Here is a 115,343-nt window from a genome sequence, read left to right on the forward strand (position 1 = left end):
ATAAATAATAAAATGTGCGATCGACAAACTGACCACATCTAGCGTTTAGGAGACGATCGAGATGTTAAGATAATAGCCTAATCCCAAGTGCTTCTGTCTCTGAGAAACCTGTTTAAGGAATAATGCGTCTATCAAGAAAATAGAGAGAAAAATCCTTAAAGTGGGAATACTAAACATAGCGGAGATACCTCGTTCTGCTCTCACAACCTGCTGTGTTACCTATTTAAATGAATTTTAAATGAAAAACAAACTTACTCTTATTGTTGTTACTTTTCTGGTCATTGGAATTAGCGTAATTTTTATTTCTAAAACGATGCACCTCGAGCAAGGTGCTTATTTTAATGCGATCGCGAAGTTTCAATTGACTTACTGCTTAGCTGCCTTTGCTGCCGCACTTTTCCAAACGATTTTTCAGATTAATCGTCTGTGGGTTCTGTTCCCAAAAGAAGCTAGATTGAAGTGGACGCATACTGCCCGCGCGTTTACCTACGGACAGTTTCTCAATACCTTCGGACCAAATGGTGCGGGAGACGTTTTGAAAGTCGTTCTGACCAGAAAACATGAAGATAAAAAAGGTCGCCAAGTCGAAGCCTCGGAATCGAGCGCGATCGTGTTTGTGGTAGACAAACTGGCAGATGTAGGTTCGATTATTTTACTGGCTCTTATAGCCTTGTCGCAAGCCCCGATCGCGCTTCCCGAAATTAAGTGGAACGAACATGTTAGATTAGTTTTATTGGGCGCGATAATTTTATCGATCGTTTTCTATACCCTCTTTTTTGGATTTCGCAAGCGATCGGGCGCGATCGCGCAATGGATTGAGGGGTTCAAAGTAGGACTGCAAGCCTTGCGAGAACCCAAGCGGTTTTCTAGTGCGCTTCTGATGGGCGCTGGCAATTCTCTAAGCAAAGTCATTGCCTTGCATATTCTGTGCGTTGCTCTGGGATTTTCTTTGTCCTATCCCGAACTGGTATTTTCCATCCTTATCCTAAATTTGGGAATTTCAGTACCCATCTCGCCGGGAAATTTGGGGGTATACGAAGCCTCGCTTGCCTTTGCCCTAAGCAAATTTGGAGCGCCAATGGCTGAGAGTTTAGCAATCGCCACCGTTCACCACGCTTGCCAAATGATAGAAATTGCGGTTTTGGCATTATTATTCTGGCTGCACGAAAGATGGCAAGATTGGCAAAGAGAATCTAAAGTCCAACCAGTGACCCAGATAAGTAAATAAGCATCTTTGAAAGGCGCGATCGCGTAGCGAGAGTCTCGGTTAATTTGGCAGAAAATGACATAATTTGCCATACTAGAGGAAATAAGTTGAGGGGAGCATCCAGTTTTGGAAGATTTACCATTTATGGGAAAATGTAAAGGGAAATAATCCTGTGCGATCGCTGACAATGAACCAAGAGAAACAAGAACGGATCAAAGCCTGCTTACAAGAATTGTCAACACTGCTGTATGAAGAAGCAGACAAAAGTAAGCTGACAGACCTTGAAGGCATAGAAAAAACAGTTCGCAGTCAAGTATTAGAACTAGTCAGCCCAGAAATAGCCCTTTTTTATCGAACAAAAAACTGGAACAAAAGTAGGTAAAACTAGGAAAATAAAAAGCCTAGTAGGGGAACTGAAATTAAAAGCCAAACAGCTTATTAGACTAGGTTTAAAGCCAAGAACTCGCCTAAGTCCATTACTTCAAAAGTGCTGTTTGAGGTTATCAGCTAACGAATCATACCAAAAAGCAGAAATCGAGATTGAGGCATTGACAGGAGTAAAAGTTGGTCATTCAACACAACAACAACTAGTGCTGTCACAAGATTTTCAACTACCACTTGCTAAACAATCAGTTTCAGAAGTCAGCGTAGATGGAGGAAAAGTCCGACTCAGGGGTAAACCGAAAGCAGGCTGCCACTGGCGAGACTATAAAACCGTTCGTCTGCAAGGGATTTACTATGGTGCATTTTTTGATGACAACCAATCATTAATTGATTATGTCAATAGCCAACAGTTGTTAGACCCTCTTGTTTGCTTGGGAGATGGACATGATGGTGTCTGGAATCTGGTGAGAGAATTTGGACAAGACCAGTTTTCTCGCTGTGAAATTTTGGATTGGTATCACCTGAAGGAAAATCTTTATAAAGTTGGTGGTTCTTTAAAGCGACTCAAAGCTGCGGAAACTCTGTTGTGGCAAGGTCAGGTAGAAGCGGCCAAGACCCTATTTAATCATTGCCGAGGTAAACAAGCTAAAAATTTCATCGCTTATCTGGAAAAACATCTCCCTCGCATTGTCAATTACAGCTATTATCAGGCTGAACAATTATGTTCTATCGGTTCAGGGGCAGTTGAATCTGCAATTAAACAAATTGGTTTAAGGATCAAAATTTCTGGCGCACAGTGGAATGTTGAAAGTGTCAATCACATCCTCTCTGTTCGTTGTGCTTATCTTAATGGTTTACTTGCTGTCTGATTGGGTGTTTCTTCCAAAAGTGGATGCTCCCAAGTTGAGGAAGTAACGCTTGTAAAAAGCATGAACATTTCCCTACCTGATTCCATGTAAGCTTATGTTGAACAACAGGTAGCCAATGGCGGTTACAGCAGCGTCAGCGAGTATTTTCGGGAATTGGTGCGTCTCGACCAAAAGCGTAAAGTGAATGAACCTCTCGAAGCGATGCTTTTGGAAGGTTTGAACTCTGGCGTAGCAACTCAGATGAGCGATCGAGATTGGGAAGACATCCGTCAAGCAGTAAGGGAGAAAGTTGCTAAGCGAACCAAGAGTAATGGCTAAGGCAACTAAACGACCGCAAGTCATTCGCGATCTGATTGAACGGCGAAGTTGTGCGGCGGCAGATCACCTTAAACTCTCACCGACAACCTCTGTTCCGTCCGCACCAACGCATTGTTAGGTGGCTGTTACTTCTACAAACTGCACAGCCAACGAGAAATAGATGCAACTTGGTTCTCCTCATTTAGGTTTGCAGCATTACTGAGCATCCCACTTTGTAGTTGCTCCCAAATTTCGCCAGCCATCCTTCTCTCGATCGCTGCCCCTACAAAAAAGGTAAGTGGTGAATGACCAGCATCTGCAAAGGCTTGTCGTATACGGTTCAGCGCCGCTTGTGCCGTTTTCCAATGCTCGTCAGCACCGGCTGGATCAATTCCGCCCTTCAACTCTCCCAAGGCAATTGTGTAAGGCTCAACTTCAACAGGTTCTATCTTGCTGGATTTATTCGCGGGCAGTGCTTCTGGCGCAAGATTGAACAAACAGAGATCTACATTACTTTTAACCAACGGAATATTTAGGTTATAGATAAGTGTACGCCTGCCAAGATCACTCTCCCAACTGAGTCCGCGTAAAGATAACTCAATTTCTGCATCGTCATTTGTCATCGCTATCCACTTTTTTGTCTTTGAATGCTGCCAATGGTAACTTTGACCTGCAATGGTCAGGGTTGAAAGAATAGCACGAGTCAGTTTCCTTTGGGCGAGCGCTCCACCGACATTACGCATTGAACCACCGAGCGTATCGCCACGAGTCAATAGAAATCTAAAGACTAATTCCTCTACAAAATTTGCACCTGCTGGTTCAAGAAAGTTCTTAATTAGACCGTTAATCGCATCAATTTTATCCTCTGCGGTCAAATGAGCAAGAGATTTGTCCGATAATCCTGCCGCAGTCAACAGTCCCATCTCGATACCCTGAACGTTTAGCAAATCAGCAGGATTTCTAACTTGATTTGCTGCTGCTTGAAGTGCCCTTGCCTCTGCAACATAAGGGGTAGCCCGTCGATTCTTCTCAAGTGCAAGTGCCACAAAGCCCGCACGAGTCGCTTCATAGGTTGTTACAAGATCATCACTAGACTGAAGATGGTTAAGATAAGCAGTCATAGGATCAGGTTACTGTTTTCTCCATACATAAACACATTTTCTCAAGGGATCACGCCCATGATTTCCCATTTGCTGACTACTGTTACCCTTATCACCAGGCAAAACGAGAATATTTTCAACGATAAAACCTAGTTTCTCTGCAAAGTCAGAGAGGATCATATCCACTGAAATACTTACGCCGGAGTAACGCACATTGTCATTGACCATAAATAACAGTGCCCCAGGTTTGAGTACGCGAGAACATTCTTGTATGACACAAGCCATTTCATAAAAGTAACCTCTCACCATCCTGGGTATTCCGTTATTATTTAATACACCCTGGAGTTTCTGATTATCTAAATAGTCTAGGATGGCTTGCAATAAAGGTTGTGAATTCGCAGTCTCTAAAGCCAAGTTCCAATTTGGATTGATAGCCAATAGATCTTTCGAGCGATTTTCAACTGTGCAACTTAACATCTCCTGTCGGAGATCGATTAGTCCCTTTTCAGAAACATCTAACAATGCAAGCTCTAAGGCATAAGTACGAGTGTAGTCATATCGATTGCAATAGGGTGGAGACGTGATAACAGCGTCATAAATTGCATCAGGTAAAGTCGGCAGCAATTTTAGGCAAGATCCTTTAAGAAGTTTGATTTCACCTTGTGGTCTCCTAACTGAAAAAAGTTCTACCTGATGTGTAGGGGGTTCCAGATCATCAATAATTTCTTGGATTTTATTGGTAATAGCATAATCAAAATTTAGGATTTCACCTTTATTGAAAGGCTTTTTCCCCTGTCCACGACCGGAGCGATAATCCCAACGAAGATATTGTCCATCTTTGCGAGTGTAGCTTATAGACTCTAAAACACATAGTAGAGCAAAGAGCAAAACCTCTCGAACTCTTTCGCTCTCCTGATAACAAGCTCCGAGGTACTGCTCAATTGCTCTTTTATTTTCTGTAGAATAAGCTCCTTTTGTAATCCTAAATTCTGGTAAACAGAACTCTTTATCAGCCTGTTTCCATATTTGCGAACTCAACCAAGTTTTAAGACGTACAAGATCATCGAATGTAAATCCTGTATCAAGGGCTTTCTTCGTCTCAATAATTTGTTGACCAATTGGTAACAATTCAATGCCATCAGCATTAAGTCCCAAATCACTAGCGGCAAACAAAGCCGTTCCGCTACCTGCGAAGGGATCTAGAATCTTGCCCTGATTAAACCCGTATCTTTGAAATAAAAACTCAACAAGAGAAGCGGAGAAGGCTTCTTTGTACTTGTACCATCGATATATAGGTCTTGTTTTGTTAGCTTGAAAACTTACTAAAAGCCTAGTAAGTGCAGGCTGAACTAAAAACTTAGATTGGAAATGGTGCTGCAATTGCTGGTCAAGGTTGTCAATTTCCCTAAGAGCAATATTTTGCACTTCAGGAGCAATATCGGAGATGCTTGACAGACTTGCCACAAGTATTAGTCCCCATGAAACACAGATCTGCCCATTATACCAGTGCCTCTAGGAGTCTGCCGAATCGAGGTTACATCGAATGACCTCTCAAGATTGCTCTAACAGATATGTGAAAGCCACCTAACTAGCTACCTACATTGGAGAAGATAATCTAGATGCTTGCGATCGCTTTTTAATAGCTGCCGAAGAAACCTTCAAGCAACTAGCATAAATGCCTGGAATAGGGAAACCTTGTCAATTTTCTAATTCTATTCTCGCGGGTATCCGGCAACAGGCTGTAAAAGACTATAGAAAATATCTTGTTTTTTATCGATCTACTGACTCAGGAGTGGAAGTTTTCAGGGTTATTTATGGCGCACGTGACATCGAAGCAATCTTAGAAGAAGATTTGAGAAGCGATCGCCTCGATTGACTTTCAAGTCTAATTTTTTATAATCAGTTGACACGCCAGGGATAATATCGTCAGATAAGTATTCTTTCTAAACCCTGCTGCCTAAGACAGACAAAAAAATGAGCTTTTGTGAAAAACTCGATCGCGCGATCGCCCGCAATCAAAGTTTACTCGTTGCTGCCCTCGATCCCAATCCCGAAATAATGTCTCCAAACTATCGCGCTGATGGCGACCTGGATAAGATGTGGCATTGGTTGCAATCGATTATTGCCGAAACCTCCCATCTTGTCTGCGCCTACAAACCGACTCTCGGCTTTTATGAAGCATTGGGCATAGAGGGATTTCAATTACTCTCTCAAGTCTTGGCAGCGATTCCTACAGATATTCCCGTCATCCTGGATGCCAAACACGGCGATCTCAATACCAGTACGGTGCTTGCTCGCACCATTTTTGACGGGTGGCAAGTCGATGCCGTTACCCTCAATCCCTATGCGGGACAAGACCACGTTGCGCCTTTTCTAGTCTACTCCGATAAAGGCGTTTTTATTCTCTGCCATACTGCCAATCCCGGTGCAGTTGCCCTGCAAGATTATCCCACCCCGGATTCGCCTTTTTATTTACAAGTCGTCAGGGAAGCCAAAACTTGGGGATCGCCAGAACAGTTATTTTTGGAAGTAGGAACCGCAGAAGCAGAAGTACTGACCAAAATTCGCTCTCTTGCACCTGAGAGAATTATTTTAGTGCGAAGTATTTGGGGAGAGGGCGATCGCCTCAAACAGCTTTTAACGGTTGGACTAAATAACAATGGCGCAGGATTGCTGATTCCCGTCCCGCAAGGTTTGTTTTTAGAAGACAATTTAGCAGAAAAGATTCGGGCTATTAGAGAAGAAATTAACCAAGTCAAAAGTCAAATTACACCAGCAAATTCTAGTTGCGATCTTTGGGTACCCGATGTTTGTTTATTAAATCAACATCCCCATCAAGATTTAATTTTGCAACTCTATGATATCGATTGTCTTCTCTTTGGCGAATACGTTCAAGCTTCTGGAGCAACTTTTTCTTACTATATCGACTTGCGCCGAATTATTTCTAATCCCCAAATCTTTCATCAAGTACTCAATGCTTATGCTGAAATTCTACAAAACTTAACCTTCGATCGCCTTGCTGGCATTCCCTACGGTTCTCTGCCAACCGCCACCGGACTATCTTTAAGCCTTCATCGCCCCATGATTTATCCGCGCAAAGAAGTTAAAGCACACGGAACTCGTCGTTTAATCGAAGGAAATTTTCATCCTGGAGAAAAAGTAGTCATTATAGACGACATTCTCATCACCGGCAAAAGTGCCATGGAAGGCGCAGAAAAACTGAAGTCAGTAGGATTAGAGGTCGAAGATATTGTCGTCTTTATCGACCATGAACGAGGGGTTAAAGATAGACTCAAAGAAAATGGCTACCGGGCACATTCTGTGTTAACCATTTCTGAAATTACAGAAACTCTCTACGAAGCAGGACGCCTTAATGAAGAACAATATCGTAGTTTGAACCAAAAACATTAAAAGGCGCGGAAGAAAATGTACAGACTTCCCGCGCAGATTAGCAAACTTCTTGTCTATTAGCCCATTTCTGAAATTGGAAACTATACAGCTTCAGGAGTCATAAAATGAATTTCTGACTCGGAAGACTCAATACTAACAAAACGATGTTCCAAAGCTGCTTTAACAAATCCCAAGAATAAGGGATGAGCGGTATTAGGACGAGAACGAAATTCTGGATGAAATTGAGTCGCGAGGAAAAAGGGATGTCCTGGAAGTTCGATAATTTCTACCAAACGACCATTGGGAGACGTTCCGCTAATAACGTAGCCAGTGTCTAAAAATAGACTGCGATAGGCGTTGTTGAATTCATAGCGATGGCGATGGCGTTCGTAGACGACTTCTTTTTGATACAGAGAAAAGGCAAGCGTATCTGAGGCGAGACGACAGGGATATAACCCCAAACGCATCGTACCGCCCAAATCTACCACATCCTGTTGTTCTGGGAGCAGGTTAATTACAGGGTTGGGCGTATCGGGATCGAATTCAGCACTATTGGCATTTTCCAAATGAGCGACATTACGCGCCCATTCAATGACGGAACACTGCATTCCCAAACACAGACCGAGGAAAGGAATTTTGTGCTGGCGTGCATACGCGATCGCTTTGACTTTGCCATCGACTCCGCGAACGCCAAAACCGCCAGGAACGAGGATACCGCTAACGCCATCGAGATGAGATTCGCCTCCGTCTTCTTCGAGATCTTCAGCATTGACCCAACGGAGTTTGACTTCGCTATCGAGTGCGATCGCGCCGTGACTTAGGGCTTCTACAACCGACAGATAAGCATCGCTCAACTGAATATATTTTCCGACAATTGCTATCTCGATTTGTTTCTTGGGAGATTGCATCCTTTCTACCAAGCTTTGCCATTGACTGAGATCGGGTTGGCGCGGGTCTAAGTTCAGCAATTCTAGCGTTTGTTGTGCCAGTCCCTCCTTTTCTAAGATTAAAGGAACTTCGTAGATGCTGCTAGCATCTTGGGCAGTGATAACCGACTCCACCGGAACGTCGCAGAATTCCGACAGTTTTTCTTTCATGCCAGGATGTAGGGGGCGATCGCAGCGACAGACCAAGACATCTGGCTGAATGCCGATCGAGCGCAATTCCTTAACCGAGTGCTGCGTTGGCTTTGTTTTCATTTCTTTGGCGGCAGGAATCCAAGGAACGAGCGTAACGTGCATGTAAACCACGTTATTGCGTCCCACATCCTTGCGGAACTGACGAATCGCTTCTAGAAAGGGTAAAGATTCAATATCGCCGACCGTTCCGCCAACTTCGGTAATTACGATGTCGGGATTGGTATCTTTGGCAACGCGACGGATACGTTCTTTGATTTCGTTGGTAATATGAGGAATGACCTGAACCGTTCCTCCCATATAAGCGCCGCGACGTTCTTTGTTAATGACTGCCTGATAAATCAATCCCGTAGTTACGCTATTGAGACGGGAGGTAGGTGTATCGGTAAAGCGTTCGTAGTGTCCCAGATCCAAGTCCGTTTCCGCCCCATCTTCGGTGACGAATACCTCTCCGTGTTGGAAAGGACTCATCGTGCCCGGATCGACGTTAATATAAGGATCGAGTTTGAGGATAGAGACGGAATAATCTCGCGATTTGAATAACCTTCCCAAACTAGCAGCAACAATTCCCTTCCCTATACTGGAGACAACGCCGCCAGTAATAAAGACAAACTTACTCATAAAATTTCTTAGGACTCAATACTATAGAAATCCTAAATCATTTGTGGACGTAGTGCGAGCGTCCCGCGGGCAAGATCCCCGCACTACAATTTTTATGAAATTGCTACAATCGATCGTCGATGGTTAGGTTAGTATCGGACAAGTAATTGAGACTAAAAGTTTTTGTCTACGGAACGCTAAAACCGGGGGAATGCAATTATCAGTCTTACTGCGCCGATAAGGTGGTAGAGGCAAAAAAGGCCTATACTTGGGGCGAACTCTATCACCTTCCGCTCGGCTATCCAGCTTTGACCCAAGGAAATCGTAAGGCGATCGGATTCTTGCTTACCTTTGCTGATGAAGGGGTTTTAGAAAGGCTAGATGAATTGGAAGATTATCATCCGCAGCGATCGCCCCAAGAGAACGAATACGAACGCCACAAACTCCTCGTCTATGACCTCTCTGGAGAGCCTCTCGGAGAAGCTTGGGGCTACTTGATGGCGCTAGAAAAGGTACGACAATTGGGAGGCGTTCTCGTTCCTTCTGGATGGTGGACTACAATCGGTTATTAATTTTGGATTTTGGATGGGTTAGTAGATAGTAGTTAGTAGTTCATTGTCTCCCAACTCCCCTCACGCTCCCCACACTCCTCTGCCTTCATTTTTTATTTAACTTGTTAAGTTGTTCGGAGGGAAGGAGAGCTGCGGAGGGAATTTCGACAATGGGATGGTTTAGCGCGATCGTCAACTGTTCGGAATCTAACTCAAGCGGAGCTTGAGGCGCATCCGCAACTCGATGAATGGGAGAATCGTGTCCGAATAGGAGATTGATGGCACCGACAATCACAGCTACGATCGCAGCTCCTCCGATAAAGATCAGTCGCTTGCCCCGCTGCTGGCGATCGACGCGCTGAAATACTTGTTCTGACAGATCTAAGGCAGATGGAGCAGCTGGCTGTATGGGAATGCTATCAATTCCCTGGTGCAATCTCAGCAATTGAGTATACAGTTTTTGGATTTGCGGATCGGTGTCGAGCCACTTTTGAACTTGCTTGCGTTCGGCGGCGGTCACTTCCCCATCTAGATACGCACTCAACAACTCGAAGCGAGCATATCGTTCGTCTGCTGCGGACGATTCGCAAGCTAGTTGCACATCGTTTTCACGCTCTTCAAAACTAGATTCCATACGAACCTCTATTGAGCGAAAATCAAATCGTTTATCGCGGAGACCAGCCTGTAGAATTAATAGGGCAAGCCCACTCCTCACAAAAATTTAGGCGTTTTTTGAATCGAGCTATTTTTATTCTAGATAGTTTTGTAAGACAGATTGCAGTTTGGCTCTGGCTCTGGCAATTCTTGATTTTACCGTTCCCAGGGATACGCCTGTCAGTTCGGCAATTTCTTCGTAAGCCATGCCTTCTATTTCTCGAAGTACAATCGTAGTCCGAAAAGCTTCTGGTAAATCCGCGATCGCCACTCTGAGTCGCTCGTAAAATTCTCGCGTTGCCAGGTTATCGTCAGGGCTAGGATACTCGGAGACAATATCCCAGTCAACTTCCCCATCGTCCATGCGGCGCGGGGCATCTAAAGATAGAGGATTGTTGACCCGCTTGCGCTTGCGCAACTCGTCGTAGAACAAATTGGTGGCAATGCGGCTCAGCCAGCCCCGAAACTTCATCGGTTCGTTCAAACGTTTGATATTGCGATAGACGCGAATCCAAACTTCTTGTGCCAAATCCGCTCGATCTTGCCAGTCGGGGGCGAGATGATATAAGAGCTTTTCTACATGAGACTGATATCGACGCAGCAGTTCGGCAAAAGCCCCACGTTCGGGCTGGAATCCTTCCTGACAGCGCAAAATCAGATCGTAATTAGAAAGTTTGTCAGGAGACACGTCAGTTGGAGATAGTTTTCTCTCAACGTTAGACCAAGATGCAGAGATCGCTTGATTCATGAATGTCCTCAAAGCAACATTACTCCTCGTTCGTCTTTAGATCGATTGGCATAACGAAAAGTTCCCATAAAACGAAAATTAAATTCTGACCTATTTTGGCGTAGCTATCAGCAGTCGGCGGTTAGATATTCACCCAAAGTTAAGAAAATCAGCCAACAGCCGCTTGCCAATAGCCGATCGCTAAACATTTCCCGTAGCACCTCGTTCGTAATTGGGGGCATAGGATTTTAGCAAGGCACTCATTTCGTCAAGAATATCCTCGCGGGTCTTTTTGCCGATCGCGTTCCGTTCTGGGAAGAATTCTGGTCTGTTGAGATAGCGACCCATGGCTTCTTGAACTTGTTCGGCAATCAAATCCCGAAGTTCTTCTTTGGCTCTCTGGCGCTGATAATCCGCACCCTCTTCCGTGGTTGCATAAAGGGGAGGCAAGCGATTGAGGGCATAGGCGGCAATATCGCCAACATCAAGAGCGCTATCATTGCCATCAACTTCTGAAACGCGCTTGACGACTTCGCTGATAACCAACTCTTCCATCACATTGATAAACTGTTTGCGAGGCATTGCTACGACTTCGCCCGTCAGCAGCGCCCCCATCAGGCGATCCAATGCCATATACTCTTCGACTGCCAGTTCGGAGGAAGTATCGCAGATGCGCCCTACCTCGGCTTCCATCGTTGGCGTGAGATAGCCATCTCTAAGAGCTTGTTCGACTATTCTTTGAATGCTCATTGCGTTATTCCCTTGAGTCTTTAAGTGCAATTTAAGCCCGACGATATTTATAGTTCCCAATTAGAACAAAAAGATCGCACTCAAGCTTTCGGTTTCAGATAGGCGATCGCTCGCCGCCAAATGAGGATTTGCTGCTCGTTTTCATCGACTAAACAGATACAATTAGAATCTTGCCAGAGGATTTTTCCCACCAGGAGATCGTTGGTGACTAATTTCAATTCAACTTCTCGTTTATCTTTGATCGAACTCTGGATTTGACGAATACTAGGCAAACCTGTGTTGAATTCAGACATAATACAAAAACCTAATTGTCATAAATAGTTAGGATATCGACATATGGTCATTGAGTTTACCAAATATCATGGACTTGGCAATGATTTTATTTTGCTCGACAATCGCCATCGCTCTGAACCGCTTATCTCGCCAGAGGTAGCGGTACAAATGTGCGATCGCCATTTTGGCATCGGTGCGGATGGAGTTATTTTTGCCCTTCCCGGACAAGATGGCACGGACTACGCAATGCGGATTTTTAACTCCGACGGTTCCGAACCGGAAATGTGCGGCAATGGCATTCGTTGTTTGGCGCGATTTATCGCACAGCTAGAAGGAACGGAAGCCGCTGGGAAATCCTATCGCATTCATACCCTAGCAGGAGTCATTACGCCTCGCTTGGAAGGAGACGAGCAAGTGACGGTCGATATGGGAACGCCTCAGTTGACGGCGGCACAAATTCCAACGACTTTGGGCAATCCCGACGAAAAAGTCATCGAGCAATCTTTAGAAGTTGCCGGGAAATCTTGGCTGGTAACTTGCGTGAGTATGGGCAATCCTCACTGTATCACCTTTGTAGAAAATACAGACGCGATCGCGCTAGAAACGATCGGTTCTCAATTTGAACGCCATCCCGTCTTTCCTCAACGGACAAACACAGAATTCATCCAAGTCATTCGCCCCGATTATCTGAAAATGCGAGTCTGGGAAAGAGGTGCAGGCGCAACCTTGGCTTGCGGAACGGGGGCTTGCGCTTCCGTCGTGGCTGGCGTGTTGACTCGAAGGAGCAATCGTCTCTGTACCGTCGAACTTCCTGGCGGCTGTCTCAAAATTCACTGGTCGGAAACTGACGGGCGAGTTTATATGACTGGTTCTGCCAAGCGCGTGTTTTCTGGGAGTTATTTTATTTGACACTCTCCCGAATCGATACCGATTTGCCATTTTGGCAACTAATTTGCGATCGCCTGGGTTAAATTGGTGACACAAATCCATTTAATAAAATGACTGGCGAACTCTGGGACTCAAAATAACGCACCTGAGTGCATACCCAGAAACCTCCAGTCTTGTCAATTCAACCTTATCAATCCTTATCAATCGAATGAGAGGGATAGGTGTATGTCCTCAAATATCTTAGAAAAAGTCAAAGAGTTTTTTGTCAGGCTAGTTAAAGATGACGCTTTCCAATCTCAACTTCAAAATAATTCAATCGACGAAGTTAGAAACATCTTACAAGAAGCTGGCTATATTTTCTCAAAAGAAGAATTTGAGACAGCTACGATTGAGCTACTCGATTTAAAAGAACGAGACGAATTTCACGAACTGACAGAAGAAGAGTTAGTGACAGCCGTTGGTGGGGTGACTGGGGGTAGCGGGATCTACGGACCCATTCAGGCAATGTACGGAGCAGTGGTAGGAGATCCCAAGCCCGGTAAGGATTGGGGTTGGCGCTTTCCAAGTCCGTTACCAAAGCCATCACCCATACCTTCTCCCTGGAAGCCGCCAGTTGACGTGCAGCCGATGTATGGGGTAGTTGTCTCAAACGATTCATAATCTTCTCTTTATGCCTGCTAGGACGGACGAGCGCTTTTGTTCTCTAACCAAGTTTTAGCAGACATTGCGATCGCTCCCTATAGTTGAGATTGAGGTGAATCTGAGATGACTTATCGCAGAACCAGTTATGCCGTTTGGGAAATTACCCTAAAGTGTAATTTAGCCTGTAGTCACTGCGGTTCGCGAGCGGGACATACCAGGGCTAAGGAACTCTCGACACAAGAGGCTCTCGATCTCGTCCGGCAGATGGCGGACGTAGGGATTATAGAGGTGACGTTGATTGGCGGCGAGGCATTTCTTCGTCCAGACTGGCTGCAAATTGCAGAGGCTATTACTAAGGCGGGGATGCTATGCAGTATGACGACTGGCGGCTATGGCATTTCGCTGGAGACGGCGCGTAAAATGAAGGCAGCAGGCATCGCTTCGGTTTCGGTTTCCATTGATGGGCTCGAAGAAACCCACGATCGCCTGCGGGGAAGAAAAGGCTCCTGGCAAGCTGCTTTTAAGACTATGAGCCACCTGCGAGAAGTCGGGATTTTCTTTGGCTGCAACACCCAAATCAACCGTCTTTCTGCGCCGGAATTTCCCCTCATTTACGAACGCATTCGCGACGCTGGCGCTAGGGCTTGGCAAATTCAGCTAACCGTACCGATGGGAAGGGCAGCAGACAATGCCAATATTCTGCTGCAACCTTACGAGTTACTAGATCTCTACCCAATGATAGCCCGCGTAGCCCGTCGGGCACGGCAAGAAGGCGTTCAGATCCAGCCTGGAAACAATATTGGTTATTATGGTCCTTACGAACGGCTCTTACGGGGACGAGGAAGCGATAGCGAATGGGCATTTTGGCAGGGTTGCGCTGCCGGACTCTCAACCTTGGGAATCGAGGCAGACGGCGCAATTAAGGGGTGTCCTTCACTGCCAACTTCGGCTTACACCGGCGGAAACATTCGAGAGCATTCGCTGCGGGAGATCGTTGAAGAATCAGAGCAACTACGTTTCAATCTCGGCGCGGGAACGTCCCAGGGAACTGCTCATCTGTGGGGGTTCTGCCAAACCTGCGAGTTTTCAGAACTGTGTCGTGGGGGCTGCACTTGGACTGCCCACGTTTTCTTCAACCGTCGAGGAAACAACCCTTACTGCCATCACCGGGCGCTCTTTCAAGCAGAGCAAGGCATTCGGGAGCGCGTCGTTCCTAAAGTAGAGGCGCAGGGACTACCTTTTGACAATGGGGAATTCGAGCTAATTGAAGAGCCGATTGATGCTCCTTTACCAGAAAACGATCCCCTGCATTTTACATCCGATCTCGTCCAGTGGTCGGCAAGCTGGCAGGAAGAATCCGAGTCGATTGGTGCTGTAGTTGATTAAAATTTGATAGGAAATTACGAGGAGGCGATCGCCGATGGTCGAAAATATAGACAACGAGCGAGAGAAATCGGCAAATGAAATCGAGCCAGAATCTCTCCTATTGCCCCGTCAAGCTTGGCAAAGTCAAATTGCCTATCTAAAAGCGATTTTGAAAGCCAAACAAGCTCTAGATCGAATAGAAAAAAGGTATTTGCGTTAACTTCTACTGCTATATCCACTCAAATTTTGCACCTTTACTGGAGCTAATTTTTTCTCTCCGGTTAACCGACGCAACCAGCGATAGAAATTATAGATATAAGTGAATATAACGGGAACGACCACTAATGTTAGCAAGGTAGAAGTGGCAAACCCCCCAATCGCGGCGACTGCCATGGGACTGCGAACTTCTCCGTCTGCTCCCAACCCCAGGGCAATGGGCAACATTCCAGCGATCGTAGAGATGGAAGTCATCATAATAGGTCGAAAGCGGGAGATACTAGCATCAAATACGCTCTTAAAAAGCGATTTGCCCGCTTTAATTTCTATTAAGGCAAAATCTATTAACAAAATAGCATTTTTGATAACCAATCCTACCAGGAGGACGATCCCGATGAGGGCATATAGCCCAAACTCTTTCTGGGTAATCAATAGGGCTAAGAAAGTACCTCCCACCGATAGCGGGAGAGATGCCAAAATGCCAAACGGATAAAGAAAATTGTTATACAGGAGCACGAGGATGGCATAAATTGAAAGGATTGAGAGTCCCAAAGCGCCTAAAAACCGACCGAAGATCTCGCGCATAATTTTGGCATCGCCTGCGGGTTCTTCTGTGACTTCGGGAGGTAGAGAATTCATAGCGGGTAAGGCTCTTACTTTAGCGACGGCTTGTCCGAGGGACAGACCTTGCAAATTGGCGCTCAATTCCACCTGTCGATTCCGGTTGAAGCGCTTAATTTCTGCCGGACCGCTGCCTAGGCGAATATCGGCTACCGCGCTGAGGGGAACTAAAGTGCCGTCATTGCCAGGAATGCGAAGATTTTTCAGAGTTTCAATATCGTTGCGCCGTTTGGGTTCTATCTGAACTCGAATGGGAATTTGTCGGTCGGGAAGATTAAATTTTGCCAAGTTAGAATCGTTATCGCCGATGAAGGCAAGCGAGGCAGTTCGGGCGATCGCCTGTACGGAAACGCCTAAATCGGCTGCCCGTTCGGCATTTGGTATGATGACAATCTCCGGTTTGACCAAACTAATAGTGGAAGTAACCTCTACCAAACCCGGAACTTCGCGCATTTGTCTTTCTACTTCATTGGCAGTTTTCGTCAGAACGGGAATATTTTCGCTCTTGAGGACGATCGTTAAATCCTTGTTACTGCCCGCCCCGCCTTGGGCGCGAAAACTAACGCGAGCACCTGGAATTTGCGAAAATGCTTCGCGCATTTCTTCCTGAAATTGTTTCTGGGAGATGTCCCGTTGCTCTTTGGGCGTAAGTTTAACGTAAATAGTTGCATTGTTAATTCTGTCCTCATTGCCAATGGTAGCTAGAACATTTTCAACGGCAGGCTTATCTTTAAGCAAGCGATAGATTTCTTGGCTGACTTGTTCGGTTTCTTGAAGCGTAGAGCCGGGGGGCAATTCGACAGATACGGTACTCAACCCCGTATCGCCGCTATTAAATAAGCCTTTGGGAATGAAAGGAATCAGTTGTACGCTGCCGATGAAAAACGCGATCGCGATTAACATTGTCGTAATCCGATGTCTCAGCGCCCAAGCCAAAATGTTGCGGTAAGGTTGTATGCGATATTGGATTTTTGAATTTTGAATCGTGGATTTCTTTTTCGGTTTCAAAACATAAGCCGCTAGCATTGGGGTGAGCGTGCAAGCGACGAGGGTAGAAAAAATAGTCGAGACGGCAATAGTTACGCCAAAAGGCATAAAAAATTGCCCTGCTACCCCTCCCATAAAGGCAACCGGAATGAAAACGGCGATAATTGTGGCAGCCGTCGCCAAGACTGCTAAGCCCAATTCTTTTGCACCATCTAATGCCGCTTGCATGGGTTTTTTACCCATCAACAAATGCTGGTCGATAATTTCGATCATGCACACTGCATCGTCGATTAAGTTCCCAATCGCCAGCGCTAGTGCCAGAAGCGTCATATTATTGAGGGTGTAGCCAAAAACTTTCATCATGCCGAAGGTAGCAATGATGGAAAGCGGCAGAGACAGCGCCGTAATTAAGGTTACTCGCGCATTCGACAAAAATAACCCGATGGTAATTACTGTCAGCAGGCAGCCAAAGACCAGATCGTTAATCATGTCTTGGTAAGAAGCCCGAATCGCATCGGCACGAGTAAAAATTAAATTAAATTTGATATCTTGAGGCAGCGTTTTTTTCAGTTCTTCTATCTTTTGGCGCACGCCTTCTTCAACGCTGACCAGGGTACTACCCGTACTCCGCCGCACGGAAAAAGCGACCACGGGTTTTCCATTTAGAAATGCCGATTGTCGCGCTTCGCCACGGTCATCTCTGACTTGACCCAAACTCGATAGCGGGACTGAATCCCCTCCCGGCAATACGATGGGATATTTTTGTAAATCTTCGACGGTTTTGGCACTGCCTAAAGTGCGGACGTTTTGTTCGCTGCCGCCGATTTCGGAGCGACCCCCAGGCAAGTTAACATTAAAGTTGCGAATTTGGTCGTTAACTTGAGTCGCTGTAATGCCATAGGCTTGCAGGCGACTCGGATCGAGATCGACGCGAATTTCTCGGTCGAGTCCGCCGAGGCGATCGATTTGGGCAACGCCCGGAACATTGACCAGTTCTCGATTAATTGTGCGATCGAGGAGATCGCTGAGTTCGGCGACGGATCGCTTCTGGGAACTGACGGCGTAAGTCATGACCGCACCGCCAGCAAATTGTACTCGCTTGACGATGGGGTCGTCGATGTCTTGGGGTAAGTCTTGGCGAATTCGATCGATCGCGTTGCGAACGTCATTGGTAGCGCGATCGCTATCCGTTCCCAAGACGAAATTAACGGTTGTGGTAGAAGTGCCGTCGGTAACCGTTGAGGTAAGCTGGTCGATATTGCCGATGCTGGCGATCGCGTCCTCAATTTTTTTGGTGACCTCGGATTCGAGTTCTTCCGGTCCTGCGCCGCGTTGCGTTACGGTAACTGTCACCGATGGAACGTCAATATTGGGACTATTATCGATACCCAGGCTTAAAAACGAAAAAAATCCAACTATTGCTAGAACTAGGAAAGTTACGATAACAGGAATCGGATTTTTAATCGACCAAGCAGAGATATGAAATGACATTTGAGTGATTTTTATTAGTTAATTGTTATTAATTAGGCATCAAGTAAAAATCAGTAGTGCGAGCGAGACGCTCGCGCGAGCAAGATGCCCGCACTACGAATTCAAAATTGTTCGACTTATTATTGCAAAACTCTTTAGTTGCAAAACAAAAGTTACTTCCTGGCAGGCGACGAGGAAAAAATAACTTCTTACTAATAGCGTTCATTGAAATCAATTTATTGAAAACTAGATATCTTCTGTACGAGGAAAAAATAACTTCTTACTAATAGCGTTCATTGAAATCAATTTATTGAAAACTAGATATCTTCTGTACGGGTAAGGCATGTTTTGCTCCTACTAGGGACTGATAACTGAGATGCGATCGCCGTCTTTGAGATAGGCTGCTCCTTTAACGACGACGCGATCGCCGGCTTGCAATCCCTCGACAATTTCAATGCGATCGCCCGAAAGAAGCTCTCCTGTTTTAACTGGCTGTGCCTTAACGGTTTGGTTTTCTTGAAGGACATAGGCGATGGAACTACCATCTGCTTGCGGTAAAATGGCTCCCATCGGTGTAGTTAAGCTAGTGGCGGTAGAGGTCGTAATCGAGGCACGCAAAAACATACCCGGTTTTAAACCACTCTGGGCGGGTAAATCGACTTCCACTGTTGCTTGACGGGATTCTTCATTAACGATGGGGATAATTTCTCTCACTCGTCCTACCAGTTTCAAGTTACTATCCACATCAGAAGTAATTTCTACCGATTGTCCCATACGGATGAGAGGCAGTTGCGTTTCAGGAACCTTAACTCTCAGTTCTAAGCGCCCGTTTTCAATGATGGTAAATAGTTTTTCAGAGGTTGAGGTAAGATCGCCGACGCGAGCCTTTCTTTCGGCAATTTTGCCGCTTACAGGCGCGATGACTCGCGTATCTTTCAACTGTGCCATAACTACTTTAACTTGTCCTTTGGCTTGGGCAAGTTTGGCGGCTGCTTGGGCAATTTCCTCTCGACGGGCACCCGTTTCTAGTTCTTTGAGTTTTTGCTGTGCTTCTCGCAGTTTTGCTTGTGCTGTATTGAGGGCAGATTGCTTGCTGCGTTCTTCGTTGACGATCTCGTCGAGGCGATCGCGCGCGATCGCGCCTTCTGCTTCTAGATTCCGATTGCGTTCTACTCGCTTTCTGGCTAATTCTAAATCGGATTCAGCTTGCATTGCTTCTGCTTGTGCCATTCTCACCTGTTCTCTCGCCCGTTCGATTTCTTCCGAACGATTTCCCGTCCGTAGTTTCTCTAAATTGGCTTCTGCTTCGGCAACGGCTGCTTGTGCCTGTGTCAATTCTGCCTGGAGAACCGAATCATCGAGTTTAACCAGCAATTGTCCGGCTTTGACAAAATCGCCTTCATCTACTAAAATCTGCTGAATTTGCAGTCCCGTTGCTTGAGAGGTGACGGGAGTCATTTCAAATGCCGCTACCGTACCCGTCGCTTTCAAGGTGCGATTGACGCGAGAGGTTTTGACTTCTGCTACGGTTACGCTTTGAGCAGGAACTCGAACGTTAGCCATAGGTTCGACAGCAGGACTTTTAACTGATTTGTGCCCTGAAAAAGGTAAAAAGCGAGTTCCTATCAGCGTTATTCCAATGCCAATGCCAACACCTAGCAACACGGCGCGTCCGCCCGATAACCAAGGACGAGAAGGTTTTTCTTGCCGATACTCGATCGCTTCGTTCTCTTGGTCTTCTTCCAAAGCGATCGAAGAAACAACTGATTTACTTTTTTTTTCACAAGGTAGAGAGGAGGTTTTCCCGTTTTTTTCGAGGAATAATTTCTCTAGCTGTAACTCATCGTAAAGCTGCGAGGCTAGGTATGGCTCCGATCCATTTGTGTCAGCTATAGGCTTTTTGTCTAACTCAGGAGTGTTTTCATCAAAGTTTTCTTGAAACACGACTATCCCTCGGGTAATAGGTATAGAAAATTCTTTATGAAGAATTGTTAATTATCGACCTTATCTAATGTAGCGAAAAAATAGAGCATTGCTGAATGCGATCGCGTCAAACACCGTAAAAAAGTGCGACATATAGCTGTAATCTTTATTTAAACGGTTTTCAGCTTTTATTATCAACCTCTCCTTTCCAAATCTCGTCGCAAATCGGTCTGAATTCTACAACCCTAATTGATTGCCATCATCCTGCCAAGCTAATTGTTAGCGATCGCGATTTTATTGAGATTGAGGAATAGTGAAAGTGACTGTCCTCGCTAGTTTAATCTTTGCGTCAGGCAGGATTCGGAAGGTAACTGACCTGAGTGGTTCGCCTTCTGTGTATTCAACTGTAAAAAGTCCGGCGCGAATATCCCTTCCTTCTGGGAAGACTCACGTATCTGTTCCCATAACCGTACAGCTTGAGCAGTCTAGTTGACTGCTCTTGGGAGCAGTATTTTCCGAGCAACTATCTGACTTGAAAGCGACGCGAGTCGTTTGGCGATTGTTCCATTCGCGCGGCGCAAAGGCTTCTGAGAATGGAATTGGAGCGGGAATAAAACTTAAAGCCGCATCGAATAGTCCCGATACAACAAAGTTTTTAACCTCTTTTGTATATAGCAGCTTAACGGTGTTTCTGTTCTTGTCACTCCGAATCCACTCGCGCTCTTCCCCATCGTTATCGAGTCAAATTTTTAGGACTTGCGGAGGTTCTTTGTGACAGTTAGAATTCTAAGGAAATTTTTCACACAGCTTCTGGCGATCGACCTCTGACCTCTATTGTGGTAGTTTCTTGTTGTACTGCTGGCGGCTCATTTTCTTGAGCGTGGGTTTTCTGAATTATCGTACCGTTGATGATGATTGCGGCTGTTATCAACAGCGCAGGTTTACCTACTTTTCTAGCAAGAATTATCATTGTGCTTTATATCCAATAAATTAAAGGATGACTGCGAATACGAGAACTGCCGCAGCTTTTGACTAGAAGTAATTCAACTGAATCTGAATCTTTGTACTAGAACCCAAGACCAGGACGACAGCATCGTTAAACTTGGGCGGCCCCGTGCGTATGACTGGATTTCTAGAAAACCCAAATCCTTCCACCGGAATTCCTAAAGCGTTGCGATTCGCTTCACCATCGTTATTGGCATCGTGGAGAACTGCGACAGCATAACTGCCGGGTTGCAAATTCTCGAAGGTTACGAGTTGTGGCATGGCTGTAATTGCCATACACTGATTTTGTACCGCCTCGGTTCCATTACTTGGGAAGCCTTTGCCACTGGCAAATAGACTCAAACAAATTTGCCCTTTTTGGTTTCTCAGTCCATCAACCTCAACGGTTAATTGGCTGCTGAGTTCGGCTTGGACAGAGGACGGAAGCGCTAAACTTCCCAGTACTGCAAATAATGGAACATTGTCTGGAAATTTTAGCAACATAAATTCCTTCTTTGACTATTGAACGCTCATTAGGTAAGCGAGCGAAAAAAAATATTAGCGGATCTCAATCCCCTCTAGCAAAACAGGAATCATCTCCTCAGCCATCTTCTCTTTGGTTGCAGTCTCCCCCGGTTTGTAAACAAAAGGAATGCTTTCTAAGACAGACAAAAAAAAGCCTGTTAGCAATTTGGGATGGACATTGCAGATTTTGCCATTAGCTTGAGCTACAGCAAAGAGTTGCATAATCGGTTCAAAGGTTGATTGAAAAGATACTCGCAAAAGACGCTGTTCGGCTTTCTTACTCAGAGATGGCATATCTGATTGTATCATGCCAAGGAATTTTATCGGCGGTTGGGAGAGAAACCAATCAGCAGCCGCTTGAAGTTGCGATCGCAACTCTTTATCTGCCCGATTGAAAGCATTTTGTAGCCCAACTCGATCTAATGAATTTTGCGGCAGCAGTTGTTAAATAGACTTATCTAACACAAAAAATGCCTGCGATCGCAAGACAACCGCAGGCACCGGATTAAACTCGACTTGTCTTAGAACAAACCGAGAGTCAAGGATTTGTCAATTGGGAAAGTAGCGCCAGCACCCAACCAAAGTGTTACCACAGTTCCAAACAGGAACATTGCGGTAGCAACTGGACGGCGGAAGGGGTTTTGAAATTTGTTGACGTTTTCGATGAAGGGAATGAGAATCAACCCCAGAGGAATCAAAGCTTGGCAAGCGATACCCAACAGTTTATTAGGCAGAATGCGCAAAATTTGGAATACGGGGTAGAGATACCATTCTGGTAGAATTTCCAAGGGAGTGGCGAAAGGATTGGAAGGTTCGCCAATCATCGCAGGATCGAGAACGGCTAAAGCAACAACTAAGCCAATCGTTCCCAGAATCACAACGGGGAATACATAAAGTAGGTCGTTGGGCCAAGCAGGTTCGCCATAGTAGTTATGACCCATGCCTTTGGCTAGTTTAGCCCGTAGTTCTGGATCGCTCAGATCCGGCTTTTTTAAAGTAGCCATGCGTTTGTTTTCTCCTTAACTAACTCAGGATCGGTTAATCTTAGTAGATTTAGATTAAATCTCAGTTACCAGCGATCGGGTAATAGCTAAAAGCTATTACAGCCATTAGCTATTTAAGATCGATTATCGGATGTCTTTTTACGATCGACTGTTCGCTGTTCACTGAATTATAAGGGACCAGAGATTCCCTGCTTGCGGATCATCAGGAAGTGACCTAACATAAAGACCGCCATTAACCAAGGGAACACAAAGGTATGCAAACTGTAGAAGCGAGTTAGGGTTGCTTGTCCGACGCTGCTACCGCCACGAATCAACTCAACCAGTTGGTCTCCCACGACAGGAATAGCTGCGGGTACGCCAGACACGATCTTGACAGCCCAGTAGCCCACCTGATCCCAAGGTAGAGAGTAGCCCGTTACGCCGAAAGAAACGGTGATTACTGCCATGATGACTCCCGTGATCCAGGTTAACTCGCGAGGCTTTTTGAAACCGCCAGTTAGGTAAACGCGGAAGACGTGGAGGATCATCATCAGCACCATCATACTGGCAGACCAGCGATGGACGGAGCGGATTAGCCAGCCGAAGTTTACCTCGTTCATGATGTACTCAACAGAGGAAAAAGCTTCGGTAACGGTTGGCTTGTAGTAGAAAGTCATGGCAAATCCAGTGGCGAACTGGATTAGGAAGCAAACCAGGGTAATTCCACCCAAGCAGTAGAAGATGTTGACGTGGGGAGGAACGTATTTGCTGGTAATGTCGTCAGCGATCGCTTGAACTTCCAAGCGTTCCTCAAACCATTGATAGACTTTAGAATCGGTTACTTGCTTAGAAAACATTGTTAAAAGATGCCAAACTATTTCGAGTTATCGAGGGTTTGTGCTTAATCTGCCGTTACAACTTCTCAGATGACGAGAAGCGCTCGTCTTAGCCAATCGAGCCGAAACCTTTACCCTGACTAAGATTTAAGCATTGCGTCTGTTTCGTATTGTATCACGTCTAAAACGTAACATTTTGTTTCTTTCTTAAAATTGTTTGTAAAATTTGAAAATTACTTGAGAGTCTACCTGCATTTGTCGCGCTGGGTCGTTTGCCACAGTTGCCGACGATCGCCGAATAGAATAGGAAAGCATGGTTAAATTAATTGGTCTTGGGAAAAATCGATCGCATGAAGACAATCTTTGATTATTTGCCTTTTTTTATCGTGGCTTTATTCGCCGTCACCCTCTGCTTTCCTAAAGTTTTCGCTCAAGAGATCCATCGTTTTGGCTCTGACCTTAGCATCGAACAAGCGATCGAGCAAGTTAAACCTGCACCATCGAAATTAAATCCATACCTATCCAATTCGCCAGGAAAAAGCGAGCGATCGTAATTATTCTTCTTCATTTTGAATTTTGAACTTTGAATTGTTTGGACAAGGAAAAAAAGAGGAACTTTCTTTCCTCTTTCCTTGTCCAAAAACCAAAAATAATTATATTTCAACTAAGTGAGAAAGATTGCAACAAACCCCAATAGAATTAAATCTCGCCGCGAATGTCTTCTACAACGCCGTCTCGCAATACGATTTCAACATTTAATTTTTTGATTAAATTTTCGCCTTTTTCAATGCGAAAAAAGCTTTCCATTTGTGCTTCAAAAACTTCCTGCTCTAATTCAAATTGCTGCACCTGTTGTATCTGCTGAAGAAACTGATTTTTTTTCTCAAGTAGTTCGCTTTTCTTTTGGTTAACTTGACTTTGAATGCTTTCAACTTGCTGGGAGGTTTGAGAACCAGGCAAGCTGATGCTTTGCTTTTGTAGTTCCGCGATCGCCCTTTGACCCTGCAAATCTAATTGTTGTATCTGAGCGTCAAGCTGACCAATTTGTGCTTTCAATCGCTCTAACACCTCGGCTTTCCAACGAGAGGTAACTATAGCTTTAACAACGACCGGTCGTTTTAAGAGCAAGCTAGTTTGCGTATCGTCCATAAGTATTGTCCTTTATCTTTCGTCATCAGTCACGTCATCAGTCTTTTGTCCTCTGTCTTTAGATTTACCAATAACCAACGACTAATGACTATTATTTTTTAAACATCCTGTCAATAATATCGCGATACCGTTCGCTAACAACCGGACGTTTAATTTTTAGGGTTTGAGTCATCATGCTGTTTTCGATAGAGAACGGTTCTAGAATCAGCTCAAAAACCTTAATCTGGTCGTCTGGGCGATAGCCGGAACGGTTTTTGACTTCTCGGTTCAATTCTTGACGGAATAAATCCCTAACAGCTTTATTGTAAAGGTCGCTGCGTTCGATCTCATCTCGCGATGCGCCGGGTTCTGGAAATGTTAGATTGAGTTGTTGCGACTGCGCCCAATGCTTGAGGGTTTCTAAATTGGGGACGATTAAGGCACCAAGTGCTTTTTGGTCTTGACCGACTAACATAATCTGATCGATGTACGGACTGCGGATGCAAGCATCTTCGATGGGTTGTGGTTCGATATTCTCTCCATTGGAGAGGACGATGGTATCTTTTGCCCGTCCCGTCAAAACGAGATCGTTGGCGGGCGTTACCCAACCTAAATCGCCGCTGTCAAACCAACCTTCTGCATCGATGACTTTTGCCGTAGCTTCGGGCTTTTTGTAATACCCTTGCATCACCTGCGGTCCGCGAATGAGGACGATTCCTTTTTGAGTGGGGGGTAGCGTCTGGCGCGTATCGGGATCGACAATGCGAATTTCCGTTTCTGGAATCGGTTTTCCTGCCGAACCTCGAAGATTGTGTTTCAGGGTACGCGCATTGGTCACGGGGGAGGTTTCTGTCAGTCCGTATCCTACCACTAAAGGAACGCCGATAATTTCATAGAAGTTATCTAAATGCATGGCGAGAGCGCCGCCACCGCTAATAAGGGTTTTGACGTTTCCCCCCGTTGCTTGACGGATTTTTTGGTAGACTAGGCGATCGCCTAAAGCATGTAGGGGAGCGAGTAGATTAGCGGTAATTTTAGCCATAAAACGCTCGCCGCCAGAGGGATTAAGGTTTTCTAAATTTAAACCTTGTTCGGTACGCTTAGCCATGATGTAGCGTGTCGAAATCCCCAAGAAAAAGTTCGCTAGCCGTTGTTTGCTCTCCGGTTGTTCGCGCAATTGTTTTTGGACGGCTTCATAGAGAGATTCCCACAGACGAGGAACGCCAATCATATAATGGGGTTTAAACCGCTTCAGATCGTTTTTAAACGAGCGGATATTCGTGTAAATCTGAGTGCAGCCGTGGGAGAGAATAAAGTATTCGCCACTGCGCTCGTAACAGTGCCAAGACGGGAGGATGCTAAGAACGCGATCGCCAGGTTCGGGTTGAAGGACAGCGATGAGATTTGTCACTTGATGTAGTAAGTTCCCGTGAGATAGCATCACGCCTTTGGGTTTCCCAGTGGTTCCAGAGGTATAAATAAGAGTCGCTAAGGTTTGCCGATCTTGCCGAATAGGGTTTAAGTTATGGCTTTCGCCGAGTTCTAATAGCTGCTTAAAGTTAAGAATTTTTAGCGGTTCGTTTGCATTGGGACTTTCATCGGAAAGTAAAACCAAGAGTTCAATAGGCAGATCGTCTAATTGAGGACGCAGTTTGTTTAAAGCGTTTAAATTTTCTATAACTAAACTGGTACTATCGCTATCGTCCAGAATGTAGAGAAGTTCATCTCGATCTGCTGTAGCCGAGCGTACTGCATTCGCCGCGCCAGCCATAATAATCCCTTGATCGGCGATAAACCACCGAGGACTATTATCAGCAAACAATGCGACTTTAGAATCAGGCTGTACGCCGCATGCTTGCAAACCAGCCGCAAGTTGCTTTATTTTCTCTAATAATTGAGCATAGGTCAGAATGACTTCCGGTTTAGCGTGAGGATCGTGTAGAGCAACGATATTGCCAAATTTCTGAGCTGCGATCGCCCAGATTTCAGACAAAGAATTAACGGAAGAATAATCAATAGAAGTCTTCATGGGGGCGTTCCGAGAAGAATAGAAGAGGGCTTATGCAATAATTTAATACCACCATAGAGGTATTTATATGTTTCAATTTATCCCGTGGCGAAAACTAATAAATCCAGTAGTGGACAGAATTAATTTTGTCTATTTGTAAGGAGAGAGCTGACAAAAAATTTTGAATAATAAACGAGCGATTCTGAAAAACTTTTCATTATTTATAATTCTACCTTCGGACAAGCAAGGAAAATGTTACAAGAACTTTACAAAAATGGATGGTCAATAGCCCTGTGATTTTATTCTGACTTGATTATACCAAGAAATCAATTTCTTGAAACCCAAATATCAAATCCTATAAGACGAATTTTAGCCTCTTATACTGTTTTCAAAAATGCCTGCTACAAATCCCTTGTTTAATCGACCTACACCTTCCACACCTCCCTCTCTCTTCATCTGTAGCAAGCAGAGAGGAAATTGATATTAGACAGAGAATTTCTTCTCTGGCTACTAAATGAAATAGCCTTTGATAGAAGTTGAAATATTAAAACAAGTTATTAAATATTGAACGATTTCAATCGTTAAAATGGGATTAGCCGCATCTAATGATATTGAAGGAGCGCGCATGATGAAAATCTCACACTTATTTCAACTGTTAGCTGGTAGTCTAGTTGCCCTTAGCTTGGCAATATTTCCTTTCAATCTGCTCGCACGAGCTGACGATATAGAAAAATCCGTAACAGAAATATCGAGTTCTGTGGAGGACGATCTAGAAAGCGCTGGAGAAGACACTCAAGAGGAGTTAGAAAGTGCTGGAGAAGACCTTGAAGATGCCGGAGAGGATTTAGAAAACGCTGGAGAAGACACTCAAGAGGAGTTAGAAAGTGCTGGAGAAGACCTTGAAGATGCCGGAGAGGATTTAGAAAACGCTGGAGAAGACACTCAAGAGGATTTAGAAAGTGCTGGAGAAGACCTTGAAGATGCCGGAGAGGATTTAGAAAGTGCTGGAGAAGACCTTGAAGACGCACTCGATGATGCAGGGGAAACCACTAAAGACGCTGTAGATGACACCGGAGATTGGGTTGAAGATGCAGCAGACGACACTGGCGAAGCTATTGAGGATGCTGGGGAAGCAACAGGAGATGCTGCAAATGATGCCGGAGATTGGGTTGAAGATGCAGCAGACGATACTGGAGACTGGATGGAAGATGCTACAAAAATCTTGAATTAGCACCTAGCTAGTCAAACCCTAAAATTTTGTCAAAATGAGATAATAGCGATCGCGGGTGTTTCAATTTATGAGGACTGCGATCGCGTTTTTATTTTTTCCTGAACAGGAGGGTAAAAATGACACTCAAACTTGAATATGACAATATCAATTGGAACGATCCAGATATAGCAGCAGCGCTTAAAAGATATCGCGAAACTATTGATGCTTCGTCTCCGTTAGTTAAGAATATCGATATAGCTTTTACTAAAGAGGAAAAAGAAACCAGACAGAAAGCATTTTTCGCCGTTCTCGAAAAATTTAGAGTCAAATAAGGAATAGATCTTAGCCAGATTTGCGATCGAGGCGATGAGCTTGTTCGATCGCTGCCTTTTCTCTGGCTCTTCGGTCAAATGGCTGTAGTTCTTCGATGTCCATGCCGCTCAAGATACTCAAATCCTCTAGCTCAATTCCCTTCATCAACATTTCTACGCACCAAGTCTGGCGTGCTTGCTCGATGGTTGGGGATTTTCCCTCAAGTGTCAGTAAACCTTGGGTTAAGTTCTGCCATAAAGCTTGTAATTCCTGCTCGGACATGGGTTGTCCTTCTTGGTTGAGAAACAAAGCTGCTCGATCGTCTTTACGACTTTTGAGCCATTGCGTCAAAGGATTATTAGTAGAAGAACCATAGCGTTTTCCCATAATCCAGTGAGCGAGAGGAACTTGTCGAACCGCGCCGCAATTAATCTGCAAAATATGTTGGTGAGAGTCGCTCAAAGAGTGCGATCGCTCTAAACGAACTATTTCTGCGGCAGTTAACCCCCCTCCAAACAAAACATACGCCAAAGCATACTCTTGTCGCCCAAGTTTCCTGGCTCGTTGGAGAATTGCATGAACCAAATTGCTAGGTAGATCGGCTACTGGAGTGACTTTGGCAGTGGTTGGGGTTTGGGGTGCGATCGCGCCGTGTAAAAATAATTCTACTAAACTCTCTAAAAAATCTTCCTTTCCTTCCCAAAGTGCGTCTCCTTCGCTGGTCAAGTCAATGATGAAGTAACCCAGTAACAACCCATTGAGCAAACTTGCTAATTTCTCAGCTGGAAAACGGCTCTGCCAGCCTCTATCTGCGATCGCGACTGCCAAACATTCAGCCACACGACGATTGGCTTGACTCAAGCCTTCTCCTATGGCTAAGCGATTCTCTAGTGGATATTGACCCGCATCGCCTACCACAGAGCGCACTAATTCAGGCACTCGCTCAAGCGCTTGTAAGCTCTCCTGGGCATAAGCTTTTAACGCCTCGGCGATACTTTTCTTTGAGATAGCTTGTTCGACTAGCGCTTTACCCAACTGGGCAAAGTTCGCATACTCTTCCATTACAGCTAAAAGGAGTCCGTACTTGCTGCCAAAGTGACGAAATAAGGTGACTTCGTTGACTTGTGCGCGTTCGGCAACTGCTTTAGTTGTGGTCTCTGTGACTCCTTGGGCAGCAAATAACTCTAGTGCCGCCTCAATCAGACGGGTTCTCGTCGATTTTTTTTGAGCAGTCATAAGTTTATTAAATGCAAGTGACACTTGCACAATTGAACAAAACTCGCTACACTACAAAATGTAAGTATTACTTGCATGTCTCATCCACAATTATAGCGATAAAGCTGGGATGGGCTGATGCGCGTACTAAAAGATTTTTAAGGACAAAATAATGACAAAACAATTGATTACGCCAGAGAGCAAGCAGGAGCTTACGCTTTCCTGGGCAAGTGTGGCTTTTTTCACCGTCATTCATGCATTAGCGTTGTTGGCGCCGTGGTTCTTTTCCTGGTCGGCTTTAGGCGTAGCGATCGCGCTTCACTGGCTGTTTGGTAGTATCGGTATATGTTTGGGGTATCATCGCCTTTTAACCCATCGCAGCCTTCAGGTGCCGCAATGGTTGGAATATGTCATAGCGACCATCGGGGCTATGGCGCTACAAGGAGGGCCGATCTTTTGGGTGTCGTCGCATCGCTTACATCACGCTTATACTGAGGATGAACAGAAAGACCCCTATTCAGCAAAACGGGGTTTTTGGTGGAGCCATATGCTTTGGCTGTTGTACCCACGAGAAGCTTTTTTCAACTACGAATCCTATAAAAAATATGCGCCCGATTTAGACCGACACGCCTATTATCGTTGGTTGAATCGTAACTTCCTGTGGCTTCAGATTCCTTTGGGTTTGCTGTTGTACGGTTTGGGCGGATGGTCTTTTGTCATCTATGGCATGTTTTTGAGAGCAGTTTTACTGTGGCACAGCACCTGGTTAATTAACTCCGCTACCCATGTACGGGGATATCGTAATTTTCCTGTAGAGGACGGCTCTCGCAATCTTTGGTGGGCAGCAATTTTAACTTATGGAGAAGGTTGGCATAATAACCATCACGCTCATCCCCGCATAGCCAAAGCCGGACAGCGTTGGTGGGAAATCGATCCGACTTGGTGGGTAATTCAAGGATTAAAAATGTTAGGTCTAGCCAAGAACATCGTCACAAGCTGAGTTTAATTGCAACGGCGATCGCGACAAGTCATCTAGATGAGTTAACTTTAACTATAGAGAAATCTGCGATCGCCCACTTTTTTAACCATGTCTCAACGTCCCATTTACTTAGACTGCCACGCGACAACGCCGATGGACAAACGGGTGCTAGATGCCATGTTGCCCTACTTTAGCGAACGCTTTGGCAACCCTTCTAGCATTACTCACGTTTATGGTTGGGAAGCAGAAGCGGCAGTAAAAAAGGCTCGCGAAATGCTTGCGGATGCGATTGGTTGTACGCCTGAAGAAATCGTTTTTACTAGCGGCGCTACCGAAGCGAATAATTTAGCCATCAAAGGTGTTGCCGAAGCCTATTTCAGCAAAGGACGACATATCATTACCCCCCAAACCGAACATAACGCCGTCCTCGATCCCTGTCATTATTTAGAAAATCTAGGCTTTGAGGTAACTTTTTTACCCGTTCGACAGGACGGACTAATTGATTTAGAGGAACTTAAGAGAGCCATTCGTCCCGATACGATTTTAGTGTCAGTGATGGCAGCCAATAATGAAATTGGAGTCATACAGCCTCTAGCAGAAATTGGAGAAATTTGCCGCCAGCATAAAGTTTTGTTTCATACCGATGCGGCGCAGGCGATTGGCAAAATTCCTTTAGACGTACAGAAAATGAAGATCGATCTGATGTCTTTGACTGCACATAAAGTTTATGGGCCCAAAGGAATTGGCGCTCTCTACGTCCGCCGTCGCAATCCTAGAGTCAATTTAGCCGCTCAAATGCATGGGGGAAGACACGAGAGGGGAATGCGTTCCGGTACTCTATGTACGCCGCAAATTGTCGGATTTGCCAAGGCAGTAGAATTGGGTTTAGCCGAACTCAAATCGGAATCAAAACGCCAGATGCAATTACGAGAGCGACTTTGGCAACAACTCAGTCAACTAGACGGAATTCATCTCAACGGTCATCCGACGCAGCGTCTACCCGGTAATCTGAATATAAGCGTAGAAGGCGTAGATGGTGCGGCGCTGTTGCTTGGCTTGCAGTCAGTCGTTGCCGTCTCTTCCGGTTCGGCTTGTTCGTCTACTTCAACGGCTCCTTCCCACGTTCTAACGGCATTGGGACATTCTCAATCTCTCGCTTATGCTTCGATCAGATTTGGGATTGGTAGGTTTACTACAACTGAAGAGCTCGATAAAGTAGCACAACACGCGATCGCAACTATCCAATCTCTTCGCCAAGCTGTCGTCAAAGTCTAATAGTTGTAGGATAGGTAGGATGTTATATAGCAATCCTATTTGATTTGTGCGTCTATTTTTAATCTAGTGCGAGCGGGACGCTCGCACTACAATGTTCATAACTAATTTAGGATTGCTATAGTTCAGGCTCTAAAACTTTCTTCGATCCTTCATGCTTTCACTGCCAAGGTTTTTTCCGCCTTTCGTTGCTTTTATCGCTGTCGCTATCTGCTTGCCGCTCAAGAAAACCACTGCTTTCGCTTCGGTGCCGGAGTTCAAAAAAGTAGCACAGACAATTACCGTGCGTATTGAGGGAACCGCTAAAGGCAGCGGAGTCATCGTAGAGCGCCGGGGACAGACTTATACGGTTCTCACCAACGCTCATGTCTTACAACCGACTGGCAACTATGGGATCGTGGCTCCCGATGGAAAATGCTACTCAATTAAGTCTGACACTATCAGACAACTCCCCGAATTAGATTTAGCTATTTTTCTTTTTTCTAGTACAATTCCTTATGCGATCGCTCAACTGGGGAATTCTACTAAACTCAGTCCGGGACAAACTGTCTATGTTGGCGGCTGGGCAAATTCTGGCGGGAAATTGCACAGCCGAGTTTTTTTCACTTCCCAAGGACAATTAACCGAGATAAACTCTCAACTGCCAGCGGGTTATTCGCTATCCTATACTAACTTGGTTAGAGTCGGCATGAGCGGCGGTCCCATCCTAGACCAACAAGGTCGCTTGGTAGGTATTAACGGTTTGATTCGATTAAATTCTGCCGATGAAATTGTCGGTTCGGGGATTAAAATCGACCAATTTCAACGCTGGCATTCTCAGGTCATTAAGACCATTCCCAATCCCTCTGCTTCTGCGATCGCTTGTCCTCGAAGATATACTAATTAATATTAATAATTTATTCATCCATCGCGATCGCGAGGTTTCTATGAGCGCACCCGTCCTTTCGCAACAAGAACTAGAGCAGCAACTCAGTCAACTCTCCGGCTGGACTGTGAAGGATAAAAAACTTTATCGGCAATTTCAGTTTCCAGACTTTGTTAGCGCCTTCGGTTTTATGAGCAGCATGGCCCTTGTATCCGAGTCTATGGGACACCATCCAGAGTGGGTTAATGTTTACAACCGCGTGAGTGTCGAACTCACTACTCACGATTCTGGCGGCATCACTCACAAAGACGTGGAATGGGCTAGAAAGGCAAATTCTTTAGCCAACTTCTAGAAACCCGATTCCAAACGTCTGCGCCATTCTTCGTCGATTTTATCCGATCGCTCGCTTTCTTGTTCTAATAAATCTTTCTCGGTTGAATAAGTAATATCGGCATTGGTAATCACTTTTTGGTTGGCAAATTGACGGGCGTAATCAAGTTTTTGCCTTAATTGTGCATCGGGGTTACTGACTAATGCGGCGCGTGCTTCTCGTTTTTGATTGCACTCTTGAATTCTACTGTTGCGCCATTGAATCCAAAAATAGCGAATTGCAGGAATGACTAAAAATCCCGTCGCATACGCCAACAAAACCCAGTAAATCGCACTCACAAACCCAATCAATCCTCCTGCCACAGGATAATCGCGCAAGAGAGAACCAAGGATTATCGCCAGAACAAACTGAGCAATTCCCAATCCGACTGCGAGTGTAATTTGTCCGCCTCCTGCTTCGCTGAAACGCCATAATTTTTCGCGCAGATAGGGCGCTACAGATTGCTGTTCTTGTTTTCTAGCTGTTACTTGCAATTGGGGAAAATAATAAATAATTTCTCCGGCTGGAGAAACTTGAGGATACCCATTAAAACGTGCTAGCACGGGTAAAATATAGTCTTCATTTTCGCTATTGTAGGCATTAATATTATCCAAATAAGGTGCGATTTGTTGAGCGACTACCGCACCGCCGCTGTTGCGAATAACCGTGCCTATTTGCTGCCAACGACGTTCTTCCAAGTTAAAATTGGGATTACCATCGCCAAATAAAAAGGAGAAAATTGCTTCCAAAAAATTCATTTGTTTTCTGGATTCGGAAGCATTATCGGCAGATTGCTGTCGGTATCGATCGCGATTGTAATCGTAACCGGGATCGAGTATCCAAAAAATATCCCAGTAGGAAGGCAGAAAAATCATACCTCTTCCATCGCTGCGATCGCTAGAATTTTCATTATCGCGACTACTAGAAAGAATAATCAGGATGGCAATTGTCATCAGAACGATTGAAGCAATCAGAACAATGCCAAAAGAAATGCGAATTAAATAAAATACAACTTTCCAAACTTTCTCCCACCATTCCTTTAGCTGTAGCTGCCAGTATTTATTGCGAAGAATCACACGAAAGTCTTTAGGAAAGAGATACACTATCTCTCCCACATCTGAAACTTGCATGTGTCCTCCAGCATCAGATGCCAATGCGAGCAGTCCTTGCTGTGCTAGATTAACTTCCAATCCGGCTTTGGCAGCAACATCGCCGACCGTAACGCGATACCCTGATTGTTCGACAGCTTTCATGATGGCAGGATTCAGAGTCATGCCCCTTGCCTCTCTAAAAATTTCCTTTTCCCTTCTAGTATAAAATTTTGACGATTTTCTTGTTTCTGTGAGTCTTCATTCAACCATTCATTAGTCATACAGAATTGCTAAACCCTACCGTTAGGATCGAAAAAGTCACTATGAGGGGAAAATCATGTTACGCTCTAATACTCGATTTAGAAGCCTTTTCCGAAATTTCAAAATCTTATTGAGTATAATGCTGGCGGGAATCGGGATGGGATTGAGTGTTCCTCCTGCAAGTGCAGCAGAACGAGTTATTTTGAAGTACCGGGTTTTACGGGAATCCATCCCAGTTTCTGACTTGAGAACTTTGGTAGATACGGGTGAAGCCCCTTCCTCGCTAAAAAACTATCTCAAGATGGCTAACACCGAACCCCATGAACTTCAACGGGTACTGACAAAAGAGGTTGAGGTCGATCCCGTTCGGCTTTCAAAAATTCTCAATAGTCCTGTGGGTGAATTTTTACTCGATCGCGCCAGCGAAATCGTTCATACGCCTTCTGAGAGGGCAAGCCGTCAATCTCTGCGAGGGGCGTTGGTGGTTTCTGCCGTGCCAGATAATCAGATCCAGATTATCGAAGTTTTAGAAAACTATCCAACTTATGAGATTCATGTCGATGGCGATCGCCTAGTCAAACTTTACAATGTTATTAATCATGTTGCAAGACGGCTAGACGATCTCGAAATCAAACTATAGCCGATAAGCTTTAATACGCCAAGGTTGCAAGGGTTTCTTGCAGATAACGGCGAACGCGATCGTCAAGAGTTGCTTTAGAAAGCTCTTTAGTCATTTGCTCTTCTTGCCAGCGCTTGAATCCAGAACTAAGGGCGATCGCTTGTTTTAAACTGTCCCAAATTTTGTGGTCTTCTTTAAACTCACGGTTGGGAGAAATCGTTGAGCTTGCCATATCTGCTTTTTTTCACCACTGACCTTTCTTCTATAGAATAGCTTAGATACTTCTAGCTAGTGCTGTATAGTGTTTTACACCTAGTAAAGTTTTTTTGTTAATCATTACCATCAATTGCAATAATCTATCAAGCATGACCAATTTGTTACAAGGAGTCAGCGTCTTCCTCGTCGGCATTATGGGGACGGGGAAAACTACGGTAGGTCAAATTTTGGCACAACAATTAGGCTACCGTTTTTTTGATACGGATGTTTTAATCGAGCGAGTGGCGGGACAAACGATTAATGAGATTTTTGCGCGCCAAGGAGAAGAACGCTTCCGAGAGCTAGAAACGCAGGTTCTAGCCGAATTATCTGCTTATACCAAAAGCGTCATCGCTACGGGTGGCGGAATCGTCATGCGTCCTATAAACTGGAGCTATCTTCATCATGGCTTGATCGTCTGGCTCGATGCTCCTGTAGAATTGCTTCGGAAACGCTTAGCAGAAGATACCACTCGACCCCTTCTGCAAGCTATCGATCGCGCCAAGAAATTATCCTCCTTACTTGAGATACGACGACCGCTGTATCAGCAAGCCGATCTACAGATCGCGATCGCCCAAAATCAAACGCCAGAACAAATTACTGCCAAACTAATCGAACAAATTCCTACAGTTCTCAAATCCAAAGCCACTCCTCCAGAGTGGCAGTAGGGGCAAGATCTGCCTTGTCATTATCAGTAAAAATGCAGGATTAGTTGGTACAAATATACTATAATCGAGAAGAAAAGCATCGCTCGCGAATTGAGGATTTTTCCCATGACTCACTACTTCGTTCTCAGCATCCATCCCCAGGCACAATACGACTGGGATAAATGTATCCTCAGACATCCCATTACTGGCGAACGCCCGGATTTCAACGAGATTATCGCCCAAGCCGTGGGAAATGAAGCGGGTTCTTATCTTATCCGTGTCAATATCGAAGTGCAAGTGTTAGAAAAAGCTGCCCTTGGGCAATCCGAGACAGTTTCTCTCAGTCAAACCAAAGGCACTAAAGCGATCGCTTCCGTCAAATCGCAAGAATTACTTGCATCCTAAAGATTTTCAATCAATGAGAGTTAGAATGTCGAGCATCGAACTAAGCAGACAATTATAAAATGCTAGCACTCTAGCGAGTGCCGTAATCTTAGCTAAATTAAATCAGCCAAAATCGTCGTCACTTCTTTTTGATGGCGAAGGCGATTATCGTCGTATCGAGTGAGGGTATTTAAATCGGCGTGTCGAGATAACTTCTGAACTTTACGAGTATCCCCACCCGTTGCGTCCAAAGCGGCGGTAATGGCACTATGTCTAATGCGGTGCGGACTGATTATCTTTTTGATTCCAGCTGCAGCAGCAGTATTTCTGACAATTTTATAGATAGCATTGCCGCTCATTCGATGTCCATTGGTGGCTCTATCTAAAGTACAAAATAACGGTTGGGAATTATTGACTTTGCCCCTCGCAGCTATCCAAGCTTGGATAGCTGCGATCGCTTGCGGACTGAGATCGATCGCTTCTTTTTGACTTTTGCCTTTCCCTTGAATCCAGAGTCTTCCCCCATCTGGATCGAAATCTTTCACATTAGCGAGTCTAATTTCATTGCGTCTGAGAGCGTTATCCCAAAGTAGCCTGAGAATGGCGTAGTCTCGCTTTCCTTTGAGGGTATTTGTATCGGGAAGCGAAATCATTGTTTTAAAACTCTCTGGTTCGATTCCCGTCGTATCTCGATAATTTTGCACCTTCAGTCCATCTACATCCTCCAAAGTGAAGTCGCATTTGCCGATTTTGCGAGCGTAGTTTACTAAACTTGCGATCGCGCAGAGTCGCACGTTAATTGTAGCCGGCGATAATCCTTTATTGACGAGCATCCCTTTGTATTTCAGCACTAGGGAAATGGCACTGAATCGATCTAGGCTTAAAAATTCTTGAACGAGATTGATTGTCGGTTCTCTTGTTTTGTCTCCTGTAATCGTTTGGAAAAAGTCGCGCAGGCTTTTGGCATAGGTGCGGCGAGTATTGGGGGATTTTTTATCCGCTAAGAGTTCTTGGAGGATATCTCGTTCGACGAAAGATGCTAGAGAAGGAAGAGTAGAGGCTAGTTTTAGAGAGTTATTCATTCTAAACTTTTTCGACACACATACTATTAATGCTTAATTACCGAGCACAAGCAATAAATAATGATGGAGCGATCGCCCAAGTCGTTCCAAACGAGTTCTGAAATAACGGATACTGGTACTGTATAAATATCCATAAAGGCGTTGCCTAAATGCGGGGGTCATGCTGAGTGCAGCCCTTCACTTCGAGAGAGAGTAAACTCCACCAAATAAAGCATCTGTCGGGATTCTTCAGTGCACGGAGCCTGCTCGAATCACGAAGTGCGAAGGGTTCCGTTTGCCGTGCGCGTAACGTTGGGTTGAGTGGAGATCCAAATTTCCGTCGAGATACATATAAGTCGCTCGAGCGCTCAAGCGGCGCAGTCCGTCGCTAAAGGTAGCAACGCTACTGGTTCTAGGTTAGAGTACCCAAATAAAGCGACAGAATCACAAAAGGTTTTATGAACCTGCCAAAATTTTTTTGATGTCTTTTTAGCAGCAAAAATAAATGTAATTCATCTGTTGGACTTGGCTTGAAGTCAAATTGTTCGTACCAGACTCGCGCTCGTTCGTCTTTGGCATGGGCGAGTAAAGCTCGGATACATGCAATCTCGGCAGCTTGAGCGGTACGTCGCAAGGCATCTTTGAGCAATCCTTTCCCCACTCCTTTCCTTTGCCACTGTTTATCGACAGCCAGACGTGCCAAAATCATGACCGGAACGAGATGTTTGGCTTGTCCTTTAATAACTCTAGTTGGGTATAAGCTACCGAACCGACGGCTAAGCTGTAGTAACCGATAATCGTTCCTTGTTAGCCTGTTGATTAGCAAGCGCGTATTTTTGGAGAAAGCGATCGAGTTCTGGGGGGCCACAATCGAAAGCCGTCACGTCATGAGAAGCGGCTAACTTCTCAATAAATGGCTTAGAATTTGAAGAAAGCGTCAAGCCTTGTTTGTATCTGAAGCCGTTGAATCCGAGAACTGTCCGTTATGGGACAATCGTTCGAGCATCTGGGTTAAAGCTGACTCCATTTGTGGCGAAAGTTCTAACGTGCCAGAACGAAAATGCAAATCCCTCTGAGGGAAGGGAATCTCAATTTGTCGTTGCCCAAGCACATTGTAGATGCTGTAGTACAGGTCGCTGGTGAGGAGAAATTGCCGATCCGGTTGCGCAGTCCACACCAATAGTTCAAAATTCAGCGCGCTATCGCCAAGGCTTTTGAACAACACTAGAGGAGGGGGAGACTTTAACACATTGGGATGGCTGCGAGCTGCCTCCAAGAGAGCCGCTTCTACTGCTTTTGGATCGGAACCATAGGCAACGCCAACAGGAAGATGAAGGCGAGAGATAGGGTTGCGGTGACTCCAGTTGATGACTTCGTTTTCCAGAAAGCGGGAATTCGGCACGATAATCGAAACGCGATCGAGAGTGCGAATCTCGGTACTCCTCGCCCCAATCCGCTCTACAGTGCCTTTATAGTTGCCAACTTCTACAAAATCTCCCACCTGAATCGGATGCTCAAACACCAGTACCAAACCGCTGCCAAAATTCTTTGCAATATCTTGCAACCCAAAGCCAATTCCAACGCCCAAGGCACTTGCTACGATCGCCAGAGAGCTAATGTCGAGTCCCCATATTTGCAGCAGTACCAGCGTGCCAATAAAGATCAGACTATATTTAGCAAGAATGGCGATCGCTTCGATTGCGCCGCGATTGATGCCGGCATACTCCAGGACGCGAGAGCGAAAGAGGTTGACGACAATTCCGGCACAGATGACTAAGCCAAATAGTAAGCCAGCTAAAATGATTAAGTCGATGACCGAGTAAGCACTGTCGCTTAGCGTTAGGATGGGCGACGTAAAGCTGGTAACGAGAACATTGGCAATTTTGTAACTCCACTGTCGAGTGAAGGGAAACAGGTTAGTGATGTAAAGGGCAGCTCCTACCCACACTCCAAGGCGAGCGAGCGTTAATACCAGTTTGAATAAAAATTCCAAGGCTTTGAGCGATCCGAAGTCAGATTCAGCACTAGGCGTTAACCGCTGCGATGCTGCTCGAAAAGAATAGTGCTTAATCCATCCCAGCAGCCAATTCAAGACGGCAGCTACCAGTACGATTCCCACTGATAAAAGAGCAGTTCGCCAGAGGTATGTTGTTGTTCTTTCCGCTCGTGCTTTCTCTAATGCATTCTGAATTTCCTCCACCCAAATGCTTGCCTGTTCTTCTGGGGTACTTCCTAAAACCGTATCTCGTTCTGTGACTGTCAGTAGATGGCGATCGTTCAATAAAATCGTGGGTAACTGGTTGCGCTGCTCGATTTCGACTTGAATTGGTTGGGAAGTATTAACGGCATTTTTTAATTGTGAATTAATCGAGTTTGCACGTTCTTGAGCGCTATACTGACCCGAACTGCCGACCTGAAATAGTTGCTGTCCATCTAGAACCACTGGTGTTTTGGCGGGTGTTTGCGCGCTCGCGGGAACTAGCCATAACCCCAAAACTAAGATTAGGACGAGAGCAGCACCTATAAATTTGGATAACAGTCGCAAATGACGAGAACGAAACATGCAAGTTTTAACAATATAAGTTGGTCTGTTTAATCTAATCGATCGCGTTTTTTAATAAAATTAAAAGTTTTTGAGACTTGCTATAGTAGTTCTAATTGGATTGTGAGTGCGAGCAGGATGCTCGTGTGTAAGCCTAAATCGCGAGCAAGATGCTTGCCTACCCCAAAATGTTTATAACTCATTGAGGATTACTATATTTGCGATCGAACATAGCTAGATTAATATAAAAATTTATTTATATTAATCTCTAAACTTTTTCATCTTTCCCAAGAAAGATAACTAATAGGCTTCTTAAAAAAAGCTATTTATCTAATATCAAATCCATTGCGTACGCTTTCCATTAGCGCCTACATTCTGCTCGCGAGCAAGACGATCGTACTCTCTATCTACTCCGTCACTGCCGCAATACATGCTGCTAAGCCAACCTTAGCCATGCCACAAGTATTACAGTTACGAATCAATCTCCAAAAATATCTAATTGTTCTGTCATTTTTCCGTTATTTTTTTGCGTTCTAATCGGCTCAAATTTCTGAATGCCTTGGCGCAATCCCAGTGCAATTTTACTGTGTTTTTCGATTTGTCGCATCACTTGTTTGGCGCGATCGATCACCGAGGCGGGTAACCCTGCCAAGCGTCCTGCTTCTATCCCGTAAGATTTGTCTGCGCCACCCGGACGAACTTGGTGTAAGAAAATAATTTCATTGGGCATTTCTTTGACAGTGACTTGATAATTTGCCACGTTAGATATAAGTGATGCTAATTCGTTGAGTTCGTGGTAGTGAGTAGCAAAAATTGTTTTTGCTTGAATTTCTGTAGCCAGATATTCTGCTACTGCCCAAGCAATAGATAGTCCATCAAATGTTGCCGTACCGCGGCCGATTTCATCTAAAAGAACTAGAGATTTAGGAGTTGCATGATTGAGGATATTTGCTGTTTCATTCATCTCTACCATAAAAGTAGATTGTCCGGTAGCGAGATCGTCTACTGCGCCGACGCGGGTAAAGATGCGATCGCAGATTCCCAATTTTGCCGATTTAGCTGGCACAAAACTGCCCATCTGTGCCATTAATTGAATCAGTCCTACCTGCCTTAAATAACAGCTTTTTCCGCTAGCATTCGGTCCGGTAAGAATAATTAAATCGGGATGAGATAAGGCAGAATCTTCTCCATTTTTTATCTTATCTCTTCTGCCCATCTGGGTTGAATTCGGTACAAATAACCCTACGGGAAGGGATTGTTCGACGACTGGATGTCTGCCATCGAGGATTTCAATTTGTCTTCCTTGCTCAATTTCTGGGCGACAGTAACCCTGATAAACTGCCACTTCTGCCAATCCTGCCAAGACATCAATTGCCGCTACTGCTTTAGCAATACTGCGAATTTCTTGTGCTTTTTGGGCAACTTGCGATCGCAAATCGGCAAAAATTTCATATTCTAATTTATTTAAATCGTCTTTTGCTGTTAAGATTCTGGTTTCTCTTTCTTTTAATTCGGGTGTAATATATCGCTCTTCATTGGTTAAAGTCTGTTTGCGAATATAATCATCAGGGGCTTTCTCTGCTTTAGAGCGAGGCAAACTTATATAATAACCAAATGTTTTATTATATCCAACCTTTAAATTATAAATTCCAGTTCTTTGTTTCTCTGTCGCTTCTAAATTAGTTATCCATTCATAATCCTCTTTAGCGAGGCGACGCATTTCGTCTAATTGAGGATTGACTCCATCGCGAATCACGCCTCCTTCTTTTAAATGCAAGGGGGGAGATTCAACTAAATGAGCGATTACTTTTTGTCCTAATTGTTCCAATTTAGGAGGCACGCGCTGTAAGGCTTTTAAATAAGGGGAAGTACTATAGCTCGCCAGTTCTGCCAAATCATTTAATCTAACTAAAGAATCGGCTAAAGCTAGTAAATCTCTTGCATTGGCAGTTCCCGAACCAACGCGACCTGTAATTCTTTCTAGGTCATAAATATTGCGCAATAACTGTCGCAAATCTTGACGAAGGGAGGTATTTTCTACTAATTCTTGAATAGTATCTTGTCTTGCCCGAATGCCTTTAGGATCCAATAAAGGTTGCAATAACCAACGGCGCAATGCCCTGCCTCCCATTGCCGTGCAAGTGCGGTCTAACGCCCATAACAGGGAACCGTGAAAGCTATTATCTCTTACCGTTTGGGTAATCTCTAAATTGCGACGGGTTTGATAATCGAGAATAAGATAATCGGCGATGCTGTAGGTGCGCAGCGGTTGCAGGGGGACTTGGTTGGCTTTTTGGGTATCTTCGATATACTCTAGTAATCCGCCAGCCGCACGGATTGCTAAGGGAAGGTGTTCGCATCCCAGTCCTTCGAGAGAACGTATTCGGAAGGTTTCTATCAGTCTCGATTTGGCTTCTGCTAAGGTAAAAGGAGTTTGCGATCGCAACGAATAACAAAAGCACTCTGGCAAACAATCTGCTAAACAGTCTGATTTTTCTCCGGGACGGAGGATAGTTTTGAGATCGGGGGCATTCGTGGGAACGAGGATTTCTGAAGGTTGTAGTCGCAGTAATTCTGAGTTTAGAGCCGTTAAACTGCTCGATTGCGTCGTAAAAAACTCTCCTGTGGAAATATCGGCATAGGCCAATCCCCAATGTTCTCCTGCAATTACGACTGCTGCCAGAAAATTGTTGCGACGCGCGTGCAGCATCCCATCATCGGTTAACGTGCCGGGGGTGAGTAATTTTGTCACCTGTCTCTCGACCATTCGTTTTTGTGCCGCAGCTTCTGCCGAATCTTCTACTTGATCGCAGATAGCGACAGCATAGCCTTTTTCTACCAACAACCTAGCGTAGCGATCTAGAGCATGGTGAGGAACTCCCGTCATTGCTACCCTTCCTATTTCTTGACCGCCATACTTACTGGTCTGAACCAATTCCAATTCCCTAGAAATAATAACCGCATCTTGAAAGAAGCACTCAAAAAAGTCTCCTACTCGATACAGCAATAGCGCATTGGGATACTGTTCCTTGACTTCGACGTAGTGCTGGTGCATCGGAGACAGCTTTTCCCGATCCAGCTTGCGATAATCGGTATGGGGAGATTGAGTAGAGCCTACTTCCGGGGGTGTCGGTGTAGAGTCTGGAGAGGTAGTCATGGAATGTCAGAGATTAGGAACTGCAATAAACGATCTTACCTTCTCTTTAGGTTAAAGCAAGAACAGCATTCTTAAACCAACTCAGAGTTCTAGATATGAATGCGAAAAGATTTATTTTGTGGAGAGTGTGGGAGGGTCAGACCTATAACGAGACGGCTGAAGCTTCCAACTATCGCTATACCCCTAGCTACCTGAAACAGGATGTCGGACCTAAGTTATGGAAGCTACTGTCAGAAGCGCTAGGAGAAGAGGTCAGCAAGACAAATTTTCGGGTAGCGCTAGAGCGGCGAGTAAGGTTGAAAGAAGTCAGACAAATCAAAAAGTTAGCTAGTAGTCTGGAAATTGTAGGGAGTACTTCCAACAAGCGTCAGGATTTAGGAGGAGCGGTTGAGTCTGGTGGACGCACCGAAGAACTAGCTTCGCTAGAGCAATGGCTTGCGAAAAATCTCTGTCGCTCAGCCTTGCTGTTAGGCATGGAGAGAATTGGCAAACCTGCCTTAGCTAAGCGTTTTGCAGAACAGGTACAGCACGAATATGAATTCCTTGTCTGGCGATCGCTCCTGCACGCTCCGCCCATTGAAGATGTCCTAGTGGAGCTGCTCCAATTCCTCGCTCAGGAGAAGGAAACCGCTCTAGTAGAAGACGCAGACAGCCGAGTTTTGCGGTTGCTCTCTCGTTTGCGGGTCGTGTTGCAAAAAATCCTGGTAGTCGTCGGGTAGGGAAGAAAAATTGCTGTTTTAGCGAATTTGGAATTAAAGATTATCTTTTTGCGGCTGATAATATTCGTGGGTTAAAAACGGCACGCCGACTAACTCTCCCGACGCTTCTCCAACTTCTACCGTCAACCCTTCACCGCCTGCTTTAGTGCGAACGTAAGCTAAACCAAATGACCCTGTGTCTGATTGGGTATAACTGGTAAGCACGCCAACTTTATCTCCCGCTACAGTAACTGGAGTACCAACTGCAACGGGAGCGTTCAATTTGACTCCCCAGAGCCTTTGTTTTACGCCTTTATAAGTATTGAGACGCGCGATCGTTTCTTGCCCGATATAGCAGCCTTTGTCAAAGGAAATGGCTTTCCAGAGTCCGGCTTCTAGAGGATTGTAATCTTCTGTCAGTTCTTTATCGGGAACGGGTCTTCCCTGTAAAATTCGCAATTGTTCCCAAACGCGATCGCCGAGGGGAATTGCACCCAATTGAGTTAGTTTAGACCAGATTTGGGCGGCTGCTTCTACTGGCACGATTAAAGTATATCCCGGCAATGCCAATCCGCTTCCTACCGCTATGCGGATTGAATTGTCTCCCATCTGCACCAGTAGGTGACTGCCTTCTGGTTGACCGACAATTGAATCGCCTGCCAATTGTTTGACTAAGGAATCGCTTTCGGGACCTATTAGCGCGAACATAGCATTATCATCAGAAATATCGGCTAATTCTACCTTATCCATGGGGAAGATATAGCGATCCATCCATTGCATGAGTTGCCCTCGGCGGTTGGGAGAGACGAGGATGAGGATAGCGTCTTCGGTTAGGTAGGCTGTGGCGAGATCGAGAGTTCGTCCGGTGGAATTGACGAAAACCGTATCGCATCCTTGTCCGGGTTGGAGGGAATTAATATTATTCGTCGTTTGGTTGTGGAGAAAGCGCGAGCGATCTTCTCCTTTGAGTTGCAAGAGTCCCCAACTAGAGCGATCCCACAAAGCTACTCCTGCTTTAGCTGCCTCTATCGCCTCGCGATCGTTGCTGCTAAAACTGCTCGGAGTGCTTGACTCTTCGTCAAAAATTGCCCCTCTTTTTTTTTGAATATCCCGTAATGCCTGTATCATATTGACTTTGGATTGCTTATTAGCAAAATCACTTTCTTGCCTTTTACCTTGTTAATTAGATGGTAAATTAGCGAAAACCTCTTTGACTAATTGTTGCGTTTTGGTTTCTAGGCGATGCCAATCAACATCTCTTGTTTCATCGATTAAACTGGTATCGACATCTATCTCTTGAGTTGTTTCCTCCGTCTCATCAACTATCTGCATTTGGGCGGGATTGTAGTCGAGAAAACAGACTTGAAAACAAAGGCTCCAAAGATCGACACTAACCGAGCGATCGCCCTGAGTTAAACAAAGCAAGTAACCGGGATAGGGAGTTTGTATTTCTTGGTAAGTTCCCTGCCATGAAGATTCGTCAAGCTGTTTGCGAATATTATCTATCACTCGAATAAAAGCGGGCTGCATCAATAGTTGAGCTTGCTCCCAAGCCAGTGCGGTTTTAAATTTGGGTTTCATATCCTTCCTCGCTCGTTGGCTTAAGTCTACAGAAAGATTTAATACTAAGACAAACTTTTTTCAACTTTTCTAAAAGTAAAATTAACTGCGAGTGTCAATAAATCATAAACTTAAATAAAACGCTATACTCTTTCTACGCTTCTTGAGATAGAAAAGCAGAGACTCTCAAAAATCTCTTCTCCTCGTCTGTGTGAGTCACTGTTTGTCAATGTATACTCAAAGCTAGTATTATTGCTTGCTCATCTTCCCCAAATCGAATATGCAACCGCGCACCGTGCATCGCCGAACTAAAATTGTTGCCACCATTGGACCTGCTACCACTAAACCGGGAGTTCTCCGTCAACTGATCCAGGCAGGTGCAACAACCTTACGCCTCAACTTCTCCCACGGAACTCACGAAGATCACCAACGGAGCATTCGTCTAATTCGTCAGACGGCATTTGAGTTGAACAAGCCCGTCGGGATTTTACAGGATTTGCAAGGTCCCAAAATTCGTCTGGGCAAATTTAAATGTCAGTCGATCGCGCTTAAACCCGGCGACCCCTTCATTCTGACCAGTCGAGAAGTTGAATGCACTCAAGAGATAAGCTACGTCAGTTATGAATATCTTACCGACGAAGTCCCTGAAGGAGCCAGAATTCTACTCGACGATGGCAAGGTAGAAATGCGGGTAGAAAAAATCGATCGCCAAAGCCGAGAGTTGTATTGCCGAGTGGTGGTGGGCGGCACCCTATCGAGTAATAAAGGGGTAAATTTTCCAGGGGTTTATCTGTCGGTCAAAGCTTTGACCGATAAAGACAAAACTGATTTGATGTTTGGGTTGGATCAAGGAGTCGATTGGGTTGCCCTCAGCTTTGTCCGCAACCCGCAAGATATTCTAGAGATTAAAGATTTGATCGCCAGTGCTGGAAAATCCGTTCCCGTGATTGCCAAGATTGAAAAGCACGAAGCGATCGAGGAGATGGAAGAAATTCTGTCCCTCTGCAATGGAGTCATGGTGGCGCGAGGAGATTTGGGCGTGGAGTTGCCCGCAGAAGATGTTCCGATTCTGCAAAAGCGGCTGATCGCGACGGCAAACCAGTTGGGCATTCCGATTATTACCGCAACTCAGATGCTAGACAGCATGGTCAATAATCCTCGTCCCACCCGTGCCGAGGTATCGGATGTCGCCAATGCCATTCTCGATGGAACCGATGCCGTAATGCTCTCCAACGAAACGGCGGTTGGCAAATATCCCGTAGAAGCGGTAGCAACGATGGCACGCATCGCCGAACGGATCGAACAGGAACAAATCCGCAGCCAGCAACGAACCACTGCCAAGCAATCGATCCCCAACGCAATCTCTGCTGCTGTCAGTCAAATTGCCGAACAACTAGAAGCAGCCGCCATTATAACCTTAACTAAATCGGGAGCGACCGCCCGCAACGTTTCTAAGTTTCGACCGCAAACCCCAATCTTAGCAGTCACGCCCCACGTCGATGTGGCTCGTCAATTGCAATTAGTTTGGGGCGTTAAACCCTTGATGATGCTCGATCTGCCTTCCACCAGTCAAACCTTCCAAGCGGCTATCAATATGGCTCAAGAAAATTATTTCCTAGCCGATGGAGATCTGGTGGTAATGACGGCAGGAACGCTGCAAGGCGTTTCGGGTTCGACCGATCTCATTAAAGTAGAAGTGGTGAAAGCAATTTTGGGCAAAGGCATTGGCATTGGTCAGGGAGTGGCTAGCGGTTGTGCGAGAGTAGCTCGCCACGCCAGAGAAGTCGGGAATTTCGATCGCGGAGACATTCTCGTCGCGCCTGCCACCAGTGCCGAATTTGTTGAAGCAATGCGTAAAGCAGCCGGGATCGTTACTGAAGACCCCAGTCTGACCAGCCATGCAGCCGTGATTGGCTTGCGGTTGGGAATTCCAGTCATAGTTGGCTTTAAAGATGCAGCTAGTCTGATTCGCGAAGGGGCGATTATTTCTATCGACGCACAGCGAGGGGTAGTTTACTCCGGTTTGATGAGAACGTGAAAGACAAAAAGCGATGTGCTAATGGGGCTTAAAAATTGTCAAACATTCTTTGCTCTGACAGCTTTCCCATTCGGCATGAGATTGACGGAGTAGAGCGATTGCTTCGGCTACAGTATCGACGCAATTCGGAATCATCATATCGACGGCATTTGCCAGTTTAGGTTCGCGATCGACCATGTGTTTCGTCGCCCAATCCACCAGATCGAACCACATTTTTCCTACCATAATTAGAGGCGTGTTGCTTAGATGACGAACTTGTAGCAGTTGCCAAATCATCATGGCTTCCAAAGTTGTCCCAATGCCGCCAGGAAGAACGACAAAGGCATCTGAGAGCAGAACGAAGTGATGCAAGCGAGAAAAAAAGGTTCGATGCTGGTAGACCTCTTCTACAAACGGGTTGGTTTGTTGCTCGTAACTCAAATTGACTCGAAGACCGATGGATTCAAAGCGATCGCTGGGATCGGCTAACACGCTGCCTTCATTAGCTGCTTCCATCAACCCAGGACCGCCACCCGTCACGATATCGCATCCCATTGCAGTCAGTTCGCTTGCCAACCAACGAACATCATCGTAAAGCGGCGTGTCTTTTTGAATTCGTGCCGATCCAAATACAGTCACCCGATAATGTTGTCGTTTGGGAGGTTGGATGCTACTCAATCCATTGACGACATTCCAAAGTTGAAGAACTGCTTGCTGTACGATCGCAAATGTCGTTTCAGCTTCGCTCGCCTTCTCGTTCTCGTTAATGCTGTTTTTGAGGCTATTATCCTCTGGGATCGCTCGTTCGTTGGCGCTCATAGTGGCACGTCCATTGCCTTTACCTTACTTATAGTCTCGAATTTATCTATCCCTAAACTGACAAAATATTAGTCCCTAGATAGATAACTTATAACAAAAATTCGTTCTTAATTGGCAAAATAGGGATTTATTTTTAATCAGCAACCAAATTGATGAAAAATCTTTCTCAACGCCAATGTTCTAACGACACTCTCAATAACGAACAAAAGATTTTGCCGCGATCGCTTGCTGAATGGGTGAGTTTTAGCATTGCGCTCTCAAGAATACTGGTGGGGAATTTCTTGTCCCCAAATCTCAAGTCCTATAAGAGGATGTTTGAAAAGTATAGTTTTTGTCATGCCCAATGTAGTGCAGCAAAGTGAAACATCTCAGCCGATGCCGAAAAATTGGGATTCTTCGCTTTATTTCATTGCGCGACCAATGACAAAGTATACTTATCTTGGACTTGCCACACATCCTCTAAGACTGAGATCTTGCACCATTCTCGACAACTGCTGTTGTCATTAATTTCTTGGCCGAGCGAAAAATAGGATTTTCTCTGACTAGCGATAGATATAAGTATCGCCAATCAGATTAATTTTTGATTTTAGAATGGCAAGATACAATTAAAATTCGGTTAAAAATTACACGAAAAAAGACTCGAACGCAGTGAAAGCAAGCTGTTCGCTTGCTCTAGTAACTAATATTTAAAGATTTTCTCTTAACAAGCTCGACAGTAAGAAAACAAGACTGTAGATAGATCGTTGAAAGGCTTTCTTCAGAGTACTGTAGATAATAACTCCTTTGAAATTAAAGCTCATATAAAGCTTTTAAAGATGGAGAGTTTAAACCGAGGAGAACATAATATGGTTGCGACATTGACAGATGCAAAACGTACTGCAATTGCAGAAAAGTTGGCAAGTATGAAAGTTGTTCAAGAGTTGCTGATTGCCAACGAACAGCAGTTTCTTCAGCAAACTAATAATAAAGAATTGAGCGATTGCCTGGGCAAGATGCTGGAAGACGACCAGAAAAATTTGGGCATTATCGATACCGTCATTACTCAATACGGCATTCAAGCTCAACCTAAGCAGCATGTCCAGCAAACGATCGATAAAGCTCGGCAGATCGTGCAAGGTTCCGAGCTGTCGCTTTATGAAAAAATGACCCAGCACGAGTTGCTCAAGCACGCACAGGTGATGTCTGGATCAATCGTTCATAAGGCAGGTCAAGTGGTTGGAGCTGATATAGAGGCTGCGATCGCGCCTTTGAATGCAGTTAACTTTGAAAATCGCGCCCATCAAGAACAACTCAAAGGAGTACTAGAATATTTGGGCACGATGGAGTTAACCGGACAAGAGCCAGATCGAGGTTTTTGGGGAAGAATCCAGGATGCGATGGCTGCCGTAACGGGCGTTGTTGGTAGCGCCGTTACTCAAGCGTCCGACAAATCCGACATGAACATTCAAGGTATCATCCGCATGGATCGCCAGAAGGCAAAAACGCTGATTGCCGAAATTGAGAATAGCAGCGATTCTCAGAAGTGCCAAGAGTACTTCGGACAGCTTTACATGGATCTGATAGTGCATTCTGAGGCAGAAGAACAGGTCGTTTATCCTAACGTGCGTTCCTTCTACGGGGATGATAACACGCAGGAACTCTATGACGAACAAGCTCAACTCAAACAAGTTCTTGAGCAGATGCGCCAAAGCGGTCCCACTTCCTCAGACTTCAAGTCCAATCTTCAACGAGTCAAGGAAATGGTAAACGACCATACCACTCAAGAAGAGACCACCATGTTTGCTGCGATTCGCAATAACTGTTCTACCGCCCAGCAAGAGCAAATGGCAACTCAGTTTAAAGAAGCGAAGAAGCAATTGCAAACTCAGATGCAAAATCGGATGAGTAAGATGGCTCGCTAAACTTCTAAAGGAGGGGAAAAACTCGATTTTCCCCTCTTTATTCCCAGCCCGAATTACTTATTACCAGTCATTCTCTTCTGAGTGCTTTTCAATTTGAGAAATCGCCAATTTGATTATCGGCTTGATAGCCGTTTCGGGTTCCTGGGTCAATACAGCTCGTAGGGGTTCTATGGCAGCGCGATCGCCGATCTTCATTAAGGCGAGAGCCGCTGCCTTTCGGCTTTCTCCATCGGCATGATGGAGTAACTCGACGAGATTGGGAATTGCTGGACGATGGCTTAGATTGCCCAAGGCTGCCGCCGCTTCGCAACGGACATTTTCGGCGGGATCGCTCAAGGCGTTAATCAGAAGGTTAAATGCTCCTTCTTCTGGCTCTTCTTGAGCGATTTTGGCGATCGCTCCCACAACAGCAGCGCGAACCTCAGCCGAGTTAGAGGAAATCTCCCGATACAATAGCTCCTTCGCCTCTGCCCCAATAAACGCCAACGCCCATGCTGCATGTCCCTTAGTACTTTCGGGAGGCTCTGGCGAGGCTAAAATTTCTAATAATGCTGGCACTGCTGCTTCGCCCGTTCTAGCAAGCGCTCCGACCGAAGACCCTCGAACTACCGTATCCTCATCATTTAAGAAGGCACGAATCAAGGTTGGAATGGCAATCGGGTGAGCAATGAGCGTTAGGGTTTTGGCGGCAGCTCTGCGCACGACTACATTGGGATGATTGGCTAAAGCGTCCAGTAAAAACGGAATGGCAGGTTTACCAATTTCACCCAACGTCTCTGCGAAACTCAGCCTGACCATCCCCCGCGAATCTCCCAAACTCTCAACCATTTGTTTAAGAAGCTGTCGATCTTCAGGATTGAAACTGCCTTGATTTAGCTGCTTGCTAACTGCTTCAAGCAAAGCATCTGTCTCTGCCTGAGACAGTTGGACAGAACTACCGCCAGATTGAGTTTCCCAGTTAAGTATGTTATCCATTGCTTTTGATATTAACTCAAGTTGCTAGCTATATCTAGCTATATAAAATGCTCCCTAAAATCTCACTACAAATCCTCCTTGGAGAGGGGAAAAGGGAAAAGGATGTGCCTCTTTTCCCTTTTCCCTTTTCCCTTTCCCCCTGGAGCGAAGCTTCTTTACCCTTTGCCCATTCAACTATCTGTAGCAGGTATTTAGGAAATTGGGATGAGATGTTTCGTTTCGCTATCGCTACGCTCAACATGACATTCTATACTTTTAAGTCTGAAACTCCTCTAGCTCGACTAATATACTCCTCTTTCATACTTGACACCTAACTTATAGCTGCGTGATACTAGAGTTGCAATGAGGACAGCATACCAGTATAAGCTAAAACCAAACACTAAACAGAAAGCCGTTATTGATAGTTGGCTAGAGCTTCTAAGAAGGCAATACAACTATCGGCATTGCATAATGAGGATATGAAACGAGGGTAAAACCAATGCAATGTCCTGAATGTGGCTCTACTGCGCTCGGTAAGAACGGTAAGCAAAGAGGTAAACAAAATTACCTTTGTAAAGCTTGTCGGCGGCAGTTCATTGAAACCTATGATCCCCCTGCAGGCTATGGTGATGAGTTTAAGCGGGACTGTCTCAAACTGGATGTCAACGGCATGGGATTTCGAGCCATTGAACGAGTCAAAGGCGTTCACCATACAACGGTGATTACTTGGGTCAAGCAAATTGGGGAATTGTTAGCCGATGCTTACGAACCAGAAGTCACGCCGGAAGTGGGGGAATTGGATGAGTTGGAGACCTTTGTGGGCACAAAAAAACAAGATTTGGCTGTGGACTGCCGTTGACCACTTCAAAGCGGGGATTTTAGGGTGGGTTTTAGGGGCTCATAGCGCGGAAACGTTCCGTCCCTTGTGGGCCATCGTGGCCGCTTGGAAGTGCTATTTCTATGTCACCGATGGTTGGAAGGTCTATCCTGGTTTCATTCCCGATGGCGACCACATTATCAGCAAGACTTACATGACGCGGGTGGAAGGCGAAAATACCCGATTACGTCACTACCTGGCTCGATTGCACCGCAAGACGTTGTGCTACTCGAAGTCCGTAGCAATGCTAAAGCACTCGCTCAAATTGTTACTGCACTACCTGAAATTTGGAGAGGTGCCTGTCCCTCAGTGAATCATATGCTTATTCAGCAATGCCCAACTATCGTGTGGCTGAACGTCTTAACTGGTACGAACAGAATCGTTGCGATCTTAACTCTTGTTCTCTAGTAGTCTGAGTCTGCCATTTACCTCAATTAAAAGAACAGCCTTCGTATTACTCCCAAAAACGAGATTTGGTTAAGACAAAAGAATTGTTTCCTGGGTTGAAAGGAATTTATTCCCAAGTTTTGCCAGATTGCGTTGAAAGAGTAAAAAAATCTTTTGATAGGTTTCAAAAAGGAGATGCTAAAGGGAAGAAATCAGGAAAGCCTCGCTGCAAAGGAATAGGTAGATATCGTAGTTTTACCTATACTAAAATGAAGCAAGACTGTATCTCTAACAGATTAATTAATCTACCTAAAATAGGTAAAGTTAAATTAATTCAACATAGAAAATTACCTGCTGGTTTCACCGTTAAAACAGCTACGATAACCAAGAAAGCCGATGGTTATTATGTCACTCTATCCTTAGAGGATAAATCAGTCCCTCAAATAACTATCGATACTATTCCTACTTGGGAAAACACTATCGGTATTGATAGGGGACTGAAATCTTTCTTGGTAACTAGCGACGGAGAAGAGATTGAGATTCAAAAACATTAGCGTAAAGCTCAGATAAAGATTAAGAGTCAAACAAAAGAAAGTTTCTCGTAAAAGAAAAGGAAGCAATAATCGTAAAAAAGCGGTATCTAAACTTGCTAGAACACATCAAAAAATAGCTAACAGTGGTTATAAAGTTCCCAAGAAGTTAAAGGATAGAATCCATAGTTGCGATAACTGTGGGACTGTTTTGTGTCGTGATGTTAATGCAAAAATATAAAACAAATTGGCGGTGGGAATACCCCTCAATAAAGCCTATCGAGGAGCCGAAGCAGTAGCTGGGGTTGGTAAGAAGCCCCTGCTAGAACTCGTCAGGGTTTAGCGGTAGGAGTATTCACGAGGTCGTTAAATGTCAAATCTGCGAACGAATAATATTGCTGAACGCACTATTCAATATTTGAGTGATAAACAGTGCGCCAACGGGGGCTTCTGTGCTTACAAAATGGAATACCTGGAAGAACCCAATCCCAGAGATACATTTTTTGCCGTGGCATCTTTTCAACTTTTAGGAGAAGCCATTCCCAACCGCGATCGCGTAGAAGCCTATCTCCATCAAATTTTGACCGAGCTAAAAACGTGCCTTTTGCCGCCAACGGGCACGCTATCGAAAATTCACAGTGCCTCTGCCTTTAACTACCTGTACTTTCCCTTCTATACGCTTTACCGCATGGGCAGTCTGCATCTGGATGAATTTTGGCAGGAAGTTCTCAGCCGTCTGGAAATCCTCCTGCCAGAGCAGATGTATCCCAATGAATCGGGTGCCAGCCAGCAATGGCTCCTGCGAAAAGTCAGAACTAAAAAACTCTGTGGAGCGATACCGAATCATCAGCAAATCATCGATTTTGTTCTGAATCTAAAAAACGAGGGAGGCTTCGGCATTAAACCAAACCTAATTGATACTTATTGGAGTATTTCACTGCTAGAGGAGCTGGATTATGACCTGAGCCACATGGACGACACTCGCCAGTTTATACAGCGTCTCCAGGTTCCTCAGACTGGATTTACCTTAACAGAAGAGGGGATCGCGACCAGTCTTGAAGTGATATATGCAGGTATTTTTGCCAGTCTCATGTTGCAGATGGAAATTCCTTATTTTGACGCAGCCCTGCAGTTTGTGCGAATGTGCCAGATGGAACGGGGAGGATTTGCGCGTATGCCTGTAGGACTGCCCGATCTTGAGTGTACCTACCGAGCATTAAAAGTTCTCAAAACCCGTACCGATAGCGACCTAATCTAGTCAGGAATAGGGAGAATGGGGAAACAGCAGAGATCGCATAGCTAAGCAAGGGTTGAAACACGAATGGCACTAAGAAAAGTGAAAACGCTAAGACTTGAGGTCGCTAAATGCACGGGTTCGCCCTTCGCAGATTGGGCTGCCAACTGGCAAACCTTTTGTGAATACATCCAGATTGCGCGATCGTGACTTCAGTAAGAGTTCTTAAATCTGATTAAATAAAGATATTCGAGTTAGAAGTGCGAGCATCCTGCTCGCGTGTAAGCCTAACTTGCGAGCAAGATGCTCGCACCCACCAATCAATTTTAAGCAAATTCGATCGGATTTCCGCTCTCTAATGGACAAACGCGATATATCGCACCCTTACACCGATAATCAATCGAAGATGGACAAACGTTTTTTCAATATCTTTAATTTGACCGAAGACGAGGCGATCGCGCTCTTAAAAACCCCGCCAGAGCAACTTGAAGATAAAACCGATCGCTACATTGCCGCTTCTCATTTAATTAACTTTCCCACAGAACGCGCGATCGATGCTTTGATTGAAGCCGTTCGCGTTCGCGATCGAGACCTCTACAATCGCATCACGCGACGCAAAGCCATAGAAAGTTTAGGACGATTAAAAGCAACAGTAGCCATACCCGTCATTCGCGCTTGCTTAGCGGATGAAGATTGTTACACAGTAGAAAATGCAGTTTGGGCAATTGGGGAAATTGGCACAGATGATGAGGCAATTTTAGAAGAGATCGCCCAATTGTTAGATAAGCCGGAACAGAGTTATCGGGTTATTATTCAGACGTTGGCTAAATTTAACTATCGAAACGCTCTAGATCGGATTCAAAAATTTGTTGACTCTGATAACGAACCAATTGCTTCTGCTGCGATCGCAGCCGTTGCCCGTTTTAGCGGCGATTATAGCCAGATTGGTAAAGTTGTTGGCTTCCTGCAACACGAAAGCGTCAATGCACGGCGAGCTTGCATTCAAGATTTGATCGATGCCCAGTATTACGATGCGATTCCTGAGATTGCGAAATGCCCCGTCTCTGTTATTTTTAGACTGCGAGGAATTCGCTTGTTAGCCGATACAGGCACGTCCGCCGGGAAAATTAGTTTTCAGGAAATAGAACCCCATTTGGATCGAGCAATCCGCGATCGCCCAGACGAGCTAAATTTAGTTCACGAATACGACCAGCCTCCTAGTTTAGCCTTTCTCGTTAACGAGCTATACCAGACCGATTTCGGACGGTGTTATCTCGCCAGTAAAACGCTGCTAGAAATCTATCCAGACGAAGCACCAGAGGCGTTGATGGCAACTTATGCCGAACAAGCGCACAACGACTACGGAGCGCACTATCACGTTATCAAACTGCTCGGCTGGCTCAAATATGCTCCTGCTTTCGATCTGCTAGTAGAAGCCTTACAAAATCCTCGCCCCCAGTTTCAAAAATCTCGCGCTGCCGCTGCGATCGCGCTAGCTAATTTAGGGGACGAACGGGCGATTCCTCTGCTTAAAGCGTCTTTGAATACTAATATTTGGGATTTGAAATATGCCTGTTTGCTAGCATTAAAACAGTTTGGAGACGATAGCGGCAAAGAGATAGCAGCTCGCGATCCCGATTGGTTAGTTCGAGCCAAAGCAATGGCTGAATTGCTGGACAATTCCACATGAAACCTAAAGTAATAATTCGTTACCTTTTGAGCACTTGCTTATTGATAGTATTATTCCCCGCGATCGGTTTATGGATTCCAAGGAAATGGGATGATGACTCGCAAGCAAGCTGTCAGTATCGAGTTTGCGTTGCCAAATTTGGATACCATTCCAATATCTTCGTTCCGGTTCGCAATGCAATCTTTGATTGGCGAGATTATTTAACGATCGATAATGCCAATGAAAATGCTCGCTCGGACTACCACTATTTGGCATTTGGTTGGGGAGAACGTGCTTGGTACATCAATCCGCCCGTGCAACTCGGTCGCAAAATTCTCTACGGTTTGAGAGCGCTGTTGCTTCCCAATGCCTCTGTTATTAGAGTTCAACGCTATCGCAATTTACCGCGGCATGAGGAAATTAAATGCGTTGGCGTGAGCCAGACTAACTATTTGAAATTGATGCAATTTATCGAGCAGTCCTTTCAAAGAGATGCCTGTGGTAAAATCATTCGAGTAGCAGACAAACCTCAGTGGAATGCCACCTTTTATGAGGCTCAAGGAACTTATTCATTGCTAAATAATAGCAACCATTGGACAGCAAGAGGATTGAGAATTGCCAATCTTAATACGCCCCTTTGGGCAGGTCATGCGACTGCTATCATGCACCTATTAGAAAGTCATTGTTACCCGTAAACATTCTCTTCATCGCACTACTTGCCAATACTTATAAGCTGCATAAGCTAGCGTTACTACCCCCGTTACGATCGCTGATTCATCCACCTCAAATTCGGGATGATGCAAGGGAGGATTGTGCTTGTCGGGATACCCTATCCCCAGACGAAACATGCTTCCGGGGGCTTGTTCTAGATAGAGAGAAAAATCTTCTGCCCCCAAAGACGGTTCGGTGAGAAGCTGTACGCGCTCGCTTCCCCAAGCCTCTCGGCTAGCAGTTTCCAATAGCTGAGTCAAAGTTAAATCATTTTGTACTGAAGGTACGCCGCGACGATAGTTCATTTCGTATTTCGCGCCATAGCTATTGCAGACATTGGCGACAATTCTTTCAATCCACTGCGGTAAATTGGCATGGGTATCGGGATGAAGCGATCGCACCGTCCCCGCCATCCGCACGCGATCGGCAATCACATTTGGCGCCCTGCCGCCGCTAATTTGTCCGATCGTTAAGACAATGGGACGCAAGGGATTTTGCGTGCGACTGATAGCTTGCTGTAGGGTTGTAATCACCTGAGAGGCAATCCAAATGGCATCGATCGCTTCGTGAGGACGCGCCCCATGACCCGACTCTCCCTGAATAAAGATTTCTAAATCGTCTGCCGCTGCCGTCAGTACCCCATAGCGAATGCCCACAGAACGGGCTGGAATCGAAGGAAATACGTGAACCCCAAAAATAGCACTTACATCTCGCATCGCCCCGTCTCGAATCATCCAGCTAGCTCCCTGAGCGATTTCTTCGGCGGGTTGAAACAGAAAGCGTACATTTCCTGGCAGGGGTTCTGTAAGCTGAGACAACACCATTGCCACTCCCAACCCTACGGTTGTATGCACGTCATGACCGCAGGCGTGCATAATTCCGGGTTTGCGAGAGGCGAACTCTAGATCGGCTCTCTCCTGAATGGGCAGAGCATCCATATCGGTGCGAATTGCCAAAATGCGAGCGTCGCTGCCGTTCCCTTGCAGGTTTCCTACAACGCCTGTTTTGCCTACCGCTTCTTGTACCTGAACGCCGCAGGAAGACAAAACCCCCGCGACGTAGGCAGCCGTTTGATATTCCTGTCCGCTTAATTCGGGATGGGCATGGATATGGCGGCGAATTTCAATCAATCGAGGCGCTAGGGTTTCTGCTAAATCTTTAATCTCAGAGAGCATTGGCTATTACAACGGTACGCTTTATTAAGATGTTAATATAACTTTACTGTGGCTAATTTCATCGAGCCGCTGCGACAAGTAGCCAAACAATAAAAGTCGTTCCAGGTAAAGCCGGATTTTGACTCATTTCATTGGGACTGATTAAGTCGATTTTGCCATGCATTTGTTCGACTAATTCTCTGACGATCGCCAGTCCCAACCCCGTTCCAGGAATCTCCCCTTGCGCCTGAACTCCGCGATAGTGCCGCTCGAAAAGATGTTCTCGATCTTCTAGCGGAATTCCATAACCCGTGTCGCACACGGCAATTCCCTGCCAATTCCCAGTTCCATCGGCCCGTTCCAATCCAGTGGCAATATGCACCGTTCCGCCTGCGGGAGTATATTTGAGGGCATTATCGATTAAATTGCTTAATACTTCTCGTAATGCTTTAGAATTGGCTTGCACGGGAGGTAAAGTAGCACAAAGATCGGCACTCAGATGAATGTCTTTTTCTTGTGCGATCGCACGGGCGGAATCTAATAGCGGTTCTAGAACATCTTTTACTTTTGTTGCTTTCAAACTCAGAGAATTGCCCAGCAACAGCGAAGGCGAATCGCCAACCGAGGCGGCTGCGGGTAAAGACAAAGCATTGGTTTCTAGGGTCACCGCATTAGTGTCGTCAGCAGTCGCGTCTATATCTGCCTCAAATTCTTGCAGCAATTCTCGCAGGCGATCGCTTTCTCGTAAAATTCCTTGGACGACTGACTGATTGCGATCTTCCGGTAGTAGACGCTTGAGTAGCAGCTTGCCAAAGGTTCGCAATGCCGTTAAAGGATTGCGCAATTGATGGAGCAAACTATCCAATCTGTCTTTCTCTAGGCGACGAATCCGATACTGCTGGCTTAACTGCTGCTGATACCAACTTTGTCGCCGATCCAACAAGCAAGCCAGTGCTATGGTTTTGGCGATTTGCTCGATCTGGCCTAATTCGTTTTCTTTCCATTGCCGCTTTTTGCGTCCCGTCACCAGTAAACCCATTACCCTATCTTCGTCCATCAACGGAAAAACCATTTGATGCTGTCCTTCAGGGTAGAAAACCTCCCATAAAGCTTTTGATGTATCGATTTCGGTTTCGCGATGGGATTGGCTAATTTCATCGACAGATGAGCCTAAGAGCAAGGGAACGGATGCAGTCACTCTATTCCAAACTTCCGGCAAGATGCTCAAACAAGCCTCAGATTTCCAAACCGAATCTGTCTGTGGATAGATTGCAATAGGAATCAAGTGAGTATCTGCACTTCCTAAGATTTCCTCAGCCAAATACACTGCACTCCAGTCTGCCTTGAGTCCTTTAGTCAATAAGGCAATTTGAGACTGACAGAGGGCAATAAACTCTGAACTTGGAGGAATAAAGAGGGGACGCGAACGAGACATCTGAGTTCTAGAAACTTTGTTGAAGTTTTATGAAGAAAAATTACTTTTTGTATTAATTATTTTGTCTGTCCTATCGCTACCATAACTCAAAACTACGTATAGCTTTTGTTTTAGACCCGGAGAACGACCAATCTATTCCTGAGAGGTGGTTGATTTTCTCAACTCAACCGGATATAATTGCCACGGCTTTTGTAACTAGGATTACAGCGAGTTGCCAGAATAGGAGGTAAGAGGGTTGGCAAGAAAACGGAAGCGTAAAAGTCGCCGTCGCCAAGAAGGACGTAAAATTCTGGAATTAGTACCCCAGTATAGTATTGAAAGCGGCGAAGATAAACCTGTCACAGCCGCACGCAAATTTATCCAATCGCTAGGAATTACCCCGCCAGCATTGTTGGTTGTCAAACGCAACGAGCATACAACGGATAGATACTTTTGGGCAGAAAAAGGTTTGTTCGGTGCTCAATATGTAGAAGAGAATCATTTTCTCTTTCCGAGTTTGCGCGATCTTCAGCCGCAGGGTAGTAAAGTTCCGATCGCGGCTGGCAGCAACCGCTAAAATCATCGGCGACTTTTAAGTTCGAGTTAATTATCCCATCCAATCTGCAATCTGTGCGGGTCGGGTGGGAATATTTTTTTCAATTATCCGTAACCAGCCATCGATCCCATGGTAACGCTTGTTGGAGTTGGCGTAGTTCGTCTCGATGCGCCGTCACGATCGCGAGAGTTTTGGCTGCTCCTTCCTCCGTCGAAAGCGGTTTGACTTCTAGATAAACCCGTTCGAGACGTTTGGCTCCCTTCCAGTAAAAAACGCCAGCAACAGGCGATAGTGCGATCGCACAGAAAAACAAGTTGGTTAGGGAGGGGTATAGCAGCGAGAGAACGAGGGACAAACAAAGCAACCCCAACGCCGCTAACACCGTTAAAAAAATCGCCAAAAACCAACTCGGACGAACCAATCCTTGAAAAACGAGCCGATGGCGGTCGGCATCGACGGCAGCCAGCTGATAGGCGCGCCCGGAAAAATACGCCTGCAATCGTTCGAGGAGAGAGGCTTCGGATTCTTCTGCCATCAGTTTGATTTGTTCGGTTCGTTCTTTTACCGAGGCACGAATAAAGAAAAATAAGCCAACCATTAATAACAAGGTCAGCACAAAGGTAGAAAATAAAATAGGAGTGTTGTTTGCGACAGTCATGATAATTTAAAGTTGAGAGTACAAAGTTCAAAATGAGCAAGCCAAACATTTTGAACTTTGCACTTTGAATTTTGAATTGTTTAACAAACTTAGCGATCGCTATAGTAGTGACCGTATTGAAAAGCACCGGAACTGTTACTGCTCTCTCCATTGGCGACTAAACCCAGGATAGAAACGTGCGCCAGCCTCAATTGATCGACACAGTTCTTCAAAGCCGTGCGGTCAGTTTTATTTATCCTTGTCACTAAAACGATGCCACTGGTCAGTGCTGCCAAAATCCGACCGTCGGCAAACCCCAACACGGGCGGCGTATCGTAAATAATCAGATCGAAGGTACTCTTGTGGTGCAATTCCTCTATCACTTGTTTCATGCGCTTGGAGGCAAGTAACCTGAGCGGATCGGGAGGAATATCCCCAGCCGTCATCACAAATAAATTTTCCCACTGAGGAACTTGTTGGATCGCTTCTTGTGTTGACAACCCCGTTGCGAGAACGTTACTCAGTCCGCGATCGTTGGCGATTCCCAGCCGCTTGTGGACTTGAGGTCGTCGAAGGTCGGCATCGATGACGAGTACGCGCTGTCCCATTGCGGCTGCTGCCTGAGCCAAGTTGGTAGAAACGGTAGATTTTCCGTCTCCTGCTTGCGCCGAACTAATTACCAAAGAGTTAAACTCGCGATCGCCGCCCAACAGTTGAATATTGGTATTGAGCGAACGAAATGCCTCCAGGAATCCCGATGATTGATAGCCCTTGGACTGAGAACCATTCTCATTTAGAGAACCGATGGGATTATTGCCGATTTGTAGCTTGGGCAGACTGAATTTCAGCGTTTTCTCGATATCCTGAAGATCTTTTTGTAGGGGGATAACGCCAAGAAGTGGGAGATTAGCTGCTTTTTTAAGTTCTTCAGAAGAATGAAAAACTGGTTCTAAGCGTTCTGCCAAAAAGGCAGCCCCCAATCCCAATAATAAACCTCCTACTAAGCCCAAAGCTATATTTCGGACGGGTTTGGGAGAGACAGGATCTTCTCCTGTTTTTGGCTGAGCAATAATTTTCCAAGGAACGACCCGCTGAGCGGCTTCGATCTGGAGATTTTGCTGCTGCTCCAAAAACCGATTCAAGCCTTCGGTTTCTACCTTCAATTCTCGCAATAGCTCTGTATATTGACGAGCCAATAAAGGCATCTGCCGAATTCTCCGTCTTGCGCTCTGGATTTGCCGTTCTAGGGCATTGCGCCTGATCTGTAAGGCTTCGCGTTCGTTGGCAGTTTCAATAAACTGTCGAGTGAGTCCTAACCGTAGCGAACTGGGAGAAGCCAGGGAGGGAGAGTTAGCCACGATTCCAGATAATTTCTTGCCTAACACTTTTTGGGCTTCCTCTTGCAGCAGGGGCAGCAAATTGTTTCGTTTTTCTTGGAGGTTCTTAATGACTGGACTGCTATCTTGATAAATCGCCGATTGTTGGGCGAGTGCAATTTCGACTTTCTGGAGTTGTTTGAGTAATTCTTGATAGCGAGGTGCTTCGCTAAGATAACTCGCTATAATTGCGCGATCGGGATCGAATCCCAGCTGTTTTTCCAGAATTTGATACAAAGAATTGAGTTCGTTTATTCTGACCCGAGTGTCTAAGTACCTTCTTTGCAAGCTAGATAGCTGCTCGGATAACAGATCGGCTTGTCTCTCTGGATTGAAAAAGCTCTGCCGCTGTCGAAACTGTTGCAGTTGTTCTTCTCTTAGCCGAACTTGCTGGCGTAACTTGGGCAACTGCTGTTTGACAAACTCAATTCCTTGGTCGATCTCGCTTTTTCGTTCGTCTAACGAATAGCGCAGATAAGCATCCGCTAGAAGGTCTAAAACATAATTAATTTTTTCTTGGTCTTTGTCTTTGAAGGAGATCTCTAAAATTTTGGTTTCTTCTAATCGTTCGATTTGCAGTGGCGATTTCTTTTTCTTTTCTTCAAAGACAAATTCATCGTATTCATCTTGTTTATCGTCAGGATATTTAGAGGCTATCTTCTCAACAATCGGATTGAGAATGCTAGGACTGAGCAAAACTTCTATTTGACTATCGTAGTCTATTTCATTGTTTCTAACCCCTAAACCCTTGAGCAGATTTTCCGCTCCCGTTTTCATTTCCTCGTTATCGATTGGCTTTCCAATCAAAAGTCGAAACTTGCCTTCGTAGATCGGGGTTCGAGTAAAAGTCCATAAGCTAGTAAGAACTGTCACGCCGATCGCAACTGAGGCGATCAGTCGCAGGCGGTATTTAGCGATCGCCGATAACTGACGCAGATTGATTTCTTCGTCTTCATCGCGATCGGGTTTAGCCAGCAAGGGTTGGGGATAGATATGATTCCCATTTTCTTGGGCTTTTAGTAGGGTGTATTGCGCGGAAGCTTTGTCTTCCATACTGCTTATCCTCACCTAATTTTGTGCGAACTTTAATCTTAAAAGTTTAATTTTTCCATTTCCAACCTCGTCACAATATTAATTAAAAATTCTAAAGAAATTAAAGAAACCAAAAATCGAGCCGATAGGACTTAACACCGTACCCAGAGTATCCGTTGCACTTGCCAAACCAGAACGATTAACGACAACCACATCATTGTTGCGCAAGGTTGGATTTTTCTCATCATCTATCCCGCTGGAAAAATCTAGCTCGATTTCTCGCTTAGTTACCGTGCCATTGGGATTGAGGCGAACTAACTCTACCTTATCGGTCTCGGCACGCTGCTCGTTAAAGCCTCCTGCGGCTAACAGCGCTTGGTTTAGCGGAGTATTGGGCGGAACTTCTACCACGCCTGGTTGTTTGACTTCCCCGACTACGTTAACTCGAATTGTTGCTGGAGAAAAACTTGCAGCCGCCAGGGATTCGGATTCTTCTGGGTTTAGAGCTTCGGCGGTCGGGATGACGATTGTATCTCCATCTTGTAAAATAACGTCTCGATCGATATCTCCGGACTGAAGCAGATCCCACAAATTCACCGCGATAATCTGTTGGGTTCCCGATCGCGTTTGGCGACGAACTTCTATCTGACGAACGTCTGCTAAAGGTTTAATTCCTCCAGCAAGTTGAATGGCATTGCTCAACCGGGGAGGTTCTAGTTTGACATTGTTGATGTTAGTATTATTCTCGCCAGTCCTTCCTTGTTGTGGGGTAAGTTTGTAAGAGCCCGGACGAGCCACTTCTCCAACCACTGCTACGTTCAGTTCTCGATCTGCCTGAATGCCAAAGTTAGCATCGGCGAGTTGACGAATTTCTGCTGGATCGCTTTCTGTTTTTGTGGGGACGATCACTGTGTCTCCATCGCGCAAAGTCACATTCTGACCTTGATTGCCTTCCTGAAGTAACTCCCACATATTCAAGGTCAAAACTTGTTGTTTTCCTTGAAAAAATCGTCGAATTTGTACTTGACCGACATCCGCAGATGCAGTAACTCCCCCAGCTTGCCGAATCAGATCGGTCACTGAGGGAAATTTTCCCGTTTCTCCTAGAGGTAGCGTATACGAACCGGGACTATTGACCTCTCCTGCAACAGCAATTTTAAGGGGACGGGGAGCAAGCAGGCTGACGGTAACGACGGGACGCTTGAGAAAGGGGGCATAGTTCTGCGATAAAACGGAGCTGAGTTGCTGCGTGGTCAGCCCCTCGACTTTCAGGTTGCCAACCAGGGGAAAGCTGACGGTGCCGTCCACTAAGACTAGGAACTCTCCGCTTAGTTCTTCTACCTGAAAAATATCGACGCGGATGCGATCGCCTGCTCCCAGGGTATATTCTGTTTCTGTTGGCGATAAATTGCTAGCGTTTGGAGCTTGAACGTTTGTGGTTGTAAGCGGCTGTTGGGCATAGGCTGGCACGCTTAAAAAAGAAGAAAATACTACAAAGGCGGCGGTTAGGGCAGAAGCTCGGCGGCTTCTAGTACTAAAAACTTGACGAGAGATCGGATCGAACATCATTAACTTCCTACAGACGCTACAGACGACTAGCCCAGCGGCAATTCAGATTTGAACCTAACAATCAAATGATAATTTTTAGATTACATTAGCAGAATTAAACCACGGACGAGAGTCTACTACCAAAAAAATCTTACTCGGTCGAGCAGATTTTATTTTAGGGTATATTGGGGCTAGGTAAAGGAATATGGCAAACAAACAAAAGTTTCCTTATTTATTGGGATCGAAGTGGACGGCGAAGCAAACGACTTGGGGATGGCGACATTTTCAAGTAATTAACCGCAGAGATCGAGGGCAATGGGTTTTTGCTGAAATGGTCGCTTCCTGCGATCCGAACGTTCGCTTTTGGATTAATGCCAAACAGCTCCAAGATAAATCCCTTTGGCAAGCCGGTTGGCAAACTTTGGCAGAAATGAATCGATTGGAAGAAATAGAAGGTATTTAGCTTAATTAAACTAAAAATAACCTAAAAATGACTAATGACCAATGACAAATTTTTTTAGGGACAAGGGAAAAGGAGAAGGGGGAAAAATGAAAATTTCCTTTCCCCTTTTCCCCTTAACCTTTCCCCCAATCCCCATGGCAGATGACCAATAACTAATGACAAATAACAATTATCTTTCCTGCCCTTTTGCCCAAATTTCTTGAAGTAATGGGGGAATATTTGCATTTAATCGTCCGGCTCGAATAAACTCGGCATAGGTATCGGCTTCGATTTCTAATAATTGTTCTCGCAGTTGTTCCATATCGAGCGATCGCAGTTGAGCGTACTGCGTTTGTAGCTTTTGAATATTTTCTTCTACTGTCTCCAGTTGCCCTTTGATTAATTCTTTTTCCTGACGGTACAATTCGGGATCGACACCGGGAGAATTATCGAGTTTGGCTAAATAATCTAACACTCGCTTGAGGGCAACTCGACGGGCAAGCAATTCTGAATATTGTTGCCGAAGGGGGCGATCGCCAATTAACTCCAGTTTTTCGAGTAAAAATTTTGTCGTCAATCCCTGAAATAATAGGGTAAATAAAACTACGCCAAAGACAGTTTCTATAATTTCTTGTCTTTCTATTAACGTTGCGGGTACGCTCAAAGCTAGGGCAATGGAGACAGAACCTCTCAATCCCGCCCACCATAAAACCGTCTGTTCTCTTAAAGTAATTTTAGTATTTGCCATCCAATTACTCAAACTTGCCAAGCCATAAATAGCAATACTTCTCGTCACGATGACGGCTGCGATCGCAACAAAAATTAAGTCCAAATTATCGCTGAGACTAGAAATTTTAATGCGATCGCCAATCAGTAAAAAAACGATTGAATTGACAAAAAAGGCTAAAAACTCCCAAAATTCCGAAACCAGCAAGCGAGTGCGCGGATTCATGCCGACTCTTGAGCCAAAATTGCCTAAAATAAGACCGACGGTGACAACGCCAATAACTCCCGAACCGCCTAATTCTTCGGTAATTAAATAGGTGCCGTAGGCAGAGACGAGCGTTAAAGATTGTTCGACGAGGGGGAGATCGAGTCGCTGAGTAAGATAGGAAATGCCAAACCCAACCAGACATCCCATGCCTACCCCTATCCCAGCAAAAGTAAAGAAGCGGGCGAGCGTTGTTTCAACTGAAAAGTCTTGGGTTCCTTGTACGATTTCTACCAATAAAACGAAAATCACGACGGCTACGCCATCATTAAATAAACTTTCTCCCTCCATCAAAACCGATAATTGTTTTCCGGCACCGACTTCCCGAAAGAGAGCGACGACAGAAACCGGATCGGTAGTTGAAAGACTCGCTCCTACTAATAGAGCGGTCATTAAAGATAAAGCCGTGAATTGATTGAGGGCAAAAGCAACGCCAACGACGGAAATAATTACACCAAAAATGGCAAAGAGAGTGATAGGAAACCAATTTTCTTTTAAATCTCGCCAGCGGACATTCCAGGCAGCTTCAAATAATAAAGGAGGAAGAAAGATTTCTAAAATTAATTCTGGGGAAAGATTGACTAAACGAATGTCTATGAAAGCTAAAACGAGTCCGACTATTACTAACAATAATGTATAAGGAATTTTGCGAACCCAACTAAAAATTCGCGATACGGTAGCGACGCTTAATGAAACTGACAAAACGATTAAAAATTGTTCTAAATTTTGTTTGATAGCTAGATCGACTGTGGACTCTATGCTCATTCGATAATCCTAGATAATTTTTAGTAGCACGCCGCTCGATTGGATGCGATAAATAGCATTTGGAAATAGATTAAACGCATTACTTCCAGTTAAAAAAAGTAGTTGAAAGAGCGATCGAGATCGCTTGAATATGTGATTTCGATCGCAGTTTTTGAGATATCTCGGTCATAGTTGGTGTTTGCCTGCGAACTACAATAAAAACAAGATAAAAGCGACAGTCAAAATGGTTAAGTCATCTAACGAACCCTTACAGCCAAATCCTTTTACGACCTATCGAGATCCAAAGACGGGTCTATGGGTTGTTGTCAAAGCAACATCTTTTTCTGAGCCTCACCCTAGCTCGAACTCAGAAGAAGATCGCAAAACCCACAACCATGAATTATTGCTTTCCCAAGCGGGAAAAGTCCAGTCCTAGCCCAACCGATTCATCTATAATCTCACTTCCTGGCGCTTAGTTGCGTTTTATCGTCCAGAAAGGAAAAGTTTGACTGGGATTGATAGTCACTCCAGCAATGTCATTTTGAGCAAAAGCATAGTCTTTCGTTTGCCAAAGGGGAATGTAGGGAACGTCGCGGGCAAGAATTTCCTGAATTTCAGCAAAGATTGCCTTTCGTTTTTGAGGATTTTGTTCTTGTCGCTGCCGTTCGATTAATTGGTTGACGCGATCGCTATAGTAAGAGGAACCCTGATTTTGAGAGCCTCCCTCCTCGCACCCTTTGGCTTCGGTTCCCTTAGCGCAGTGCAGCAGGGGATAGACATAGTTATCAGCATCTAAAAAATCGGGATACCAATTAGAAAAAGAGATTTGATAAATGCCTTGACTGACGTAACCAAAAAAGGCAGTTCTGGCAATGCTATTCGGTTCGAATTGGATTGCCCCGTCTAAATCGCGTTTGGCGATCGCTTTGAGGATAGCAGCTACGATGCTGAAAGGAAGCGAACTCGAAGAGTGCCAAAGTTCTACCGTCACCGGATTTTGAGCCGAGTATCCCGCTTCGGCTAGTAGTTGTTTGACTGCCGCTAGATTGGCATCGCCGTAGGTTTTTTCAAATACTGGCTTATAAACATCAAACGTCTTGGGAATTAGGCTATAGACGGGTTCTCCCCGTCCCTGCAAGACTCGCTCGATCAGAAACGGGCGATCGATTAAAGCCGCGATCGCTTCTCGAACGGCTCTTTGTTTTATCGGTTCGAGATTGAGATTGAGCGCCATAAAATTGACGGCACCGCCCAATGTTTCAATCGCTTGCCAGTTGCCGCTAGCCGCGCCCTCTTGCAGCTTTCTAATCTGTTGGGGAGCGAGAGATTGATAAGCTACATCGACAGCCTTGCTACGGAAGGCATTATACAAGTTTGCCTCATTGCCTGCATAGATTTGCAGGTTAATCCCCTTATTATTAGGTTTTTCTCCCCAGTAGCGATCGAAGGCTTCTAGGCGCACCGAATCGTTTCTGTAGCGCGCCAACCGATAGGGACCCGTGCCGACAAATTTAGTGGGATTAAATTTCTCCTGCCCGATTTCATAGGCTTTGGGAGAAACGGCACAAGCGCCGGGAAAAGCTAGCAGTGAGGGAAAAGCTGCAAACGGTCGTTTGAGTTTGATGGTCAGTTCGCGTTCTCCCGTTGCTTCTATTTTTTCAACGGTATCTGCCAATAAGAAAGAGGGTTCGCCGCCATTTTCGATGAAGCGTTTGAGAGAAAACGCCATCGCTTCGGCGTTAAAAGGCGTTCCATCGTGAAAAATAACGCCCTGCCGCAGGGGGATGGTGTAAGTCAAGCCGTCCTCGCTGACTTTGGGCATTGCCGTCGCTAATTGAGGCTTTAATTTGGGAGTACCGAGTTCATAAGTATAGAGGGTATCGCTGAGGTTATAGATAACCATCAATCCAGCTAGTTCGTAACTGTCAGCAGGATCGAGAGTGCGGGGTTGTAGCGTCGTGCCGATAGTGATGCGATCGCGATTGTTGACCGCCACCTGCGTGGGAAGAGAACTTTGCTCTCGATTGCAGCCAACCGCTAGGGCAAAACAGAGCAAGCATAAACTGAAAAGTCGTCCTAGCTTGCGCCACCGCTTTGAGGAAAAAAGGAACCAGTTAATTTTCATCTATCGTGTTACTGCGACTGTTTCGCTCGGTTATCCCTATCGAAAAATAATAAAACGTGAGTTCGATAAGGTTAAAAGACGGCAGGAGGAAGGGCTGGTAAGCCTGAGGGTTCTAAATCGAGAGAAGGTTTTTTGGGTAGGTAAGTGTAAGCTATCAATCCAGCTAAGAGATTGACTAGAAAATTCCAAACACTTCGGTGTCTCGAATGCTCGATTTGAGAAATGTTCTTGAGTTGGTCATTGACGGTTTCAATCAAGGCTCGTTTACGCAACAAAATTTTGTCGATTAACCGCACTAACTGCTGTTTCATCTTTTTCTTGCGTCGTGTAATCAGTTCGAGTCCTCGCTGGTAAAGTTGCTCAAATAGCTCTTGAGAAATATAACCGCGATCGCCAAATAACTTACCAATCAGATCTTGAGTTAAGTCAGGTACAGGCTTACGGTCGTCAGTATTACCTGGGGTTAACTTAAAAGCCAGCAACTCGCCTCGTTGGTTAATAATTAGGTGCAGCTTAAACCCATAGTGCCAACCGACAGAGTTTTTGCCCCAGCCCACCAAACCTTCAAACACACGATGGCTCTTGGAACGGCAAGGATGACATACCTCGATTGGGGTCGAATCAATGAATGAAATGCCAGTTACTTCTCCTCGACGGGTCTGTACAAAGTAGCACAACAGCATCAACGACCAAGGCATCAATTCCACAAAACGAGTATAACTGACCAGATGAGGAAAAGCTTTGCGCCAGCCCGGTAGAACTTGTCGTAGGTAAAATTCTTTGAAGGTACGATAGCCAGAGCCATGAAAAGCAATCACAATCGTCATTACTTCACTCAAGCTTAAACGAGAGCGACACAATCGTTCCCCACTCTGAGCCGTCAATAGAGGGATTGAAAGCCAATGTCGTTCAAAAGTTTGATAGAAGTCGTCTACCTCACAAAATATTTGAGTAATATCGAGACGAGATACAATATCTGTCATAGCTGAGATGTCTATAGAGTAAGCATTTTGAGTTTACATCTCAGCTTTTCTTTTGCCTAGATTTTTCCGTCGAACTCACGTTAATAAAGCGCAATGGTTCCCATGTTTTGCGATCGCGGCTAGTTCGATCTCAAATATGAAAGCGCGATCGTCTATTCTCTGCTGTCTAAATACAAACTACCCGCACGCCGATTTGATGAATCGATGCTGCGGTTGGGGGACAACTAAAGCGAGATGCCGAGCGACAGTATTCTGGATAGAAGTCCCACGAACCGCCGCGCAGCAAGCGATAAGCATCCTCAGACTCGGATAGCCAAGCGCTGCCATCAACAGGTGCGCCTTCATAATTATCGTGCCAGCGATCGCTACACCATTCCCAAACATTTCCATGCATATCGTACAAACCAAAGGCATTAGGAGGAAAACTGCCAACTGGAGTTGTTTCTTGGCGATCGAGTTGTGGGGATTCTTGTCGATAAATTCTCCGAGACATATAATTGGCTAACTCTCCCGCGATCGTCTCGCCGAAATAAAAAGGCGTTGTCGTCCCTCCCCGACAAGCATATTCCCATTCCGCTTCGCTGGGAAGCCGATAGGAACGACCCGTTAGACTCGATAAGCGATTGCAAAATTCAACCGCGTCATACCAAGAAACTCTTTCTACCGGGCGATCGTCTCCTTTGAAATAAGAGGGATCTGGGTTGAGAGAGCATCGGACTTTGGGCAGGTTAGCTACCGCTCTCCACTGGGCTTGAGTAATGGGAAACTGGCTCATAAAATAATCACAGAGAATAACTTGATGCTGAGGTTTTTCCCATTCCCGACTGCCTTTTTCGGTTTCGCGACTGCCCATGAGAAAAGTTCCCCCCCGAATCGAAAGCATAGCTAAAGAGATCCCATTACCCAAGTTTTCGCTGAAGTATTGAGCCGTTGCTGGCGTGCGCCGACAGATTTCTCCTTTGATATCGACGTTGACTAGCTCGAACTGGAATGTTTGCAAAGGAGGTAGCGCTACGCTTGCAGTAGATCCCGTAGTTTCTCTCGGCGAAGCGATCGATCGCGCTTCCCTCGATTGTGCTTCTAGAGCGGCTACTCTTTTCTCTAGTTGCGCTAATTTCAAATTGAGGGGAATATCTTGGGTATTATTGAAATATTGAGCGAGAGCGGTAATGAGAAGTTCAGACTTCGATATTTTCAGCGTTTGTGCCTCAATAACCAGCTTTTCATAAAGATTGGGAGGAATTCGCGCACTTACTTGAATGTTACCCATGACAAAAAAAGATCGAGTGTCTTACCTACGATCGTTACTTAACCTTTAAAAAATGAGTGAATATAGAGAACTGAATAGACGATGACCGATAATTGATCAACGGATAATCGAAAATCGAGACTCATGACTCCTCAACAACTCTGGCAACGATACCAAGATTGGCTGTACTATCACGAAAGTTTGGGATTATACCTCGATATCAGCCGGATGCGGTTTGATGAGGGGCTGATAGAAACTTTGAAGCCTAAATTTGCCAAAGCCTTCCAAGACATGGATGCTTTAGAGAAAGGCGCGATCGCGAACCCCGATGAAAACCGCATGGTCGGGCACTACTGGCTGCGCGATCCCGATTTAGCCCCTACCGAAGAGATAAAACAAGAAATCATCCAAACCGTAGAAGCTATTCAAGCTTTTGTTCAAAAAGTTCATGTGGGCGCGATTAAACCGCCACAGGCATTCAAATTTACCGATATCCTCTCCATCGGCATTGGCGGTTCGGCGTTGGGTCCTCAGTTTGTAGCAGAGGCACTCGCGCCAGATTTTCCCCCCATGGCGATTCATTTTTTTGACAACAGCGATCCCGCCGGATTCGATCGCGTTTTAACCCGCCTTAAAGATCGTCTCAACAGCACCCTAGTCATCGTCATCACCAAATCAGGCGGCACTCCCGAAACCCGTAACGGGATGCTAGAAGCAAAAGCGGCTTTCGAGAAACAGGGGCTAAACTTCGCCCAACACGCCGTTGCCATCACCATGCCGGGAAGCAATATGGACAAAGTTGCCAAATCCGAAGGCTGGTTAGCCACCTTTCCCATGTTCGACTGGGTAGGGGGGCGCACTTCAGAACTCTCTGCCGTCGGATTGCTGCCCGCTGCCTTGCAAGGGATCGATATCCGTGCCATGCTTGCTGGCGCGAAAGCAATGGATGCCGCCACCAGAGTCCCCGATCTCAAAACCAATCCCGCTGCCCTGCTTGCTTTGTCCTGGTACTATGCGGGCAATGGCAAGGGAGAAAAGGATATGGTCGTGCTTCCTTACAAGGATAGCCTGTCGCTGTTCAGCCGTTACTTGCAACAGTTAGTTATGGAGTCCTTGGGCAAGGAAAAGGATCTCGATGGCAACACCGTCTATCAAGGAATTGCCGTCTACGGGAACAAAGGTTCGACCGACCAACACGCTTACGTGCAACAATTGCGAGAAGGCGTTCCCAATTTCTTTGTTACCTTTATCGAAGTTCTCAAAGATCGTCAGGGCAACTCCATTGAGTTAGATCCAGGCATTACCTCTGGAGACTATTTATCCGCATTCATCCAGGGAACGAGGGCGGCACTTTACGAAAATCACCGCGATTCGATTACGATTACCATTCCTGAAGTCAACCCTCGCACTGTCGGCGCTGCGATCGCCCTCTACGAACGCGCCGTGGGATTGTATGCTTCCTTGGTCAATATCAATGCTTATCACCAACCGGGAGTAGAAGCAGGCAAGAAAATGGCAGCGTCGATTTTGGAGTTGCAAAAACAAATCATGCAAACTTTGCAGTCGGCAAGCGAACCGCTAGACTTGGCAACTCTCGCCCAAAAAGCAGGTTCTCCTAATGAGATAGAAGCCATCTATAAAATCGTGCGTCATCTAGAAGCCAATCGGCGAGGAGTTATCATGAGTGGCGATCGCGCTAACCCCGGCAGTCTCAAAGTCTCAGCTGGATAAAAAAATTAGAATAAATAAGGACAATTCCTGGAAAGACATTGGGATTGTCCTGCTTGTAGATAGATAATTGGATTCAAAAACTGGCATCAACGCCTAGAACTAAAGTTCTAGGCTCAAAGCTCAGCTCGATGAAAATCGAAAATCGACTGAAATTCCTATTTTAGAAGACTTTTTTGCTCGGCCAGGAAATTAATGACAACAGCAGTTGTTGATTTCTGGCTCAAGGTTTAAGATAACTTTTGAATTAGAAAAACTATTTCCCTCTTAAGTCAGAAGCGCTCGCTTCTGAAAAAAAAATAAGGTCGCCTCATTAGGCAAGAAAAACCTTAAATTTATTGTTTATTAATTATTCCTTTTCTTAAAGAAAATCTTAAACTATCTGTTTTACACTACTTCCAGACAGGTCAGATATCCGGGCTAAAATGATGAATGCACCGCTTGAAGACTCCCTCACCCCTCAAATCCGAGTCGAAGATGATCGCACGGGGTTAAGCATCACAACCCTCAGAAGCGCCTTAGCGGATAATCTCTTCTATATACAAGGGAAGTTTCCCGGAACTGCTACCAAAAATGATTACTACATGGCGCTAGCTTATACGGTACGCGATCGCCTCCTCCAACGCTGGCTCAACACGACCCAAACTTACAGGAAAAATGTCAAAGTCGTTTGTTATCTAAGTGCAGAATTTCTCATCGGACCCCAATTAGTCAACAATCTCATTAACTTGGGGATTTACGCTAAAATCCGGCAAGCAGTAGAAGAATCGGGACTCGATCTCCAAGAGTTAATCGAACAAGAAGAAGAACCCGGTTTGGGCAATGGCGGTTTAGGTCGTCTCGCAGCTTGCTACCTAGACTCTCTCTCTAGTTTAGAAATTCCAGCGATCGGTTATGGAATTCGCTACGAATTTGGGATTTTCGACCAAGAAATTCGAGATGGCTGGCAAGTTGAAATTACTGACAAATGGTTGCAATACGGCAATCCTTGGGAAATTGCCCGTCCCGAAGAATTTGTTGAAGTCAAATTTGGCGGTCGCAGCGAACACTATTACGACGAAAAAGGGAACTATCGCGTGCGTTGGATTCCCGATCGAGTGGTTAAGGGAGTTCCCTACGATACTCCCATTCTCGGATATCAAGTTAATACAGCAAATACCCTGCGCCTCTGGAAAGCGGAAGCGATCGAATCTTTTGACTTTCAGGCATTCAACGTCGGCGACTACTACGGCGCCGTTGATGCCAAAATTGTCTCAGAAAACTTGACTAAAATCCTCTATCCCAATGACGAAGTCATTCAGGGCAAAGAACTGCGCTTGCAACAGCAATACTTTTTCGTTTCCTGTGCCCTGCAAGATATGATTCGTTTGCTGTTGTCTACCGAGGTAAGTCTAGAGACGTTTCACCAACAGTTTGCCGTCCAACTCAACGATACCCATCCCGCTATCGGCGTTGCCGAACTGATGCGCTTGTTGGTGGACGAGCATCGCATGGACTGGGATAAAGCTTGGCACGTAACCCAAAATACGTTTGCTTTTACCAATCATACCCTGCTTCCCGAAGCGTTGGAAAAATGGTCGGTAGAGCTATTTGGTCGCCTACTTCCCCGACATTTAGAAATTATCTATGAAATCAATCAACGTTTTTTGGATCGCGTGCGGATGAAATATCCACGCGATCTGGGCAAGTTATCGCGCCTGTCTCTGATTGATGAAAGTGGAGAAAGATACGTCCGCATGGCAAATCTTGCCTGCGTTGGTTCCCATGCCATTAATGGAGTTGCCGAATTACATACCGAATTACTCAAAAAAACTGTCCTGAAAGATTTTTACGAATTTTTTCCCGAAAAGTTCACTAATGTAACCAATGGCGTTACTCCTCGCCGCTGGATGGTTCTCAGCAATCCTAGACTGACTCGACTGATTACCGAAAAAATCGGTGACAGGTGGATTACAAATCTTGACGATCTCACAAACTTAGAAACTTTAGTAGACGACGCTTCATTCCGCCAGCAGTGGCGACAAATCAAGCAGGAGACGAAGGGCGATTTAGCTGCATATATTCGCAAAAAGCTAGATATTATCGTCGATCCAAAATCGTTATTCGATATTCAGGTAAAACGGATTCACGAATACAAACGCCAACATCTAAACGTTTTGCACGTTATAACTTTTTATAATCGCCTCAAACACGATCGGGAGCTCGATATTACGCCTCGTACTTTCATCTTTGGCGGAAAAGCAGCGCCGGGCTACTTTATGGCAAAGTTGATTATTAAGCTGATCGTCTCCGTCGCTAATATCGTCAATAACGATCCCGACGTGCGCGATCGCATGAAAGTTGTCTTCATCCCCGACTTTAATGTTACTCTGGGTCAACGAATCTATCCCGCCGCCGACCTATCCGAACAAATTTCTACGGCAGGCAAGGAAGCTTCTGGAACGGGAAATATGAAATTTGCCCTCAATGGCGCACTCACAATTGGAACCCTCGACGGCGCTAATGTTGAAATTCGAGAAGAAGTGGGGGCTGAAAACTTTTTCTTATTTGGCTTGACAACTGAAGAGGTTTATGAATTAAAGGCGCGAGGATACAGACCTTTTGAGTACTACAACCAAAATGCCGAACTAAAAGCTGTCATCGATTTAATTAGTTCGGGTTTCTTCTCCCGCGGCAATGTCGATCTATTCAAGCCGTTGGTAGACAATCTGCTGTACCGAGATGATTACATGCTCTTAGCTGATTATCAGTCTTATATTGACACTCAAGAAAAAGTCAACCAAGCCTATCGCGATCGCGAGAATTGGACGCGGATGTCTATTCTCAACGTAGCGCGAATGGGAAAATTTTCCAGCGATCGCTCTATTCGAGAATACGCTCAGAAGATTTGGAAAGTCGAACCCGTTCCTGTAGAACTTTTACAATTGTGTCCGGGAGGTCGGTGTTTGTTGGTTTGATACTCCCATTAACAACCATCTATCTTTAATCGGGGCACAAAGTCAGCGATGTTCTAAGTAGTCGGACATAAACCAACAAAAATAAAACCGTGTTAACTTTTGTAAAGTTAACGAAAAAGGACAGTAACTAGTAAGCGCTCGCTAAAAAACCCAGCCCAATAAGAAAGGGCGATCGCTGCCTTGGCGGCTTAAGGGAGGACAAGATCGATTACTTTTTCTCAGACTTAAAGCAAAATCTCTCCAATTCTAATTCATTTGCTCTGTTTCGAGATTCTATTAAGCCACTAAATGGACTTGTTGAGATGTCGCTAAAACTTGACATAACTGTCGGCTGCTGTAGGTTCGTTGCTCGGTCTCTAATTTTTCGCAGAGAGTCTCGATCTGTTCTGGCAGCCATTTTCTTCTTCTTTCAGGTCGGGGAGCATCCCACAATCTCGCCAATCCCAAGTTTTGCCATCGGTGCAGGGTTGAGCGGACAGTTGAGGGAGACCATTTCAAATAGATGGCTATCTTCTCGACCTTCCATCCCATTCCTGAAAGCCTGATAGCTTCGGCTCTATCTTTAGTTCTTTGCGGAACGCGGGGCGCTTTTCTTAACTCCCAGAGAGTTCGGTCTTGTTCTCGGCTGAGAAAGATTCTTAAAGGCGGAGATGACATAGCTATTTTTCCTGTTACTGCTCTCGCTTAATAAATCTTCGCACAGTTCGGCTTATTTATGTCTATCTACTTATTAGGCAAAATCTTGATTACGGAAAGAAAGCTAATCAAAAACTCCACCAATGGAATTTTGGCTCTATTCGGCAAAAATTAAAATATAAATGTGCCCAAGTGGGTATTCATACAGAATTAATTTCTGAAGAATATACCAGTCAAGAATGCTTATCTTGTCGAAAAAGAAATAAGCCCAAAAATCGTAATTATCGTTGTTCCCGTGGTTTTTCTTGGCATAGAGACGGATTAGGTAGTGCCAATATTCGTGCAAAGTATCTGGGAGAAATCCTAGTAGTTGGTCTTATGGCTAGATCCAAAACTGGGTAGTCAGTCGGCGACAAGTGCTTGACAAGCGATTTGACAATATTGGGAAACGACGATAGCATCGGACAGAATTTTTTATTTGATAGGGGTTAGAATACTATTTTCTGACCCCTTTTTTCTTGTCTTAAGCTTTCTTTCAACACTTCTGGGCTAGATCCTCTGGAGTAAAGTGGCATCCTCATCTTCAGTGTAACCTAACCGATTAATGATTGGTTAGAGAATCCGCGCAATTCTATTGCTGCGGAAATGCCCTTCGATTTCTTCTTTTACTTTACAGGTTACAAGAGAGCTAAAGTGTCATTTAGAAGAATCTTTCCTTATTCCTAGAGGAAAACAATCCCAATATCGGACCGAGAATCGCCCCGAAAACGAAACCGCCCGCGTGCGCCCAATAGGCAATTCCGCCACCTTCCATGCCGATGTTAGCAGGTGCTTGCAGGCTGGCAACGCCATAGAGAGCTTGCTGCACGAACCAAAAACCGAGAAAGAACACGGCGGGAATTCTAATGGTAGTCAGAAAGAAGCCCAACGGAACTAGAGTTAGGATTTGCGCTTTAGGAAAGCGGATAATATATGCTCCCAGGACTCCTGCGATCGCGCCGCTAGCACCGATGGCAGGAACGCCCGATTGCATCGAGAAAAACCATTGAGTTAGAGCCGCTAACACGCCGCACGTCAGATAAAAAATAAGATATTTAATGCGACCGAGCTGGTCTTCAATATTATTGCCAAATACCCACAAAAACAACATATTGCCAGCAATGTGCAAAAAACCGCCGTGCAGAAACTGCGAGGTCACTAGCGTTAGCGATTGCGAGATTATCCGATCTGTATCGCCGCTACTCAAGCTTGCTGTTAATTCCCTAGGGACAACACCGTAGGTATAGAAAAACTGCTCTAACTGTTGGGGAGATAAACTGAGTTCGTGTAAAAACACAAAAACATTGATGCCAATCAATGTATAGGTGAGATAGGGAGTAATTCTAGTCGGATTATTGTCGTGCAGGGGAACCACGATGACTTTTCCTCTCGATTAAAAGTTGTCAAAAAAATAATTTGAAATTAGCACGTTCCAGCCTTTATGAAGGAGCGTGTCGCCACTTATCCAGAACATCTTTAAACAATACTTCCTCTAGCCAAATCTTAGCTACTACCGTCAGCGGTAGTGCCATCAATAGTCCCAAAACTCCAAAAAAGCTAGCAAAGATGATTTGAGCAGTTAGGGTAATGGCAGGTAAGAGCGACACTTGTTTTGCCATAATTGCAGGCGTTAACCAATAACTTTCAAGATTTTGAATGACAATATAGACAATTAAAACAGCAACGGCTTTCCAGGGAGAATCGAGTAGCGCGATCGCGATGGGAAATACGGCACTCAAAGTAGGACCAATATTAGGGATCAAATCGAGCAATCCTGCTAAAATTGCGTGAGCGAGGGCAAGCGGCACTTGTAAAATCCACAAACTAATCCCGCTCATCAAAGCAACAAAACCCATTTGCATTAAAATCCCAATCGTCCAATTCCCTAAAGCGACTTCGCAATGAGAAATAATTTCGTTAGCTCGCTGGCGATAGAACGAGGGAAATAACCGGATAAATAAGTTCCGGTATGGCTGAGGATTTATTAGTAACATAAGGCTTAAAACTAGAACTAGGACTAGCTGCAAAATAACGTTAACCGACGCCGAAAAAAAGTCAAAAGTTTGCGCCAATAATTGAGTCACATAGGGCTGAAGCTGTTGTATTATCGTGCTGAGATCGGGGAGATTGCGAAAATCTTGTTCGGCTAAGCGAGCTTGTAACCACTGAATTCCTGCCTGAATTTGTACAAAAACTTGTGGTAGCAATTCGAGCAGTTGTTGAATCTGTTCGACAAAAGCTGGCACGATTAGCCATAAAAAAATAATCAAAAGTACGAATAAGATGGCAAGGCTCAAAAATATGGCTACGGCGCGCCGTTTGACCCATCGCTGGAGTTGTTTCACTAGCTGATTGATGGCAATTGCTAATACCACGGCTGTAAAAAAAGCAGCAGCAATTGCCGCATTTCCCAAAGGATATAGAGCGAGAGAATTAAAGCTATTAAGCCAAGCGATCGACCTAAATTCACAGTTTTATGACAAATAAGCTAACTACCAATGTCTAGCTATGGTTTTCGTCCTTGAAATGTATCCCTGTACTTTTAATATCGGCGACAATGATGACGGGAAAATGACAGCAACGGGCGAAAATCAGCTACCTAGAAGTCACAATTTAGAAAGATCGAGGCAATAGCCTCACCTCCCCTTGCGTTTAGGATAGAAGGGACAAACTGACCAGATCGTCCTTCCTCGGTAGGATTCTACAGCGATCGAAAGTCCATTTTGTCATTCCCAGTGGAGTGGAACGTAACAAAGAATCTCTGTTTAAAGTTGGTATGCTCAGATGTTTCGCTTCGCTACTGCTAAGCTCAACATGACAAAGTGCAAGCAAGCTCTGCCGTGAGACGGCGAGCACCTTGCACCTTCTATCCTTTTGGGACAACCTGTAAAGAAGACCCGATAGGAATTGTAGTCTATTTTAATCGAGTTGAGCTTTGAGCCTAGAACTAAAGTTCTAGGCGTTGGTGCTTTAAATCTGAAGCAGCGATAGAATATCTAGGGGCAAGCTCTATTGAGAGAAGTTAAAATTCGTGAAATTAAGGAAATATAACTCGATTGGGCGAAGTATGGAGGGGACAATTCGCTCTACGCTAGAAGTATAGAGAGCAAGAGGAGCTGAGGCGATGCAACGGATAATTTTAGCGACTCTAGCTATAATAATACCTCTATTGTTGATAACTCAGGTAAAAGCAGAGAATCCAGCCCATGTAGAACAATTGCTAGCTACCGGAGAGTGTCCCCGCTGCGATCTGAGCAAAGCTGATTTGAGTGCTGCCCATCTTATTGGTGCGGATTTGAGAGAAGCCAACTTGTCTGGGGCAAACCTAACTGAAGCTAATCTCGAAGGTGCGGATTTAACTGGTGCTAATCTACAAGGAGCTAATTTAACTAAGGCTTTTGTGACTAATGCAACCTTTGAGAACGCGAATCTTAACCGAGTTAACTTCACAGAAGCTATGGTTTACGATGTTGACGTGAAGGGAGCTTCGATGGAGCAACTCAATTTGATGAATGCTGAGATTTATAATACCAATATCGGCGTTGGTGGAGAATAAGTTTAGCAGGAGGAATCGTGAGCGATCGCGTGCCAGTCGAAATTTTTCCCGGTGAAGTTTTTGCTAATACTACCGATTTTGATACCTGTATCCGCCAACTAATTCCTTATTATGACGAAATGTTAGCTACGATCGCTCGCTGCATACCCGTTAGTGCCGAGCGAGTTCTAGAATTGGGCTGCGGAACGGGTGAATTGAGCGTCAAGCTGCTGCAAAACTGTCCCCAGGCAACCGTAATTGCCCTCGATTACTCTCCTCGCATGCTCGAATATGCTCGTGGCAAAATCGAAGCGACTGGCTATGGAAAGCGCTGGCGTGGAATCGTAATGGATTTTGGCGCTTGGGCGGCAGGCAAAACGGCACAAGGAATTGGGAGTAAGTTTGATGCCTGCGCTTCCTCTTTAGCCATTCACCATCTCGCCAATCCAATGAAATTAAGACTTTTCGAGCGGATTCGAGCCAGTCTCAATCCGGGCGGGAGTTTCTGGAATGCAGATCCCGTGGCGATCGAGTCCCCCACACTATCAGAAGTCTACCAGAGCGTCAAGGAAGCATGGGCGAGCGATCGCGGAACGACGCTGGCACAGGTACGCGCCAAGATGGGTCAGAGCAATCCCTACGGCTATTCTAGTCAAGACCAATTGGCGACATTAGAAGAGCATTGGCAAATGTTGAAAACGGCAGGGTTTGAATCAGTGTCGGTGCCCTGGAAATATTTCGGATTGGCTGTTTTCGGTGGTTTTGTTCCCAAATAGCAATAGAGATAGAGCCGCTCTGTAAATCTATAGGAATATTTTGCTAAAAAACCGTCATTTTCTGATTTTTATTTCCCTGTTTCTCGTAACTTGCCTGTTTTTTTTCTTTAAGTTCTACTGAGGGGAATTTGCCCAAGAATGGTTGAATAATTCTGGGGCAGCAATAACTCAAATCGCCCTCACCCCAACCCCTCTCCCAGAGCGGGAGAGGGGCTTTCAAGTTAAGACTTTGGACTGAAGTCCCTTCTCCTCTCGTGGGAGAAGGGATTTAGGGATGAGGGAACAAAGATTTGTCAGTCAACCAGCATCCTTCGCTATTGCTCTCCAATGACAGGTAATATCTTTCTTTGGAGGCAACTTGATATAAGTTTTCCAAAAATTTGTAGCAGCAGGTTTAAAAACCCGTCTCTACAGTGTTATGTTTATTTTTCTACATCGGTTACTCGCCAACTCAGCTTGAGGTTAAACCAGAAATTCCAAACCGTAACGATCGCGATCGCCATTAAATTTGCCACGTAGCGATCGATCCCAAAAACATTAAAAAATAAATTTAATAGTAAAACATTAAGAATTAATCCAGCCAAACAGATAACATTAAACTTAATTAACCGTTTTAATCGCTGACGCTTGCCCGGTTGTCGGCGAGAAATATCGCCAAACGTCCAGAAATCATTCCAGAGAAAATTATTAATAATTGCCAACTCTGAGGCAATAATTTTGCTGCGCGTGAGAGGCAACGCAAGCATACTAGGATCGCTGAGCAAGTACAGCACTCCCATATCCACAAATACGCCGCTAAATCCGACAACTCCAAAGCGGAAAAATCGCTCGACGGGCCACAAAGAAAAGCGCAACCTCAGCAGGTGTTGAATATACTCGACATATTGTTTCCAAGTAACCTTGCTTTCCCCAGCGACGCGCTCCCGAAACACGTAACCCGCTTCGGCAATCCAGCGGATTTTTCCACGAGCAGCAACTTCAATAAGAATTTTATAACCTACCGGACTCAATTGTTTGCCAATAATGGCGCTGCGACGCACCATAAAGTAGCCGCTCATAGGATCGGACAGGCGACCAATGACTTCGGGTAAGATAACCAATCCCAGCATCTGTGCGCCGCGAGACAAAAACCGCCGCACGGCACTCCATTCGCTCACCCCGCCACCCTCGACGTGGCGACTGGCAACTGCCAAATCTGCGCCGTGTCCCATTTCTTGCAGCAGTTGCAACAATACCTCTGGCGGATGCTGCAAGTCGGCATCGATTACCCCAAGAATTTTTCCCCTTGCGACTTGCCAACCGCGCACGACTGCAGTGGAAAGTCCTCGTTCGGTTTGTCGGCGCATGACTCGCAGTTGGGGATAGTAGGGAAGCAACTCTAGCGCGATTTTCCAGGTTAGATCGGGACTATCGTCATCGACGACGATTAATTCGTACTGTCCCGGAAGGTAGTCATCTAGGAGTTGGGTCAAAATTTGGACGATGCTGGCAATATTTTGACTTTCTTTAAAGGTGGGAAGAACAAGGGAAAACTCAATAGGCTCCTGTTCGGCGCTATCGACAAGATAAGGTCTTTCGGGGATTTGTAAAGCTCCAGAGGGAACAGGTAAAAGAGAATCATTCATTAGTAATTAAAAATAATCGTGACAAAATAGGGGTTATTAGCGAGGATTTCGTTCATAGAGACTGAGATTAAAATGATCTAGCTCCCTAGTTCCAAAAAGCTGTTGAGTTTTTTTGAGCTGAAATTGACCATCTAAGACTTGTCGAAGTTGGTTTTTTTCTTCTGTGGTACTCGATTCTCCCCAAACGGGTCTAGCGCTGTCTAACCAAAGAATCCGTTGATAGCGATCGCGATCGGGGACAAGGGTTTTTTGAAGCACTGGGGCAAGTTCGTCGGATGGTCGAGCGAGCAGCATTACTGAAGAAGTAGGTGGCAGGTAATAGGCTAGGCGCAACACGTGACCCCAGGCAGTAGAATTCATGACAATTAAAGTTGTCGCTTTTTGGTTCTGTTCAATTATGTCTGCTATTTGGTGAAACATCCAGCGATTTCTGATACTAAAGTCGCTGGCACTAATACTCAAATACAATAGCAGCAATGCGATCGCGGCTATTTTTCGCCATTTTCCGGCTGCTCGTTCGATCCAAACTGTCAATAAGAATAAACAACCGGGAAGAATAAAAATAACCGATCGCCCCCAACCAAAGCCAAGGGTAAACTTTCCCGTCGCTACGTCCATCCCCAGCATTAACAACAGAGGAACGATGCCTAGCATCAAAGCAATTCCTAAAATTTGACGCTGCTGGCGCTGCCAAAGATCTAGGCTACAGGCAAGCAAGATTGCGATCGCGCCTATCCCCGCGATCGTGGCTAGGGTAGGAGGTAAAATACTCACCCAATCTCCTAAAATTAGGTGAGTTCCCAGAGTTCTAGCAAAATCCTGTAGGTGTTGCAGGGTCGTTTCTAGCCAGCCGCTAGCTGTCTCAAATCTTTCTAAATCTGCATTGCGTAACTGCTGTCGCGTTCCCCACAGAGTCCAAGGAACGTTGATGATAACACCCCCTCCAAAACATAATGCGTATTGCCGCCATTGCCGTCTGTCTAACAACAGCATTAAGGCAGCTAGCACGATTAACAGGCAAGCAAAGTAATAAAAAGTCATTAAGCCAGCCGCGATCGCGCCGATTAGAATTACACTCCAGAACCATTTGGACTTCAAGATTTTTGATTCTGTTTGCGGGGATCGATTTTGGTTATTGAGGTGAATTAATTCAAATAATGCCCACGTCGTTAAAATTACCCAAAAAACGAGCGAACCATACATCCGCACGTTCAAGGAATGGAATAGATAATAAGGATTTAATCCCAAAAGTGCCGCCAAGAGAAGCCCCCCGCGATATCCCAACAGACAGCGACCCAAACCATAGGCGCTACCGATTGCCCCAATGCTAAAGATGGCGACTAGACTTCGCATGGCTGTTTCTGAATTGCCAAATAATCGCAGCCACAGATGTTGTCCGATAAAAAATAAAGGTGGATGGGGTTCTTTCACTAAACCCTTGAGCAGTTTTTCTCCTGTTGCTAAAATGTCGCCGAGTCCTTTTTCGGATGGCAGATTCAGTGCCCCAAGGTATTGAGTTAGGACGACTGGCGTATCGTCGGGATGTTTGTATAAACCTTTTTGTCCTGTAGAAAGAAGCAAGGATAAAACTTCGTCATACCAGAATTCGCGGCTTCCTAGATTAATAATTCTGATGAGAACGGCAATGGCGATCGCAACTAATAAGAGTAACTCCACAGAAAAGTATTTTGGAATTTTAGCCATGGGGAAGCCTCATCTCGTCAGATTGAATACAATCGGATTTAGTACAAAACTAACTTTATCTAAATTTTGCTTAAAGTCTTGTCTAGGATAGTTAGATTTCCTCCTCATTCGCCAGTTCGACGCTATTTAGTTGAAGGAGGAATCATTCTCCTTTTAGCTTTAGCAACCGCGATCGTCAACTGGAAGATGATTCGCGATGGCATCAATGGCATGGCAGATTTAAAATGGCATATTCCCTGGCTGCAACATTTTTCTAAACAACTTGCAGAAGGGATTTGGTATCCCCGCTGGCTAGCAGGCACCAACTACGGGTATGGCAGTCCCACATTTGTCTTCTATGCGCCCCTAGTCTACTACATCGGTTCGTTGCTGAAATTCAGCTGCTTAAATACTGAAGATACGATTATTGCTTTATTTTCTTTGGCAATTTTCTTATATGGTTTGAATTTTTATATTTATGGTCGAAATCGCTGGGGAATATTTGCTGCTTTTGTTGGTGCATTAGCATACATGACCGTCCCTTATATAGCCTTAGATATTTACTATAGAGGCGGAGTTGCCTCGATGTTTGCACAGGCATGGATTCCTCTCATTTGGTGGCTAACCGAAAAGACTCTAGCAAAATCAAAATGGGGAATTGGTTTAGCGATTTCTTGGGCGATGATGGCTTTGACTCACACGGCAAGTTTATTGCTTTGCTTTATTTTTTGGCTGCCTTATACGCTCATTTTTCTGCTTCATCGATCCTGGAAGGCTGTATTAGCAACAATTATATTTGCTGGCATTGGTTTGGGAATGGCATCTTTATACTTACTGCCAGCAATTGTTGAAAAGTCCTTCGTCAACACTGAAAATATGAAAGAATTCTTGGGAGGATATCGAGCTGCTTTACTTGGCTCTGGCATTCCACTCTTTCCTCTAAAAATTACTCAATTGGTGAACATTTCTTATATTTTTATCCATCAGTTATTGGCGATCGCGATTTTAACCATTATTGCTTTAGTCTTCTGTCGTAAAAATAAGGCAATTATTCGAGAAACTTGGGGTTGGCTTGCTTTTGCGATCGCGATCGCCTTTATGATGAGTTCGCTGTCTACACTGATTTGGCAATCTAGTAGCATGCTACAATCGGTTCAATTTCCTTGGCGGTTATTGCAGCTTTTTTCATTTGTGGGAGCTGCTTTATGTGGGGCTGTAGTTAGCGGTATTCTTAAGCTTCGATCGCCTTTCAAGCTATTATTATCGTTAATTATTATTGGAATTCTTTTACTAAATTTTAGATATTCTTATAAACTTTCCCGTCAATTCATTACTTTGCGAAATCCAGGGAAAGGAAGCATTGCCCATTTAGAGTATATTAAAATAGCCCTTGACGATCCCTATACAGATAAATTGAGAGATGTTAGAGAATATCGCCCTTTACTAAAGGGGGGTAATTCATCTCCTCCCGAACCCCTCATCGGACAACCGCGAGTTTCCCTAAAAAGCGGTAAAGCAGACATCCAAATCGAGCGGTGGGATAGTTACTATCGAAGATTTGAGGTAATAGCCAAAGAGCCTTCAACTATTAGGATACGAACCTATTATTATCCTGCTTGGCATTTATATTTAAATCAAAAATCTCATCCAATTGCAATGGCTAACGATGGAACGATGGAACTGAAATTAGAGCCAGGTTCTCATGAAGTAGAATTGGGCTATCAATGGACTCCTGCGTTTATTGCAGGCATGATTTTAAGTTTTTTAAGTGCTGCGGCCTTAGTTTTTTTGTGGATTAAAAGTTCAAAAATTCAAATCGATAACATGAGGGATAAATTGTAGTGCGGGCAGGATGCCCGCAAGCGATCGATCTCGCTAGAAACTGAGAACCCTAATGACCGTTCCCTGTTTGGGAATATTCCCAGAATTGAGAGTAAGTTTGTTACTATTAATTTTGCTGATATTCATCCCCTCGACTAGCTTTAAAAATTCATCTACAGGAACTAAATCACAGGCGTTTTTATCGGCAGCAGCCGTCAGATATTGCGTGGGAATCATAATTTTAGGGTTGAGGGATTCCATTGCCTGCTTGGCTTCTTGGGGATTATAAGCCTTGGGACCGCCACCAACGGGAATGAGAGCGAGATCGGGATTGCCCATGAGAATTCGCTGTTCTATCTCAATGGGAGCCGCTGCACCGCCCAAATGTAGAATCCTAATACCGCCTTGATTCCAACGCCAAGCTATGTTGTTCCCAAAACGCCGTCCCCCCTCGCGATCGTGAGCAATGCTAATTCCTTGAAACCTGATGCCGCCAATCTCGTAAACGCCTGGTTCGTAGAGTACTTTAGGATTTCCCGGCAATCCTTCAGCCGCCCCTTCATCCCAAAGCAGGCTGCTGACGAGAACCAGATCGGCTTGGACTTTGGGAGGGCGATAGCCAGCCGTACAGCCGATCGCGCGAAAGGGATTGACTAAAATCCGCCTCCCGCCTCCGGTAAATAAAAAACACGTATGTCCTAAGTATTGTACCGTAAGCGAACCGCCGCTTTGAGCTTGTGCGCGATCGCTCCCCCACCCCGAAACCCAAGCGGAACCGCTTGCTGCCAGTAAACTTGCTCCAGCGTAACGGATGAACTGTCGCCGTCTCATGGAAATTTATCCCTCTGTTGCTAGTTGTTAGTTAGAAGATCGCATCTTGCATCTTATCAGTAACAAATACTTAATCTAGCGATTTGAGGAAATTTCGCAACAGTTGTTTGCCCGATCTGGTCAAAATGCTTTCTGGATGGAATTGAACGCCTTGAATGTGGGGATAGTTTCGGTGGCGCAGACCCATAACCGTTCCATCTTCAACCCACGCTGTAATTTCTAGCACCTCTGGCATCGTTTCGCGATCGACGACTAAACTGTGATAGCGAGTAGCCTGAAACGGATTGTCTAATCCTTGAAAAACGCCGACGTTTTGATGGTGAATCTCCGACGTTTTGCCGTGCATTAAAACGGGAGCGGGAACGATTTTTCCTCCAAAGACTTGACCGATGCTTTGGTGTCCCAAGCAAACGCCTAATATTGGTACGGTTGCGCCGAGTTGTTCGATTACCGCTAGGGAAATTCCTGCATCCTTGGGATAGCCTGGACCTGGAGAGATGAGGATCCCATCGGGTTGAAGCTGACGGATGGTCTCGATGTCAATGCGATCGTTGCGATAAACTTGAATATCTGAAGCGACTGGCAGTTCTTCGCCCAGTTCTCCCAAATATTGTACTAAGTTGTAGGTAAAACTATCGTAGTTATCAATAACAAGAATCAATGCCGATCTGCCTTTCTGTTTTTACTTAGAACGTGCCGAGCTGCAAAATTAGGCTAAATAGCGGCGGCAGTAGGATAAAACTGGCTACTAACAAAGCCGCCAGAGCAGAAATGAGAACCGCGCCAGCCGCGCAGTCTTTAGCAATTTTAGCAAGCTCGTGATATGATTGACCGACCGTCAGATCGACGACGGATTCGAGAGCGGTGTTTAATAGTTCTAGTACCATTACCAAGGCGCTGGTTAAAGTCACGATTGCCATTTCTACTGGTGTAATCCTCAAAATAAGCCCCAGACTTATAGCTATCGTCGCGATCGCAGTATGAATGCGAAAGTTCCGCTGAGTGACAAAGGCGTAGCTAACTCCTGCCCAAGCGTATCGAAAGCTAATCAGGAGATTCGGGGCAACTTGCCAAGCGAGTTCTCGCAGCGAAGAAGTTTTTAAGTTATAGCCACCCAAGAAGGGAGATTTAATCATTTGCTTCTCCTTAATGGGAACGGGAAAATAGATCGAGTCAAGTGCTTTGGCGTTGGTCGATTGAGTCATTTGTAAATTATTTGCTTTCATAGAGACCGTTCGTTTTCAAAAGATAAGATTTTCTTTAGATTTCGTTCTATTAAAATTATTAGCTTATCAGCACTAAGACAAAATCCCGATTATTTTCAATAGCGTTTGCTGCTGGGAGAGCATGTTGGCAAGACTATCTTCATCGGGATGATCCCAACCCAACAGATGGAGAAACCCATGAGAGGCTAACCAGGCAAGTTCTACACTTAAGGAATGTCCTTGTTGCTCTGCCTGTCGTTCGGCAGTTTCGATTGAAATAATAATATCTCCAAGGTACAAAGGCTCTAATTCGGAAAATTCTGCTGGCAGTTTAGGAAAGTTTACTTCTAAACTCGCAAATGCCAATACATCTGTAGGTCGATCTTGCTGGCGATACTGAGCATTGAGCGCCTGGATTTCTGCATCTGTGGTTAGACGAAGCGATAGTTCGTAGATATCTGCCTCTGGAAGTTCGGGACGCATGACTTCTAGCCAAGTTTGAAACCAATTCGTCCAAGTGTCTGGGGAAATCGGGCAAGCTGCGGATGATTGCTCGAAAAAAACATCCTGCAAATTTACGTCAACTGCTACAGGGGATTTGAGAGAAGATGCCATATCAGTTATCAGCAATCGGTAGAGGCGGGTTAATTGTGAAAATGAGCGCCTTGTTACATAACTACAGACCAAACCCGCCCGTACAGTTATCAGTAGTAAAAATTAACTAAATTACTGACACTCTAAAGAAGAGATTAGCGAGTTAAGTAGGACATGCCGATCAGAAAAGCTAGTAAACCGACGGTAGTCAGGAAAAAGTGTTTCAATGAAATTCCTTTTTTGCGTACCATGTTACGCATAGCGAGTTTGACGTAACTGGGTTCTGGTTCGGTTTGAGCTGTTTTGAGAGTTGGTGCTTCTGACGTTTGAGTAGATGTAGAGGAATCACTCATAGGATTTTGGATTTAAGAAAGTTACTAGAGTTATTAGTTCGATCGCTGCATTTAATGTAACAGTTTATTGCTAAAAATCAAGCAATCTCTTTTTTTATAGTATTCCCAGTTCGTCTATATTTGTTTCTCTCTTAGGGTAGGTGGTTTTTGGGTTGCCCTACTTTATGCCATATCGTAAGTATCTAGGCAAAATTAAATTCACCCCTGAAATGTGTTATTAATTCTGTCTATCTACTTACCCTAATGCGCTCAGAGCATCTCGTTTGCGTTCGAGATGCTCCTACTCTAGATATAGACTACCCCACAATTAGCTTTGTTCTCCTAGCGTGGATTGACGCAAATAGGCTTCGATAAAGGGATTGAGATCCCCATCCATAACGGCAGTCACGTTGTTAGTTTCTACATTGGTTCGCAGGTCTTTGACCATTTGATAGGGATGGAAGACATAGTTACGAATTTGGTTGCCCCAAGCGGCTTCTACCATATCGCCTCGGATTTCTGCGATTTCTTTTGCCCGCTGTTCTTGAAGGATTACCAACAATTTCGCCTTGAGAAGGGCGAGGGCTTTTTCTTTATTTTGGAGTTGGGATCGCTCTTGGGTACAGCGAACGGCGATCCCCGTGGGGATGTGGGCGATGCGAACGGCAGTTTCTACTTTATTAACGTTTTGTCCGCCCTTCCCACCAGCACGAGAAGTGGTGATTTCCAGATCTTTTTCGGGGATCTCTACTTTAACCGCTTCCTCCCCTAAAATTGGCATCACTTCCACGCCGGCAAAGCTGGTTTGTCGCTTGCCGTTGGCATTGAAAGGAGAAATACGAACCAGTCGGTGAGTGCCTTTTTCGCCTTTGAGGTAGCCGTAGGCGTAGCGTCCCTCAAATTCGAGGGTAGCGGACTTGATCCCCGCTTCATCGCCTTCGGAAATGTCACTCACGCGAACTTTATAGCCTTGTTTTTCTCCCCAACGGGTATACATGCGCAGCAACATTTCTGCCCAATCCTGGGCATCAGTTCCACCAGCCCCGGCATTAATAGTTAGGATGGCTCCTTTTGCGTCATATTCACCCGATAAAAGCTGCTGTAGTTCCCAACGATCGAGTTCTTGTTGGAGGTGAATGAGATTGTTTTTGGCTTCTATTGCGAGGGTTTCGTCGGCTTCTAATTCTAGCAGTTCGGCAATGGCTTTAGTATCTTCTAGTTGAGTTTGCCATTGTTGGTATTGCTCTAAGCTGGATTTGAGATCGTTGAGTTCCTGAAGCGTTGTTTGTGCTTTCTCTTGACTATCCCAAAAATCCGGTTGAGCGGCCAATTGTTCTAAATCTTGAATCTTAGCTTTGAGTGCGGGAAGGTCAAAGATAGTCCTGGGTTTTCCCCAGGCGCGAACCAACGGTTTCTATTTCTCGTTTGAGTTCTGAAATTTCCATACTTTCCTAAAAGTTTAGGGTGTTTTTTTATTTTAATCCTTTCTAGGGGTCGTTTTGGAATACGAGGTTTCTGCTGCCGTAAATACGGCTAAAGCTTTGGGGATCGCGCGAAACTTAGCCGGAGTCGAAACGGTCAATTCCCCATCTGTGTTGATCTCTTCGGGTTTGCGCGTATAGATCTCAATTTCTTCTGCTTCAAGCGATCGCACCCACGGCAGATTCTCGTAATCGCCGCTAGGTAAAGTCCATATTAGTGGAAAAATTTGCCACCAACGCTCTATTTCTAAACTATACAAATCCAAGCGGCGATCGTCGATCGCGGCATCTTTGGCGATCGCCATGCCACCTCCATAATAGCGCCCGTTGCCGACTGCAATCTGAATGGTTTTAATTCTAATCGACTCGCCATTGACGCGAATTTCTGCTCGAAAGGGACGAGTTTGACTGAGGACTTGCAAGGCGGTATACCCATAAGCGAGAATTCCCAAGCGGCGTTTTGCTCCTTTCGAGAGTTTCTTGGTGATTTTTACGCTCAATCCCAAACTCGCTACGTTAAAGAAATGTTTGCCGTTGACCCAACCCAGGTCAATATACTTGAGGTTACCAGATGCGATCGCCCGACAAGCTTCTGGAATAGACGGCGGAATTGAGAGAGTACGCGCTAAATCGTTAGCCGTTCCTAGCGGGAGAATGCCTAATGGGAGTTTGGTTTCTACCAAGCTATCGACAACCGCATTTAAGGTGCCGTCCCCTCCACCAACGATGACTAAATCGATCGCATTTTTATGTTTGTGGACTAGCTCAGGAAGTTGCTGAGGATTTTTAATCGGCACGGTAATTAGTTCAAAATCTAGGTCATGTAGAATTTCGACTGCTTTAGCCAGGCTTTTTTGACCCTTGCGAGCATAACGGTTAACTAGCAAGAGCGCTCGTTTAGTCATGAGATTTTGTTAGCGAGTGAGTGAGATAACATTTCTGTTTCTATTTTCTCTCTCTAGAAGCTTTACTGACACTCCCAATCGTTATGAAGCCTTGCCAGTCGTTATTATCTGTTTTGACTGAAGCGCGATCGCTCTATCCTAACTCCTCAGAAAACAAGTCACTGGTGACTTGCTGCAATACTTTTAGTCCTCGCAGAGAACCTTGAATGAGTCGAATAGCCGCGACGGGGTTTTGCAACATCTTCATGGCTAAAGGAAAAGGCTGTAACGAGCCATCAGACCCTATTGCTGGCATAATATTGGGTAAATCTTGCTGGCAGTCGTCGCTGATGACTCGGATTATGGCTAGAGCGATCCCCGCGCGAGCAAGAATCTCTAAGGCTGCATAGCCTTCCATGTCTACTACGTCAGCTTGGCAGATTCGACCTAGATAAGATTTTTCTTGGGCAGACCAAATAACGCGATCGCTTGTCAACCCCTTGACTAAGGTTGCTTTTCCTTGCAGGCGATCGCCAAGCAATTTAGTCAGATAAAAATCGCACTCTCGCCATAAAAGCTTCTCGCTCCTATAACCACAGGCTTGATAAATGACGAGATCTCCTACGCTATATTGGGGCGACAAGCTGCCACACAATCCCATTAGCAAGATGCGAGCCGGCGGCTTATTAAGAAAGTCTTTAGTTTGTTGCCATTTTTCTAAATAGGGCGTTAAAGCATTCACACCTATGGGAATAGGCAATCCTAAAGGTTTCTGCGAATCGATCGATTGCAAACCTCGACAAATTGCTCTATATTCCGTTCCTTGAGGAACGAGAATCCTATCAACGTTGCTGGCGAAGGCGGCTGGTTTTCGAGCGGTTTCCCACATCATTGATTTTTGAGAAAATTTCTTATTTAGAAGGCTGTTTAATGTTATATAAGGAATAGTGAGTTATTAGAAAGATTTCTATGTGGATTCGGAATTGAGACAGGCATTCACTGCCCGCTTTTTTCAGATTTTCTAGCCCTGAGTATCGCTTAAGTATATCCCTGATGGAACAACCAACTATCCTCGATCTCAAAAACGTCACCAAACAGTTTTCAGCTCATTCCACCCCTGCGGTAGATAACGTCAGTTTAACTCTAGAGCAAGGAGATGTATTAGGATTGCTCGGTCCTTCTGGCTGCGGAAAAACGACGCTATTGCGGATTATCGCTGGCTTCGAGCAACCTTCAAGCGGCGCGATCGCTCTTGCCGGACGCACGGTTGCGGGCAAAGGATGTTGGGTGCCGCCAGAGTCGAGAAATACTGGCATGGTGTTTCAAGACTATGCTTTGTTCCCTCATCTAACCATTGCAGAAAACATTGCTTTTGGGTTGCAAAGGAAGTGCGCTCGTCTCTCCAAAGCCCAGATCGAACAACGCATTGCTGAGGTTCTTTTACTGGTAGGACTGACTGGATTAGAAAAACGCTATCCCCACGAACTATCGGGCGGCCAACAACAGCGCGTTGCCTTAGCCAGGGCTTTAGCGCCCCAACCCGCTTTGATCCTATTAGACGAGCCTCTGAGCAATTTGGACGTGCAAGTGCGACAGTACCTCCGCCACGAGATCCGCCACATCCTCAAAGCAGCAGGAACTTCAGCTATTTTCGTCACGCACGACCAAGAAGAAGCCCTTTCCATTTCCGATAAAATTGGGGTAATGCGCCAAGGCAAACTAGAACAGTTAGGTACGCCAGAAGAAATTTATACTCGCCCGGCTTCGCTGTTTGTGGCAGAATTTGTCAAGCAGGCAAATGTTCTTCCAGCCAAGCGCCAGGGAAATACTTGGCAAACAGAAATTGGAGCCTGGGAAATACCGAGTGCAAGCGAATTGAGGGGATTAGATACGGGCGAGTTGACGATCGCTCAAGAGGATATTATCCTCAAGCCAGATGAGACCTCGACGATAAAAATCTGCGATCGCCAATTTTTAGGTCGAGAGTACCGCTACTGTCTAGAAACTGCTTCTGGCAAAAGATTGCACGCTCGTACCGCGATCGACACCCAACTACCGATCGGGATGCGAGTCCAGCTTTCAGTCAGTCCCGAAGCCGCACGGGTTTTTCCCTCGACTGCCCAGATGAAGCCAATTTCTGAGGTGCTTTCTTTTCATTAAAACGCGATCGATCGCTGCATCGAGGAAGTATTTTCGCCTAAAATAAAAATAACTACTTAGTTATTTAATCGATTTTTGAAAGCGACGATCGCTCTCTATGGCAAAGACTTCTTCTAAGACATCTCCCGAACTGCTAGCCCCAGTGGCAGAATATTTCAAAGTCCTCTCAGAAGTGAGTCGTCTGGCAATTTTAGATGTGCTGAGGCAATCGGGAACTATGAATGTCACAGAAATTGCTGAAGCGACTGGTTTGGGACAGGCAAATTTATCGAAGCACTTAAAAGTATTGACGCAAGCTGGATTTTTGTCGCGCCGACAAAATGGAGTTAGCGTTTATTATGAAATTGCCGATCCAGCAATCTTTGAGTTATGCGAGTTAGTTTGCGATCGCGTTAAGGAACGATTGCTAAAACAAGCTCAACAGTTTGAGAAATTTGAGGCTTTTCTATAAACCACTAACTATTGACCATAAATTTTTCCATCAGACAATTAGCAATACGAGCAGCAGCGCCGGGACTTCCCATCCGTCGCCGTCCATTTTGGTTAATTTGCTGCCAGCGATCGGCATCGTCGAGTAAGGATTGAATCTCACTGACAACGTGTTCGGGTTGTTCTACCAGGATAGCAGAACACCCTAAAAGACGAGTTTGAGCTTCAGCAAATGCATAGGTAAATTGCGGTCCCTCGCCAGGAATGATAATAGCAGGTTTACCCAAGCCGACAAACTGTTCCGTTGCCGTTCCCGCCATCGCGATCGCTAAGTCAGCCGCCGACAAACACTCTGCATAGGCATTTTGAGATAGGATTAAGGTTGTACTACCTAGCGTAAACGCTGAAGCATTAGCATCGGAAATCGGGCGAAAATTCCAACCGCGCTCGATGAGAGGCTTTTGAAAAGGTTCGAGGGACAAAGCGGGCGCGATCGCGCCTAAAAATAAAATAGGACGGCGATCGAAGACAGCGATGACACCCGCTATGGCGGTCAAAATCGTTTGCCAATTTCTTTGTGCTTCTGGCATTCTCGATCCGGGGAGCAGGAGAATGACGAGCGAATCCTTCTGACTTTTGGCTGGCGAGCCGCTATTTTGCCAGCTCCAAGTAGATCGACTGACCCATCCCTCGTGGGACGAGTTGATGCCGCACAAATGTATAGGAGCGCGATCGCAGGCTTCAACTTCAAGTCCATCTATCATGGGATTGCCCAGATCGAAAGCAGGGATCGACCATTGTTGTAAAATTTGAGTGGTTAGTGTATCTCTGGGAAATACTGCCTTGCAGCGGCGACGGCTCATTAACCAGCGCTCCCAGGGAAGATATACCGCTCCCAACCAACGTTCTAATCCAGAGGTTGGAGGCAACCAACCGTCTTCATCGCGAAGATAATACTCGGATTTCGCCGTTCCGACAAAAGCATATTCGGCACCGCTCGACCATGCAAATAGTAGAGGCACAATATCGCCCACCGCTAAAATTTTTCCGCCGATTTTTGCCCATCTGCGGACGGTCTTGAATTGCGCTAGCGTCAACTGCAATAATCCGCCTCGAACGTCTCGCCATAGCTGTCGCCCATCCATGTAGATAAATCCTCCAGAAGGCATCTGCTTTACCTGCCCGATCGTGGGAATATTAAGCTGGGAATAGGCGTATCCAGTTCCCACTAGAGGAAATGCCGTTATTTTGGGCGCTCTGGGATGGCGCTGCAATTGTTCTATAATGCGGATGGCGATCGCGTCTTCTCCGTGACCGTTACTTAAGACAAGGAGTTGCATGAATTTAGACTAACAGCTCATTAGGTAGACGGTTTTTTTAAGATAACCGATTCTTCACAGATAGTTCCCATTCCAGTTTTCCGAAGATAAGGAAAATAAGAGTGTGTTTTCCTAAATTAAAATAGTTTTTTTATTGATTTTGCCGCCAGTCGCAATCGCCTCAAACTTATTGAGATCGCTGCTTGGAGAACTTTGTCCTGAAAAATTTATCAGTTTATTTTTAAGAGCCTAAACTTAGGTTGTTTTCATTATCCCATTCAATGAGAATGCAAATGGTTAGGGAACAACAGTGGACAGATTAGCATTACTAGATATAGCTTCCTAACATAGTCTTTGACTGTCAAGCTGGCTGGTAATGCTAATTGTTTCCTTGGTAGGACAACGCCAAATGAGATAAGCTCGACAGAAGAAAATTCTTTCTCATTGGCAAAACCTATGCATGCACTTTCAATTCCGACTTGGGTTATTCACGTTTCTAGCGTTATTGAGTGGGTTGCCGCTATTTGGCTCGTCTGGATTTATGGAGAAGTAACTGGCAATCGATACTGGTGGGGATTATCCTGGGCAATGTTACCTGCTTTGCTCAGTGCCATGTGTGCTTGTACTTGGCATTTCTTCGATAATGCCAGTTCGTTAGAATGGCTAGTAACGCTACAAGCTTCAATGACCGTGGTAGGCAATTGCACTCTGTGCGCCGCGGCTTGGTGGATTTGGCGTTCTGCTAGTGGGGGGCGATCGCAGCAAGAATAGTTAACAATAGTAGTCGAAAAAAAATTCCTGTGATGCTCTCAAAAGATACGTTATTTGCCCTTTCCCTCTTTCCTTATCTAGGATTTTTGTGGTTTCTGACTCGTTCTAAACAAACCCCGCGTTTGGCTTTAATTGGATTTTATGCTCTGTTGGTTTTTGTCGGCGTTACCATTCCAGCAGGAATTTATGCCAAAATTCACTATGGCAAGGTTTTAGCCAATGTGGATTGGTTGCACGGCAGTGCGGAATCTTTGTTAACTATTTCTAATATTTTGGTCGTGCTGGGGTTTCGGCAAGCAATTGTCGATCGCAAACGCGCGTCATAATTAGTTCAAAGTTCAAAGTTCAAAGTTCAAACTAATTCTCAACTCGCTCCCATTTTCATACTTAAATCTAACCAAGTAGAACGAGTAATGGGAGCGCTGCTGGAGATATAATCTACCCTGGTTTCTGCCACCCCGCGAATATTATTTAAAGTAATATTTCCAGATGCCTCGATCTTTACCTTGTCATTTCGTGCGCGGATCGACTGTACCGCTTGCTTCATCTCCTCGATCGTCATGTTATCCAACATGATAATATCCACGCCGCCTGCGAGAGCAGCTTCAACTTCAGCGATGCTGGTTGTCTCTACTTCGATTGTTAAAGGATAAGGCATCGTTTTGCGAACTGCCGCGATCGCTTCTCTAATACCTCCAGCCGCTGCGATATGATTGTCCTTAATCATAACCGCATCGTCTAATCCCATGCGGTGATTGGCAGCGCCGCCGACTTGGGTGGCATACTTTTCCAAAATTCTCAATCCTGGCGTTGTTTTGCGCGTATCGACTAACTGAGTCGGTAAATCCGCGATCGCGTCTGCATACTGTCGGGTTAGCGTGGCAATGCCACTGAGACGCATGGCTAAATTGAGCGCTACTCTTTCCCCCATCAGTAAAGCATCCGTCGCGCCTTCGATGCGAGCAATTACCTCTGCGGGTTTAACTGCTTGGCCTTCTGCCACTAGGGGAACGAAATTTACCTGGCGATCGAGTAACTGAAATACTCTGGCGGCGACTGGCAATCCTGCAATTATGCCGGCTTCTTTAGCAATCCATTCTGCCTTTCCTGCTGTAGCCGTTTGCGGGAAGATTCCTTGCGTCGCGCGATCGCCCCTACCAATATCTTCCAACAACCAGCTTTGCAACAGTCCCTCTAATACAATCGGCGGCGGCAGTACGGCAATTGAATGTTTCATCTCAGTAAATTATCGTTTCTGAAAGTTGCGCTTCAAGTTAAAATAAAGCTTTTTCAGGCGAAGATCGAGCGATAAACCTCGGCGCGTTTGGATGACGATGGTTCCGGCAATTCTGTCGTGAAAAGCTTGGTTGAGTTCTTCATCGGCAAAAGCCACGCCACAGTCAGCCAGCAGAGGAGAGACTAGCAATAGCATCGACAATCCATTGACAAAATTAATTTCTAAGCCATACACCGCCAGCATCGCAGCCAAGCCAACAATTCCTTCCCGTTTTGCCAAGGCTAGCAGTCCGGGAATTTTGTTAAAACGCGGATCGATGACTTTCATATCCAGCGCATAGCGACCGAGACTTTGACCTTTATTTTTTTCGACGACTAAAACCCGCACGACAAACCAGCCGACTAGGAACACGAACCACTGTATGATATCGGGAAAGAAGGAACTCAACAGCCAAACCGCAACAAAATCGATTAAAAAAGCAGCGACTCGCCGCTCGATCGGAACTTTGGGATATCGTCTCTCAGGCATTTGCTCGGTCTTAATCAGCATGGTGCAAGAAGTAGGGACTTCGCTCCCTTGTTATAGCAAGAAATGATAACTTTTATACTTCTCTACTTTACCTTGGTTGACTGACAAAACTCTTGAAATCGTTGACTTATCTTAGGTTGGTGTTGAGCGATAGTAAAACCCAACTTCGCAGGCGCGATCGCCAAGAGAACGGCACATCCAAATGACCAAATGACTCAACCGGACGATCGGCAAACCGATCTATCTGAGTAGACATCTCTAAAACAGGCTAAGCTGTACGGGAGAGGATTCTAAGCAATCCCATGGCAAGGGAGGAATGTTTACGCCTTGCCGTTCGAGCAGTTGCTGAAAATAACGCGCAGTGAAAGGCGATCGCTCCTCTAGCGGACAATGTACGAAGAAATAGATTTCTGTGCCTTGACGCAACCAGCGATCGACTTGCGTTACCCATTCTTGAAGAAAGGATTGGTTATACTCTTGTTGCGGGTGGCTGATGAAGCGAACTAAACTAAAATTTGCCGTCAGGCAAGGTTGCAAGGGCACTTTGGGTTTGCGCCTCTCGGAAGCAAGCTGCGGATCGTCGGGACAATCGTAGATCGGACGAGTATCTAGCAACACTCTTCCCACCCCCAATTTTTCGAGAAGATTGTTTAATTGATTAGCATGGGAGTCTTCAAACCAATCGAGATGGCGGACTTCTACAGCTAAAGCTTTGGTTTCCTTAACTAGAGATTTGAGAAAAGCGTTCAAATCTTCTAGCAAGTCGGGACTGTAACTGGGAGGTAATTGGAGAAAAACAGATCCGGTGCGCTCGCCTAAGTTGCTAATTCGCTCCAAAAACGCGATCGCGCCTCCAAGCGAGGGCATGAGTAAGCCATTGTGCGTAATCTCTCTGGGAAGTTTAAGACAAAATTTGAAACTAGCCGGAGTTTCAGTCGCCCAACGTTCTATGGCAGTGGCTTCAGGTACGGCATAGAATGTTGTATTTCCCTCAACCGTCGTCAAGCGCTGGCTATAGAGGCGCAGAAAGTTTTTAGACTGAGTTTTTGGCGGGTAAAAGTTTCCTATCCATCCTTTGTACGACCAAACCGCACAACCTAGATAAAAGTTCATCAATCTATCGCGATTCTCAACACCTCTCTAGTCTCTCGCAAGACAAAGCAGATGCGATCGCCAAAAAGTTATATCGATTACCTAAATGTTTGCGGAAGATGATGAGAGAGGGGAGTGTAGAAAGTGGGTGCGGAGCACCTCATGTCTCGATCGCGAACCTGCTTTAGCGAGCAAGATGCTCGCACTACCGATGATAAATTTGCCAAAATGGGATGCTCCCAGTGTTGAATTTCCCAAAGGGGTTGACTTCGACGGAAATCAAACCGGACTGACCGCCTCATTATGTACGACCCTTAGCGCCTTAGCTTCTGCTGCATCGGTTAGCGCCGCATCGCGCAGTTGCTCGCGCAGGTTGGGCATTACGGCAAGCGCTCTCGTCCAATCGGGAATCTGCGCCCCAGCAGGATTGGAGAAATAGTCTTCTCCGGCTTCGGCAATGACCTCCTCGAACAATTCGGTAGTCACTTCTTCTTGGTGGCGACCGAATTCCAGGTTATTGACCCGCGCATCGACAAAGTACTGGCGCGTATAGTCTTGAGCTTGCCGACGGAATTTAATGCGCAAGGAATGGAGGTGTTCTCTCGTCAGTACGACTTGCTCGGTTTCTGTCAGGGTGCGCAAGAGGGAACGAAGGATATCCCGACACATTTTTTGCAATCCTTCTTGCGTCGAACTGCCGACCGTCTGATGCTTATGGTCGAAAACGCCCAGATCTATCTGGGCAATGCGTTTCTGGGCAACGTTGCGATAAACCTCTGCCAACAAGCCAACTTCTAAACCCCAGTTGCTCGGAATGCGAATATTAAGCGCCAGATCGCCGTTCATGGCAAACTCTCCCGACAGGGGATAGCGAAAGGCATTGAGATAGCGCAGATAATTCTGATACCCAAGAAGTTCGGTTAAGGCTGTTAGCAAGGGCGTGACAAAAAGACGCATTACTCGACCGTTGAGCTGGCGAGATTCGCTGCCGATCCGAGCGTAATAGGCTTTATTGAAGGCAATGCCAAATTCTTTTTCGAGAAGGGGATAGAGAAGTTTGAGCGGATAGGAACGCTCGTAGGTAATGATATCTGCATCGTGGAGGGCGATCGCTTCTGCTTCTAGGGTGGCTACGCCCAATCCCAGCCACACGGCGCGACCTTTCCCTTTAAAACTAGATAAGTCTAAAGCGCGATCGCCTAAAGTTTCCAGAATGCGAGTTACCCGCTCTCCATTCTCCCAAATGACTGCCGTCGGTTGCGGCAATGAGTCAAAAAACTCTACTGCTTTTGCATATTGGGCGATCGTATTAGCATACAAGCAGACCACTACTTTTTTAACAAAAGCACACTGACCGAGGTGGTCTCTAATGCTAGCTAGCGCAGGTCTTTCTAATTCTTCGTAAAGCGCTGGGATGACGACTGCTGTTGGAGCCTGTTCGCTGAGTCGAATCAATTTTTCTTCCAGGAGTTCCAAGTCGCATCCAAAATCGTGAATAGTTGTGATTAACTCCTGCTTATAGTCCATATCCGCCTTGATTTATTCAGTAAATTTAAGGCAACCGTAAAGTTAACCTGAATAATTTTTGCACGAGTTGCACTAATTGCCGTGTCTGCTTTGATACCAGTCTTGAAATAGAGTTTACAAAGCAACTTCGGTGAATTTTCCTCTCGATCGAGGTAACGTTCGAGCAACTCTTCAATAGTAATACACAAAGCGGATGCCAAGTAGCGAAAATGGATTTTGAAAAATTGCGGGAGAAGTAGAAGTATAGATAAAATTTGCTATTCCCAACGGGCTAAAAATAGCGATCGCGAAAAAAGAGTTGTTTATTAGACCTCCAGCAAAAGTCAGAGTAAGTTAGGTAAAATAAAACCAAATTACAATTCGAGTTATGACTTACTCTCAAGTAAAAATTTAAAACCGACAGAGTTTAAACGGCTTTGTGGAGTATATCCAGAGACGTTTAAAGAGATGGTAAAAGTTCTAGAAGCCGAAAAAGTCTTACAAAAAAAACAGGACGACCAAATAAATTAAGCGCAGAAGACCAAATCTTAATGACTCTTGAATATTGGCGAGAGTATCGCACCTATTTTCATATCGGAACTAGCTGGGGAATAAACGAGACAACGGCTTTACGAATCACCAGAAAAGTAGAAGATATTTTAATGAAATCGGGACTTTTCAATCTGCCTGGGAAAAAAGCTGTTCAACCCCAAAATACAGAAATTGAAATTGTCGTAGTAGATGTAGCAGAACATGAAATAGAAAGACCGAAAAAAACAAAAAGCTTACTACAGTGGTCGGCAAAAGTGTCACACGATAAAATCGCAAGTTTTAGCTGACGCAAAAACGAGACAAATTCTTTGTATTGCTCATGAGAAGGGAAAAAGTCATGATTTTAAGATTTGGAAAAATAGTAAAATAGGAATCGAACAACAGATAGAATGTTTGGCTGATAAAGGATATCAAGGAATTCAGAAACTTCATCCCAACAGTAGAATTCCCAACAAAAAAAGCGCAATCAACAGTTAAGTCTAGAGCAAAAGAAGTTTAATCGTAAGTTAGCAAGTGAAAGGATTGTAATTGAAAATATTCATCGCAGTCTAAAAATATTCAGAATTCTTTCAAGTCGATATCGCAACCGAAGAAGACGGTTTGGGTTGAGATTTAATTTGATTGCTGGCATTTATAATTATGAACTTCTTTCCCACTCCAATTATGCGATCGCGTAACACTTTTGCAGGAGGTCTATTGTTTTATTTCTATCCCTCCGATCGCAAAAACCGCTATAAAACTGGCGAAGTTAAACTCGGCAAAACCGTAAAAACAGAAACCGCGCGTTGCCGTTTTATGATTTGACGATCGCGCCGAAATCCGCCAAAACGCGAGCGTGATTGCGAAGCAACCCCAACAAATTAAGCCGATTTTGCCTAATTTCTGGGTTTTCGTCCATCACCAACACGCTTTCGGGGCCGTCGAAAAAGTTGCTAACCGTCGGGGCAATTTTTGCCAAAGCATCGACTAGCAATTGATAATTGCGATCGGCTTGTGCGGCTTTGGTTTGCGGAACTAATTGGACTAGGGCATCGTAAAACGCTTGTTCCGAAGGCTTCTCAAATAATTCTGGACGCACGACTGCCGCCGGATCGAGTTGTTGCTTGTCCAAATCGCCTTTGACAGCTAGACGCGCGGAACGGTTGACGGTTTCGTAGATGGCATCGAGCAAACCATTTTGACGAATCGATTGGAGGAATTGAGCGCGATCGCGCACATCTAACAAATCTCTCAATGCCCTTTCCGTATACTCTGGATCGTCTTCTCCTAAGACTGCATTCACCAAATCATAATCGATCTTTAAGTCGTCTTCGAGTAACGTGTGGATGCGCTGAATAAAAAACGCTTGCAAAGGTGCGAGAGGAGATTTCTTATCGGGATGCGCCGTGACAAAATCGGCTGCACCTTGTTCGAGCAATTGTGCCAGATCGAGCGGCAACTGCGCGTGCCAAATAATATTGATCGCTGCATTTGCCGCACGACGCAAGGCAAAGGGATCGGATGAACCCGTCGGGAGCATTCCCAAACCAAAAATACTCACTAGCGTATCGAGGCGATCGGCGATGCCAACCACCTGTCCAGTCAGGGATTCTGGCATTCTGTCTTCTGCGGTTCGCGGTAAATAATGCTCGAAAATTCCCTGGGCAACGCTTTCCGACTCCCCGCTGACGAGGGCATATTTTTGTCCCATAATCCCTTGCAATTCCGGGAATTCGTAGACCATTTGCGTCACTAGATCCGCTTTACACAGGGTAGCCGTACTTTCAATCTCGCTGCGCTGTTGCGGGGTGAGATCTAGCTGTTCGGCAATCTGCTGGGCAATTTCGATAATTCGGTCTACTTTGTCGCGCATCGTGCCCAACTCGTCCTGGAAGGTGACGTTGGCGAGTTCGGGTAAGTAGCTTTCGAGCGGTTCGTCGCAATCAGCTTGATAGAAAAACTGCGCGTCGGCTAATCTAGCTCGAATCACTCGTTCGTTTCCCGCCGCAATAATCTCGGATTTGGCTGGGTCGCCGTTGGAGATGGTAATAAAATTGGGCAGAAGAGAGTTATTGGGATTGTTTGAAGCAACTGGGAAATAACGCTGATGAGCGACCATAACTGTCGAAATCACTTCGGCAGGCAGATTTAAAAATTCAGCGTCAAATTTCCCGACTACGGCGGTGGGATACTCTACCAGATTGGTCACTTCGTTTAATAAATCGCTTGGGATATATGCCTTACCGCCTATCTGCTGCGCGGCAGTTTCGACTTGCTGCTGAATTTTACTGCGACGGACGGCTGGATCGACTTCGACATAAGCAGAACGCAAGCATTTTGGGTAATCTGAAGCTTGAAGAATGGTAACGGGTTCGGGGTGTAAGATGCGGTGTCCTTGGGAGACGCGATCGCTTTTGATAACCGTCGAACCGTTTGTTAATTCGATCGGTAAAATCTCTTTATCCAATAAAGCTACCAGCCAGCGAATCGGTCTGGGAAAGCGCAAATCGCCATCGCCCCAGCGCATAAAACGCCTTCCTTCCAAGCTTGTAATCCATTGAGGTGCGAGTTCTTGTAAAATTTCGGCGGTTGTCCGTCCGGGAATTTTTTTCTGTACGAAGACAAAATCTCCCTTGTCGGTTGGTTTGACGAAGAGGTCTTTTACGTCCACCCCTTGTTTGTTGGCAAAGCCTTCGGCGGCTTTGGTCGGTTTTCCATCCTTAAAAGCGGCTGTTGCGGGAGGTCCTTTGATTTCTTCTTCGCGATCGCCTTGTTTGGTTGGAAGTCCTTTAATCAATATTGCCAGACGGCGAGGAGTTCCGTAAAGCGCGATCTCCTCTGAGTTTAAAAATTGCTCCTCTAGCTTTTTGGGAATTCTCTCCTGCCACTGCTCTATCGCTGTATCGACAAAATCTGCTGGTAATTCTTCAACTCCGACTTCCAATAAAAAATCAGGCATAGGTTATTTCTATAATCTTGCTTTGAGGTTACACTCTCTTATATCAACAAATCCCTACAATCTAGCGTTGGTAAGGTTCGATACAAGACTTTTCGAGACTCGGACAGGTACAATAAAAGTAACATAACCCAATCGTTTATTGATTTGTCGGGTACGCGATCGCTCTCTTGCCATTCTCTCGGCGCGAGCGAACTCGATGTGTTTCCGTCCACTTTATTGCAATCCTCCCGCTCTAGTTCATGCTTCAAGATCCCCAAACCATCCGCTACTATCAAAAACTCACCGATTCCATGGTGGATTTGTGGAACCGAGGTTATCGCTATGACGAAATCCGCCTATATTTGGAGGGTTACTTTGCTTGTCTGCGCCATACAAACGTTCTCGAACCCTATCAAATTCATCGACTAGAAGAGGATGCTTTTCGATATTTTTACGACCCCTCGAACTTCGAGCTACCGCTTCCCGAACCAGAAACCGATTATTATTAGGGTAGGCAGAGAAAGCCCACCCCAAAGGCTGGTTTTCTTAGGAAGCTAAAGCGACCTCAACCATTTGTTGCAATTCGCCACTTTGATAAAGCTCGATCGCGATATCCGAGCCGCCAATAAACTCCCCATTGATATAAATTTGGGGAATGGTCGGCCAATTAGAATACTCTTTGATGCCTTGACGAAGATCGGCATCTTGCAAAACATCTACAGTTTCGTAGGGAACGCCCAAGACGTTGAGAATCTGCACGACGTTGTTAGAAAAGCCACATTGAGGCATCAATTTCGAGCCTTTCATAAACACGACGATTTTGTGGCTATTGACGATTTGTTCGATCCGCTCTTTGAGTTCTGGTGTCATAGACCGTAATAGAGTTTTCTGCTCAAAAGACTACAAACAGACGACGAGACAAAAATGATTGCTTTAGGAGAACTAGGAGATTTTTGTCAAGCAATACTCCTTAAATTTTAACTCAGACGGGTTGACCCTCAGCTTGCCATGCTTGGGGAGTGTAAGTTTTTAAAGCGAGCGCGTGAATTGCCTCTGATGCCATTGCTTCTTGCAAGGCGCTATAGACTAGCTGATGCTGTTTGACGCGCGTTTTGCCTTCAAACTCGGCAGACACGACTACCGCTTCCAAATGGTCGCCGCCGCCAGTCAAATCTCTAACAAATACCTGAGCGCCGGGCAATTTAGCCTGAATCATTTCTTCAACTTGTTTAAGACTAACCATCTTAATTTCGACACAACAACTTAATTTAGTTTATTTGACTTAACTAATACTATCGAGGATAAATCAACAGTATTTTAATTCCTTTGTGGATTACCTGGTAGGGGATTGTCTTGCTGGGGACTGCCTTGTTGTGGTTTAGGCGCGGTACGGGTTGAGGGGGAGAAGGGCGATTCGACAAACCCCAGTTCGTAAAGTTGTTGGTAAGCTTTCTTCCCCAAGTCGCTAGTCGGATTTTGAGAACGGATGACTTGTATTAGGAGGGGAACGGAGAGTTCTGGTTGATTTTGCGCCCGATGAACCAGGGCAAGCTGATAGGTGGCTTCGTCGCGCATTTGTCCGCTTTTGAGGGCGCTACTTCTTTGCGCTTCGTAAACTTGGCTATCAATTCCCGAAAAACTATTAGCGAGCTGTAAATGAAAATTAGACAATTGATTAAAAATTTTCCGAGCTTGTTGTAGCTTGTTGACTGCTACCTCGTATTGCTCCGAGCCGATGGCTTGATTGGCTTCATTCATTAAGCGCTGTGCGCCTTGAAAACTGAGGAGACTATTTGGCTGAGCTAAAGGACGAAGATCGCCTTGACCTTGTTCTGTCTGCTGAGGGGGAACTTGAGCCTGGATAGGCACTGCAATTGCCAAAGCTACGATCGAAGAAAAAGCGAGCGAACTGCTACAGCTAAGAAAATGTGTATTTACCATGACATGACTCTACTACTAGCTCGTGCGAGCAACTCAAGTTTTTTGCTTGAGGTATATTAGCATCTGTCTATACCGTGTTAGCAGTTTTAGGCGCGATCGCTTGTTGCCAATCTTTTTTCTTCGCTCTTGCGATCGCAAGTCAAGGTTGTGTTTATCATAACTGCTCTCGCATTTTTTGGTACTCTTGTAGCTGTTGTTCGAGCTGTTGTTGATACAATTGTTGCAGTTTTCGCTGTCGTTCGAGCTGTTGCTCGATCTGTTTCTCTTGCTGCTCCTTTCGTTGCTTCATTTGTTCTAGTAACTTCTGCCTTTGCCGCTCTTGTTCTTCAAGAAATTTTTCCCGATACAGTCTTTGGCGTTCTTGTTGTTGTTCGTATTGTTTTTGCGCCTGTTCGTTAACCTTTTGTTGGATTTCTGTTTTGAGAGCGGGGAGCGATTTTAGATCGTTGCCCAAAAAAGTGCTGGTTTTGAGAAAATTATAGTTAAATTGCCGAGAAGTCAGGACACTTTCTCTAGGAAGCATGCGAAAACCATTATTGACATTAATTGCGCCGAAACTGTTGATGGTTTTAGCAACGTCGGCAACAGCAGGATTTACATTCATCTGTTCTAGAGAAGCAGAGAGGTCGTTTTTCGGCATTAGGGCGAGTTCCGAATCGAGCATTGGCATACTTAGCTGTCTTATTGAGAGTACTTGACTTCCCAAAGGCTTGGGGAAAGCCGTTTGATTATTGGCATTAAAAAAGACCGAATCAGTCGGTCTTTTTTGAAGCTGCGATGATGACTCAAAAGCATAAATTCCCTTATCGATATCGGCGTATTTGACTTGGGGCAGTATAGGAACGCTAGCTGGCTGGCTGGTCGATTTAGTTCCCTCTAAGTTCAGTTGTCTAAATGCTTCAATAAGAGAGCTTACTGATAAAGATTTTTGGGCTTCGTTGTCTTGGGAGCGATTAGAAGCATAAAAATTATCAATGATTAAATCCACCTGGTCAACTTGAGTAGTAAGATTGACGATTTCTTCTACCATCGATTCCCAAGTCTCCCGATCGCCTTCAAGAGAATTTTCAACTTTTAATAACGAGCCAAATAATAATGAACTCTTGAACCCAAAAGAGAGAGAGGCTCCTAAAGTTTGATAGCAAGGAAATATGAAGTAAGTTAATAAAGTTATTTTGATGAGAGATCTTGCTCGTTTGAGAGAATCCTGTTGGATAGACATGGCAATTCGATCCGATTTTTGCTTTGAATCATATCAAAGCTAAATTAAAAATTAAAGTTCTATGCAAACAAGTTTACATATTATAGGCTTTATTTAGCAGCTTTTTTCTAGCAGTTTAATATTCTAGCGACGATCGTGGCGATCCGACGCGAGGCTCCCGACTGACCGCGTACCATCAGCAGGCGATCGCGCATTCGCTCCAGCCTCTCTGGATTGTCTAAATAATCGAACACCAGCCGAGCTACCTCTGCCGCTTGCAATTCGCCCACTAATTCGGGCACGATCTCTTCTTCCGCCCATTTATTAGGCCAAGCAAAGAGACGACCCCGTTTCAAAACGAGCCAATTAATTGCCTTGGCGAACGCAGATCCCAATAGGGGCAAATTCGCCAGCATCCCAGGAATTCCATCCCAACTGCGCATTGCATCTAGCTGTTGCGTCGGCAGCAGAACGAGCATGGGAATACCTAACGCGCCCAGTTCGGCGGTATTGGCTCCCACGGTGGTCAGAACTAGGCAGCACTGACAGAGAAAATCATGGGCGGGGAACTGAGTTATCAGCTCGATTGGCACCCCGGCAGAGGTTTTGAGAACTGGGTTTTCAGACGAGTCGGGAGAAGGCATTAGCAATTGGGCGCTAACGCCTCCTAGTTTGTTAAGGATGAGATTGCTGCTGGGATCGGCATAGGTGGCGAGTGTCGGTAAATCCAGCGTGGGAGCAACGGGAAGAATGAAGCGGGTTTGCGGGCGTTGGGCGGAGATCTGTTGCGCGATCGCCAGACACAACGGCACTCCCTGAGAGAGTTTGGCTGCTTTAGAACCGGGAAGAAGACCGATGGTAAGGGGAGGGGGGGAGTGTGGGGAGTGGGGGACTCCGAAGAAATTTACTTCCGAGTTTAGACTTCCGGATTCTGCCTTCTGCCTTCTGCCTTCTACTACGTCTGCCATTAAATCGCCGACTACTGTCAATTTATGACGATATTGGGGCGGAACTTGGGAAAGCATTGAAGGCTGTCTGACGCAGAAGCGATCGATCCAGCGATACCAACGCACCTCCCATTCGGCGTAGACGACGGTGCGATAGCCCAGACGCTTGCCAATAATGGCTGCAAAAGCTTGGTCGCCGCCGAGGAAGATGACGGCTCCAGATTTTCGCCAATCCCAATTTTCGTGGGTTTTCCCCCACAGTAAAAAAGGAAAAAAATGCTCTGGCGGTTGGACGCGATCGACTTCAGGATAGCTGCGAACGAGCGCGGCTTCTTTTCCGGTGGCATTGGAACAGGGAGATAGCACCACCGATATTCTAAGTTGCGATCGCTCGTCGCCCAATTGCTCTCGTAGCGCCCTGACGACGGGACGCACCCAGGTGGCGATTTCTCCCGGTCCGTTGGAGAGAATGAGGATATCGACTGGCGAAATAGTCATCAGTTGCGATCGCCTAAAACGAAAAAGGAATTGATAAACCGACTCCTACCCCTAGCTCGTCTTGGTCGCGCACCCTCAGTTGATGCCAGCTAGAAGACCCAACGCAGTTTGTTAAATATAGCTCTAATTTGGGGCTATTGCCATTCTTATTTGGCTCAAGTCCGAGCAAAGCTGACGGATCCCACCTAATGCCAACAGACCAAGGAATGACATTTTTTCGTTCGTCGCCCAGGAAGGCATTGCCAGGATTGACAAAATTAGCTCCGATTTCACCAATAAAACTAAAATCGCGGGAAAGCGGGAGCGAACCTCCTAGAGTAAAACCCGCAATTTCGGTGCCCAGTCGCTGGGCATAACCCCAAACGGGAGTAAACCAAACGGCAGCGCCGCCATCGAACTGGTAGTGGAGGGGCAGTGAGAGGGTGACGAGATAGAGTTGACTTTCTGCGCCGCTGTCTCCTTGGAAAATTAGGGGAACCTCTTTTGATAAACCGAGATTGTCAAATTCATTGCGATCGTTGGCGCGGAAATTGGCGAACGGCTGATTGGTCAAGCCATAGGTTCCGGCTAAACTCACCGTAAAAGGAGCGCCATCTGCCTGATTGAGCAGCCGAACTTTACCGCTAAATCCCTGTTCCGACTCATCTACCTCGCCAAAAACGTAATCCAGATACACGCCCACTTCTAAATCTTTGAGCAGACCATAACGCAACGAAGTGAGAATGCCCTGACTGCCTCCTTGTAAGTTGAACAAGAATTTTCCGCTCGGCAAAGTTCCCCCATCGAAAAACCCCAATCCATCGGTAGTAATACGCGTATCGGCTTCCGGATTGGATTGTCCGAAACTGTCGGCATAGCGGCGGTTGGCACCGATGAAGTCGGGCATAAAGACGAGCGCCGCGCCCAAAGCCATCAAGTCTCGATCTGCGGTCAGGGAGAGAGAACCGACGCTGCCTTGGGCATTGGAGACAAAAACATCGAGACCGATGCGAGGATTAACCAGGTAGCGCAAGCCGACATTATAAGCTATGGCTTGGTCTGGTTTGCCAGACTCTCGGCTAATGCTGTTGTTGCCAGCGACGGGAATGAAGGCATCTCCCCAAAGAATTATCCGAGAACCGAAGCGATAGGAAACTGCTCCCGTAAAACCCAAAGTCGTGCCAAAAGAACCTGGGTCGTCGATTGGAGGACGACTGTAGAACATGGCGTTTTCCCCTGGGAAAAAAGCTAGCGTTGGGGAAATGGTAAAGCGCAGGCGATCGTCAATCGTAGCGGTAAAGGGAAACTGAAGACCGACGACTAAATCTTCGGTATCTCTCTTCTCGACGAGTCTGCTGTCTTGGAGAGAGGAAAAAATAAAATCTCTATTGCCCCAAGAGAGGGAAAGAACGCCGCTTAGAGCTAGCGTACCGGATGAATTTTCCCAAAATTGTTGCTTGAGATCTAGCGACAATTCTTCGTCTGAATCTAGGATGGCAATAAAATCGCCCTGACGAGCTGGAGAAGCGCTATCTACCCTTTGGTATTCAAAGGTCAGTTCTGTGTTGTCGGTAATGCCCCAACTAAAACCAAGATTGGGATAGGCTCCAGTATCTGCGTCTAATAACCCACTCTTTACATACTCAGGAAGAAAGTAGAGGCGATTGCGAAAATTGAAGACGAACTCTCCTTGACTTAAATGCTCTGCTGTCGGTTGCATCGGCGAGATCCGAGTCAGAGGACTATCCGTTTCGCTTGCCCTAGGGGAGTCGTTTTCACTAGATTCAACAGTCCTTTGTGGGAGAGACGGGAGATAATTCTGTGCGATGACATCGCCACTGGAATTAGCTAAAATGGGAAAAGTCTCAGGGAAGGGGGAGATGGCAAAAACGACCGATGGTTCTGGCTTAGCGGGAAAGGATGGACTCGGCGAGCTGGAAAAATCAGACCATTGAAAGGTTGCCCGAGCATCTGTTTTTCTCTTATCTAACCATTGGGAAATTGCGAGCGGTCTATCGTTGCGATCGCCCGTTTGGTTAGGAAAAGTCAAAGGCGCTACGGGAGTTGGTTGGGGACTGGCAACTGCTTCACTGCCAATCCCACCGACCACTGCGATCGCTAGATTGGAAAGAATAAGCGTTTTAGTTGGCATTATCGAGCAAAGCTCTACTTTAGTTGTTAGATGTCGCCGCGTTGCGAACTGTTCCGCTCTTTATCGATAGGAACAATCCAAATTAGCAGCTATCTTAGAACATGAAACCACAAAAAAACGATCCCCCATGGCCCATGGATAAATGGGGAGACAATTAACTACTAACCAATGACCAATGACGAATTTTTTTAGGGACAAGGGAAAAGGGGAAGGGGGAAAAATGAAAATGTTCTTTGCCCTTTCCCCTTTCCCCCAATCCCAATGACCAATGACCAATGACTAATTCCCAATCCCCGAATCGCTTATCTGGCTTATCTATACTTCGGCTTTATCTGCTTGTGCCGACTCGGAAGCTTTAGCAGCAGACTTTTTCTCTTCCAGTTTGATGGTCAAATAGCGAATTACTTCGTCGCTCAGGCGCATAGCTCTCTCTACAGGAGCCACTTGGGTTCCATCTCCTGTATAGTTCACTTGGACGTAAGTGCCATCTTGATGTTTTGCGATCGGATAGGCAAGTCGTCTTTTTCCCCAAATTTTAATCTGAACGTCTTCTGCTTTTTGCTCGATTAATAAATCTCGATATTTATTAACTACTTGCTGCACCTGCTCTTCTGTTAAGTCTGGACGCAGGATATAAACTAATTCGTAACTGTGACTCATCCAATTAATCTCCTTATGGACATGATGGCTTCTTTGTCAATAGCTAGACAAAACCAGAGACTGTTTGATATCTAGCTTTAGGTAAAGAAGCAAGGGATTTCGATCGTATCATTTCTTTGCTGCTAATCGCCAGTCACCCAAATTTATCAATTACCTAACCCAATTTTCACAGCTATGGCGCAACGCTACGTTCGAGTCAAAACTCCTCAAGGGCAAACCTACTATGGATTGCTCAATCTCAATCGCAGTGTCGAGGTTCTCGACGCGCCCCCGTGGTTGGGAGGACAGTCTAGCGATCTGACTTTAGAACCAGATAGTTACGAACTGCTTGCGCCTTGCGCTCCTTCCAAAATCGTCGCCGTGGGGAAAAATTATCGCAATCACGCGGCGGAAATGGGAACTGCCGTCCCAGAAGAACCCCTCTTGTTCCTCAAACCTCCTACAACCGTCACGGCTAACGGTCAACCGATCTTTTATCCCAAGCAATCTCAACGAGTTGACTATGAGGGAGAATTAGCAATAGTCATCGGCGATCGCGCCAAAGACTGTACCCTAGAACAGGCACTGAGTAAAATCTGGGGCTATACCATTGCCAACGATGTTACGGCGCGCGACTTGCAGAGCAAAGACGTTCAATGGACGAGAGCTAAAGGATTTGATAGCTTTTGTCCCCTCGGACCTTGGATCGTTCGCGAGTTGAGTGCGGGGGCGCAGTTGCAAACCTTTTTAAACGATGCTGCCGAACCGCAACAATCCGCGCCGATTAGTGATATGGTATTCTCGCCAGAGTTTTTAGTGTCCTATATCTCCCAAATCATGACTCTGCTGCCAGGAGATGTGGTGTTAACCGGAACGCCAGCCGGAATCGGTCCAATGCAAGTCGGCGATCGCATTCGCGTAGAAATTGAGGGGATCGGTTCCCTAGAAAATTTTGTGGCTGCTAGGTAGGCGCTCCTCTAAAAACTATCGCACCATAGCATAGGCTTGTTCGGAAATTACCGGAACTTCTGGATACAAGCCCCGAATACACTGAAAAATTGAATAGAAAGAAGAACCTGCCACAAACAGAAAAATCAGAATGCTAATTGTATTGCCTAAAAGAGAACCCGACCAAGCGGAATCTCCAGCTATCACTCCAGAGAATGCTTGTTGTGAGATGCCAAAAAGGGATAGAACCAAACGGCATAGCGCGGCAAAAACTGATAGTAATAACGCTTGCATTGCGTTGTAGCGAAGAAAGTGAATTAATTTGGGATTTTGCGCGACCCCCGCATATAACCAAATAAAAATTGCCAATGCAACTATGGGAAATCCGCCGACTCCCAGATAATAAAATCGCAGCAGGGGCGACAAGGGAATCAAGAGCCACAGTAGCGGCGGAAAGAACATAAACAAATACATTCCAAAAGGAATCACTTCTATCAGAGGCACTAGATAAGTTAAGCAGGCGAATAATTTATCTTGACTTTTGGGCGAACCGCGCCAAACCATTCCTTGGTCTCCTATGAAAACTTTAGAAAAACCTAGAAGCTTAATAGCTCTCTAATTTGTTTATCATTATAGGCAATGCGCCGATGCTGTTGGGCGAGCGGCGATTTTGCAGATCCCCAATTTTCAAGATAAATTTTGAATGGCTCAACTGCCGTCGATATTAGCCAGCACGAAGCCCATCTGACATTCATAGAGTTCGGAGCTTTGGCGATCGGCTTTAGCTAGAGAATGACCGCAGCCAAGTTTTCCGTGATGCCAACGAGGCAATCCGTGGCTATTGGCAAGCAAACAACCCGAACAAACTTGTTGTGTAGAAATGATTTGTTCGTCAGTTAGAATTACTAGCATGACACCATTCCTCGATCCCCAGTGCTCCTGAATTTATTGTAGTCCTCACTCTAGGCACTAGAGGCAAGATTGCCACATAGGTTAATCAGAACTTAAAAAAATAGCAGTATTCCTTAATACATATGCCCCTAAATTAAAAAAACCTAGCAGATTGTAATAATCTGTAATATGATGGGAATAGTGTGAATAGTTTTTTAGACAACAGAAAAGGGGGTGAAGTCCGTGTTAAAGAAGGTAAAGCCTCATAACCCCAAAGTGGTTGACCTGACAGAAAGCATTATGCTTCGTACTACCATTGCTCGGGAGAACCACGCAGCGCTTCGTTCTGGATTTGCTGGCTATCCACCCAATCCGCGCTGGAACGTGACAAAGTTTCGCGCTTGGAAGACGGGTCGTCAGTTGAAAGAAGCCCTAGAACACGGTGAGATGGTAGTGCGATCGACAGACTGTATGTTAGTACCAGCCCAAGACCAAGGAAACGGTACAGACGAAGAAGTCCGAAGTTCGCAATGGATTGACTTTTTCTCGCACAAGAAATTGGTACTGGCTGCGTAAGTAGAAAAAAGGTTAGTTTAGAGAGGCGGTTATCATAAAAAACGATATCCGCTCTTTTTTGAAGGCTCTTGGCGGCAGTCCCCGTGCTCAGCCCTTGGCGGCATGGGGAAGGATAGCAAGGTGATGTAACAAAGTGAAATCACCAACTAGAAAAGTGGTTTTTCTTGAGATTTAATATACTCTTTAATATGAGAGCCTTTTCTGGGTTTCATCTGGACATCTTACATCCGCTTTGAGACATTAATAATTATTTGGTCGATAAACAGATGGCAACTAGGCGAGTAAGGTTGAGGCTTTATCCAACTAAAAAACAAGAAGAAAAACTTCACTACTGGCGGAGGCTTCACCAACTTTTATATAATGCTTGTCTCTACCAAAGAAAGGTAGAATACGAGCGATTTGGGAAGTCTATTAGTTATCTCGACCAACAAAATTCTTTACCAGCTTTCAAAGAGTGCTGGCATGAGTATAAAGAACCTGGTAGTCATGAACTTCAAGCGACTGTAAAAAGAGTTGATTTCGCCTATAAACGTTTTTTTCAGAAATTAGGAGAACGACCAAAGTTTAAGTCATCACGCGATTATCGAGGCTGGACATATCCGTGTAAATCTGGTTGGAAAGCCTCAACAAATGGAGAAAACGGTTACTTAGTTTTGTCTAATTTGGAGAACATCCAAATGAAGGGGAAAGCTAGAACCTGGGGAAGGCCAACAACTGGTACAATTCTTTGGAAACAAGGAAAATGGTACGCTTCCATAACTGTTGATTGCCAACCAGTCAGAGAAAAAGAATTAAGCGAGCGAGTGCATCAATGCTCTAATTGTGGGTATACCTGCGATAGGGATGTTGCTGCTGCACAAGTAATGCTTAGTTGGGCGTTGGGAACCAGCGTCGATAGTCGTGGAGCCGAAGCCTCTACTTCAACCCCTGCATTCTGTGGAGGGTTCAAGCAAGCTTTTGCTGTGAGACGACAGAAACCCCTAGCTCAGCCGTAAGGCGGCTAGGGTTGTAGTTCACGCCCGATCGGCAACGCATCATGACTGAAACGATTACTCAATCCGATCCCACACTTCCGCCTTTAATTCCTCGCGAAATCCTGTTTGGCAATCCTCAACGCAGTAGCCCGCGTATATCGAACGATGGCAAGTATCTAGCCTACATTGCTCCCGACAACAAAAATGTCTTGCAAGTTTGGTTGCGGACTCTGGGGCAAGAAGACGATCGCAAGCTAACCGACGACAAAAAACGGGGGATTCGGGCTTATTTCTGGACGTATAATCCCGAACAGCTCATTTATCTACAAGATTCGGATGGAGATGAAAATTTCCACCTCTACTCGGTCAATATTCATACCAATATCGTTCGAGATTTAACGCCATTTCAAGGCGTGAAAGCACAAGTTATCGATCTCGATCCTGACTTTCCCGATGAAATTCTCGTCGGACTCAATCTTAATAACCCAGAGAAATTTGATGTTTATCGTATCAACCTAAAAAATGGTGCAGTCGAATTCGACACCGACAATCCAGGCAATATCGTCGGCTGGACGGCGAATGCCCAGTTTCAAATCCTCGCTGCTGCCGCGGCTACGCCCGATGGGGGTTCCGATCTACTGTATCGCGAAACGCGCGATCGCCCTTGGGAAATTCTCCGTCACTGGGGACCCGACGATACAGGGGGAGCGATTAGTTTTTCTAGCGATAACAAAACCTTATATATTTTAGGCTCTCACGATGCCAATACCCAGCGGTTAATCGCTTTGGATTTAGCTACCAGACAAGAGACGGTTATTGCTGAGGACGAACAGTACGATGTCGGCGGGATCGTAACTCATCCGACCAAGCGTCACATCCAAGCAGTTTCCTTTTACAAAGATAAGATTCATTGGCAAATTCTCGATGAAAGTATTGCCGCAGATTTTGAGGCATTAGCTAAAGTGCGCCCTGGAGAATTCTCGATTGCTAGCCGCGATTTAGCCGATGAAAATTGGATTGTCGCTTACCTCACCGACGATGGTCCGGTTTATTACTATCTCTACAATCGAGCCTCGAAATCGAGTACCTTACTCTTTAGCAATCGACCGGAATTAGAAGAGTTACCCCTGTCGTCGATGCAACCCATTTCTTATCAGGCACGAGATGGATTAACCATTTATGGATACTTAACCTTGCCGATCGCGGGAAAAGCCCCCTATCCTGCGGTTCTTCTCGTCCATGGCGGTCCTTGGGCAAGGGATACCTGGGGATACGACCCACAGGTACAATGGCTGGCTAATCGCGGTTATGCGGTCTTACAGGTGAATTTCCGAGGGTCTACTGGCTATGGGAAAGCTTTTCTCAATGCAGGGAATCGTCAGTGGGCGGCAGCAATGCACGACGATTTGATCGATGGGGTCAATTGGTTAGTCGAACAGGGAATTGCCGATCGCGATCGGATCGCAATTATGGGCGGTTCTTATGGCGGCTATGCAACTTTGGTGGGATTGACCTTTACGCCAGAGGTATTCGCTTGCGGGGTGGATATCGTCGGACCGAGTAATATTATCACGTTGTTACAAAGCTTTCCCCCGTA

Annotated in this window: 110 protein-coding genes and 4 pseudogenes (1 of these 114 cut by a window edge); 49 read left to right on the forward strand and 65 right to left on the reverse strand. The window is 45.4% G+C overall.

Features of this window, described 5'->3' with window-relative positions; all coding sequences use genetic code 11:
* Positions 1-238 precede the first annotated feature (238 nt).
* The 3 genes and pseudogenes from PLE7327_RS06730 (at position 239) to PLE7327_RS26235 (ending at position 2,778) form a co-directional block, all read left to right on the forward strand.
* Positions 239-1,228, forward strand: coding sequence for a lysylphosphatidylglycerol synthase transmembrane domain-containing protein (locus PLE7327_RS06730; RefSeq protein WP_015143105.1), 990 nt, complete (start codon positions 239-241; stop codon positions 1,226-1,228).
* Between the two features lie 166 nt (positions 1,229-1,394).
* Positions 1,395-2,460, forward strand: a protein-coding gene (locus PLE7327_RS06740; protein ID WP_076611691.1) for an ISKra4-like element ISPle1 family transposase whose coding sequence is annotated in 2 segments (ribosomal slippage) — positions 1,395-1,552 and positions 1,551-2,460 — 1,068 coding nt in all. Because the reading frame shifts where the segments join, the coding sequence is not laid out codon by codon here.
* A 60-nt stretch (positions 2,461-2,520) separates the two neighbouring features.
* Positions 2,521-2,778: pseudogene (locus PLE7327_RS26235) on the forward strand (type II toxin-antitoxin system ParD family antitoxin).
* A 131-nt stretch (positions 2,779-2,909) separates the two neighbouring features.
* Here the strand turns inward: PLE7327_RS26235 and PLE7327_RS06750 are convergent.
* Positions 2,910-3,878, reverse strand: coding sequence for a type II restriction endonuclease (locus PLE7327_RS06750; RefSeq protein WP_015143106.1), 969 nt, complete (start codon positions 3,876-3,878; stop codon positions 2,910-2,912).
* 9 nt (positions 3,879-3,887) lie between these two features.
* Positions 3,888-5,321 carry a hypothetical protein gene (locus tag PLE7327_RS06755; protein ID WP_015143107.1) on the reverse strand — a complete coding sequence of 478 codons (1,434 nt, stop codon included), beginning with the start codon at positions 5,319-5,321 and terminating at the stop codon, positions 3,888-3,890.
* Between the two features lie 510 nt (positions 5,322-5,831).
* Here PLE7327_RS06755 and PLE7327_RS06765 point away from each other — a divergent pair.
* The gene (locus PLE7327_RS06765) at positions 5,832-7,268 is read left to right on the forward strand and encodes a bifunctional orotidine-5'-phosphate decarboxylase/orotate phosphoribosyltransferase (protein ID WP_015143108.1); all 1,437 of its coding nucleotides are present in this window, start codon (positions 5,832-5,834) and stop codon (positions 7,266-7,268) included.
* An 80-nt stretch (positions 7,269-7,348) separates the two neighbouring features.
* Here the strand turns inward: PLE7327_RS06765 and pyrG are convergent, their stop codons facing one another.
* Positions 7,349-9,004, reverse strand: a complete 1,656-nt coding sequence (gene pyrG / locus PLE7327_RS06770; protein WP_015143109.1) for a glutamine hydrolyzing CTP synthase — start codon at positions 9,002-9,004, stop codon at positions 7,349-7,351.
* A gap of 146 nt (positions 9,005-9,150) precedes the next feature.
* Between pyrG and PLE7327_RS06775 the strand changes: the two genes are divergently transcribed.
* A complete protein-coding gene (locus tag PLE7327_RS06775; protein WP_015143110.1) occupies positions 9,151-9,555 on the forward strand; it encodes a gamma-glutamylcyclotransferase in 405 nt (134 codons plus the stop codon).
* Positions 9,556-9,640: 85 nt separating this feature from the next.
* On the opposite strand, the gene PLE7327_RS06780 is transcribed toward PLE7327_RS06775, so the two are convergent.
* The 4 genes from PLE7327_RS06780 to PLE7327_RS06795 form a co-directional block, all read right to left on the reverse strand.
* Positions 9,641-10,168, reverse strand: coding sequence for an anti-sigma factor (locus PLE7327_RS06780; RefSeq protein ID WP_015143111.1), 528 nt, complete (start codon positions 10,166-10,168; stop codon positions 9,641-9,643).
* Between the two features lie 114 nt (positions 10,169-10,282).
* On the reverse strand, positions 10,283-10,936 hold the full coding sequence (locus PLE7327_RS06785) for a sigma-70 family RNA polymerase sigma factor (protein WP_015143112.1): 654 nt from the start codon (positions 10,934-10,936) through the stop codon (positions 10,283-10,285).
* A 180-nt stretch (positions 10,937-11,116) separates the two neighbouring features.
* Positions 11,117-11,665, reverse strand: a complete 549-nt coding sequence (locus tag PLE7327_RS06790; RefSeq protein ID WP_015143113.1) for a late competence development ComFB family protein — start codon at positions 11,663-11,665, stop codon at positions 11,117-11,119.
* 80 nt (positions 11,666-11,745) lie between these two features.
* Positions 11,746-11,958 (reverse strand): hypothetical protein, encoded by a 213-nt coding sequence (locus PLE7327_RS06795; RefSeq protein ID WP_015143114.1) that lies wholly within the window; start codon positions 11,956-11,958, stop codon positions 11,746-11,748.
* Positions 11,959-12,001: 43 nt separating this feature from the next.
* Here PLE7327_RS06795 and dapF point away from each other — a divergent pair, with 43 nt between their 5' ends.
* The 4 genes from dapF (at position 12,002) to PLE7327_RS24760 (ending at position 15,053) form a co-directional block, all read left to right on the forward strand.
* Entirely contained in the window at positions 12,002-12,847 is an 846-nt protein-coding gene (dapF, locus tag PLE7327_RS06800) for a diaminopimelate epimerase (protein ID WP_015143115.1), read from the forward strand.
* Positions 12,848-13,051: 204 nt separating this feature from the next.
* Positions 13,052-13,486, forward strand: coding sequence for a Nif11-like leader peptide family natural product precursor (locus PLE7327_RS06805; RefSeq protein WP_015143116.1), 435 nt, complete (start codon positions 13,052-13,054; stop codon positions 13,484-13,486).
* Positions 13,487-13,591: 105 nt separating this feature from the next.
* Positions 13,592-14,854: a nif11-class peptide radical SAM maturase 3 gene (locus PLE7327_RS06810; RefSeq protein ID WP_015143117.1), complete on the forward strand. Its 1,263-nt coding sequence runs from the start codon at positions 13,592-13,594 to the stop codon at positions 14,852-14,854.
* A 34-nt stretch (positions 14,855-14,888) separates the two neighbouring features.
* Positions 14,889-15,053, forward strand: a complete 165-nt coding sequence (locus PLE7327_RS24760; protein WP_015143118.1) for a hypothetical protein — start codon at positions 14,889-14,891, stop codon at positions 15,051-15,053.
* Here the strand turns inward: PLE7327_RS24760 and PLE7327_RS06815 are convergent.
* From PLE7327_RS06815 to petB, 7 genes are all read right to left on the reverse strand, one after another.
* The gene (locus tag PLE7327_RS06815) at positions 15,050-18,148 is read right to left on the reverse strand and encodes an efflux RND transporter permease subunit (RefSeq protein WP_015143119.1); all 3,099 of its coding nucleotides are present in this window, start codon (positions 18,146-18,148) and stop codon (positions 15,050-15,052) included. The genes PLE7327_RS24760 and PLE7327_RS06815 overlap by 4 nt on opposite strands.
* Positions 18,149-18,484: 336 nt before the next feature.
* Positions 18,485-20,071, reverse strand: coding sequence for an efflux RND transporter periplasmic adaptor subunit (locus tag PLE7327_RS06820; protein ID WP_015143120.1), 1,587 nt, complete (start codon positions 20,069-20,071; stop codon positions 18,485-18,487).
* Positions 20,072-20,849: 778 nt separating this feature from the next.
* Positions 20,850-21,020, reverse strand: coding sequence for a hypothetical protein (locus PLE7327_RS24765; protein ID WP_015143121.1), 171 nt, complete (start codon positions 21,018-21,020; stop codon positions 20,850-20,852).
* Between the two features lie 62 nt (positions 21,021-21,082).
* Positions 21,083-21,538 carry a DUF2141 domain-containing protein gene (locus tag PLE7327_RS06825; RefSeq protein ID WP_015143122.1) on the reverse strand — a complete coding sequence of 152 codons (456 nt, stop codon included), beginning with the start codon at positions 21,536-21,538 and terminating at the stop codon, positions 21,083-21,085.
* A gap of 54 nt (positions 21,539-21,592) precedes the next feature.
* Positions 21,593-21,934, reverse strand: coding sequence for a hypothetical protein (locus PLE7327_RS06830; protein ID WP_051036395.1), 342 nt, complete (start codon positions 21,932-21,934; stop codon positions 21,593-21,595).
* 146 nt (positions 21,935-22,080) lie between these two features.
* On the reverse strand, positions 22,081-22,563 hold the full coding sequence (petD, locus tag PLE7327_RS06835; protein WP_015143124.1) for a cytochrome b6-f complex subunit IV: 483 nt from the start codon (positions 22,561-22,563) through the stop codon (positions 22,081-22,083).
* A gap of 167 nt (positions 22,564-22,730) precedes the next feature.
* Positions 22,731-23,399 (reverse strand): cytochrome b6, encoded by a 669-nt coding sequence (gene petB, locus PLE7327_RS06840; protein ID WP_015143125.1) that lies wholly within the window; start codon positions 23,397-23,399, stop codon positions 22,731-22,733.
* Between the two features lie 329 nt (positions 23,400-23,728).
* Here petB and PLE7327_RS06845 point away from each other — a divergent pair, with 329 nt between their 5' ends.
* Entirely contained in the window at positions 23,729-23,932 is a 204-nt protein-coding gene (locus PLE7327_RS06845; protein WP_144266090.1) for a hypothetical protein, read from the forward strand.
* A 145-nt stretch (positions 23,933-24,077) separates the two neighbouring features.
* Here the strand turns inward: PLE7327_RS06845 and PLE7327_RS06850 are convergent, their stop codons facing one another.
* Together PLE7327_RS06850 and PLE7327_RS06855 are read right to left on the reverse strand one after the other, a co-directional pair.
* Positions 24,078-24,527, reverse strand: a complete 450-nt coding sequence (locus PLE7327_RS06850; RefSeq protein WP_015143126.1) for a YlqD family protein — start codon at positions 24,525-24,527, stop codon at positions 24,078-24,080.
* A 91-nt stretch (positions 24,528-24,618) separates the two neighbouring features.
* Positions 24,619-26,535, reverse strand: coding sequence for a long-chain fatty acid--CoA ligase (locus tag PLE7327_RS06855; RefSeq protein WP_015143127.1), 1,917 nt, complete (start codon positions 26,533-26,535; stop codon positions 24,619-24,621).
* Between the two features lie 604 nt (positions 26,536-27,139).
* Here PLE7327_RS06855 and PLE7327_RS22595 point away from each other — a divergent pair.
* Both PLE7327_RS22595 and PLE7327_RS06865 read left to right on the forward strand, forming a co-directional pair.
* Complete coding sequence (locus PLE7327_RS22595; RefSeq protein WP_144266091.1) at positions 27,140-27,745, forward strand: hypothetical protein; 606 nt, start codon at positions 27,140-27,142, stop codon at positions 27,743-27,745.
* A 116-nt stretch (positions 27,746-27,861) separates the two neighbouring features.
* Positions 27,862-28,056, forward strand: coding sequence for a hypothetical protein (locus tag PLE7327_RS06865; protein ID WP_015143129.1), 195 nt, complete (start codon positions 27,862-27,864; stop codon positions 28,054-28,056).
* Positions 28,057-28,066: 10 nt separating this feature from the next.
* Here PLE7327_RS06865 and PLE7327_RS06870 read toward each other — a convergent pair whose 3' ends face one another.
* Entirely contained in the window at positions 28,067-29,272 is a 1,206-nt protein-coding gene (locus tag PLE7327_RS06870) for a TetR family transcriptional regulator (protein WP_015143130.1), read from the reverse strand.
* Positions 29,273-29,423: 151 nt separating this feature from the next.
* On the opposite strand from PLE7327_RS06870, the gene PLE7327_RS06875 reads away from it, so the two are divergent.
* From PLE7327_RS06875 to PLE7327_RS06890, 4 genes are all read left to right on the forward strand, one after another.
* Positions 29,424-30,251 carry a fatty acid desaturase gene (locus tag PLE7327_RS06875; protein WP_015143131.1) on the forward strand — a complete coding sequence of 276 codons (828 nt, stop codon included), beginning with the start codon at positions 29,424-29,426 and terminating at the stop codon, positions 30,249-30,251.
* An 87-nt stretch (positions 30,252-30,338) separates the two neighbouring features.
* The gene (locus tag PLE7327_RS06880) at positions 30,339-31,505 is read left to right on the forward strand and encodes an IscS subfamily cysteine desulfurase (RefSeq protein WP_015143132.1); all 1,167 of its coding nucleotides are present in this window, start codon (positions 30,339-30,341) and stop codon (positions 31,503-31,505) included.
* A gap of 151 nt (positions 31,506-31,656) precedes the next feature.
* On the forward strand, positions 31,657-32,388 hold the full coding sequence (locus tag PLE7327_RS06885; protein ID WP_015143133.1) for a serine protease: 732 nt from the start codon (positions 31,657-31,659) through the stop codon (positions 32,386-32,388).
* Positions 32,389-32,428: 40 nt separating this feature from the next.
* Positions 32,429-32,719: a 4a-hydroxytetrahydrobiopterin dehydratase gene (locus tag PLE7327_RS06890; protein ID WP_015143134.1), complete on the forward strand. Its 291-nt coding sequence runs from the start codon at positions 32,429-32,431 to the stop codon at positions 32,717-32,719.
* On the opposite strand, the gene PLE7327_RS06895 is transcribed toward PLE7327_RS06890, so the two are convergent.
* Positions 32,716-34,011, reverse strand: coding sequence for a hypothetical protein (locus PLE7327_RS06895; protein ID WP_015143135.1), 1,296 nt, complete (start codon positions 34,009-34,011; stop codon positions 32,716-32,718). The two genes, PLE7327_RS06890 and PLE7327_RS06895, sit on opposite strands and share 4 nt — an antisense overlap.
* A 154-nt stretch (positions 34,012-34,165) precedes the next feature.
* Between PLE7327_RS06895 and PLE7327_RS06900 the strand changes: the two genes are divergently transcribed.
* The gene (locus PLE7327_RS06900) at positions 34,166-34,729 is read left to right on the forward strand and encodes an alpha/beta hydrolase (RefSeq protein WP_015143136.1); all 564 of its coding nucleotides are present in this window, start codon (positions 34,166-34,168) and stop codon (positions 34,727-34,729) included.
* A gap of 10 nt (positions 34,730-34,739) precedes the next feature.
* Here PLE7327_RS06900 and PLE7327_RS06905 read toward each other — a convergent pair whose 3' ends face one another.
* A complete protein-coding gene (locus tag PLE7327_RS06905; protein WP_015143137.1) occupies positions 34,740-34,940 on the reverse strand; it encodes a hypothetical protein in 201 nt (66 codons plus the stop codon).
* Between the two features lie 133 nt (positions 34,941-35,073).
* On the opposite strand from PLE7327_RS06905, the gene PLE7327_RS06910 reads away from it, so the two are divergent.
* Entirely contained in the window at positions 35,074-35,631 is a 558-nt protein-coding gene (locus PLE7327_RS06910; RefSeq protein WP_015143138.1) for a shikimate kinase, read from the forward strand.
* Positions 35,632-35,736: 105 nt separating this feature from the next.
* Positions 35,737-36,015, forward strand: a complete 279-nt coding sequence (locus tag PLE7327_RS06915) for a hypothetical protein (RefSeq protein ID WP_015143139.1) — start codon at positions 35,737-35,739, stop codon at positions 36,013-36,015.
* Between the two features lie 92 nt (positions 36,016-36,107).
* Here the strand turns inward: PLE7327_RS06915 and PLE7327_RS06920 are convergent, their stop codons facing one another.
* The 4 genes and pseudogenes from PLE7327_RS06920 to mutS form a co-directional block, all read right to left on the reverse strand.
* Complete coding sequence (locus PLE7327_RS06920) at positions 36,108-37,076, reverse strand: tyrosine-type recombinase/integrase (protein WP_015143140.1); 969 nt, start codon at positions 37,074-37,076, stop codon at positions 36,108-36,110.
* Positions 37,077-37,467: 391 nt separating this feature from the next.
* A pseudogene (locus PLE7327_RS23905) lies at positions 37,468-37,996 on the reverse strand (GNAT family N-acetyltransferase).
* Positions 37,993-39,618 carry a mechanosensitive ion channel family protein gene (locus PLE7327_RS06930; RefSeq protein WP_015143141.1) on the reverse strand — a complete coding sequence of 542 codons (1,626 nt, stop codon included), beginning with the start codon at positions 39,616-39,618 and terminating at the stop codon, positions 37,993-37,995. The pseudogene PLE7327_RS23905 and the gene PLE7327_RS06930 overlap by 4 nt, the downstream one beginning before the upstream one ends.
* Before the next feature lie 457 nt (positions 39,619-40,075).
* A complete protein-coding gene (gene mutS / locus PLE7327_RS06935) occupies positions 40,076-42,754 on the reverse strand; it encodes a DNA mismatch repair protein MutS (protein WP_015143143.1) in 2,679 nt (892 codons plus the stop codon).
* 95 nt (positions 42,755-42,849) lie between these two features.
* On the opposite strand from mutS, the gene PLE7327_RS06940 reads away from it, so the two are divergent.
* A complete protein-coding gene (locus PLE7327_RS06940; protein ID WP_015143144.1) occupies positions 42,850-43,473 on the forward strand; it encodes a hypothetical protein in 624 nt (207 codons plus the stop codon).
* Between the two features lie 33 nt (positions 43,474-43,506).
* Here PLE7327_RS06940 and PLE7327_RS06945 read toward each other — a convergent pair whose 3' ends face one another.
* Together PLE7327_RS06945 and PLE7327_RS06950 are read right to left on the reverse strand one after the other, a co-directional pair.
* The gene (locus tag PLE7327_RS06945) at positions 43,507-44,580 is read right to left on the reverse strand and encodes a folate-binding protein YgfZ (RefSeq protein WP_015143145.1); all 1,074 of its coding nucleotides are present in this window, start codon (positions 44,578-44,580) and stop codon (positions 43,507-43,509) included.
* 51 nt (positions 44,581-44,631) lie between these two features.
* Positions 44,632-45,033, reverse strand: coding sequence for a hypothetical protein (locus PLE7327_RS06950; RefSeq protein WP_015143146.1), 402 nt, complete (start codon positions 45,031-45,033; stop codon positions 44,632-44,634).
* A 259-nt stretch (positions 45,034-45,292) separates the two neighbouring features.
* On the opposite strand from PLE7327_RS06950, the gene pyk reads away from it, so the two are divergent.
* The gene (pyk, locus tag PLE7327_RS06955) at positions 45,293-47,050 is read left to right on the forward strand and encodes a pyruvate kinase (protein WP_015143147.1); all 1,758 of its coding nucleotides are present in this window, start codon (positions 45,293-45,295) and stop codon (positions 47,048-47,050) included.
* 18 nt (positions 47,051-47,068) lie between these two features.
* Here pyk and PLE7327_RS06960 read toward each other — a convergent pair whose 3' ends face one another.
* Positions 47,069-47,848, reverse strand: coding sequence for an LOG family protein (locus PLE7327_RS06960; RefSeq protein WP_015143148.1), 780 nt, complete (start codon positions 47,846-47,848; stop codon positions 47,069-47,071).
* Between the two features lie 845 nt (positions 47,849-48,693).
* Here PLE7327_RS06960 and PLE7327_RS06965 point away from each other — a divergent pair.
* A complete protein-coding gene (locus PLE7327_RS06965; RefSeq protein ID WP_015143149.1) occupies positions 48,694-49,749 on the forward strand; it encodes a hemerythrin domain-containing protein in 1,056 nt (351 codons plus the stop codon).
* Between the two features lie 60 nt (positions 49,750-49,809).
* Here PLE7327_RS06965 and PLE7327_RS06970 read toward each other — a convergent pair whose 3' ends face one another.
* A complete protein-coding gene (locus PLE7327_RS06970) occupies positions 49,810-50,724 on the reverse strand; it encodes a HEAT repeat domain-containing protein (RefSeq protein ID WP_015143150.1) in 915 nt (304 codons plus the stop codon).
* A gap of 342 nt (positions 50,725-51,066) precedes the next feature.
* Between PLE7327_RS06970 and PLE7327_RS26400 the strand changes: the two genes are divergently transcribed.
* The 6 genes from PLE7327_RS26400 to PLE7327_RS07000 all read left to right on the forward strand — a co-directional run bounded on the left by PLE7327_RS26400 (position 51,067) and on the right by PLE7327_RS07000 (position 56,095).
* Positions 51,067-51,186 (forward strand): helix-turn-helix domain-containing protein, encoded by a 120-nt coding sequence (locus PLE7327_RS26400; protein ID WP_083888287.1) that lies wholly within the window; start codon positions 51,067-51,069, stop codon positions 51,184-51,186.
* Positions 51,187-51,202: 16 nt separating this feature from the next.
* A protein-coding gene (locus PLE7327_RS23205) for an IS1 family transposase (protein ID WP_144266092.1) occupies positions 51,203-51,893 on the forward strand; the annotation gives its coding sequence in 2 pieces (ribosomal slippage) (positions 51,203-51,528 and positions 51,527-51,893; 693 coding nt in all).
* Between the two features lie 160 nt (positions 51,894-52,053).
* Positions 52,054-52,521 carry a transposase gene (locus PLE7327_RS22600; protein WP_051036396.1) on the forward strand — a complete coding sequence of 156 codons (468 nt, stop codon included), beginning with the start codon at positions 52,054-52,056 and terminating at the stop codon, positions 52,519-52,521.
* 346 nt (positions 52,522-52,867) lie between these two features.
* On the forward strand, positions 52,868-53,755 hold the full coding sequence (locus PLE7327_RS06990) for a prenyltransferase/squalene oxidase repeat-containing protein (RefSeq protein ID WP_015143151.1): 888 nt from the start codon (positions 52,868-52,870) through the stop codon (positions 53,753-53,755).
* 382 nt (positions 53,756-54,137) lie between these two features.
* Positions 54,138-55,421 carry a HEAT repeat domain-containing protein gene (locus tag PLE7327_RS06995; RefSeq protein ID WP_041391923.1) on the forward strand — a complete coding sequence of 428 codons (1,284 nt, stop codon included), beginning with the start codon at positions 54,138-54,140 and terminating at the stop codon, positions 55,419-55,421.
* A gap of 41 nt (positions 55,422-55,462) precedes the next feature.
* Positions 55,463-56,095 carry a DUF2459 domain-containing protein gene (locus tag PLE7327_RS07000; protein ID WP_186005371.1) on the forward strand — a complete coding sequence of 211 codons (633 nt, stop codon included), beginning with the start codon at positions 55,463-55,465 and terminating at the stop codon, positions 56,093-56,095.
* Positions 56,096-56,104: 9 nt separating this feature from the next.
* Here the strand turns inward: PLE7327_RS07000 and PLE7327_RS07005 are convergent, their stop codons facing one another.
* Together PLE7327_RS07005 and PLE7327_RS07010 are read right to left on the reverse strand one after the other, a co-directional pair.
* Positions 56,105-57,286: a M20 family metallopeptidase gene (locus tag PLE7327_RS07005; protein ID WP_015143154.1), complete on the reverse strand. Its 1,182-nt coding sequence runs from the start codon at positions 57,284-57,286 to the stop codon at positions 56,105-56,107.
* A gap of 58 nt (positions 57,287-57,344) precedes the next feature.
* Complete coding sequence (locus PLE7327_RS07010; protein WP_015143155.1) at positions 57,345-58,700, reverse strand: GAF domain-containing sensor histidine kinase; 1,356 nt, start codon at positions 58,698-58,700, stop codon at positions 57,345-57,347.
* Between the two features lie 235 nt (positions 58,701-58,935).
* Here PLE7327_RS07010 and PLE7327_RS07015 point away from each other — a divergent pair, with 235 nt between their 5' ends.
* Positions 58,936-59,256 carry a DUF3155 domain-containing protein gene (locus PLE7327_RS07015; RefSeq protein WP_015143156.1) on the forward strand — a complete coding sequence of 107 codons (321 nt, stop codon included), beginning with the start codon at positions 58,936-58,938 and terminating at the stop codon, positions 59,254-59,256.
* Positions 59,257-59,335: 79 nt separating this feature from the next.
* On the opposite strand, the gene PLE7327_RS07020 is transcribed toward PLE7327_RS07015, so the two are convergent.
* The 3 genes from PLE7327_RS07020 to PLE7327_RS07030 form a co-directional block, all read right to left on the reverse strand.
* The gene (locus PLE7327_RS07020; protein ID WP_015143157.1) at positions 59,336-59,893 is read right to left on the reverse strand and encodes a cofactor assembly of complex C subunit B; all 558 of its coding nucleotides are present in this window, start codon (positions 59,891-59,893) and stop codon (positions 59,336-59,338) included.
* Between the two features lie 89 nt (positions 59,894-59,982).
* Positions 59,983-62,301 (reverse strand): polysaccharide biosynthesis tyrosine autokinase, encoded by a 2,319-nt coding sequence (locus tag PLE7327_RS07025; RefSeq protein WP_015143158.1) that lies wholly within the window; start codon positions 62,299-62,301, stop codon positions 59,983-59,985.
* Between the two features lie 78 nt (positions 62,302-62,379).
* Positions 62,380-63,849, reverse strand: a complete 1,470-nt coding sequence (locus tag PLE7327_RS07030) for an SLBB domain-containing protein (RefSeq protein WP_015143159.1) — start codon at positions 63,847-63,849, stop codon at positions 62,380-62,382.
* Between the two features lie 184 nt (positions 63,850-64,033).
* Here PLE7327_RS07030 and PLE7327_RS07035 point away from each other — a divergent pair, with 184 nt between their 5' ends.
* Positions 64,034-64,291 carry a TIGR02450 family Trp-rich protein gene (locus PLE7327_RS07035; protein WP_015143160.1) on the forward strand — a complete coding sequence of 86 codons (258 nt, stop codon included), beginning with the start codon at positions 64,034-64,036 and terminating at the stop codon, positions 64,289-64,291.
* A 169-nt stretch (positions 64,292-64,460) separates the two neighbouring features.
* Here the strand turns inward: PLE7327_RS07035 and PLE7327_RS07040 are convergent, their stop codons facing one another.
* A complete protein-coding gene (locus tag PLE7327_RS07040; RefSeq protein WP_015143162.1) occupies positions 64,461-66,026 on the reverse strand; it encodes a Na+/H+ antiporter in 1,566 nt (521 codons plus the stop codon).
* 223 nt (positions 66,027-66,249) lie between these two features.
* Between PLE7327_RS07040 and PLE7327_RS07045 the strand changes: the two genes are divergently transcribed.
* On the forward strand, positions 66,250-66,441 hold the full coding sequence (locus tag PLE7327_RS07045) for a hypothetical protein (RefSeq protein ID WP_015143163.1): 192 nt from the start codon (positions 66,250-66,252) through the stop codon (positions 66,439-66,441).
* Between the two features lie 36 nt (positions 66,442-66,477).
* On the opposite strand, the gene PLE7327_RS07050 is transcribed toward PLE7327_RS07045, so the two are convergent.
* The 3 genes from PLE7327_RS07050 to PLE7327_RS25690 all read right to left on the reverse strand — a co-directional run bounded on the left by PLE7327_RS07050 (position 66,478) and on the right by PLE7327_RS25690 (position 70,383).
* Positions 66,478-68,130, reverse strand: coding sequence for an ABC transporter substrate-binding protein (locus PLE7327_RS07050; RefSeq protein WP_015143164.1), 1,653 nt, complete (start codon positions 68,128-68,130; stop codon positions 66,478-66,480).
* 71 nt (positions 68,131-68,201) lie between these two features.
* Positions 68,202-69,113: an IS982 family transposase gene (locus tag PLE7327_RS07055; RefSeq protein WP_015143165.1), complete on the reverse strand. Its 912-nt coding sequence runs from the start codon at positions 69,111-69,113 to the stop codon at positions 68,202-68,204.
* Positions 69,114-69,279: 166 nt separating this feature from the next.
* Complete coding sequence (locus tag PLE7327_RS25690; protein WP_015143166.1) at positions 69,280-70,383, reverse strand: formylglycine-generating enzyme family protein; 1,104 nt, start codon at positions 70,381-70,383, stop codon at positions 69,280-69,282.
* 123 nt (positions 70,384-70,506) lie between these two features.
* Between PLE7327_RS25690 and PLE7327_RS07065 the strand changes: the two genes are divergently transcribed.
* Positions 70,507-72,093, forward strand: a complete 1,587-nt coding sequence (locus PLE7327_RS07065) for a glucose-6-phosphate isomerase (protein ID WP_015143167.1) — start codon at positions 70,507-70,509, stop codon at positions 72,091-72,093.
* 425 nt (positions 72,094-72,518) lie between these two features.
* Entirely contained in the window at positions 72,519-75,047 is a 2,529-nt protein-coding gene (locus PLE7327_RS07070; protein ID WP_041391926.1) for a glycogen/starch/alpha-glucan phosphorylase, read from the forward strand.
* A gap of 276 nt (positions 75,048-75,323) precedes the next feature.
* Here PLE7327_RS07070 and PLE7327_RS07075 read toward each other — a convergent pair whose 3' ends face one another.
* Positions 75,324-75,704 carry a helix-turn-helix domain-containing protein gene (locus tag PLE7327_RS07075; protein WP_015143169.1) on the reverse strand — a complete coding sequence of 127 codons (381 nt, stop codon included), beginning with the start codon at positions 75,702-75,704 and terminating at the stop codon, positions 75,324-75,326.
* A gap of 72 nt (positions 75,705-75,776) precedes the next feature.
* Here PLE7327_RS07075 and PLE7327_RS23910 point away from each other — a divergent pair, with 72 nt between their 5' ends.
* On the forward strand, positions 75,777-76,085 hold the full coding sequence (locus PLE7327_RS23910) for a transposase (RefSeq protein ID WP_254658169.1): 309 nt from the start codon (positions 75,777-75,779) through the stop codon (positions 76,083-76,085).
* A gap of 298 nt (positions 76,086-76,383) precedes the next feature.
* Here PLE7327_RS23910 and PLE7327_RS07080 read toward each other — a convergent pair whose 3' ends face one another.
* Both PLE7327_RS07080 and PLE7327_RS07085 read right to left on the reverse strand, forming a co-directional pair.
* Positions 76,384-77,097: a rhomboid family intramembrane serine protease gene (locus PLE7327_RS07080; RefSeq protein WP_015143170.1), complete on the reverse strand. Its 714-nt coding sequence runs from the start codon at positions 77,095-77,097 to the stop codon at positions 76,384-76,386.
* Positions 77,098-77,161: 64 nt separating this feature from the next.
* Positions 77,162-78,136, reverse strand: coding sequence for an AI-2E family transporter (locus PLE7327_RS07085; RefSeq protein WP_015143171.1), 975 nt, complete (start codon positions 78,134-78,136; stop codon positions 77,162-77,164).
* 710 nt (positions 78,137-78,846) lie between these two features.
* Between PLE7327_RS07085 and PLE7327_RS07090 the strand changes: the two genes are divergently transcribed.
* Entirely contained in the window at positions 78,847-79,278 is a 432-nt protein-coding gene (locus tag PLE7327_RS07090; protein WP_015143172.1) for a pentapeptide repeat-containing protein, read from the forward strand.
* A gap of 17 nt (positions 79,279-79,295) precedes the next feature.
* The gene (locus PLE7327_RS07095; RefSeq protein WP_015143173.1) at positions 79,296-80,033 is read left to right on the forward strand and encodes a trans-aconitate 2-methyltransferase; all 738 of its coding nucleotides are present in this window, start codon (positions 79,296-79,298) and stop codon (positions 80,031-80,033) included.
* Positions 80,034-80,455: 422 nt separating this feature from the next.
* On the opposite strand, the gene PLE7327_RS07100 is transcribed toward PLE7327_RS07095, so the two are convergent.
* Entirely contained in the window at positions 80,456-81,658 is a 1,203-nt protein-coding gene (locus tag PLE7327_RS07100; protein ID WP_015143174.1) for a glycosyltransferase, read from the reverse strand.
* A gap of 36 nt (positions 81,659-81,694) precedes the next feature.
* Positions 81,695-83,362, reverse strand: coding sequence for a glycosyltransferase family 39 protein (locus PLE7327_RS07105; protein ID WP_015143175.1), 1,668 nt, complete (start codon positions 83,360-83,362; stop codon positions 81,695-81,697).
* 78 nt (positions 83,363-83,440) lie between these two features.
* Between PLE7327_RS07105 and PLE7327_RS07110 the strand changes: the two genes are divergently transcribed.
* A complete protein-coding gene (locus PLE7327_RS07110; RefSeq protein WP_144266093.1) occupies positions 83,441-85,183 on the forward strand; it encodes a 6-pyruvoyl-tetrahydropterin synthase-related protein in 1,743 nt (580 codons plus the stop codon).
* Between the two features lie 33 nt (positions 85,184-85,216).
* Here the strand turns inward: PLE7327_RS07110 and PLE7327_RS07115 are convergent, their stop codons facing one another.
* The 8 genes from PLE7327_RS07115 to PLE7327_RS07150 form a co-directional block, all read right to left on the reverse strand.
* Positions 85,217-85,993, reverse strand: coding sequence for an MBL fold metallo-hydrolase (locus tag PLE7327_RS07115; protein WP_015143177.1), 777 nt, complete (start codon positions 85,991-85,993; stop codon positions 85,217-85,219).
* Between the two features lie 70 nt (positions 85,994-86,063).
* Positions 86,064-86,654 carry an aminodeoxychorismate/anthranilate synthase component II gene (locus PLE7327_RS07120; protein WP_015143178.1) on the reverse strand — a complete coding sequence of 197 codons (591 nt, stop codon included), beginning with the start codon at positions 86,652-86,654 and terminating at the stop codon, positions 86,064-86,066.
* 25 nt (positions 86,655-86,679) lie between these two features.
* Complete coding sequence (locus tag PLE7327_RS07125; RefSeq protein ID WP_217523406.1) at positions 86,680-87,129, reverse strand: diacylglycerol kinase family protein; 450 nt, start codon at positions 87,127-87,129, stop codon at positions 86,680-86,682.
* A 162-nt stretch (positions 87,130-87,291) separates the two neighbouring features.
* Positions 87,292-87,813 carry an rRNA maturation RNase YbeY gene (gene ybeY, locus PLE7327_RS07130; RefSeq protein ID WP_015143180.1) on the reverse strand — a complete coding sequence of 174 codons (522 nt, stop codon included), beginning with the start codon at positions 87,811-87,813 and terminating at the stop codon, positions 87,292-87,294.
* 134 nt (positions 87,814-87,947) lie between these two features.
* Entirely contained in the window at positions 87,948-88,145 is a 198-nt protein-coding gene (locus tag PLE7327_RS07135; protein ID WP_015143181.1) for a DUF3285 domain-containing protein, read from the reverse strand.
* A 307-nt stretch (positions 88,146-88,452) separates the two neighbouring features.
* Positions 88,453-89,569, reverse strand: a protein-coding gene (prfB, locus tag PLE7327_RS07140; protein ID WP_144266094.1) for a peptide chain release factor 2 whose coding sequence is annotated in 2 segments (ribosomal slippage) — positions 88,453-89,496 and positions 89,498-89,569 — 1,116 coding nt in all. Because the reading frame shifts where the segments join, the coding sequence is not laid out codon by codon here.
* Positions 89,570-89,601: 32 nt separating this feature from the next.
* Entirely contained in the window at positions 89,602-90,510 is a 909-nt protein-coding gene (locus PLE7327_RS07145; RefSeq protein ID WP_015143182.1) for a lipid kinase, read from the reverse strand.
* A gap of 133 nt (positions 90,511-90,643) precedes the next feature.
* Entirely contained in the window at positions 90,644-91,381 is a 738-nt protein-coding gene (locus PLE7327_RS07150; protein WP_015143183.1) for a nucleoside phosphorylase, read from the reverse strand.
* 161 nt (positions 91,382-91,542) lie between these two features.
* On the opposite strand from PLE7327_RS07150, the gene PLE7327_RS07155 reads away from it, so the two are divergent.
* Both PLE7327_RS07155 and PLE7327_RS07160 read left to right on the forward strand, forming a co-directional pair.
* On the forward strand, positions 91,543-92,649 hold the full coding sequence (locus PLE7327_RS07155; protein WP_015143184.1) for an ABC transporter ATP-binding protein: 1,107 nt from the start codon (positions 91,543-91,545) through the stop codon (positions 92,647-92,649).
* A gap of 97 nt (positions 92,650-92,746) precedes the next feature.
* Positions 92,747-93,100, forward strand: coding sequence for a helix-turn-helix transcriptional regulator (locus tag PLE7327_RS07160; RefSeq protein ID WP_015143185.1), 354 nt, complete (start codon positions 92,747-92,749; stop codon positions 93,098-93,100).
* A gap of 4 nt (positions 93,101-93,104) precedes the next feature.
* Here the strand turns inward: PLE7327_RS07160 and PLE7327_RS07165 are convergent, their stop codons facing one another.
* Entirely contained in the window at positions 93,105-94,418 is a 1,314-nt protein-coding gene (locus PLE7327_RS07165) for a lipid-A-disaccharide synthase-related protein (protein ID WP_015143186.1), read from the reverse strand.
* 435 nt (positions 94,419-94,853) lie between these two features.
* Between PLE7327_RS07165 and PLE7327_RS07170 the strand changes: the two genes are divergently transcribed.
* Together PLE7327_RS07170 and PLE7327_RS07175 are read left to right on the forward strand one after the other, a co-directional pair.
* Positions 94,854-95,168, forward strand: coding sequence for a DUF2499 domain-containing protein (locus PLE7327_RS07170; RefSeq protein ID WP_015143187.1), 315 nt, complete (start codon positions 94,854-94,856; stop codon positions 95,166-95,168).
* Between the two features lie 32 nt (positions 95,169-95,200).
* Positions 95,201-95,494, forward strand: coding sequence for a DUF3593 domain-containing protein (locus PLE7327_RS07175; protein ID WP_015143188.1), 294 nt, complete (start codon positions 95,201-95,203; stop codon positions 95,492-95,494).
* A 38-nt stretch (positions 95,495-95,532) separates the two neighbouring features.
* Here the strand turns inward: PLE7327_RS07175 and nadC are convergent, their stop codons facing one another.
* The 5 genes from nadC to PLE7327_RS07195 all read right to left on the reverse strand — a co-directional run bounded on the left by nadC (position 95,533) and on the right by PLE7327_RS07195 (position 99,552).
* Positions 95,533-96,405 carry a carboxylating nicotinate-nucleotide diphosphorylase gene (gene nadC, locus PLE7327_RS07180; protein ID WP_015143189.1) on the reverse strand — a complete coding sequence of 291 codons (873 nt, stop codon included), beginning with the start codon at positions 96,403-96,405 and terminating at the stop codon, positions 95,533-95,535.
* 9 nt (positions 96,406-96,414) lie between these two features.
* Complete coding sequence (locus PLE7327_RS07185; protein WP_254658112.1) at positions 96,415-96,933, reverse strand: RDD family protein; 519 nt, start codon at positions 96,931-96,933, stop codon at positions 96,415-96,417.
* A gap of 127 nt (positions 96,934-97,060) precedes the next feature.
* Complete coding sequence (locus tag PLE7327_RS26130) at positions 97,061-97,189, reverse strand: hypothetical protein (protein WP_256377720.1); 129 nt, start codon at positions 97,187-97,189, stop codon at positions 97,061-97,063.
* Between the two features lie 2 nt (positions 97,190-97,191).
* Positions 97,192-98,046: a DUF72 domain-containing protein gene (locus PLE7327_RS07190; protein WP_015143191.1), complete on the reverse strand. Its 855-nt coding sequence runs from the start codon at positions 98,044-98,046 to the stop codon at positions 97,192-97,194.
* Between the two features lie 258 nt (positions 98,047-98,304).
* Positions 98,305-99,552, reverse strand: coding sequence for a hypothetical protein (locus PLE7327_RS07195; RefSeq protein WP_015143193.1), 1,248 nt, complete (start codon positions 99,550-99,552; stop codon positions 98,305-98,307).
* Positions 99,553-99,894: 342 nt separating this feature from the next.
* On the opposite strand from PLE7327_RS07195, the pseudogene PLE7327_RS23215 reads away from it, so the two are divergent.
* Together PLE7327_RS23215 and PLE7327_RS24770 are read left to right on the forward strand one after the other, a co-directional pair.
* A pseudogene (locus PLE7327_RS23215) lies at positions 99,895-100,760 on the forward strand (IS5 family transposase).
* On the forward strand, positions 100,723-100,887 hold the full coding sequence (locus PLE7327_RS24770; protein WP_015143194.1) for a hypothetical protein: 165 nt from the start codon (positions 100,723-100,725) through the stop codon (positions 100,885-100,887). The pseudogene PLE7327_RS23215 and the gene PLE7327_RS24770 overlap by 38 nt, the downstream one beginning before the upstream one ends.
* Here PLE7327_RS24770 and glyS read toward each other — a convergent pair.
* Positions 100,877-103,021, reverse strand: coding sequence for a glycine--tRNA ligase subunit beta (gene glyS, locus PLE7327_RS07205; RefSeq protein WP_015143195.1), 2,145 nt, complete (start codon positions 103,019-103,021; stop codon positions 100,877-100,879). The two genes, PLE7327_RS24770 and glyS, sit on opposite strands and share 11 nt — an antisense overlap.
* Positions 103,022-103,260: 239 nt before the next feature.
* Between glyS and PLE7327_RS07210 the strand changes: the two genes are divergently transcribed.
* Positions 103,261-103,509: a DUF6761 family protein gene (locus tag PLE7327_RS07210; RefSeq protein ID WP_015143196.1), complete on the forward strand. Its 249-nt coding sequence runs from the start codon at positions 103,261-103,263 to the stop codon at positions 103,507-103,509.
* 37 nt (positions 103,510-103,546) lie between these two features.
* Here the strand turns inward: PLE7327_RS07210 and grxD are convergent, their stop codons facing one another.
* The 7 genes from grxD to rpsF all read right to left on the reverse strand — a co-directional run bounded on the left by grxD (position 103,547) and on the right by rpsF (position 110,378).
* Positions 103,547-103,870: a Grx4 family monothiol glutaredoxin gene (gene grxD, locus PLE7327_RS07215; protein ID WP_015143197.1), complete on the reverse strand. Its 324-nt coding sequence runs from the start codon at positions 103,868-103,870 to the stop codon at positions 103,547-103,549.
* 112 nt (positions 103,871-103,982) lie between these two features.
* A complete protein-coding gene (locus PLE7327_RS07220) occupies positions 103,983-104,243 on the reverse strand; it encodes a BolA family protein (RefSeq protein ID WP_015143198.1) in 261 nt (86 codons plus the stop codon).
* Between the two features lie 74 nt (positions 104,244-104,317).
* The gene (locus PLE7327_RS07225; protein WP_015143199.1) at positions 104,318-104,941 is read right to left on the reverse strand and encodes a hypothetical protein; all 624 of its coding nucleotides are present in this window, start codon (positions 104,939-104,941) and stop codon (positions 104,318-104,320) included.
* A gap of 154 nt (positions 104,942-105,095) precedes the next feature.
* Positions 105,096-106,163, reverse strand: coding sequence for a hypothetical protein (locus PLE7327_RS07230; protein WP_015143200.1), 1,068 nt, complete (start codon positions 106,161-106,163; stop codon positions 105,096-105,098).
* 107 nt (positions 106,164-106,270) lie between these two features.
* On the reverse strand, positions 106,271-107,587 hold the full coding sequence (locus PLE7327_RS07235; RefSeq protein WP_015143201.1) for a hypothetical protein: 1,317 nt from the start codon (positions 107,585-107,587) through the stop codon (positions 106,271-106,273).
* A gap of 13 nt (positions 107,588-107,600) precedes the next feature.
* On the reverse strand, positions 107,601-109,718 hold the full coding sequence (locus PLE7327_RS07240; RefSeq protein ID WP_015143202.1) for a hypothetical protein: 2,118 nt from the start codon (positions 109,716-109,718) through the stop codon (positions 107,601-107,603).
* A 315-nt stretch (positions 109,719-110,033) separates the two neighbouring features.
* Positions 110,034-110,378 (reverse strand): 30S ribosomal protein S6, encoded by a 345-nt coding sequence (rpsF, locus tag PLE7327_RS07245; RefSeq protein WP_015143203.1) that lies wholly within the window; start codon positions 110,376-110,378, stop codon positions 110,034-110,036.
* Positions 110,379-110,552: 174 nt separating this feature from the next.
* Here rpsF and PLE7327_RS07250 point away from each other — a divergent pair, with 174 nt between their 5' ends.
* Entirely contained in the window at positions 110,553-111,326 is a 774-nt protein-coding gene (locus tag PLE7327_RS07250; protein WP_015143204.1) for a fumarylacetoacetate hydrolase family protein, read from the forward strand.
* Between the two features lie 15 nt (positions 111,327-111,341).
* On the opposite strand, the gene PLE7327_RS07255 is transcribed toward PLE7327_RS07250, so the two are convergent.
* The gene (locus tag PLE7327_RS07255; protein ID WP_015143205.1) at positions 111,342-111,869 is read right to left on the reverse strand and encodes a Tic20 family protein; all 528 of its coding nucleotides are present in this window, start codon (positions 111,867-111,869) and stop codon (positions 111,342-111,344) included.
* 144 nt (positions 111,870-112,013) lie between these two features.
* A complete protein-coding gene (locus PLE7327_RS07260) occupies positions 112,014-112,217 on the reverse strand; it encodes a hypothetical protein (RefSeq protein WP_015143206.1) in 204 nt (67 codons plus the stop codon).
* Positions 112,218-112,439: 222 nt separating this feature from the next.
* Here PLE7327_RS07260 and PLE7327_RS07265 point away from each other — a divergent pair, with 222 nt between their 5' ends.
* From PLE7327_RS07265 to PLE7327_RS07275, 4 genes and pseudogenes are all read left to right on the forward strand, one after another.
* Complete coding sequence (locus PLE7327_RS07265) at positions 112,440-112,772, forward strand: hypothetical protein (protein ID WP_015143207.1); 333 nt, start codon at positions 112,440-112,442, stop codon at positions 112,770-112,772.
* A gap of 266 nt (positions 112,773-113,038) precedes the next feature.
* Positions 113,039-113,167, forward strand: a pseudogene (locus PLE7327_RS26135) (helix-turn-helix domain-containing protein); the annotation flags it as partial.
* A 282-nt stretch (positions 113,168-113,449) separates the two neighbouring features.
* Complete coding sequence (locus tag PLE7327_RS25700) at positions 113,450-113,767, forward strand: transposase (RefSeq protein WP_254658170.1); 318 nt, start codon at positions 113,450-113,452, stop codon at positions 113,765-113,767.
* A 41-nt stretch (positions 113,768-113,808) separates the two neighbouring features.
* Positions 113,809-115,343, forward strand: partial view of a S9 family peptidase gene (locus PLE7327_RS07275; RefSeq protein ID WP_015143209.1) — the 5' portion only. It continues 361 nt past the right edge of the window; 1,535 of the gene's 1,896 nt are visible here — the first part of the coding sequence; the start codon lies at positions 113,809-113,811; its stop codon lies beyond the right edge, outside the window.

Source organism: Pleurocapsa sp. PCC 7327 (assembly GCF_000317025.1).
Lineage (GTDB): Bacteria > Cyanobacteriota > Cyanobacteriia > Cyanobacteriales > Microcystaceae > Hydrococcus.

Coding starts and splice junctions, on each gene's coding strand:
- petB (WP_015143125.1), bottom strand. CDS start 23,399: ATGTTTTCTAAGCAAGTAACCGATTCTAAAGTCTATCAATGGTTTGAG.
- PLE7327_RS07065 (WP_015143167.1), top strand. CDS start 70,507: ATGACTCCTCAACAACTCTGGCAACGATACCAAGATTGGCTGTACTAT.
- PLE7327_RS06940 (WP_015143144.1), top strand. CDS start 42,850: ATGAATGCGAAAAGATTTATTTTGTGGAGAGTGTGGGAGGGTCAGACC.
- PLE7327_RS06730 (WP_015143105.1), top strand. CDS start 239: ATGAAAAACAAACTTACTCTTATTGTTGTTACTTTTCTGGTCATTGGA.
- PLE7327_RS06845 (WP_144266090.1), top strand. CDS start 23,729: ATGAAGACAATCTTTGATTATTTGCCTTTTTTTATCGTGGCTTTATTC.
- pyrG (WP_015143109.1), bottom strand. CDS start 9,004: ATGAGTAAGTTTGTCTTTATTACTGGCGGCGTTGTCTCCAGTATAGGG.
- PLE7327_RS06990 (WP_015143151.1), top strand. CDS start 52,868: ATGTCAAATCTGCGAACGAATAATATTGCTGAACGCACTATTCAATAT.
- PLE7327_RS06915 (WP_015143139.1), top strand. CDS start 35,737: ATGACTCACTACTTCGTTCTCAGCATCCATCCCCAGGCACAATACGAC.
- PLE7327_RS07055 (WP_015143165.1), bottom strand. CDS start 69,113: ATGACAGATATTGTATCTCGTCTCGATATTACTCAAATATTTTGTGAG.
- PLE7327_RS07020 (WP_015143157.1), bottom strand. CDS start 59,893: ATGACTGTCGCAAACAACACTCCTATTTTATTTTCTACCTTTGTGCTG.
- PLE7327_RS07050 (WP_015143164.1), bottom strand. CDS start 68,130: ATGAAAATTAACTGGTTCCTTTTTTCCTCAAAGCGGTGGCGCAAGCTA.
- PLE7327_RS24760 (WP_015143118.1), top strand. CDS start 14,889: ATGGTCGAAAATATAGACAACGAGCGAGAGAAATCGGCAAATGAAATC.
- PLE7327_RS06815 (WP_015143119.1), bottom strand. CDS start 18,148: ATGTCATTTCATATCTCTGCTTGGTCGATTAAAAATCCGATTCCTGTT.
- PLE7327_RS07040 (WP_015143162.1), bottom strand. CDS start 66,026: ATGAGCATAGAGTCCACAGTCGATCTAGCTATCAAACAAAATTTAGAA.
- PLE7327_RS07195 (WP_015143193.1), bottom strand. CDS start 99,552: ATGGACTATAAGCAGGAGTTAATCACAACTATTCACGATTTTGGATGC.
- PLE7327_RS06875 (WP_015143131.1), top strand. CDS start 29,424: ATGACAAAACAATTGATTACGCCAGAGAGCAAGCAGGAGCTTACGCTT.
- PLE7327_RS06965 (WP_015143149.1), top strand. CDS start 48,694: ATGGTTGCGACATTGACAGATGCAAAACGTACTGCAATTGCAGAAAAG.
- PLE7327_RS07125 (WP_217523406.1), bottom strand. CDS start 87,129: ATGATTAAATCTCCCTTCTTGGGTGGCTATAACTTAAAAACTTCTTCG.
- PLE7327_RS07250 (WP_015143204.1), top strand. CDS start 110,553: ATGGCGCAACGCTACGTTCGAGTCAAAACTCCTCAAGGGCAAACCTAC.
- PLE7327_RS06920 (WP_015143140.1), bottom strand. CDS start 37,076: ATGAATAACTCTCTAAAACTAGCCTCTACTCTTCCTTCTCTAGCATCT.
- PLE7327_RS07175 (WP_015143188.1), top strand. CDS start 95,201: ATGCTCTCAAAAGATACGTTATTTGCCCTTTCCCTCTTTCCTTATCTA.
- ybeY (WP_015143180.1), bottom strand. CDS start 87,813: ATGGCATCTTCTCTCAAATCCCCTGTAGCAGTTGACGTAAATTTGCAG.
- PLE7327_RS06885 (WP_015143133.1), top strand. CDS start 31,657: ATGCTTTCACTGCCAAGGTTTTTTCCGCCTTTCGTTGCTTTTATCGCT.
- PLE7327_RS06850 (WP_015143126.1), bottom strand. CDS start 24,527: ATGGACGATACGCAAACTAGCTTGCTCTTAAAACGACCGGTCGTTGTT.
- PLE7327_RS07090 (WP_015143172.1), top strand. CDS start 78,847: ATGCAACGGATAATTTTAGCGACTCTAGCTATAATAATACCTCTATTG.
- PLE7327_RS07145 (WP_015143182.1), bottom strand. CDS start 90,510: ATGACTAAACGAGCGCTCTTGCTAGTTAACCGTTATGCTCGCAAGGGT.
- grxD (WP_015143197.1), bottom strand. CDS start 103,870: ATGACACCAGAACTCAAAGAGCGGATCGAACAAATCGTCAATAGCCAC.
- PLE7327_RS07135 (WP_015143181.1), bottom strand. CDS start 88,145: ATGAGTGATTCCTCTACATCTACTCAAACGTCAGAAGCACCAACTCTC.
- PLE7327_RS06900 (WP_015143136.1), top strand. CDS start 34,166: ATGTTACGCTCTAATACTCGATTTAGAAGCCTTTTCCGAAATTTCAAA.
- PLE7327_RS06750 (WP_015143106.1), bottom strand. CDS start 3,878: ATGACTGCTTATCTTAACCATCTTCAGTCTAGTGATGATCTTGTAACA.
- PLE7327_RS06825 (WP_015143122.1), bottom strand. CDS start 21,538: ATGTTGCTAAAATTTCCAGACAATGTTCCATTATTTGCAGTACTGGGA.
- PLE7327_RS24765 (WP_015143121.1), bottom strand. CDS start 21,020: ATGATAATTCTTGCTAGAAAAGTAGGTAAACCTGCGCTGTTGATAACA.
- PLE7327_RS07115 (WP_015143177.1), bottom strand. CDS start 85,993: ATGAGACGGCGACAGTTCATCCGTTACGCTGGAGCAAGTTTACTGGCA.
- PLE7327_RS06805 (WP_015143116.1), top strand. CDS start 13,052: ATGTCCTCAAATATCTTAGAAAAAGTCAAAGAGTTTTTTGTCAGGCTA.
- PLE7327_RS07100 (WP_015143174.1), bottom strand. CDS start 81,658: ATGAATGATTCTCTTTTACCTGTTCCCTCTGGAGCTTTACAAATCCCC.
- PLE7327_RS06970 (WP_015143150.1), bottom strand. CDS start 50,724: ATGGATAACATACTTAACTGGGAAACTCAATCTGGCGGTAGTTCTGTC.
- PLE7327_RS07025 (WP_015143158.1), bottom strand. CDS start 62,301: ATGGAAGACAAAGCTTCCGCGCAATACACCCTACTAAAAGCCCAAGAA.
- PLE7327_RS06945 (WP_015143145.1), bottom strand. CDS start 44,580: ATGATACAGGCATTACGGGATATTCAAAAAAAAAGAGGGGCAATTTTT.
- PLE7327_RS07150 (WP_015143183.1), bottom strand. CDS start 91,381: ATGATGTGGGAAACCGCTCGAAAACCAGCCGCCTTCGCCAGCAACGTT.
- PLE7327_RS06995 (WP_041391923.1), top strand. CDS start 54,138: ATGGACAAACGTTTTTTCAATATCTTTAATTTGACCGAAGACGAGGCG.
- PLE7327_RS06950 (WP_015143146.1), bottom strand. CDS start 45,033: ATGAAACCCAAATTTAAAACCGCACTGGCTTGGGAGCAAGCTCAACTA.
- PLE7327_RS07165 (WP_015143186.1), bottom strand. CDS start 94,418: ATGCAACTCCTTGTCTTAAGTAACGGTCACGGAGAAGACGCGATCGCC.
- PLE7327_RS07240 (WP_015143202.1), bottom strand. CDS start 109,718: ATGCCAACTAAAACGCTTATTCTTTCCAATCTAGCGATCGCAGTGGTC.
- PLE7327_RS07235 (WP_015143201.1), bottom strand. CDS start 107,587: ATGACTATTTCGCCAGTCGATATCCTCATTCTCTCCAACGGACCGGGA.
- PLE7327_RS07030 (WP_015143159.1), bottom strand. CDS start 63,849: ATGATGTTCGATCCGATCTCTCGTCAAGTTTTTAGTACTAGAAGCCGC.
- PLE7327_RS25700 (WP_254658170.1), top strand. CDS start 113,450: ATGAAGGGGAAAGCTAGAACCTGGGGAAGGCCAACAACTGGTACAATT.
- PLE7327_RS06785 (WP_015143112.1), bottom strand. CDS start 10,936: ATGAATCAAGCGATCTCTGCATCTTGGTCTAACGTTGAGAGAAAACTA.
- PLE7327_RS25690 (WP_015143166.1), bottom strand. CDS start 70,383: ATGGGTAACATTCAAGTAAGTGCGCGAATTCCTCCCAATCTTTATGAA.
- petD (WP_015143124.1), bottom strand. CDS start 22,563: ATGGCTACTTTAAAAAAGCCGGATCTGAGCGATCCAGAACTACGGGCT.
- PLE7327_RS07045 (WP_015143163.1), top strand. CDS start 66,250: ATGGTTAAGTCATCTAACGAACCCTTACAGCCAAATCCTTTTACGACC.
- PLE7327_RS26400 (WP_083888287.1), top strand. CDS start 51,067: ATGAGGACAGCATACCAGTATAAGCTAAAACCAAACACTAAACAGAAA.
- PLE7327_RS06880 (WP_015143132.1), top strand. CDS start 30,339: ATGTCTCAACGTCCCATTTACTTAGACTGCCACGCGACAACGCCGATG.
- PLE7327_RS06870 (WP_015143130.1), bottom strand. CDS start 29,272: ATGACTGCTCAAAAAAAATCGACGAGAACCCGTCTGATTGAGGCGGCA.
- PLE7327_RS07225 (WP_015143199.1), bottom strand. CDS start 104,941: ATGGTAAATACACATTTTCTTAGCTGTAGCAGTTCGCTCGCTTTTTCT.
- PLE7327_RS07005 (WP_015143154.1), bottom strand. CDS start 57,286: ATGCTCTCTGAGATTAAAGATTTAGCAGAAACCCTAGCGCCTCGATTG.
- PLE7327_RS07220 (WP_015143198.1), bottom strand. CDS start 104,243: ATGGTTAGTCTTAAACAAGTTGAAGAAATGATTCAGGCTAAATTGCCC.
- PLE7327_RS06890 (WP_015143134.1), top strand. CDS start 32,429: ATGAGCGCACCCGTCCTTTCGCAACAAGAACTAGAGCAGCAACTCAGT.
- dapF (WP_015143115.1), top strand. CDS start 12,002: ATGGTCATTGAGTTTACCAAATATCATGGACTTGGCAATGATTTTATT.
- PLE7327_RS06855 (WP_015143127.1), bottom strand. CDS start 26,535: ATGAAGACTTCTATTGATTATTCTTCCGTTAATTCTTTGTCTGAAATC.
- PLE7327_RS07010 (WP_015143155.1), bottom strand. CDS start 58,700: ATGTCTCGTTCGCGTCCCCTCTTTATTCCTCCAAGTTCAGAGTTTATT.
- PLE7327_RS06790 (WP_015143113.1), bottom strand. CDS start 11,665: ATGAGCATTCAAAGAATAGTCGAACAAGCTCTTAGAGATGGCTATCTC.
- PLE7327_RS07185 (WP_254658112.1), bottom strand. CDS start 96,933: ATGCCTGAGAGACGATATCCCAAAGTTCCGATCGAGCGGCGAGTCGCT.
- PLE7327_RS07170 (WP_015143187.1), top strand. CDS start 94,854: ATGCATGCACTTTCAATTCCGACTTGGGTTATTCACGTTTCTAGCGTT.
- PLE7327_RS06930 (WP_015143141.1), bottom strand. CDS start 39,618: ATGTTTCGTTCTCGTCATTTGCGACTGTTATCCAAATTTATAGGTGCT.
- pyk (WP_015143147.1), top strand. CDS start 45,293: ATGCAACCGCGCACCGTGCATCGCCGAACTAAAATTGTTGCCACCATT.
- PLE7327_RS07230 (WP_015143200.1), bottom strand. CDS start 106,163: ATGTCTATCCAACAGGATTCTCTCAAACGAGCAAGATCTCTCATCAAA.
- glyS (WP_015143195.1), bottom strand. CDS start 103,021: ATGCCTGATTTTTTATTGGAAGTCGGAGTTGAAGAATTACCAGCAGAT.
- PLE7327_RS07155 (WP_015143184.1), top strand. CDS start 91,543: ATGGAACAACCAACTATCCTCGATCTCAAAAACGTCACCAAACAGTTT.
- PLE7327_RS07035 (WP_015143160.1), top strand. CDS start 64,034: ATGGCAAACAAACAAAAGTTTCCTTATTTATTGGGATCGAAGTGGACG.
- PLE7327_RS06960 (WP_015143148.1), bottom strand. CDS start 47,848: ATGAGCGCCAACGAACGAGCGATCCCAGAGGATAATAGCCTCAAAAAC.
- PLE7327_RS06895 (WP_015143135.1), bottom strand. CDS start 34,011: ATGACTCTGAATCCTGCCATCATGAAAGCTGTCGAACAATCAGGGTAT.
- PLE7327_RS06810 (WP_015143117.1), top strand. CDS start 13,592: ATGACTTATCGCAGAACCAGTTATGCCGTTTGGGAAATTACCCTAAAG.
- PLE7327_RS07260 (WP_015143206.1), bottom strand. CDS start 112,217: ATGCTAGTAATTCTAACTGACGAACAAATCATTTCTACACAACAAGTT.
- PLE7327_RS06910 (WP_015143138.1), top strand. CDS start 35,074: ATGACCAATTTGTTACAAGGAGTCAGCGTCTTCCTCGTCGGCATTATG.
- PLE7327_RS24770 (WP_015143194.1), top strand. CDS start 100,723: ATGAACTTCTTTCCCACTCCAATTATGCGATCGCGTAACACTTTTGCA.
- PLE7327_RS07160 (WP_015143185.1), top strand. CDS start 92,747: ATGGCAAAGACTTCTTCTAAGACATCTCCCGAACTGCTAGCCCCAGTG.
- PLE7327_RS06865 (WP_015143129.1), top strand. CDS start 27,862: ATGACACTCAAACTTGAATATGACAATATCAATTGGAACGATCCAGAT.
- PLE7327_RS07070 (WP_041391926.1), top strand. CDS start 72,519: ATGAATGCACCGCTTGAAGACTCCCTCACCCCTCAAATCCGAGTCGAA.
- PLE7327_RS07190 (WP_015143191.1), bottom strand. CDS start 98,046: ATGAACTTTTATCTAGGTTGTGCGGTTTGGTCGTACAAAGGATGGATA.
- PLE7327_RS07105 (WP_015143175.1), bottom strand. CDS start 83,362: ATGGCTAAAATTCCAAAATACTTTTCTGTGGAGTTACTCTTATTAGTT.
- PLE7327_RS06765 (WP_015143108.1), top strand. CDS start 5,832: ATGAGCTTTTGTGAAAAACTCGATCGCGCGATCGCCCGCAATCAAAGT.
- PLE7327_RS06905 (WP_015143137.1), bottom strand. CDS start 34,940: ATGGCAAGCTCAACGATTTCTCCCAACCGTGAGTTTAAAGAAGACCAC.
- PLE7327_RS07210 (WP_015143196.1), top strand. CDS start 103,261: ATGCTTCAAGATCCCCAAACCATCCGCTACTATCAAAAACTCACCGAT.
- mutS (WP_015143143.1), bottom strand. CDS start 42,754: ATGACTACCTCTCCAGACTCTACACCGACACCCCCGGAAGTAGGCTCT.
- PLE7327_RS06795 (WP_015143114.1), bottom strand. CDS start 11,958: ATGTCTGAATTCAACACAGGTTTGCCTAGTATTCGTCAAATCCAGAGT.
- rpsF (WP_015143203.1), bottom strand. CDS start 110,378: ATGAGTCACAGTTACGAATTAGTTTATATCCTGCGTCCAGACTTAACA.
- nadC (WP_015143189.1), bottom strand. CDS start 96,405: ATGAAACATTCAATTGCCGTACTGCCGCCGCCGATTGTATTAGAGGGA.
- PLE7327_RS26130 (WP_256377720.1), bottom strand. CDS start 97,189: ATGTCTACTCAGATAGATCGGTTTGCCGATCGTCCGGTTGAGTCATTT.
- PLE7327_RS07255 (WP_015143205.1), bottom strand. CDS start 111,869: ATGGTTTGGCGCGGTTCGCCCAAAAGTCAAGATAAATTATTCGCCTGC.
- PLE7327_RS07075 (WP_015143169.1), bottom strand. CDS start 75,704: ATGTCATCTCCGCCTTTAAGAATCTTTCTCAGCCGAGAACAAGACCGA.
- PLE7327_RS06780 (WP_015143111.1), bottom strand. CDS start 10,168: ATGGAATCTAGTTTTGAAGAGCGTGAAAACGATGTGCAACTAGCTTGC.
- PLE7327_RS22595 (WP_144266091.1), top strand. CDS start 27,140: ATGATGAAAATCTCACACTTATTTCAACTGTTAGCTGGTAGTCTAGTT.